This is a genomic window from Acidovorax sp. SRB_14 (genome assembly GCF_012932145.1).
In the GTDB taxonomy this organism is placed as follows: domain Bacteria; phylum Pseudomonadota; class Gammaproteobacteria; order Burkholderiales; family Burkholderiaceae_C; genus Simplicispira.
In genome coordinates, this window is the sequence record NZ_MWOK01000002.1 from 57,672 (window position 1) to 169,189 (window position 111,518).

108 protein-coding genes and 2 riboswitches (2 of these 110 cut by a window edge) are annotated in these 111,518 nt (G+C 67.1%); of the genes, 70 read left to right on the forward strand and 38 right to left on the reverse strand.

Translation table 11 applies throughout. From position 1 onward, the window contains the following. The 11 genes from rpsA to mnhG all read left to right on the forward strand — a co-directional run. A protein-coding gene (gene rpsA / locus B2J86_RS02180) for a 30S ribosomal protein S1 (protein ID WP_169168339.1) crosses the window boundary here: on the forward strand, positions 1–7 show its final stretch. Its footprint begins 1,679 nt before the window's first position; 7 of the gene's 1,686 nt are visible here — the last part of the coding sequence; its start codon lies off the left edge, out of view; it ends in the stop codon at positions 5–7. A 73-nt stretch (positions 8–80) separates the two neighbouring features. After that, the gene (locus B2J86_RS02185) at positions 81–401 is read left to right on the forward strand and encodes an integration host factor subunit beta (protein ID WP_169633198.1); all 321 of its coding nucleotides are present in this window, start codon (positions 81–83) and stop codon (positions 399–401) included. Between the two features lie 54 nt (positions 402–455). Continuing rightward, positions 456–761, forward strand: a complete 306-nt coding sequence (locus tag B2J86_RS02190; RefSeq protein ID WP_169633197.1) for a lipopolysaccharide assembly LapA domain-containing protein — start codon at positions 456–458, stop codon at positions 759–761. Then, complete coding sequence (gene lapB / locus B2J86_RS02195) at positions 751–1,908, forward strand: lipopolysaccharide assembly protein LapB (protein ID WP_169633196.1); 1,158 nt, start codon at positions 751–753, stop codon at positions 1,906–1,908. Before B2J86_RS02190 ends, lapB begins: the two co-directional genes overlap by 11 nt. A gap of 99 nt (positions 1,909–2,007) precedes the next feature. After that, positions 2,008–2,490, forward strand: a complete 483-nt coding sequence (locus tag B2J86_RS02200; RefSeq protein WP_169168343.1) for a helix-hairpin-helix domain-containing protein — start codon at positions 2,008–2,010, stop codon at positions 2,488–2,490. 123 nt (positions 2,491–2,613) lie between these two features. Then, positions 2,614–5,544, forward strand: coding sequence for a monovalent cation/H+ antiporter subunit A (locus B2J86_RS02205; RefSeq protein ID WP_169633195.1), 2,931 nt, complete (start codon positions 2,614–2,616; stop codon positions 5,542–5,544). After that, a complete protein-coding gene (locus B2J86_RS02210; RefSeq protein ID WP_169168345.1) occupies positions 5,544–5,909 on the forward strand; it encodes a Na+/H+ antiporter subunit C in 366 nt (121 codons plus the stop codon). Before B2J86_RS02205 ends, B2J86_RS02210 begins: the two co-directional genes overlap by 1 nt. 20 nt (positions 5,910–5,929) lie before the next feature. After that, positions 5,930–7,621, forward strand: a complete 1,692-nt coding sequence (locus B2J86_RS02215) for a monovalent cation/H+ antiporter subunit D (RefSeq protein WP_169168412.1) — start codon at positions 5,930–5,932, stop codon at positions 7,619–7,621. Further along, entirely contained in the window at positions 7,618–8,106 is a 489-nt protein-coding gene (locus B2J86_RS02220; RefSeq protein WP_169168346.1) for a Na+/H+ antiporter subunit E, read from the forward strand. Before B2J86_RS02215 ends, B2J86_RS02220 begins: the two co-directional genes overlap by 4 nt. Next, a complete protein-coding gene (locus tag B2J86_RS02225) occupies positions 8,103–8,381 on the forward strand; it encodes a K+/H+ antiporter subunit F (RefSeq protein WP_169168347.1) in 279 nt (92 codons plus the stop codon). Before B2J86_RS02220 ends, B2J86_RS02225 begins: the two co-directional genes overlap by 4 nt. Further along, on the forward strand, positions 8,378–8,752 hold the full coding sequence (mnhG, locus tag B2J86_RS02230; RefSeq protein ID WP_169168348.1) for a monovalent cation/H(+) antiporter subunit G: 375 nt from the start codon (positions 8,378–8,380) through the stop codon (positions 8,750–8,752). The genes B2J86_RS02225 and mnhG overlap by 4 nt, the downstream gene beginning before the upstream one ends. 109 nt (positions 8,753–8,861) lie before the next feature. Here the strand turns inward: mnhG and B2J86_RS02235 are convergent, their stop codons facing one another. Both B2J86_RS02235 and B2J86_RS02240 read right to left on the reverse strand, forming a co-directional pair. Then, a complete protein-coding gene (locus B2J86_RS02235) occupies positions 8,862–12,521 on the reverse strand; it encodes a hydantoinase B/oxoprolinase family protein (RefSeq protein ID WP_173024629.1) in 3,660 nt (1,219 codons plus the stop codon). Between the two features lie 74 nt (positions 12,522–12,595). Continuing rightward, positions 12,596–13,126: a winged helix DNA-binding protein gene (locus tag B2J86_RS02240; protein WP_169168350.1), complete on the reverse strand. Its 531-nt coding sequence runs from the start codon at positions 13,124–13,126 to the stop codon at positions 12,596–12,598. A gap of 192 nt (positions 13,127–13,318) precedes the next feature. Between B2J86_RS02240 and B2J86_RS02245 the strand changes: the two genes are divergently transcribed. The 6 genes from B2J86_RS02245 to B2J86_RS02270 all read left to right on the forward strand — a co-directional run bounded on the left by B2J86_RS02245 (position 13,319) and on the right by B2J86_RS02270 (position 19,029). Further along, positions 13,319–14,302, forward strand: a complete 984-nt coding sequence (locus tag B2J86_RS02245; protein WP_169168351.1) for a TRAP transporter substrate-binding protein — start codon at positions 13,319–13,321, stop codon at positions 14,300–14,302. Positions 14,303–14,314: 12 nt separating this feature from the next. Beyond that, positions 14,315–14,824 (forward strand): TRAP transporter small permease, encoded by a 510-nt coding sequence (locus B2J86_RS02250; protein ID WP_169168352.1) that lies wholly within the window; start codon positions 14,315–14,317, stop codon positions 14,822–14,824. Between the two features lie 12 nt (positions 14,825–14,836). Then, positions 14,837–16,141: a TRAP transporter large permease gene (locus tag B2J86_RS02255; RefSeq protein ID WP_169168353.1), complete on the forward strand. Its 1,305-nt coding sequence runs from the start codon at positions 14,837–14,839 to the stop codon at positions 16,139–16,141. 13 nt (positions 16,142–16,154) lie between these two features. After that, positions 16,155–16,538, forward strand: a complete 384-nt coding sequence (crcB, locus tag B2J86_RS02260; RefSeq protein WP_169168354.1) for a fluoride efflux transporter CrcB — start codon at positions 16,155–16,157, stop codon at positions 16,536–16,538. A 192-nt stretch (positions 16,539–16,730) separates the two neighbouring features. Continuing rightward, entirely contained in the window at positions 16,731–17,897 is a 1,167-nt protein-coding gene (locus tag B2J86_RS02265; protein WP_205763732.1) for a flagellin, read from the forward strand. Between the two features lie 100 nt (positions 17,898–17,997). After that, positions 17,998–19,029, forward strand: a complete 1,032-nt coding sequence (locus B2J86_RS02270; protein WP_169168355.1) for a flagellar hook-length control protein FliK — start codon at positions 17,998–18,000, stop codon at positions 19,027–19,029. Here the strand turns inward: B2J86_RS02270 and flhA are convergent. The 7 genes from flhA to B2J86_RS02305 are packed head-to-tail and all read right to left on the reverse strand — an operon-like array spanning position 19,010 to position 25,389. Next, on the reverse strand, positions 19,010–21,109 hold the full coding sequence (flhA, locus tag B2J86_RS02275) for a flagellar biosynthesis protein FlhA (protein WP_169168356.1): 2,100 nt from the start codon (positions 21,107–21,109) through the stop codon (positions 19,010–19,012). The genes B2J86_RS02270 and flhA overlap by 20 nt on opposite strands. Positions 21,110–21,120: 11 nt before the next feature. Beyond that, positions 21,121–22,245 (reverse strand): flagellar type III secretion system protein FlhB, encoded by a 1,125-nt coding sequence (gene flhB, locus B2J86_RS02280; protein WP_169168357.1) that lies wholly within the window; start codon positions 22,243–22,245, stop codon positions 21,121–21,123. 1 nt (position 22,246) lies between these two features. Continuing rightward, positions 22,247–23,023, reverse strand: a complete 777-nt coding sequence (gene fliR, locus B2J86_RS02285) for a flagellar biosynthetic protein FliR (protein WP_169633190.1) — start codon at positions 23,021–23,023, stop codon at positions 22,247–22,249. A 14-nt stretch (positions 23,024–23,037) separates the two neighbouring features. Beyond that, positions 23,038–23,310 (reverse strand): flagellar biosynthesis protein FliQ, encoded by a 273-nt coding sequence (fliQ, locus tag B2J86_RS02290; protein WP_169168359.1) that lies wholly within the window; start codon positions 23,308–23,310, stop codon positions 23,038–23,040. A 51-nt stretch (positions 23,311–23,361) separates the two neighbouring features. Beyond that, positions 23,362–24,129 (reverse strand): flagellar type III secretion system pore protein FliP, encoded by a 768-nt coding sequence (fliP, locus tag B2J86_RS02295; RefSeq protein WP_240964760.1) that lies wholly within the window; start codon positions 24,127–24,129, stop codon positions 23,362–23,364. An 11-nt stretch (positions 24,130–24,140) separates the two neighbouring features. Next, on the reverse strand, positions 24,141–24,509 hold the full coding sequence (locus B2J86_RS02300) for a FliM/FliN family flagellar motor switch protein (protein WP_206041355.1): 369 nt from the start codon (positions 24,507–24,509) through the stop codon (positions 24,141–24,143). A 10-nt stretch (positions 24,510–24,519) separates the two neighbouring features. Next, positions 24,520–25,389 carry a FliM/FliN family flagellar motor switch protein gene (locus B2J86_RS02305; RefSeq protein WP_173024630.1) on the reverse strand — a complete coding sequence of 290 codons (870 nt, stop codon included), beginning with the start codon at positions 25,387–25,389 and terminating at the stop codon, positions 24,520–24,522. A 267-nt stretch (positions 25,390–25,656) separates the two neighbouring features. Between B2J86_RS02305 and B2J86_RS02310 the strand changes: the two genes are divergently transcribed. After that, complete coding sequence (locus B2J86_RS02310; protein ID WP_169168362.1) at positions 25,657–26,544, forward strand: helix-turn-helix domain-containing protein; 888 nt, start codon at positions 25,657–25,659, stop codon at positions 26,542–26,544. 11 nt (positions 26,545–26,555) lie between these two features. On the opposite strand, the gene B2J86_RS02315 is transcribed toward B2J86_RS02310, so the two are convergent. Beyond that, entirely contained in the window at positions 26,556–27,740 is a 1,185-nt protein-coding gene (locus B2J86_RS02315; protein WP_169633187.1) for a hybrid sensor histidine kinase/response regulator, read from the reverse strand. A 350-nt stretch (positions 27,741–28,090) separates the two neighbouring features. On the opposite strand from B2J86_RS02315, the gene B2J86_RS02320 reads away from it, so the two are divergent. The 17 genes from B2J86_RS02320 (at position 28,091) to flgJ (ending at position 41,392) form a co-directional block, all read left to right on the forward strand. Further along, entirely contained in the window at positions 28,091–28,432 is a 342-nt protein-coding gene (locus tag B2J86_RS02320) for a flagellar hook-basal body complex protein FliE (RefSeq protein ID WP_169633186.1), read from the forward strand. Positions 28,433–28,453: 21 nt separating this feature from the next. Next, complete coding sequence (gene fliF / locus B2J86_RS02325) at positions 28,454–30,124, forward strand: flagellar basal-body MS-ring/collar protein FliF (protein WP_173024631.1); 1,671 nt, start codon at positions 28,454–28,456, stop codon at positions 30,122–30,124. Continuing rightward, positions 30,108–31,139: a FliG C-terminal domain-containing protein gene (locus tag B2J86_RS02330; RefSeq protein ID WP_169168366.1), complete on the forward strand. Its 1,032-nt coding sequence runs from the start codon at positions 30,108–30,110 to the stop codon at positions 31,137–31,139. The genes fliF and B2J86_RS02330 overlap by 17 nt, the downstream gene beginning before the upstream one ends. Then, complete coding sequence (fliH, locus tag B2J86_RS02335) at positions 31,136–31,813, forward strand: flagellar assembly protein FliH (RefSeq protein WP_173024632.1); 678 nt, start codon at positions 31,136–31,138, stop codon at positions 31,811–31,813. Before B2J86_RS02330 ends, fliH begins: the two co-directional genes overlap by 4 nt. After that, positions 31,810–33,120: a flagellar protein export ATPase FliI gene (gene fliI, locus B2J86_RS02340; RefSeq protein ID WP_173024633.1), complete on the forward strand. Its 1,311-nt coding sequence runs from the start codon at positions 31,810–31,812 to the stop codon at positions 33,118–33,120. Before fliH ends, fliI begins: the two co-directional genes overlap by 4 nt. Continuing rightward, positions 33,117–33,551: a flagellar FliJ family protein gene (locus B2J86_RS02345; RefSeq protein WP_169633184.1), complete on the forward strand. Its 435-nt coding sequence runs from the start codon at positions 33,117–33,119 to the stop codon at positions 33,549–33,551. Before fliI ends, B2J86_RS02345 begins: the two co-directional genes overlap by 4 nt. Positions 33,552–33,655: 104 nt before the next feature. Continuing rightward, positions 33,656–35,026, forward strand: coding sequence for a flagellar filament capping protein FliD (gene fliD, locus B2J86_RS02350; RefSeq protein ID WP_173024634.1), 1,371 nt, complete (start codon positions 33,656–33,658; stop codon positions 35,024–35,026). A 32-nt stretch (positions 35,027–35,058) separates the two neighbouring features. Beyond that, positions 35,059–35,445, forward strand: coding sequence for a flagellar export chaperone FliS (gene fliS, locus B2J86_RS02355; RefSeq protein ID WP_169168371.1), 387 nt, complete (start codon positions 35,059–35,061; stop codon positions 35,443–35,445). Between the two features lie 10 nt (positions 35,446–35,455). Then, positions 35,456–35,749, forward strand: a complete 294-nt coding sequence (locus B2J86_RS02360; RefSeq protein ID WP_169168372.1) for a hypothetical protein — start codon at positions 35,456–35,458, stop codon at positions 35,747–35,749. Beyond that, positions 35,746–36,864, forward strand: a complete 1,119-nt coding sequence (locus B2J86_RS02365; protein WP_173024635.1) for a flagellar hook-length control protein FliK — start codon at positions 35,746–35,748, stop codon at positions 36,862–36,864. Before B2J86_RS02360 ends, B2J86_RS02365 begins: the two co-directional genes overlap by 4 nt. 6 nt (positions 36,865–36,870) lie before the next feature. Beyond that, complete coding sequence (locus B2J86_RS02370; protein ID WP_169168374.1) at positions 36,871–37,332, forward strand: flagellar basal body-associated FliL family protein; 462 nt, start codon at positions 36,871–36,873, stop codon at positions 37,330–37,332. 2 nt (positions 37,333–37,334) lie between these two features. Beyond that, the gene (gene fliA, locus B2J86_RS02375) at positions 37,335–38,051 is read left to right on the forward strand and encodes an RNA polymerase sigma factor FliA (protein ID WP_169633180.1); all 717 of its coding nucleotides are present in this window, start codon (positions 37,335–37,337) and stop codon (positions 38,049–38,051) included. A gap of 22 nt (positions 38,052–38,073) precedes the next feature. Then, positions 38,074–38,982, forward strand: a complete 909-nt coding sequence (gene motA / locus B2J86_RS02380; RefSeq protein WP_169168376.1) for a flagellar motor stator protein MotA — start codon at positions 38,074–38,076, stop codon at positions 38,980–38,982. Beyond that, positions 38,979–39,962: a flagellar motor protein MotB gene (locus tag B2J86_RS02385; RefSeq protein WP_169168377.1), complete on the forward strand. Its 984-nt coding sequence runs from the start codon at positions 38,979–38,981 to the stop codon at positions 39,960–39,962. Before motA ends, B2J86_RS02385 begins: the two co-directional genes overlap by 4 nt. A gap of 35 nt (positions 39,963–39,997) precedes the next feature. Beyond that, the gene (gene flgM, locus B2J86_RS02390) at positions 39,998–40,279 is read left to right on the forward strand and encodes a flagellar biosynthesis anti-sigma factor FlgM (RefSeq protein WP_169168378.1); all 282 of its coding nucleotides are present in this window, start codon (positions 39,998–40,000) and stop codon (positions 40,277–40,279) included. Then, positions 40,276–40,704: a flagellar protein FlgN gene (locus tag B2J86_RS02395; protein ID WP_169168379.1), complete on the forward strand. Its 429-nt coding sequence runs from the start codon at positions 40,276–40,278 to the stop codon at positions 40,702–40,704. Before flgM ends, B2J86_RS02395 begins: the two co-directional genes overlap by 4 nt. After that, a complete protein-coding gene (flgJ, locus tag B2J86_RS02400; RefSeq protein ID WP_173024636.1) occupies positions 40,691–41,392 on the forward strand; it encodes a flagellar assembly peptidoglycan hydrolase FlgJ in 702 nt (233 codons plus the stop codon). Before B2J86_RS02395 ends, flgJ begins: the two co-directional genes overlap by 14 nt. On the opposite strand, the gene flgA is transcribed toward flgJ, so the two are convergent. After that, positions 41,377–42,129 (reverse strand): flagellar basal body P-ring formation chaperone FlgA, encoded by a 753-nt coding sequence (flgA, locus tag B2J86_RS02405; RefSeq protein ID WP_173024637.1) that lies wholly within the window; start codon positions 42,127–42,129, stop codon positions 41,377–41,379. The two genes, flgJ and flgA, sit on opposite strands and share 16 nt — an antisense overlap. A gap of 18 nt (positions 42,130–42,147) precedes the next feature. On the opposite strand from flgA, the gene flgB reads away from it, so the two are divergent. The 13 genes from flgB to B2J86_RS02470 all read left to right on the forward strand — a co-directional run bounded on the left by flgB (position 42,148) and on the right by B2J86_RS02470 (position 52,923). Next, entirely contained in the window at positions 42,148–42,510 is a 363-nt protein-coding gene (gene flgB, locus B2J86_RS02410) for a flagellar basal body rod protein FlgB (protein ID WP_173024638.1), read from the forward strand. A 4-nt stretch (positions 42,511–42,514) separates the two neighbouring features. After that, entirely contained in the window at positions 42,515–42,934 is a 420-nt protein-coding gene (gene flgC, locus B2J86_RS02415; protein WP_173024639.1) for a flagellar basal body rod protein FlgC, read from the forward strand. A 4-nt stretch (positions 42,935–42,938) separates the two neighbouring features. Then, entirely contained in the window at positions 42,939–43,607 is a 669-nt protein-coding gene (locus B2J86_RS02420; protein ID WP_173024640.1) for a flagellar hook capping FlgD N-terminal domain-containing protein, read from the forward strand. Positions 43,608–43,620: 13 nt separating this feature from the next. Continuing rightward, on the forward strand, positions 43,621–44,835 hold the full coding sequence (locus B2J86_RS02425) for a flagellar hook protein FlgE (protein WP_173024641.1): 1,215 nt from the start codon (positions 43,621–43,623) through the stop codon (positions 44,833–44,835). 11 nt (positions 44,836–44,846) lie between these two features. After that, positions 44,847–45,572: a flagellar basal body rod protein FlgF gene (locus B2J86_RS02430; RefSeq protein WP_173024642.1), complete on the forward strand. Its 726-nt coding sequence runs from the start codon at positions 44,847–44,849 to the stop codon at positions 45,570–45,572. Between the two features lie 27 nt (positions 45,573–45,599). Continuing rightward, positions 45,600–46,388: a flagellar basal-body rod protein FlgG gene (gene flgG, locus B2J86_RS02435; RefSeq protein WP_169168387.1), complete on the forward strand. Its 789-nt coding sequence runs from the start codon at positions 45,600–45,602 to the stop codon at positions 46,386–46,388. Next, positions 46,388–47,056, forward strand: coding sequence for a flagellar basal body L-ring protein FlgH (gene flgH / locus B2J86_RS02440; RefSeq protein WP_173024643.1), 669 nt, complete (start codon positions 46,388–46,390; stop codon positions 47,054–47,056). Before flgG ends, flgH begins: the two co-directional genes overlap by 1 nt. A 19-nt stretch (positions 47,057–47,075) precedes the next feature. Next, positions 47,076–48,179 (forward strand): flagellar basal body P-ring protein FlgI, encoded by a 1,104-nt coding sequence (locus B2J86_RS02445; RefSeq protein ID WP_169168389.1) that lies wholly within the window; start codon positions 47,076–47,078, stop codon positions 48,177–48,179. Positions 48,180–48,187: 8 nt separating this feature from the next. Further along, on the forward strand, positions 48,188–48,550 hold the full coding sequence (locus B2J86_RS02450; RefSeq protein ID WP_169168390.1) for a rod-binding protein: 363 nt from the start codon (positions 48,188–48,190) through the stop codon (positions 48,548–48,550). Between the two features lie 38 nt (positions 48,551–48,588). Next, positions 48,589–49,983, forward strand: coding sequence for a flagellar hook-associated protein FlgK (flgK, locus tag B2J86_RS02455; RefSeq protein WP_169168391.1), 1,395 nt, complete (start codon positions 48,589–48,591; stop codon positions 49,981–49,983). Positions 49,984–49,992: 9 nt separating this feature from the next. Continuing rightward, positions 49,993–50,889, forward strand: coding sequence for a flagellar hook-associated protein FlgL (flgL, locus tag B2J86_RS02460; RefSeq protein ID WP_173024644.1), 897 nt, complete (start codon positions 49,993–49,995; stop codon positions 50,887–50,889). Positions 50,890–51,044: 155 nt separating this feature from the next. Beyond that, positions 51,045–51,959: a hypothetical protein gene (locus tag B2J86_RS02465; protein WP_169633174.1), complete on the forward strand. Its 915-nt coding sequence runs from the start codon at positions 51,045–51,047 to the stop codon at positions 51,957–51,959. A 94-nt stretch (positions 51,960–52,053) separates the two neighbouring features. Further along, positions 52,054–52,923, forward strand: a complete 870-nt coding sequence (locus tag B2J86_RS02470; RefSeq protein WP_169168394.1) for a TIGR00730 family Rossman fold protein — start codon at positions 52,054–52,056, stop codon at positions 52,921–52,923. A 48-nt stretch (positions 52,924–52,971) separates the two neighbouring features. On the opposite strand, the gene B2J86_RS02475 is transcribed toward B2J86_RS02470, so the two are convergent. The 5 genes from B2J86_RS02475 to B2J86_RS02495 all read right to left on the reverse strand — a co-directional run bounded on the left by B2J86_RS02475 (position 52,972) and on the right by B2J86_RS02495 (position 59,007). Beyond that, complete coding sequence (locus B2J86_RS02475) at positions 52,972–54,150, reverse strand: MFS transporter (protein ID WP_173024645.1); 1,179 nt, start codon at positions 54,148–54,150, stop codon at positions 52,972–52,974. A gap of 1 nt (position 54,151) precedes the next feature. Further along, entirely contained in the window at positions 54,152–55,786 is a 1,635-nt protein-coding gene (gene rmuC / locus B2J86_RS02480; RefSeq protein WP_173024646.1) for a DNA recombination protein RmuC, read from the reverse strand. Positions 55,787–55,867: 81 nt separating this feature from the next. After that, positions 55,868–56,845 (reverse strand): D-glycerate dehydrogenase, encoded by a 978-nt coding sequence (locus B2J86_RS02485; protein WP_169168397.1) that lies wholly within the window; start codon positions 56,843–56,845, stop codon positions 55,868–55,870. A gap of 19 nt (positions 56,846–56,864) precedes the next feature. Further along, the gene (locus B2J86_RS02490) at positions 56,865–58,280 is read right to left on the reverse strand and encodes a sodium:proton antiporter (RefSeq protein WP_169168398.1); all 1,416 of its coding nucleotides are present in this window, start codon (positions 58,278–58,280) and stop codon (positions 56,865–56,867) included. Positions 58,281–58,548: 268 nt separating this feature from the next. Beyond that, positions 58,549–59,007 carry a thioesterase family protein gene (locus B2J86_RS02495; protein ID WP_169633171.1) on the reverse strand — a complete coding sequence of 153 codons (459 nt, stop codon included), beginning with the start codon at positions 59,005–59,007 and terminating at the stop codon, positions 58,549–58,551. Positions 59,008–59,251: 244 nt separating this feature from the next. Between B2J86_RS02495 and B2J86_RS02500 the strand changes: the two genes are divergently transcribed. From B2J86_RS02500 to B2J86_RS02520, 5 genes are all read left to right on the forward strand, one after another. Then, positions 59,252–59,806, forward strand: a complete 555-nt coding sequence (locus B2J86_RS02500; protein ID WP_169168400.1) for a phasin family protein — start codon at positions 59,252–59,254, stop codon at positions 59,804–59,806. A gap of 278 nt (positions 59,807–60,084) precedes the next feature. Next, complete coding sequence (locus B2J86_RS02505; protein ID WP_169633170.1) at positions 60,085–61,137, forward strand: extracellular solute-binding protein; 1,053 nt, start codon at positions 60,085–60,087, stop codon at positions 61,135–61,137. A gap of 102 nt (positions 61,138–61,239) precedes the next feature. Then, the gene (locus B2J86_RS02510; RefSeq protein ID WP_169168402.1) at positions 61,240–61,998 is read left to right on the forward strand and encodes a 3-hydroxyacyl-CoA dehydrogenase; all 759 of its coding nucleotides are present in this window, start codon (positions 61,240–61,242) and stop codon (positions 61,996–61,998) included. A 94-nt stretch (positions 61,999–62,092) separates the two neighbouring features. Then, a riboswitch (TPP riboswitch) is annotated at positions 62,093–62,200 on the forward strand. A 64-nt stretch (positions 62,201–62,264) separates the two neighbouring features. Continuing rightward, complete coding sequence (locus B2J86_RS02515) at positions 62,265–63,572, forward strand: cytosine permease (RefSeq protein WP_173024647.1); 1,308 nt, start codon at positions 62,265–62,267, stop codon at positions 63,570–63,572. 250 nt (positions 63,573–63,822) lie between these two features. Further along, the gene (locus B2J86_RS02520) at positions 63,823–64,269 is read left to right on the forward strand and encodes an SH3 domain-containing protein (protein ID WP_371736074.1); all 447 of its coding nucleotides are present in this window, start codon (positions 63,823–63,825) and stop codon (positions 64,267–64,269) included. A 33-nt stretch (positions 64,270–64,302) separates the two neighbouring features. Here B2J86_RS02520 and thiD read toward each other — a convergent pair whose 3' ends face one another. Further along, positions 64,303–65,157 (reverse strand): bifunctional hydroxymethylpyrimidine kinase/phosphomethylpyrimidine kinase, encoded by an 855-nt coding sequence (gene thiD, locus B2J86_RS02525; protein WP_169168405.1) that lies wholly within the window; start codon positions 65,155–65,157, stop codon positions 64,303–64,305. 66 nt (positions 65,158–65,223) lie between these two features. Next, a riboswitch (TPP riboswitch) is annotated at positions 65,224–65,346 on the forward strand. Between the two features lie 38 nt (positions 65,347–65,384). On the opposite strand from thiD, the gene B2J86_RS02530 reads away from it, so the two are divergent. From B2J86_RS02530 to B2J86_RS02545, 4 genes are read left to right on the forward strand one after another with little or no spacing between them, the layout of a single operon-like run. After that, a complete protein-coding gene (locus tag B2J86_RS02530; protein WP_169633168.1) occupies positions 65,385–66,500 on the forward strand; it encodes an FAD-dependent oxidoreductase in 1,116 nt (371 codons plus the stop codon). Next, entirely contained in the window at positions 66,497–66,694 is a 198-nt protein-coding gene (gene thiS, locus B2J86_RS02535) for a sulfur carrier protein ThiS (RefSeq protein WP_169633167.1), read from the forward strand. Before B2J86_RS02530 ends, thiS begins: the two co-directional genes overlap by 4 nt. A gap of 14 nt (positions 66,695–66,708) precedes the next feature. Then, a complete protein-coding gene (locus B2J86_RS02540; RefSeq protein WP_169168408.1) occupies positions 66,709–67,527 on the forward strand; it encodes a thiazole synthase in 819 nt (272 codons plus the stop codon). A gap of 10 nt (positions 67,528–67,537) precedes the next feature. Further along, on the forward strand, positions 67,538–68,443 hold the full coding sequence (locus tag B2J86_RS02545; RefSeq protein WP_173024649.1) for a thiamine phosphate synthase: 906 nt from the start codon (positions 67,538–67,540) through the stop codon (positions 68,441–68,443). A 96-nt stretch (positions 68,444–68,539) separates the two neighbouring features. Here the strand turns inward: B2J86_RS02545 and B2J86_RS02550 are convergent, their stop codons facing one another. Further along, positions 68,540–70,657, reverse strand: a complete 2,118-nt coding sequence (locus B2J86_RS02550; protein WP_173024650.1) for a hypothetical protein — start codon at positions 70,655–70,657, stop codon at positions 68,540–68,542. Positions 70,658–70,727: 70 nt separating this feature from the next. Between B2J86_RS02550 and B2J86_RS02555 the strand changes: the two genes are divergently transcribed. The 5 genes from B2J86_RS02555 (at position 70,728) to B2J86_RS02575 (ending at position 76,385) form a co-directional block, all read left to right on the forward strand. Next, positions 70,728–72,248: a 3-hydroxyacyl-CoA dehydrogenase gene (locus tag B2J86_RS02555; protein ID WP_173024651.1), complete on the forward strand. Its 1,521-nt coding sequence runs from the start codon at positions 70,728–70,730 to the stop codon at positions 72,246–72,248. Positions 72,249–72,291: 43 nt separating this feature from the next. Next, a complete protein-coding gene (locus tag B2J86_RS02560; RefSeq protein WP_173024652.1) occupies positions 72,292–73,068 on the forward strand; it encodes an oxepin-CoA hydrolase, alternative type in 777 nt (258 codons plus the stop codon). A gap of 195 nt (positions 73,069–73,263) precedes the next feature. After that, complete coding sequence (locus B2J86_RS02565; RefSeq protein ID WP_169167181.1) at positions 73,264–73,983, forward strand: Crp/Fnr family transcriptional regulator; 720 nt, start codon at positions 73,264–73,266, stop codon at positions 73,981–73,983. A 6-nt stretch (positions 73,984–73,989) separates the two neighbouring features. Further along, positions 73,990–75,075, forward strand: coding sequence for a phosphotransferase (locus tag B2J86_RS02570; RefSeq protein WP_169633164.1), 1,086 nt, complete (start codon positions 73,990–73,992; stop codon positions 75,073–75,075). 35 nt (positions 75,076–75,110) lie between these two features. Beyond that, a complete protein-coding gene (locus B2J86_RS02575; RefSeq protein WP_173024653.1) occupies positions 75,111–76,385 on the forward strand; it encodes an acyl-CoA dehydrogenase family protein in 1,275 nt (424 codons plus the stop codon). Between the two features lie 135 nt (positions 76,386–76,520). On the opposite strand, the gene cls is transcribed toward B2J86_RS02575, so the two are convergent. Both cls and B2J86_RS02585 read right to left on the reverse strand, forming a co-directional pair. Then, positions 76,521–77,936 (reverse strand): cardiolipin synthase, encoded by a 1,416-nt coding sequence (cls, locus tag B2J86_RS02580; RefSeq protein ID WP_169633162.1) that lies wholly within the window; start codon positions 77,934–77,936, stop codon positions 76,521–76,523. A gap of 217 nt (positions 77,937–78,153) precedes the next feature. After that, positions 78,154–79,515, reverse strand: coding sequence for a TIGR03862 family flavoprotein (locus tag B2J86_RS02585; protein ID WP_173024654.1), 1,362 nt, complete (start codon positions 79,513–79,515; stop codon positions 78,154–78,156). Between the two features lie 142 nt (positions 79,516–79,657). Here B2J86_RS02585 and trxA point away from each other — a divergent pair, with 142 nt between their 5' ends. From trxA to B2J86_RS02610, 5 genes are all read left to right on the forward strand, one after another. Further along, positions 79,658–79,990, forward strand: coding sequence for a thioredoxin TrxA (gene trxA, locus B2J86_RS02590; protein WP_169167186.1), 333 nt, complete (start codon positions 79,658–79,660; stop codon positions 79,988–79,990). A gap of 264 nt (positions 79,991–80,254) precedes the next feature. Further along, positions 80,255–81,517, forward strand: coding sequence for a transcription termination factor Rho (rho, locus tag B2J86_RS02595; protein WP_169167187.1), 1,263 nt, complete (start codon positions 80,255–80,257; stop codon positions 81,515–81,517). 121 nt (positions 81,518–81,638) lie between these two features. Continuing rightward, entirely contained in the window at positions 81,639–81,896 is a 258-nt protein-coding gene (locus tag B2J86_RS02600) for a type B 50S ribosomal protein L31 (RefSeq protein WP_169167188.1), read from the forward strand. 97 nt (positions 81,897–81,993) lie between these two features. Further along, on the forward strand, positions 81,994–83,697 hold the full coding sequence (locus B2J86_RS02605; protein ID WP_173024655.1) for a hypothetical protein: 1,704 nt from the start codon (positions 81,994–81,996) through the stop codon (positions 83,695–83,697). Continuing rightward, entirely contained in the window at positions 83,698–85,038 is a 1,341-nt protein-coding gene (locus B2J86_RS02610) for an MATE family efflux transporter (protein ID WP_169167190.1), read from the forward strand. On the opposite strand, the gene phoR is transcribed toward B2J86_RS02610, so the two are convergent. The 7 genes from phoR to pstS are packed head-to-tail and all read right to left on the reverse strand — an operon-like array spanning position 85,019 to position 91,667. Next, positions 85,019–86,383: a phosphate regulon sensor histidine kinase PhoR gene (phoR, locus tag B2J86_RS02615; RefSeq protein WP_173024656.1), complete on the reverse strand. Its 1,365-nt coding sequence runs from the start codon at positions 86,381–86,383 to the stop codon at positions 85,019–85,021. The genes B2J86_RS02610 and phoR overlap by 20 nt on opposite strands. Positions 86,384–86,426: 43 nt before the next feature. Then, positions 86,427–87,134: a phosphate regulon transcriptional regulator PhoB gene (gene phoB, locus B2J86_RS02620; protein ID WP_169167192.1), complete on the reverse strand. Its 708-nt coding sequence runs from the start codon at positions 87,132–87,134 to the stop codon at positions 86,427–86,429. Between the two features lie 16 nt (positions 87,135–87,150). Next, a complete protein-coding gene (gene phoU, locus B2J86_RS02625) occupies positions 87,151–87,852 on the reverse strand; it encodes a phosphate signaling complex protein PhoU (RefSeq protein WP_169167193.1) in 702 nt (233 codons plus the stop codon). An 11-nt stretch (positions 87,853–87,863) separates the two neighbouring features. Then, the gene (pstB, locus tag B2J86_RS02630) at positions 87,864–88,643 is read right to left on the reverse strand and encodes a phosphate ABC transporter ATP-binding protein PstB (protein ID WP_169633160.1); all 780 of its coding nucleotides are present in this window, start codon (positions 88,641–88,643) and stop codon (positions 87,864–87,866) included. A gap of 15 nt (positions 88,644–88,658) precedes the next feature. Then, positions 88,659–89,543, reverse strand: coding sequence for a phosphate ABC transporter permease PstA (gene pstA, locus B2J86_RS02635; RefSeq protein WP_173024657.1), 885 nt, complete (start codon positions 89,541–89,543; stop codon positions 88,659–88,661). Beyond that, the gene (gene pstC, locus B2J86_RS02640; protein ID WP_371736053.1) at positions 89,540–90,568 is read right to left on the reverse strand and encodes a phosphate ABC transporter permease PstC; all 1,029 of its coding nucleotides are present in this window, start codon (positions 90,566–90,568) and stop codon (positions 89,540–89,542) included. The genes pstA and pstC overlap by 4 nt, the downstream gene beginning before the upstream one ends. A gap of 58 nt (positions 90,569–90,626) precedes the next feature. Next, positions 90,627–91,667, reverse strand: coding sequence for a phosphate ABC transporter substrate-binding protein PstS (gene pstS / locus B2J86_RS02645; protein WP_173024658.1), 1,041 nt, complete (start codon positions 91,665–91,667; stop codon positions 90,627–90,629). 313 nt (positions 91,668–91,980) lie between these two features. On the opposite strand from pstS, the gene B2J86_RS02650 reads away from it, so the two are divergent. Continuing rightward, positions 91,981–93,141 carry an ABC transporter substrate-binding protein gene (locus tag B2J86_RS02650; RefSeq protein ID WP_173024659.1) on the forward strand — a complete coding sequence of 387 codons (1,161 nt, stop codon included), beginning with the start codon at positions 91,981–91,983 and terminating at the stop codon, positions 93,139–93,141. A 57-nt stretch (positions 93,142–93,198) separates the two neighbouring features. Next, entirely contained in the window at positions 93,199–94,677 is a 1,479-nt protein-coding gene (locus B2J86_RS02655) for a Ppx/GppA phosphatase family protein (RefSeq protein ID WP_173024660.1), read from the forward strand. A gap of 73 nt (positions 94,678–94,750) precedes the next feature. Here B2J86_RS02655 and B2J86_RS02660 read toward each other — a convergent pair whose 3' ends face one another. From B2J86_RS02660 to B2J86_RS02670, 3 genes are all read right to left on the reverse strand, one after another. Beyond that, positions 94,751–95,215, reverse strand: coding sequence for a histidine phosphatase family protein (locus tag B2J86_RS02660; RefSeq protein WP_169167196.1), 465 nt, complete (start codon positions 95,213–95,215; stop codon positions 94,751–94,753). 10 nt (positions 95,216–95,225) lie between these two features. After that, on the reverse strand, positions 95,226–97,427 hold the full coding sequence (ppk1, locus tag B2J86_RS02665) for a polyphosphate kinase 1 (RefSeq protein ID WP_173024661.1): 2,202 nt from the start codon (positions 97,425–97,427) through the stop codon (positions 95,226–95,228). 117 nt (positions 97,428–97,544) lie between these two features. Beyond that, positions 97,545–98,384 carry a GNAT family N-acetyltransferase gene (locus B2J86_RS02670; RefSeq protein WP_169167198.1) on the reverse strand — a complete coding sequence of 280 codons (840 nt, stop codon included), beginning with the start codon at positions 98,382–98,384 and terminating at the stop codon, positions 97,545–97,547. A gap of 295 nt (positions 98,385–98,679) precedes the next feature. On the opposite strand from B2J86_RS02670, the gene B2J86_RS02675 reads away from it, so the two are divergent. Continuing rightward, entirely contained in the window at positions 98,680–100,896 is a 2,217-nt protein-coding gene (locus B2J86_RS02675) for a bifunctional diguanylate cyclase/phosphodiesterase (protein ID WP_173024662.1), read from the forward strand. 32 nt (positions 100,897–100,928) lie between these two features. On the opposite strand, the gene B2J86_RS02680 is transcribed toward B2J86_RS02675, so the two are convergent. From B2J86_RS02680 to ftsH, 8 genes are all read right to left on the reverse strand, one after another. Beyond that, positions 100,929–101,672 (reverse strand): amino acid ABC transporter ATP-binding protein, encoded by a 744-nt coding sequence (locus B2J86_RS02680; RefSeq protein ID WP_169633156.1) that lies wholly within the window; start codon positions 101,670–101,672, stop codon positions 100,929–100,931. 18 nt (positions 101,673–101,690) lie between these two features. Then, a complete protein-coding gene (locus B2J86_RS02685; RefSeq protein ID WP_169633155.1) occupies positions 101,691–102,794 on the reverse strand; it encodes an amino acid ABC transporter permease in 1,104 nt (367 codons plus the stop codon). Between the two features lie 3 nt (positions 102,795–102,797). Continuing rightward, the gene (locus B2J86_RS02690; RefSeq protein ID WP_169633227.1) at positions 102,798–103,973 is read right to left on the reverse strand and encodes an amino acid ABC transporter permease; all 1,176 of its coding nucleotides are present in this window, start codon (positions 103,971–103,973) and stop codon (positions 102,798–102,800) included. Between the two features lie 108 nt (positions 103,974–104,081). Further along, positions 104,082–105,116, reverse strand: coding sequence for an amino acid ABC transporter substrate-binding protein (locus B2J86_RS02695; protein ID WP_169167203.1), 1,035 nt, complete (start codon positions 105,114–105,116; stop codon positions 104,082–104,084). 275 nt (positions 105,117–105,391) lie between these two features. Beyond that, on the reverse strand, positions 105,392–106,726 hold the full coding sequence (gene glmM / locus B2J86_RS02700; protein ID WP_173024664.1) for a phosphoglucosamine mutase: 1,335 nt from the start codon (positions 106,724–106,726) through the stop codon (positions 105,392–105,394). A 154-nt stretch (positions 106,727–106,880) separates the two neighbouring features. After that, entirely contained in the window at positions 106,881–109,577 is a 2,697-nt protein-coding gene (locus B2J86_RS02705) for a molybdopterin-dependent oxidoreductase (protein WP_173024665.1), read from the reverse strand. Between the two features lie 279 nt (positions 109,578–109,856). Continuing rightward, positions 109,857–110,720 carry a dihydropteroate synthase gene (gene folP / locus B2J86_RS02710; protein WP_173024666.1) on the reverse strand — a complete coding sequence of 288 codons (864 nt, stop codon included), beginning with the start codon at positions 110,718–110,720 and terminating at the stop codon, positions 109,857–109,859. 71 nt (positions 110,721–110,791) lie between these two features. Further along, positions 110,792–111,518: the final stretch of an ATP-dependent zinc metalloprotease FtsH gene (gene ftsH / locus B2J86_RS02715; protein WP_169167207.1), read on the reverse strand. The gene runs 1,196 nt beyond the window's last position; only the last 727 of its 1,923 coding nucleotides appear in the window; its start codon lies off the right edge, out of view — the gene reads right to left on this strand; its stop codon occupies positions 110,792–110,794.

A 111,518-nucleotide genomic window follows, 5' to 3' on the forward strand; every position in this document is an offset into this window, starting at 1 on the left:
AAAGTAAAACTTGACCGTTTGACCATTGGCCGGTCGGGTGCGCACAGCGCCCGCCCGGCCATTTTCATGAGACCCTGCCCATGACCCGATCCGATCTCGTCGAAGAACTGGCCGCCCGGTTCAGCCAGCTCACGCACCGCGACGCCGAGTACGCCGTCAAAACCCTGCTGGACGCCGTGGGTGAAGCACTGGTGCGCGGGCACCGCATCGAGATCCGGGGCTTCGGCAGTTTCTCGGTCAACCACCGCCCTCCGCGCATGGGCCGCAACCCGCGCAGCGGCGAGGCCGTGGCCATTCCCGCCAAGCGCGTACCCCACTTCAAACCGGGCAAAGCCCTGCGTGAAGCAGTGGACAAGCGCACCGCCGAGCTGGGCCTGGGTGGCCCTGCAACCAAGCCTTGACGCTGCCCGGCAGCCAATGGCGTTGCTAGAATCTCCCCGTCACAAAGGGGATGCATGAAATACCTCCTGTGGCTGCTCAAGGCAGCCATTTTTTTTACCCTGTTTGCCTTCGCGCTCAACAACCAGCAGGACGCCACGGTGCATTTTTTCTTTGGCACCCAATGGCGCGCGCCGCTGGTGCTGGTGGTGCTGAGCGCTTTCACCTGTGGCGTGGCCGTGGGTGTGCTCGGTATGGTGCCGCGCTGGTGGCGCCACCGCAGTGCGGCGCGCCGCACGCACGCCACGCTGCAGCCCACGCCCGCCCCGCTCACCGCCGCACCTTCACCTCCCGCCGAGCCGCAGCCGCCCCATGGAATTTGACCTGACCTGGATTTTGTTGGGACTGCCTGTGGCGTTCCTGCTCGGCTGGCTGGCGTCGCGCCTGGACCTGCGCCAGCTGCGCGCCGAAAACCGGCGCGTTCCCAAGGCGTATTTCAAGGGACTGAACTTTCTGCTCAACGAGCAGCAGGACAAGGCGATCGACTCCTTCATCGAAGCGGTGCAGAACGATCCGGACACCTCGGAGCTGCACTTTGCGCTGGGCAACCTGTTTCGGCGCCGCGGTGAGTACGACCGCGCCGTGCGCGTGCATGAGCACCTGCTGTCGCGCGGAGACCTGAGCCGCACCGACCGAGAGCGCGCGCAGCATGCCCTGGCGCTCGATTTTCTCAAGGCCGGGCTGCTCGACCGCGCCGAGGATGCGCTGGCGCGGCTGGAAGGAACGCCCTTCGAGGGCGAGTCGCGCCTGGCGCTGCTGGCCATTTACGAGCGCTCGCGCGACTGGCCGCGCGCTGCCGCGATCACCGAGAAAATGCAGGCTGCACACCAGGGAGACTTCAGCACCCGCCAGGCCCACTACCTGTGCGAGCAGGCGCTGGGCTCGATGGCCCAAGGCGACCTGCCGGCGGCCCAGGCACGCCTGGAGCAGGCCGCCCATGTGGCGCCGCAGGCACCGCGCCCCCGCATGGAGCTGGCCAAGCTGCAGCAGCAGCGGGGGCAGCCGGGCGCAGCCGTCGCCACGCTGATGCAGATGGGCGCGGCCACGCCCGCTGCGCTGCCCCTGGCGGCCGCGTTGCTGGTGGAAGCCGGGCGTGCCGCCAACATGGCGGCGCAGGTGATGGCGCTGCTGCAACAGCATTACGACAACGCGCCTTCGCTGGACGTGCTCGAAGGCATCGTGGCCCTCGAGAATGCCGGCGCGCAGGAATCCGCCGCAGGGCGGCACTGGTATCTGCGCCACCTCGAACGCGAGCCTTCGCTGGTCGCCGCCGCCAAGTGGTTGGCCGGAGAGACGCTCGAGCATGAGCAGTTCCACCCGCAAGTCCAGCGCGCCCTCGACCGGGCCAGTTCGCCCTTGACGCGCTACCGCTGTGCTGCTTGCGGCTTTGAAGCTCGCCAGCACTTCTGGCAATGTCCGGGCTGCCAGACCTGGGACAGCTACCCTGCCCGCCGCGTGGAAGAGCTATAGCGAAGCCAGGGCCGTTCGCTCCGCCGGGTCAACGCCCGGCCCGAGCCGGCCGTTAGGGAAGGCGCAGCGGCTCTTCGCTGCGCACCCAGGAGATTTGCCATGCTGAAGAAAATCTTGATGCTCATCGCCATGCTGTATGCCGCCGCCGCGTTTGCGGCAGTCGACGTCAACAAGGCCACTCCCGCCGAGCTCGATGGCATCAAGGGCATTGGCCCGGCCATTTCCAGCAAAATCATCGATGAACGCAAAAAAGGCGACTTCAAGGACTGGAACGACTTCATTGGACGCGTCAATGGCGTGGGCGAAAAGTCGGCTGCGCGGTTTTCCGCCGAAGGCCTGACGGTCAACGGCAGCAGCTACAGCGGCGCGCCATCCAAGAAGGCCGAAGACAAGAAGGCCCAGCCCATGAAGGCACCGGCCGAAAAGGCAGCCCCGGGTGCAGCCGCCGCTCCGCAAACATCCGGTGCCGCTGCCACGCCAGCCTCGGATGCCAAGGCCACGCAAAAATCCAGCGCTGCCCCCAAAGAGGGCAGGCCTTCGGCCACCGCACCTGCCAGCGGGGCGAGCGCGCCACAGAGATAAGCGCCAAGGCCCAGGACGCAACCCGCTTCGGCGGGTTTTTTATTGCGTGCCGCTGGCGCCATCGCCAAGCCGGTGCCCGCAAGCGCCTGCACCTCCGGCGCCTGCCCGTAAAATTGTCCGCGCATGCCTTTGTCCACACTCGTCATCCTCCCCTTCATCGGCAGCCTGCTGGCTGCCTTGCTCCCGTCGAATGCCCGCAATACCGAGTCCACCCTGGCCGGCCTGATTGCGCTCGTGTGCTGTGGGCAGGCCGCGCTGTACTTCCCGCAGATCGCGGACGGCGGCGTGCTGCGCGAGGAGATTGCGTGGCTGCCGTCCCTGGGCCTGAACCTGGTGGTGCGCATGGACGGCTTCGCCTGGATGTTCTGCATGCTGGTCATGGGCATCGGGGCGCTGGTGGTGCTGTATGCGCGCTACTACATGTCGGCGGCCGACCCGGTGCCCCGGTTCTTTTCGTTCTTCCTGGCATTCATGGGCGCCATGGTCGGCGTGGTGCTGTCGGGCAACCTGATCCAGCTGGCCCTGTTCTGGGAGCTGACCAGCCTGTTCTCGTTTCTGCTGATCGGCTACTGGCACCACCGCAAGGACGCCCGGCGCGGCGCGCGCATGGCGCTCACGGTCACTGGCACCGGCGGCCTGTGCATGCTGGCCGGGGTGTTGGTGCTGGGGCATATCGTGGGCAGCTATGACCTCGACCATGTGCTGGCCGCCGGTGCGCAGGTGCGCGGCCATGCGCTCTACGGCACGGCCCTGGTGCTGATCCTGCTGGGTGCGCTGACCAAGAGCGCGCAATTTCCCTTCCATTTCTGGCTGCCCCACGCGATGGCCGCGCCGACACCAGTGTCGGCTTACCTGCACTCGGCCACCATGGTCAAGGCCGGTGTGTTTCTGCTGGCGCGCCTGTGGCCGGTGCTCAGCGGCACGGACGAATGGTTCTGGATCGTGGGCGGCGCCGGGGCCTGCACGCTGCTGCTGGGCGGCTATGTCGCCATGTTCCAGCACGACCTCAAGGGGCTGCTGGCCTATTCGACGATTTCGCATCTGGGCCTGATCACCCTGCTGCTGGGCCTGAACAGCCCGCTCGCCGCCGTGGCGGCGGTGTTCCACATCATGAACCACGCCACGTTCAAAGCCTCGCTCTTCATGGCGGTGGGCATCGTGGACCACGAAAGCGGCACCCGCGACATCCGCCGCCTGTCTGGCCTGCGCACCATGATGCCGGTGACCGCCACGCTGGCCATGGTGGCCGCCGCCGCCATGGCGGGCGTGCCCCTGCTCAACGGCTTTCTCTCCAAGGAAATGTTCTTTGCGGAAACCGTCTTCCTCGAGGCAAGTCCTTTCCTGAACATGGCTTTGCCGCTGGTGGCGACGGTGGCGGGCATGTTCAGCGTGGCCTATTCGCTGCGCTTCACGATCGATGTCTTCTGGGGGCCACCTGCCACCGACCTGCCCCTGCAGCCGCACGAGCCGCCGCACTGGATGCGCGTGCCGGTGGAACTGCTGGTGTTCGGCTGCCTCGTGGTGGGCATCTTCCCTGCCTGGTCGGTCGGGCGGTTCCTCAACGCCGCCGCACGCCCGGTCGTCGGCGGCGGGCTGCCGGCCTTCGACCTGGCGGTCTGGCACGGCTTCAACACCCCGTTTGCGATGAGCCTGGTCGCGCTGCTGGGCGGTGCCCTCCTGTACCTGCTGCTGCGCTGGCAACGCGAAATGGGCCGCATCGACGCCGCGCCGGGGCTGCAGCGCTTTGACGGCAAACGGATCTTCGAGGCGCTGCTCGCCTCGCTGAGCCTGGCCGGTCGCAACGGCCGGCGCCTGCTGGGCACCCAGCGGCTGCAGTGGCAGATGCTATGGCTGGTGTGCGCATCGATGCTGGCGGCAGCCCTGCCTTTGTGGACGCGCGACCTGCACATTGGCGACCGTACCGCGCTGCCCATGTCGTGGGCCTTCGTGCTGCTGTGGGGCGTGGGCATGGCCTGCGCCGTCGCGGCGGCGTGGCAGGCCAAATACCACCGGCTCGCGGCGCTCACGCTCATGGGCGGCGCCGGCCTGTGCACCTGCGTCACCTTCCTGTGGTTTTCGGCGCCCGACCTGGCGCTGACCCAGCTGGCGGTCGAGATCGTGACCACGGTGCTGATCCTGCTGGGCCTGCGCTGGCTGCCCAAGCGCGAGGAGGACCTGCGCGCCGCCGCCACGCCGACGGCACAGCGCCGCGCCCAGTGGCGCCGCCTGCGCGACCTGGTCCTGTCGCTGGCCGCGGGCGGCGGCATGGCCGTGCTGTCTTTTGCCATGCTGAGCCGGCCGTTTCCGCAAAGCACGTCGACCTTCTTCCTGGAGCATGCGCTGAGCCAGGGCGGCGGCACCAACGTGGTCAACGTCATGCTGGTCGACTTCCGGGGTTTCGACACCTTTGGCGAAATCGTGGTGCTGGGCGTCGTGGCGCTGACGATCTACGCCCTGCTGCGGCGCTTCCGCCCGGCCCCCGAGATCATGGACCTGCCGGCGCAGCAGCGCGCGGTGCCGGCCGACCTGGTTACCGACCTGATCAACCCGCGCCTGGCGGTGGACACCGCCGTGGGCTACCTCATGGTGCCCGCCGTGCTGGTGCGCCTGCTGCTGCCGTTCGCGGTGCTGATCGCCATCTACCTGTTCCTGCGTGGGCACAACCAGCCCGGCGGCGGGTTCGTGGCAGGGCTGGTGTTTTCGATTGCGTTGCTGCTGCAGTACATCGTCTCGGGCACCCAGTGGGTCGAGGCGCACCTGCCGCTGGCGCCGCGGCGCTGGATGGCGGTGGGCCTGCTGTGCGCGCTGGCCACCGGCCTGGGCTCCATCGCGCTGGGCTATCCGTTCATGACCACGCACACGGCGCACCTCACGCTGCCGGTGCTCGGAGAAATCCACCTGGCCAGCGCCACGTTCTTTGACCTTGGCGTGTTCAGCCTTGTCGTGGGCGCAACCATGGTGATCCTGACCTCGATTGCCCACCAGTCGGTGCGCGGCCACCGCTTCCACGCGCGCCTGGCCGAAGAGGCCGTTGCTGAACAAGGGGGCGCGTGATGGAAATAGTGCTGGCATTGGCCATTGGCGTGTTGACGGGCTCGGGAGTGTGGCTGCTGCTGCGCCCGCGCACCTTCCAGGTCATCATGGGCCTGGCGCTGCTGTCGTATGCGGTCAACCTGTTCATCTTCAGCATGGGGCGCCTGGGCCTGGCGATCGGCAAGGCGCCGGTGCTGCAGCCGGGCCTGGAGCAAGACCTGGCCCACTATGCCGACCCGCTGCCCCAGGCACTGGTGCTCACCGCCATCGTCATCGGCTTTGCCATGACGGCGCTGTTCCTGGTGGTGCTGCTGGCCTCGCGCGGGCTCTCGGGCACCGACCACGTGGACGGCAATGAAGCCGAAGAACTGCGGGAGCCCTCGTGACCGATTTCACCGCGGCAGCCATGCCGCACCTCATGCTCGCCCCCGTGGTGCTGCCCCTGTTCACCGCCGCGCTGATGCTGCTGCTGCGCGAGGAGAAGCAGCGCCTCAAGCTCGCGCTGAACCTCGGCTCGACCCTGATCGGCCTGGGCGTGGCCGTGGCCCTGCTGCTCTGGACCCACCAACGCGGCGCCCCCGCCACCATGGGCATCTACCTGCCCGGCAACTGGCCTGCGCCGTTCGGCATCGTGCTGGCGCTGGACCGGCTGTCGGCGCTGATGCTGGTCCTCACCAGCGTGCTCGGCCTGGCATCGGTCCTGTTTGCCAGCGCGCGCTGGCACCGCGCCGGCGTGCACTACCACCCGCTGTTCCAGTTCCAGCTCATGGGCCTGGCCGGCGCTTTTCTCACGGCCGACCTGTTCAACCTGTTCGTGTTCTTCGAGATCATGCTGGCCGCGTCCTATGGCCTGCTGCTGCACGGCTCGGGCCGCGCCAGGGTGCAGTCGGGGCTGCACTTCATTGCCATCAACCTCGCGGCATCGTCGCTGTTCCTGATCGGCGTGTCCATGCTCTATGGACTGACCGGCACCCTGAACATGGCCGACCTGGCCCAGGCGGTGGCCCAGATCGCGGACGACGACCGCAGCCTGCTGCACACCGCCGCCGCGATCCTGGCGACCGCCTTCCTGATCAAGGCGGCCGTCTGGCCGCTGAACTTCTGGCTGGTGCCCGCCTACAGCGCCGCCACCGCCCCGGTGGGGGCCCTGTTTGCGATCATGACCAAGGTGGGCATCTACGCCATCCTGCGGCTGTGGACGCTGATGTTCAGCACCGAGGCCGGGGCATCGGCCCATTTCGGCAGCCTGTGGCTGATCGGTGCCGGCCTGGTGACGATGGCCTTCGGTGCCATCGGCATGCTGGGTTCGCAGCGTCTGGGCCATCTGGCGGGCTATGCCGCCATCGTGTCGTCGGGCACCTTGCTGGCCGCCACCGGTTTTGGGCAGAACATGCTCACCGCCGGGCTGCTGTACTACCTGCCCAGCTCCACGCTGGCCGTGGGCGCGCTGTTCCTGCTCAGCGACCTGATCGACCGCTGGCGCAACAACGGCGACGGCACGTTCCCCTATGAACCCCATGCCGACGAGGCCCCGTTCCTGAACGCCGAACTAGTACCCACGCAGGGCACCAACCTCGACGACGAAGAAGAGGTGCTGGTCGGCCGCGCCATTCCCGCCGCGGCGGCCTTCCTGGGCCTGTCGTTCATGGCGTGCACGCTGCTGATCACCGGGCTGCCGCCGCTGTCGGGCTTCGTGGGCAAGTTCGCGATGCTCACCGCCGTGCTCAACCCGCTGGGCCTGGCGTCGTCCGCAGGGCAGCATCCAGGGTGGGTGGGCTGGACCTTCCTGGCCCTGCTGATCGCCTCGGGGCTGCTGGCCCTGATCGCGCTCACGCGCTCCGGCATCCGCCATTTCTGGGCCGCGCACGACCGCGCCAGGCCGCAGCTGCGCGTGGTCGAAGGCCTGCCGATTGCCGTGCTGTTAGCGGTGTGCATGGCCCTGACCGTGGCGGCCGGGCCCGCGATGCACTTTGCCCAGGCCACCGCAGACGCCCTGCACTCGCCCGGCACCTATGTGCGCGCCGTCATGTCGGCCGCGCCCGTGCCCGACCCCGGCGCCGCGCCCGGTGCCGCCGCACCAGAAGGAGGAGCCCCATGAAGCGCCTGCTGCCCACGCCCCTGCTGTCGGTGGCGCTGTTCGTGCTGTGGTTGCTGCTCAACCAGAGCATCAGCGCCGGGCACCTGCTGCTGGCCGCAGTGCTGGCCGTTGCCATTCCGCTGCTCACCGCGGGCCTGCGCCCCCTGCCCGTGCGCATCCGCCGCCCCGGCGTGGTGCTGCGCCTTCTGCTCACGGTGGCCGCGGACAGCCTGCGCTCCAATGCCGCCGTGGTGCGGCTGCTGCTGCGCACCGGGCCAGCGCAGCACCGCGCAGGCTTCGTGCAGGTGCCGCTCGACGTGCGCGACCCCAATGCGCTCGCGGTGCTGGCCGGCATTGTCTGCATCACCCCGGGCACGGCCTGGGCCGAGCTGTCGCGGGACCGCAGCGTGCTGCTGCTGCACGTGCTTGAACTGCACGACGCCGCGGCGATCGCCGCCGACATCAAGCAGCGCTACGAGCGCCCGCTCATGGAGATTTTTGAATGACTTCGGTACTTTCGTGGGCCCTGCCGCTGGCCTTGCTGATGCTGATGCTGGCCATGGCCTGCACGCTGCTGCGCCTGCTCAAGGGCCCGAGCGCGCAGGACCGCGTGCTGGCGCTGGACTGCCTCTACCTCAACGCCATGCTCGCCATGCTGGTGCTGGGCCTGATCTATGGCAGCGCCGACTATTTCGAGGCCGCGCTCCTGATTGCCGCGTTCGGCTTCGTCGGCTCGACGGCCATGGCCAAGTTTCTGCTGCGCGGCGAGGTGATCGAATGAACGCCGACGCACTGCCCGCATGGGCGCAGGTTGCCGTGGCGCTGCTCGTGCTCGCGGGCGCGGCGGTGGCGCTGCTGGGCTCGTTTGGCCTGCTGCGCCTGCGCAGCTTCTTCGAGCGCGTGCACGCGCCCGCGATGATCGCCACCATGGGCTGCTGGTGCATCATGTACGGCGCCCTGCTCTACTTCTCGCTGCAGGGCGAGGGCCTGGCCGTGCACCTGCTGCTGATCGCGGTGTTCATCGCCGTCACGGTGCCGATCACCACCATTTTCCTGATGCGCGCGGCGCTGTTCCGGGCGCGCCAGATGGGCCAGGATGCGCCGCCCAGCGTGAGCACCCACGCGCAGAACTCCGGCCGCGCCCCGCTGTGAACACGGCGGCGCACGCCGTTGCCTGCAAAAAGGTGAGCAGCCAGCGCTCGCTGGCAAACGGTTTCAGGCCGTTTTTAGCCTGAAACCCTTCAGACACCAGCGCGGGCGGCTATTCTTTGGATAGCGCGCCAAAGCCGCCGCCGCCCGGCGTGTGGATCTCGAACACGTCGCCCGCCTCCATCTGCGCCTGGCCGATGTGCGCCAGTGGCTCGGTGCGCCCGTCCGCGCGCACCACGCGGTTGATGCCCGGTGCGCCGTCCTGGCCGCCGGCCATGCCGAAGGCCGGGTGGATGCGGCCGTTGGAGAGGATGCTGGCCGTCATGGGTTCGAGAAACTGCACGCGGCGCACGCCGCCGTCGCCGCCGCGCCAAAGGCCCGCGCCGCCCGATCCCGGGCGGATCGCATAGCCCAGCAGCCGCACCGGAAAGCGGAACTCGAGCACCTCGGGGTCTGTCAGGCGCGAGTTGGTCATGTGGGTCTGCACCACGCTCGTGCCGCCAAACCCACCGACCAGCTGGCCCGCGCTGTCGAACACGCCGCCCGCGCCGCTGCCGCCCGAGATGGTCTCGTAGTACTGGTAGCTCGCGTTGCCGAAGGTGAAGTTGTTCATGGTCGGCTGGCTGCCGGCCATCACGCCCAGGGCGCCGAGCAGCGCGTTGGTGATGCAGGTCGAGGTCTCGACGTTGCCCGCCACCACCGAGGCCGGCGGGTTCGGGTTGAGCATCGAGCCCGGCGGGATGGTGACCTTAAGGGGCTTGAGGCAACCCGCGTTGAGCGGAATGTCGTCGTCGACCAGGCTGCGAAAGACATAGAGCACCGCCGCCATGCACACGGCGGTGGGCGCATTGAAGTTGTTGCTCTGTTGCGCGCTGGTGCCGGTGAAGTCGATCTCGGCCGTGCGCGCGGCGGCGTCGACGCGCACCGCCACGCAGATCTGCGCGCCGTTGTCGAGCGCCAGCGTGAACTGGCCGTCTTTCACGCGCGCGGCCAGGTGCGTGATGGCGCGGCGCACCGATTCTTCGGCGTTGTCCTGGACATGGCCCATGTAGGCTTGCACGACACCCAAGCCAAACTGCTGCACCATCTTGCGCAGCTCCTGCACGCCCTTTTCGTTGGCGGCGATCTGCGCCTTGAGGTCGGCCAGGTTCTGCTGCGGGTTGCGCGAGGGGTATTCGCCGCTTGCCAGCAGCGCCAAGATCTCGGCTTCGCACAGCCGGCCCGCGTCGACCAGTTTCACGTTGTTGATCTGCACGCCCTCTTCCTCGATGCGCGTGGAAAACGGCGGCATCGAGCCCGGCGTGGTGCCGCCGATGTCGGCATGGTGGCCACGACTGCCGACGTAGAACGTGGGCTGCTGCGCGTCGCTGCCGATGTAGACTGGCGTGATCACCGTGATGTCGGGCAGGTGCGTGCCGCCGTGGTAGGGGTCGTTGAGCACATACACGTCGCCTGGCTGCATCGTGCCGGCGTTCTCGCGGATCACGGTCTTGATGCTCTCGCCCATCGAGCCCAGGTGCACCGGCATGTGCGGCGCGTTGGCGATCAGCTGGCCGTCGGCGTCGAACAGCGCGCAGCTGAAGTCCAGGCGCTCCTTGATATTGACCGAGTAGGCGGTGTTCTGCAGCTGCAGGCCCATCTGCTCGGCAATGTTCATGAACAGGTTGTTGAACACCTCGAGCAGCACCGGGTCGACCGTGGTGCCGGCCGCGTACTGCAGCGCGCGCGGCTCGCGGCGCTCCAGCAGCAGGTGGTCGAACTCGGTGAGCGTGGCCACCCAGCCCGGCTCGACCGCGGTGGTGGCGTTCTTCTCGGCAATGATGGCCGGGCCCGCGACCACGTCGCCCGGGCGCATGTCGGCCCGCACGATCAGCGCGGCGTCGTGCCAGGCGGCCAGGCCGTCGGCGCCGCCGGTGTACATGCGTACGGTGTCACGGCGCGGCACCTCGCGCGCCGGGTGCAGCGCGTGCACCGGTTCTTGCGGGGCGTCGCCGGCCACCACGGCCTCGACCGACACCGCCTCGGCCACGAGCGCCTTGCCCTGCATGAGGAACGAAAAACGCTGGCGGTACGCGGCTTCGAACCCCGCCACGATGGTCTCGAGGTCGCCGAAGGGCACGACCAGCGCGGCGTCCGAGCCTTCGTAGCGCACATGCACGCGGCGGTGCACCACGGCGGCGGCGCCGCCCACCTGCTGGTCCTCGAAGTCGGCCAGCGCAGCGTCCTGCAGCGCCTGCAGGCGCGCCGCGATGGCAGGCAAGGCCTCGGGCGTGAGCCGGCATTCCACGGCCTGCTCGCGGATCACATTCTGGTCGGCGAGCCCCATGCCATAGGCCGAGAGCACCCCGGCCAGCGGGTGTACCAGCACACGCGCCATGCCCAGCGCATCGGCCACCAGGCAGGCGTGCTGGCCACCGGCGCCGCCAAAGCACTGCAGCGTGTAGCGCGTGACGTCGTAGCCGCGCGCCACCGAAATTTTCTTGATGGCATTGGCCATCTGCTGCACCGCAATCTGGATGAAGCCATGCGCCACGTCTTCGGCGCTGCGGCCGGTCTGCTGCGCCAGGGCGCCAAACTTCTCGCGCACGACCTCGGCGTCCAGCGGTTCGTCGGCGCCATGGCCGAACACGCGCGGAAACTGCGCCGGCTGCAGCTTGCCCACCATCACGTTGGCATCGGTCACGGCCAGCGGCCCGCCGCGCCGGTAACTGGCCGGGCCCGGGTTGGCGCCCGCGCTCTCGGGCCCGACGCGAAAGCGCGCACCGTCAAAGCCCAGGATCGAGCCGCCACCGGCCGCCACGGTGTGGATGCTCATCATCGGCGCGCGCATGCGCACGCCCGCCACCTGGGTCTCGAACTCGCGCTCGAACTCGCCCGCAAAATGGCTCACGTCGGTCGACGTGCCACCCATGTCGAAGCCGATCACACGCCGGTGCCCGGCAATCTCGGCCGTGCGCGCCATGCCGACGATGCCGCCCGCGGGGCCGGACAGGATCGCGTCCTTGCCCTGGAACACATGGGCGTCGGTCAGGCCGCCCGAGGACTGCATGAAAAACAGCTTCACCCCCGGCATGTCGGCGGCCACCTGCTCGACGTAGCGGCGCAGGATGGGCGAGAGGTAGGCATCGACCACCGTCGTGTCGCCGCGGCCCACGAACTTCATCATCGGACTGGTGCCGTGCGAGGTGCTGATCTGGGTGAAGCCCACCTCGCGCGCCAGGCGCTCCGCGGCTTTTTCGTGCTCGGTGTAGCGGTAGCCGTGCATGAACACGATCGCCACACTGCGCAGGCCGGCGTCGTAGGCGGCCCAGAGGCGCTCGCGCAGATGCTCTTCTTCGAGCACCTGCACCACTTCGCCGTGCGCGCCCATGCGCTCCTGCGCCTCGATCACGCGCTCGTAGAGCAGCTCGGGCAGCACGATCTGGCGGTCGAACAGGCGCGGCCGGTTCTGGTAGGCGATGCGCAGCGCGTCGCGGAACCCCGCCGTGGTCACCAGCAGCGTCGGCTCGCCCTTGCGCTCGAGCAGCGCATTGGTCGCCACGGTCGTGCCCATCTTCACGCACTCCACCAGGTCGGTCGTCACGGGTGCGTCGGGCGCCAGGCCCAGCAGATGGCGAATGCCGGCGACGGCCGCGTCCCGGTACTGCTCGGGGTTGTCGGACAGCAGCTTGTGCGTGACCAAGGTGCCATCGGGCCGGCGCCCGACCAGGTCGGTGAAGGTGCCGCCGCGGTCGATCCAGAACTGCCAGCGAGGGAGGTGTGCGTGTGTCATGGGCATGCTTGCTATTAGAAACAGAGCTACAAGCGCTGGCCCATCAAGCGCCAAAGCCTGATTTCATGGAAATTTCAGAGCGACGCCGCGGCGCGCGCGGCCTGGTCGTACATGCCCGAGAGCACGCGCAGCAGGCGCCCGAGCTCGCCGATATCGCGGTTGAGCGCGTCGTCGGCGTTGAGCGCGTTGATCAGGCAGCTTTCGCGGATCTCGCGGTAGCGCTGCACATAGGCCTGCCCCTCTTCGGTGGCGGCGTAGGTCACTTCCTTGCCGTTCTTGCGCGACACCACCACGCCCAGTCCTTGCAGCTTCTTGAGCGCGTAATTGACGAGGTGCGTGTCTTCGACGTTCATGATGAAGCAGATGTCGGCCAGGCGCTTGTCGCGCGCGCGGTGCGTGACGTGGTGCAGCACCACGACATCGAGCGGCGTCAGGTCCTTGAGCCCGGCCGCCGCCATGCAGTGCACGACCCAGCGGTGAAAGGCGTTGCCGGCCACGATCAGGCCGAATTCGAACTCGCTCATTTCAGCACTCTGCGCCGACACCAGGTGCGCCGAAGAAACGATGGGGCCAGACTCAGACTTGGCGCGCGCAGCAGGCTTCATGGACGGGTCAACTCCAGAGAAATGGCACAGGAAAGGAATCTACAAGGCCTCTGATTGTAGGCATTTGGATAATATTTTGTCGCCAATTTGTCGACATTTAGGAGAAACACCTAGGGCGTTTCAAAATGCTTCCGCTACAGTGGCCTCTCTGTTTCTGCCGTCGAAATTCCCCCACTTTTGCGGAGTTGCCCTATGAAGCGTCGAGCCTTGCCTGTCACCGTTCTGGGCCTAGCCCTGGCCTGCGGCCTGTCCGCCCCCACCGCCTGGGCCCAGGCCAAATGGGACCTGGCGGCCGCCTACCCGGCCACCAACTTCCACACCGAGAACCTGGCCCAATTGGTCAGCGACGTGGACAAGGCCACCGCCGGCAAGTTCAAGATCACGCTGCACGCCAACGCCGCGCTGTTCAAGGCGCCCGAAATCAAGCGCGCCGTGCAGGGCGGCCAGGCGCAGATGGGCGAGATCCTGCTGGTCAACTTCCAGAACGAATGGCAGATCTACGGCGCCGACGGCCAGCCGTTCCTCGCGTCGAGTTACGGCGACGCCAAACGGCTGTACCAGGCGCAAAAGCCTTTCCTGGAAAAGAAACTCGCCGAGCAAGGCATGGTCCTGCTGTACGCGGTGGCTTGGCCGCCGCAGGGCATCTACACCAAGAAACCGGTCAACACCGCCGCCGATTTGAAGGGCATCAAGTGGCGCGCCTACAGCCCGGCCACGGCGCGCATCGCCGAACTGGTCGGCGCGCAGCCCGTCACCGTGCAGGCGGCCGAGTTCTCGCAGGCCCTGGCCACGGGCGTGGTCGAGGCGACCATGACGTCCGGTGCCACGGGCGTGGACAGCAAGCTCTACGAGCACCTCAAGTACTACTACGACACCCAGGCCTGGCTGCCCAAGAATGCGGTCATCGTGAACAAAAAGGCCTTCGACGCGCTCGACAAACCGCTGCAGGAAGCCCTGCTGAAGGCCGGCGCGGACGCCGAGGCGCGCGGCTGGGCCGCCAGCGAGCGCGTGAACACCGACACCCTGGCCAAGCTCAAGGCCGAGGGCATGCAGGTGCTGCCGCCCTCGCCCCAGCTCAAGGCCGACATGGCCAAGGTGGGCGACGCCATGCTCAAGGAATGGCTGGACAAGGCCGGCCCCGACGGCAAGGCGCTGGTGGACGGCTACCGCAAGTAAAGTCAGGGCCCCATGCGCCGTTTGTTGAATTTTCTCTACGACAGCGCCGCCGCCCTGGCGGCGCTTTTCATGGTGGCGCTGCTGGGCGCCGTGCTGCTGTCCATCGCGAGCCGCCAGCTGAGCTTTCTGGTGCCGGGCATCGACGCCTATGCCGGCTACCTGATGGCGGCCTGCGGTTTCCTGGCCATGGCGCACACGCTCAAGCGCGGCGAACACATCCGCGTGACGCTGCTGCTGGGCGCCCTGCACGGCCGCTGGAAGAAGGGCTTCGAGGTCTGGGCCCTGGCCCTGGCCTCGCTGCTGGCCGTGCTGTACGCGTTCTACAGCTGCAAGCTGGCCTGGCAGTCGCACCTTTTCAACGACATGTCCACCGGCAGCGACGCCACGCCGCTGTGGCTGCCGCAACTGGCCATGGCGACCGGCACCGTGGTGCTGGCGATCGCCTTCATCGATGAACTGGTGCTGGAGCTGCTCGGGCAGCGCCAGCAGCCGCAGTCCGGCGAAGCCCTGCGCAATGAATAAGGCCTGACCACCATGAGCGACCTCGCCATCACCGGCCTGCTGATGCTTTCGCTGTTCCTGATCCTGGGCAGCGGCGTCTGGATCGGGCTTACGCTCTCGGGCGTGGCCTGGATCGGCATGCAGCTGTTTTCTGCCCGCCCTGCGGGCGACGCCATGGCCGTGACCATCTGGGGCTCGGCATCGAGCTGGACGCTCACCGCCCTGCCGCTGTTCATCTGGATGGGCGAAATCCTGTTCCGTACGCGGCTCTCTCAAGACATGTTCAAGGGCCTGGCGCCCTGGGTGCAAAACCTGCCCGGGCGGCTGCTGCATACCAACGTGGTCGGCTGCACCATCTTCGCGGCCGTGTCGGGGTCGAGTGCCGCCACCTGCGCCACCATCGGCAAGATGACCCTGCCCGAGCTCACGCGCCGCGGCTACCCCGAGAACATGGTCATCGGCACGCTGGCCGGTGCCAGCACGCTGGGGCTGCTCATCCCGCCGTCCATCATCATGATCGTCTATGGCGTCACGGCCGAGGTATCAATCTCCAAGCTGTTCATTGCCGGCGTGTTGCCCGGCGTGCTGCTGGCGGCGCTGTTCTCGGGCTACATCATGCTGTGGGCGCTGCGCCACCCCGAGCAGGTGCCGGCCGCCGACGAGCAGCTGACGTTCGCGCAGAAGCTCAGCGCCTCCAGAAGCCTCATCCCGGTCGTGCTGCTGATCGCCGCCGTGCTCGGCTCCATCTACACCGGCTTTGCCACCGCCACCGAGGCCGCGGCCGTGGGCGTGCTGGGCTCGCTGCTGCTGTCGGGCCTGCAGGGCTCGCTCAACTGGGAGAGCTTTCGCGGTGCGCTCATGGGCGCCACGCGCCTGTACTGCATGATCGCGCTGATCCTGGCGGGCGCCGCGTTTCTGACGCTGTCGATGGGCTACATTGGCCTGCCGCGCCACCTCGCCGAGTGGATCGCCACGCTGGGCTTGAACCAGGCGCAGCTGATCGCCGCGCTCGCCGTATTCTTCATCATCCTCGGCTGCTTTCTCGACGGCATCTCGATGGTAGTGCTGACCATGGGCGTGCTCATGCCGACGGTGCAGGCCGCCGGCATCGACCCGATCTGGTTCGGCATCTTCATCGTGCTGGTGGTCGAGATGGCGCAGATCACGCCGCCCGTGGGCTTCAACCTGTTCGTGCTCCAGGGCATGACGGGGCGCGAGCTGACCTGGATTGCCCGGGTCACCTTCCCCATGTTCGTGCTCATGTGCGCGGCCGTGGCGCTGATCTATCTGTTCCCGGCCATCGTCACCTGGCTGCCGCAGCAGATGTCGGCGCGCTAAGGCCCTGCCCACCATGCTCCACGTCGTGGCCATTTGCCTCGGTGCCAGCGCCGGCGCACTGGCCCGCTGGCGCCTGGGCCTGTGGCTCAGCGCCGGCCACGGGCTGCCCTGGGGCACGCTGGTCGCTAACTTGGTCGGCGGCTACCTGATCGGCGTGTGCGTGGCCGTGTTCCAGGCCCTGCCGCAGCTTGACCCCGCCTGGCGCTTGGCCCTCATCACCGGATTCTTGGGCGCGCTCACCACCTTCTCCAGCTTCTCGGCCGAGGTCGTGGCCATGCTGCAGCAGCAGCGCTACCTGCTCGCCGCAGGCACCATCGGAATGCACCTGTTCGGCTCGCTGCTGCTGACGACGCTGGGCATGCACAACGCTACTTACTTCATAGCATCTCGCGCTTGATGGGCGGGCGTTTTAGGCGCATTTAGCTTGAAATTTACCAGAAGCCCAACGGGTTCTACCCAGCGCGCCGCCACACGCCGCAAAACAATTTGCGCACCAGCATTTAAGTTTCGCCACCGGTCGACCGCCTTGTGTGGGTACGGGCGCAGAAAACGCTGCCTGTAAACCACCCAACACCAGGAGTTCACTGACATGCTTAGCTTGCACACCAATTCGGCATCCCTCTCGGCCCAGGCCGTATCCGGCTCGACCAATAAGGCCCTGTCCAACTCGATGACGCGCCTCTCCACGGGCTTTCGCATCAACTCGGCCATGGACGACGCCGCCGGCCTGCAGATCGCCACCCGCCTGAAGGCACAAACCAGCGGCATGGCCGTGGCCATGCGTAACACGCAAAACAGCATCTCGCTGATGCAGACCGCCGAAGGCTCGCTCAGCGAAGTCACCAACATGCTGGTTCGCATGAAGGACTTGGCAACCCAGGCGGCGGACGCTTCGGCCACCGACACCGACAAGACCGCCATGCAAGCCGAGTTCGACTCGCTGTCGACGGAATTGAGCAACATCATTGGCAACACCACCTTCGGCGGCGCCAAGCTGATGAACAAGGCTGCTTCCTCGGCTGAAATAGCTGCTGCAGCAACCAAAGCCGCCGCCGACGCTGCCCGCGTCGGTGATGCCACCGCCGGCACCCAATTCGATTACGACACGGCAAAAACTGACTACGATGCCGCTTTGCTGGCCTTGGACACCACGGACGCCACCACCGTGACCGCTTTGGCGGCTGCAAACGTTACCCTGCAAGCGGCGGACAAAGCCAATGTCTTGGCCCAAGCAGACGCCGCCAGTTCCGCTGCTTATTCGACAGCAGCACAAAACTCCGCCACCGCTGCAACTCCCGATGGAAAATTCGCCACATCGATCAACTTCCAGATTGGCGCATCGACCTCCGAAACCATGGGCCTGGATCTGTCTGCCCAACTGACCGCGATGCACACCGCGCTGCACGATGCGTCCATGGGATACAACTCGTTTGGCGCCGCAAGCGGCGTTGCAGGCACGGAACTGACCGCCGCCGGTTCGGCATCGGCCAGCATAGACAAGCTGCAAGCCGCGATCGACTCGGTGGGCTCGCTGCGCTCCACCTTGGGTGCCGCTTCGAACCGCCTGGAGCACACCTCCGTCAACCTGTCGAACATGAGCAACAACGTGCAGGCCGCTTCGGGCCGCATCATGGATGTGGACTACGCCGCCGAATCCGCCACCATGACGACCAAGCAGATGCTGATGCAAGCCAGCACCAGCATGCTCAAGCAGTCCAACAGCATGTCGCAGCTGGCCCTGTCGCTGCTGCAGTAAGACGCCCCTGCGGCGGCTTCAGGCTGGCGCTAGCGCCAGCCTGCCCCCAAGCCAACCGCGTCTGCGGTTGGCTTTTCTTTTGGCTTGACTGGAGCACGCCATGGCACTGGAGCGGGCTACCCCTTCACCCCCCATCGGCGCCGTGGCGCGCCCACTGGTGCCGCGCGCGGGTGGCGGGGCCGTGGCCTTGCCTACCGCGCCAGCGGCCCTGCTGCCGGCGCTGCCGCCCGAGGGGATCGCGCCCCTGCTGCGGCTGCGCGTGTTCTCAGCCTTCGACGGCGGCCTGCTGGCGCGCAGCGCCGATGGCTTGCCGTTCCAGATTCCCACCTCGGCCCTGGCGGGCCAGGCCTGGGCGCCGGGGCAACTGCTGCTGGTGCGGGTGGTGAGCACCTCGCCCCAGCTGGAGCTGGCCGTGCTCGGCCCCGCCGACGAGGGCCTGCCCGCACGCGCCGGCCTGCTGGCCGGGCAAACCCCTGCGGCCCTGCTGCCGGACCAGGCCGGCATGCACCGCCTGCTGGCCCCGCCGCTCGACGTGGCGGCGCTGGCCGCGCAGTGGCGCGCCATGGTGCTGCAGCGGTTGCAGCGCGCGGTGCCGGCAGCCGCATCAAGCACACCGGCGTCGGCCGGCACCGCGCTGGTGCCGCTGGGCGCAGCTCTGGCCCCGAGCGCCGAAGCGTCCACGCTGCAACCCACGCTGGTGTTTCAAACCCTGCTCTGGCCGGGCGTGGGGCTGACGTTCTGGCCGGCGCAGCCGCGCCCGCGCGGCGCGCGGCACGGCCGGCCCACGGGCGCCATGGCCCAGAACATGGGCCTGTTGCTGCTGCTGCCCGGCCTGGGCGAGGTGCGCATCGATGTGTCGATGTACGGCAGCGCCGTGGCCTTGAACCTGGCGGCGCAGAGCGCAGAGAGCGTGCCGCTGCTGCGCAGCCGCACCGCGCTGATCGCCGCGTCGCTGGCCCGCGCCGGGCTGCGGCTCATGCAGTGCCAGGTGGCGCCCGCGCCCCCGGGGCAGCCCATGATGGCGCTGCCCGCCACGGCGCAGCAGCTGTGCAGCGTACACACCGCTCTGCCGCCGGGCCTGTTTCGCGCGGCGGCCGAAGTGCTGAACGCGCTCAGCCCACCGTTCCAATGATGCTGATTTCGCGGTTCTCGGGAATCTCGTTGTACGACAGCACGTTGAGGCCCGGCGCAAACAGGCGCGCGTAGCGCGCCAGTAGCGGCCTGACCTGCGGCATCACGAGCAGCAGCGGCGGCGTGGTCTGCTGCTTCATCTGGTCGCGCGCCAGCGGCATGTGCGCTTGCAGTTGCGACAGCAGATTCGGGTCGATGGCATAGTTGTCGAGCGCCACCTTGGCACCACCCTGGCGGGCCTGGTTGAGCGCGCCCAGTAGCATGTTCTCGAGGTCGCCGGTGAGGTTGAACACTTTCAGCTCGGGTCGCTGGCCGCACAGGCTGTCGACGATCTGGCGGCGCAGGGTACAGCGCACCTCGGCAGCCAGCAGCACCGGGTCTTTGGTGGTTTCGGCCGTCTCCAGCAGGGTCGTGGCAATCGGCACGATGTCTTTGAGCGAGACGTTTTCGGCTAGCAGCGCGCGAAAGACCTTGAGCAGCTGCGAATGGCTCATGGCCTTGCCCAGCGCTTCGGCCAGCTTGGGCGCGAGCGCGGCCAGGCGCTCCATCAGTTCGCCCGCGTCCTCGTGTCCGAACAGTTCGGGCAGGTATTCGCGGATCACTTTGCTCAGGTGCGTGGCGACCACGCTGGGCACATCGACCACCTGGTAACCCAGGCCGAGCGCGTGGGCCTTGTCGTCGGTGCTGATCCAGACCACGGGCATACCGTAGGCCGGGTCGGCGCCGGGCTCGCCGTCCACCTCGCCGTACAGGTGGGGCGACGAGATGGCCATGAGCTTGTCGGCCGGCACCTCGGCGCGCGCCACCACGGTGCCGCGCAGCATGATGGCGTATTGGCTGGGCTTGAGCGCGAGGTCGTCGCGCACGGCGATGGCGGGCAGCAGCAGGCCCAGGCCTTCGCTCTGCGTCTGGCGCACACCCTTGACGCGCTTGAGCAGCGGCGCGCCCTGCGCCTTGTCGATCAGGCTCACCAGGCGGTAGCCCAGCGCCACCGACAGGGGCTCGACAAAGGGCAGGCTGCGCCAGTCGATGTCGGCCGGCGGCTCGGCCGTGGCCAGGGCAGCGCCGAGCGCAGCCACATCGCTGCCTGGCGCGGGGCGCTGCGGACGCTGGCCCACGCGCCAGGCCACGAAGGCCAGAACGGCCGCAAACCCCAGAAAACTGAGCCAAGGCATGCCGGGGATCAGACCCAGCACCGTCATCAGCGCCGCCGCGCTGTACAGCGCCTGGGGCGATGCCAGCAGCTGGCCGCTGACCTGGGTTTCGAAGTCGCCCGAGTCGCTCACGCGCGTGACGATGATGGCCGCCGCCGCCGACAGCAGCAGCGCCGGAATCTGCGCCACCAGGCCGTCGCCGATGGTGAGCAGCGCGTACTGGCGGAAAGCGTCGCCGAACGACAGGTCGTGCATGAAGGCGCCGATGGCGACGCCGCCAATCATGTTGATCAGCAAAATCAAGATGCCCGCGATGGCGTCGCCACGCACGAACTTCGAGGCTCCGTCCATGGCGCCGTAGAAGTCGGCTTCCATGCCGACTTCGCGGCGGCGCGTCTGGGCTTTTTCCTGGTTGATGAGGCCGGCGTTGAGGTCGGCGTCGATCGCCATCTGCTTGCCCGGCAGGGCGTCGAGCGTGAAGCGCGCCGACACTTCCGAGATGCGCTCGGCGCCCTTGGTCACCACCACGAAGTTGATGATCATCAGGATGACGAACACCACCAGACCGACCACGAAGTTGCCTCCGATCACCACGTTGCCGAAGGCCTCGATCACCTGGCCCGCCGCGTGCGTGCCCTCGTGGCCCTTGAGCAGCACCACCCGCGTCGAGGCGACATTGAGCGCCAGCCGCATCAGCGTGGTGGCGAGGATGATGGTCGGGAAGGTCGAGAATTCGAGCGGGCGGCTGACCGAGACGCTGATCAGGATGACGATGATCGCCAGCACGATGTTGAACGTGAACAGCACGTCGAGCACCGCCGGCGGCAGCGGCAGGATGATCATGGCCAGCAGGGCCAGCACCATCAGCGGCGTGGCATAGCTGTAGCGGCGCAGGGCGTCGAAGAGTCCGGGCTGCAGGAGTTTCATGTCGGAACGGCTTAAGTCAGGTGGGAGGGAACGGCCAGGTCGGCAGGCAACCGTGGCTCGCTGGGCCGCTGGCCGGTCTGGAAGGCCTTGAGCTGCAGCACATAGTTGAGAACCAGCGCCACGGCGTTGTACAGCGGGATTGGGATCTGCTGCTGCACCTGGCTGGTGTTGTAGATGGCGCGGGCCAGCGGCGGCATGGAGACCACCTCGACCTGGTGCTCGCGCGCAATCTCGCGGATGTACAGGGCCATTTCGTCCACCCCCTTGGCCACCACGTAGGGCGCCTGGGCGCGCTGCTCGTCGTACTTGAGCGCGACGGCGTAGTGCTCGGGGTTGACGATCACCACGTCGGCCGTGGGCACCGCGCTGCGCACGCTGCGCCGCGAGAGCTGGCGCTGCAGCTGGCGGATGCGGTTCTTGACTTCGGGGCGGCCCTCGTTGCCCTTGTGTTCTTCCTTGAGGTCTTGCTTGCTCATGCGCTGGCCACGCAAAAAGAAGAACACTTGCACCGGCAGGTCGATCAGGCCGAACAGCACGAACACCATGGCCATGGACAGCACGCCCGACAGCACCATGCCGGCGCCCGTATCGATGGCCTGCCCAAGCGACAGTCCCTGCAGCCGCAGGTAGTCTTGCGCGCTGCGGCTGCACAGGTACCAGAGCACGCTGCCCAGCAGCAGGGCCTTGAAGATGGAAGTGAGCACGCTCACCAGGTGCTTGCCCTTGAACATGCGCCCCAGGTTGCTCATGGGGCTGAGCCGGTTGAGCTTGGGCATCAGGTTTTCTGACGACAGCACCCAGCCCCCCGGCACCATCGAGGACAGTACCAGCAGCACCGGCATCACCAACAGTGGCAGCACCATCTTGACCAACAGCAGCGCCGCCGCCAGGAACAGCACCGACCAGGCGTTGTCCAGGGTGCCGTCGCCCTCCAGATCGGCCAGGCCGTAGGCGAAGAGCTGGCGGAAATCCTGCAGATAACCCGGCATCAGCCAGACGAGAAGGTACAGGCTGCCGACGATGCCGACGGCCGTGACCAGGTCTTTCGAGCGGGCGACCTGGCCCTGCTCGCGCGCCTTCTTCAGCTTCTGCTGCGAGGCCTTTTCGCTCTTGTCGCCGGTGGAAGAGCCCGACATCTCAGGGCCTCTGCTGCATGGTCAGGCGCAGCATGTCGAGCACCTGGGTGGTGATGCGCAGATAGTGTTCCGGCAGGAACCGGACCAGCTGGCTCAGCATGAACACGCCGAACACCGTGATCACCGAGAAGCCGAGGGCAAACAGGTTGAGGGTGGGCGCCACGCGCGCCAGCAGCCCGAAGCCGATCTGCACCACCAGGGTGGCCAGCATCACCGGCAGGGCCAGCAGCAGGGCGGCCGAAAACACCCACGCCACATTGAAGGCCACGCTGCGCAGCGCCGGCATGCTGATGCCCGAGCCCACGGGCCATTGCTGAAAGCTCGCCCCCAGCACCTGGGTCACCAGCAGGTGGCCGTCGATCGAGAAGAACACCAGCATGCCCAGGATGGACAGCAGGCTGGAGACCACATCGGAAGAGACGCCGCTCAAAGGGTCGTTCATGACCGCCATCGACAGGCCCATCTGCGACGACACCATGTAACCCAGCACCATGATCACCGACATCATGAAGTGCAGCGCCAGCCCGAGCAGCCCGCCGATAGCCGCCTGCTCGATGGTGGCGACCACGGCGTGCAAGGACAGCGGATCGATGGCCGCCACCGGCCGGGCCACCGGCAGCAGCACCACGGCCAGCACCAGCGACAGCAGCACGCGCACCGTGACGGGCACCGCACCGTCGCCCAGGATGGGCGCGGCGCTGAGCATGGCCATGACGCGGCAAAACGGCCACCAGAGTGCCAACAGCTGGGCCAACAGGCCGGGAATGGCTGCGTCCATGGTGTGCCGGTGGGCTAGCCCACCAGGGTGGCGGCGCGCTCGAAGATGCGGACGCAAAAATCCATCAGATGCCCCGCCATCCAGCGCCCGGCCAGGATCACCGCCAGCAGCGTCACCAGCAGGCGCGGCAGAAAGCTCATCGTCTGCTCGTTGATCTGCGTCGCCGCCTGGAAGATGCCCACCACCAGGCCCACCACCAGGCCCGGCAGGATCAGCACCACCACCAGCAGCATGACCAGGCGCAGGCTTTCGCTGACCAGGTCAACGGCGATGTCGGGCGTCAGCATGGCCGCTGCGCAGCCCAGCGGGCTTGAAGGCGCGAAGAAAGGCCTGCCATCTCAATAGGCCCGGATACTGGTGATGAGGGTGTTCACGGTCAGCGTCCAGCCATCGACCAGTACGAACAGCAGCAACTTGAGCGGCAAGGAAATCACCAGCGGCGACAGCATCATCATGCCCATGGCCATGAGCACGGACGCTACAACCAGATCCACCACCATGAAGGGGATGAACAGCATGCAGCCGACTTGGAAGGCGGTCTTGAGTTCGCTGAGCACGAAGGCGGCCAGTTTCACGGTGAAGGCATGCTGGCCCGGTTCGCTCACCGGCGCCTCACCGGCCAACGTGGATATTTGCTGCAAGGCACTCTTGCTGGTCTGCGACAGCATAAAACGCGACAGAGGGATCTCGGCCTTCTGCAGCGCCACTTCCAGGCCGATTTTGTCCTGGTCGTAAGGTACAAAAGCCTTGTGCCAGATCTCCTCGCCGACCGGGCGCATGACCAACAGCGTGAGAATCAGCGCCACCCCGGTCACGATGCGGTTGGGCAGGCCCTGCTGCAGGCCCAGCGCCTGGCGCAGCAAAGACAGGATGATCACGAAGCGCACGAAGCTGGTCATCATGAGCATCAGCACGGGCAGCAGCCCCAGCAGCGTCATGATGACCAGGATCTGGGTCTTCACCGTGAATTCGGCCGGCGCGCCGTTGGCGTTGGTGCCCAGAAGCGAAATGGTGCCAGCGGCGAGTGCCGACTCGCTCACCCCGAACATCAGAACGAGCGCGACCAGCCCCAGGGCGGCATGGCCACCCATTCGTCGTAACGTCATGGTGCGACGGCTCAGTTCGCCGCGTCGAGCGACAGCAGGTCCAGGTCGGCCAGCTCGACCACCTTCAGGCCATAGTTTTCGCCCGACACCACCACCTCGGCGCGCCCGATGGCCGTGCCGTTGACCTTGATCACCAGCGGCGCACCGGCCACCGCGTCGAGCTCCACCACGCTGTCGTGCTCCAGAGCCATCAGTTGGTCGAGTGCAATGTCCGCCGAGCCCACTTCGAGGGTCAGTGTGACCGGAATCTTGCGCAGCATCTGCGTGAGGTCGCGGCGCGGCCGGGGCGCGGCCACGGGGGCCGGGGCGGGCGCGGTGTCTTCCACGGCCAGATCGTCGTCCAGCAAGGCTGTGTCGAATTCGGTGATTTCTTGGCTCATATCCATGGCTTTAGAGGGTGTCGTTGAATGCGGTGAGCCACAGCCCGCCTTTGTGCTCTGCCACCGTCGCGGTGAACAGGCGCGAGTCCTTCACCAGCACGTCGGCAGCCTGGAAGCTCACAGGGATGATGTCGCCCGGGCGCAGGTCGAGCACCTCGCCCAGCGCCATGCGCCGGTGCAGCAATCGCGCCACCAACCGGACCCGCAGGCACTGCGCGAACGGCTGCGTCTGCTCCTTGCGCAGATCGCTCCGGGGCACGGAGCGCGCGGCGGCGAGTTGGCCAAGCAGTAGGTCCATCCAGGTGGAGTCGAGTGAGAACTGCAGCTCCGAGCACAGTCCGACCTGCGGCTCATCGATGCGCACCTGGAGCGTCCAGGCGCCCACCGCATCGGTGGTTTCAGCGCGCCAGGCGATATCGTCGCTAGCGCTGTGGGCGGACGCCGATACCAAGGCGCTCAGTCCCTCACGGATGCGGACCGCCAGCACCAGCGCCAGCTGCAGGCCCAGCTTCTGCGCCAACCGTTCCTCGGTGGCGGTCATGGGGGCCGAGGCGGGGTCGGTGCCCTCCCCGTCCCGCAGCCCGTAGCGGCAATGCAGCACGCGCAGCACCAGGCTGCGCTCGAGCGCGACACCGATCCGCCCCGTGGCCGAGCCATACACATTCCAGCGCGGGGCAATCGCGGCAGGGGCGTGCACCATCAGCACCCTGCCCACGGTGAATTGCGTGCCATAGCGCCGGTTCAAGCCCAAGCGCAGGAGGTCTGACAGGTCGGCGCCGAATTTGTCGGCAAAAGCCGCCAGCAGGTGCACCGGGCGCCCCAGCGTTCGGGGATCCAGCACCGGGTGCGCTGCGGACAGCACCTTGGAAGGCTGAGACATATCGATCAAAGCCCGTGGCGCCCGGACACATTGCGGTTCTCGCAACGCTTCGCACAGCGATCGGGCGTGTGAGCTATATTGATTTGCATCGAGACAAGAAAACAAGGAATCGGGAAAGAAGACGGCAGCCAGGCACCGTGCATCGTATTTGAGTGCATTTGATGCAACATTTTACGCTCAGACACAAAAACGTCTAGTTTTTTGAACGCTTTTTTTAACTAAACGTTACTTTTGTCGCTAAGCATCCATTCCACTTGTGACTACGCCATGCCTGAGAAAAACTACGCCGAGCCGCCAGACCCAGCGACAGGGAGCGAGCTCACCGAGACGCAGCCCACCAGTCTCATATCCCGGCGACTGCACGATTTCTTTGCCGAACAGGGACTGCCACGGCACAAGCATTCCTCGCAGCTGGCCACAATCCTCGGACTGTCGCGCTCGGGCGCCTTCCGCAAATTCCAAGACGGCGCGTTTTCCGCGACCGACCTGCAAAGCCTGGCGCGGCATTTTCAGGTGGACGTCAGCCTTTTGCTCAGCAGCCATCCGGTCGACGCAGACCAAAGCAATGGCGAGGCAAAGCCAGCCAGCATCGTCATTGGCGGGCGCACCATGGCTTGCAAAGCCTTGATCGGCACGGAACTCGGACGCCACGAGCACTGTGAACTGGTGGCCACGCTCCAAGGCGCTGAATGGCTGGTGCAGCCCTACGCGGAAGCAAGCGGGGGCCAGCGGCACCGTGTCCACCAATTGACCGTCATCCCCACGCAACGCCAGTTACCGCGCATTGCAGTGCTGGAAGATGCGGCAGACCTGGCCGCCAACCTGAAAGACGCGCTCGAGGGCGCGGGATTCCGGGTCGAAGTGTTTTCTTCGGCCTCCGAACTGTCGTACGAATCGGCTGTTGCGCCGTTCGATGCCTACGTGGTCGACTGGTGGCTCAACGGCAAGACTTCCGCCGCGGTGCTGCAGACGATACGCAAGGCCCAGCCCTCGGCGCCGCTGATCCTGACCACCGGCGCCATCGCCAACGGCAACGCCGCCGAGGACGACATCGCCCGCATCGCCATGGCCCTCCGCGTCCAGGTCATTGAAAAGCCCTTCCGCTTGGCCCTGCTGATCTCGCAGGTCAAACAGCTGCTGGGCGAAACCAGCTAATCACGCGCAGTTCAGCCGAAAGTCTGCAAGGCGGAGCGCAGCCGCGCCACGGTGATCGGTTTCTCGAACTTGGCCGCGAACAGGGCGTCACCTGCGGCCTCGGACTCATGGTAGGCCGACAGCGCCACGATGGGCGTAGCCTGGTTCAACGCACCGGGCGCGCGCGCGCGCTCCGCCACACGGTAGCCGCTGCCATCCTGAAGGCGCAGGTCGAGCAGGATGCCGTCATACCTGGCCGCCACCAGCATGAGATCGGCCTGCGCTACGCTGTCGGCCACATCCACCAGCGCGCCCAGAGCCTGCAGCATGGTCTGCAGGCTGAAGCGCACATCGTCGTTGTCATCGACCACAAGAATCCGCCGCCGCCCCGGGGAAGGAGCCACCTCCATTGCCCCCTGCAGCACTTCGACCTCCACTGGCACCTGCACGATGAACACCGAACCTTCGCCGGGGCGGCTGAGCACGCGCGCCGTGCCATGCAGCAACTCGGCCATCAGCCGCACGACCGCCAACCCCAGGCCGCTGCCTGAGCGTCCCTGGCTGGCGCGCACGAAAGGCGCCCAGACATCGATGCTGGCGTCGAAGCCCGGCCCCTGGTCCATCACGGCGACGGTGATCTGCGGCGGCGCCGCCTGAACCTGCAGGGAGCACACGACCTCCCCTGGACTGGCGTATTTGGTGGCGTTTGAGATCAGATTGGCGATGATCTGCCGCATGCGCGCCGGGTCGGTGATCACGCGCGGACACGGTTGGGGCTCGATCTGCACCGTCAGCCGCACACCGCGCTCGCGGGCGGCATCCTCGTATTCGGCCGCGATGATCTGCATCATCAGGTCCGGCTGGAACAACATTGTCGAGACTTTGAGGCGACCACCACTCAGCCGCGCGAATTCGACCGTGTCGTTCATTTGCGCCTCCAATTGCTGCGCGCTACGGCGCAGGCGCCGGAACGTCTGGTCGTCCGCAGGCAGCCTCCCACCCAGTTCGATCAACTCCACCGAACTGATGATGGTCTGCAAGGGAGTGAGCATCTCATGGGCCATCATGCCCAGAAATTCGTTGCGCTCCGCCAGGGTCTGCTGGGTCTGGAGCAAGGCCTGGCGCGCCCGACGCAATTGCAGCACGGCCAGCAGCATGATCCACCCCGCCGCCAGAACGAGCACCAGACCTGCGGCGGGATGAATTCCATAGTCCATTTATCGCTTTCTTAAATGGGTGGATCACCCTGGAGATACCGTGAGGCGCTGTGTCTGGCGACGGGCGCGTGCACATAGCAACATGTGATGCCAGAAACTCCACAGTCCGCCTCCATGCACCCGGCAACGCAGGACTTGATTCTAGAGAAGCGGCAGACACCACTTTTACGCAACCAATTTTACAAAACAGAGCACTAGATGACACAAAACAACGAAGCACATATCTTTGATGCAAAAAACTCAGCACTTGCAAAACAAACATTACAATAATAAACAATTTGCAACCATATGCAGACAACAAACAGGCCCAGCGTGCTGTCGTTGCTCTGTGCGCCTCAAGGAAATGCCCCATGAGTTCCGTCACCGGACAACTGATCAACGCCGATCTGCTGCAGATCCAGGGTTACCTGTCGGACATCTCCAAGCCCTTGATCGCGCCAGCGCAAGGCGAGAGTGCTCACGGGCATGCCGGCGCCGGTTTTGCCGACCGCATGTTGGAAGCGGTGCGAGGCGTCAACCAGCAAGACCATCTGGCGGCCGAAAAGATGGCGGCCGTGGACAGCGGCGCCAGTGACGACCTGGTCGGGGCCATGCTGTCCAGCCAGGAGGCCAGCCTGTCTTTCTCCATGTTGATGCAGGTGCGAAACAAAGTGATGGGGGCGATGGAAGACCTCATCAAGTTGCCGATCTAAGCCCGAGCGAAAGTCACACGCGTGAATGCTGCCCTGAAATCCGGCTGGGAGCGCCTGCGCGCCAATGGCGCGCCCGCACTTCCACCTGCATTCTTCAAGAATCTGGCTCCGCTGGTGCTGCTGGCTGCGGGGCTGACGGCCGTGGTGCTGATGTTTCTCTGGAACGCTCAGGCCGGCTATAAGCCGCTGTTCGGCGCGCGCGAAAAGGTCGCCACCGCCGACATGATGTCAGTGCTGGAAGCGGAACGAATTCCCTACCGCGTGCACCCCGACAGCGGCCAGGTGCTGGTGCCTGAAAAAAGCCTCGGCAAGGTGCGCATGCTGCTGGCTGCCAAGGGCGTGACGGCCAAGCTGCCGGCCGGGCTGGAGCTGATGGACCGCAACGATCCTTTGGGCGTGAGCCAGTTCGTCCAGGACATCCGCTTTCGCCGCGGCCTCGAAGGCGAGTTGGCGCAAAGCATCGCTGCGCTGGACGCGGTGGAGAGCGCCCGCGTCCACCTGTCAATCGCCAAGTCGACCTCGTTCGTCATCAGCGATGGTACCCAGAGCTCCGCATCGGTGGTGGTTGCACTCAAGCCCGGCCACGTGCTCGCGCCCGAGCAGATCGCCGCCATCGTCAACCTGGTCGCCGGCAGCGTGGCCAGCCTCACCCCGCAGAGGGTGAGCCTGGTCGACCAGGCCGGCAACCTGCTCTCCGCCCACATCGACCTGAGCCAGGGCCCGGAGCCGCTGCACGGCAACGAGGCGGCCAAGCGCTACCAAGAAGCCACGCTGCGCAGCCTGCGCGACCTGCTTACGCCGGTGTTGGGCGAAGACAACTTCAAAGCCTCCGTGACCGCCGAGATCGACGATGACCGCATTGAAGAAACGCTGGAGCAATTCGGGGCGGACCCCAAGGTCACGGCAGAGGCCGTGCGCGACGAGCAGGACCGCGCCCTCTCGGCCATCGGCGTGCCCGGCTCGCTGAGCAACCGTCCCGTCAACGCCACGCCAGCGGACACGCCCCCCAACGAGGCCAACACGGCGCGCAAGAATGCCACCACGCGCCAGTATGCGTACGACCGCAGCATCAAGCAGATCAAGCGGAGTCGCAGCCGCCTGAGCAAGCTCAATGTGTCGGTGGTACTCAACAGCGCCGCCGCGCCCAAGGGCGCTGCCGACTGGAGTAAGCAAGACCTGGCCTACATCGAAAACATCCTGGCCAACGGTCTCGGCATCAACGCCGAACGCGGCGACAGGCTGGCCGTTTCGGCCCTGGCCTTCAGGGCCAGGCCCGAGCCGCCGGTCTGGTGGCAGCAGCGCGATAACCTGATCGATATGGGCACGCCCCTGGCCTATCTGGTGGGCGCCCTGCTGTGCTTCCTGCTGGTCGTGCGCCCGCTGCTGCGCAGCGTGCAAAAGCGCCTGGCTGCCGGCACCCCGCCCCTCCTCACGAACGGGCCGGCCCTCACGCCAGTGGTATCCCTGGCAGGCAAGAGCGCTCAAAGCGCCTCTGGCGCCGAGCACAGCACACCCGCCATCGCCCCCAACGCGATGCCTGTGGTGCCGCTGCTGGAAGACTACGACCTGCCCCCTCCCGGTTCTCCCGTCGATGTGATGGTCAATCACCTGCGCGTACTGGCCAGCAAAGAGCCCGAGCGCGTTGCCGAGGTGGTCAAACAATGGGTACAAAAGCATGGCCGACCTGAATGATGCGCTCCCCTCCGGAGGGGAAGCCAAGACCAGCAGCCTTGTGGAGCAAGCGGCCATCGTGCTGCTGTGCATGGGCGAAGAGCCTGCGGCGGCCGTCCTGCGCTGCCTGTCCCGCGAGGAGCTGCTGGAGGTGACGCAGGTCATGTCGCGGCTGAGCGGCATCAAGGTCGATGCCGTGAAAACCTCCATGCAGCGCTTCTTCGAGGACTACCGCGAGCAAAGCGGCGTGCACGGCGCTTCGCGCTCCTACCTCAAGCGCTCCCTCGATCTCGCACTGGGATCGGACATCGCCGGCAACGTACTCAACAGCATCTACGGCGACGCCATCCGGCCCAAGATGGCCCGGCTGCAATGGGCTTCGCCCAAATGGCTGGCCGACCGCATCGCGCATGAGCACGTGCGCATGCAGGCAGTCTTCCTGGCGTTCCTCCCACCGACCCAGGCCAGCATGGTCATCGAAGCCCTGCCAGAGGCGAGCCGCGACCTGGTGCTGTTGAACATGGCGCGCCTGCAGGAGATCGAAAGCGAGCTGCTGCTCGAGCTGGAAGAGATCGTGGCCCGCTGCCTCGATGAGCTTGGCACGCAAAGCGCCATGGTCGAAGGCACGCGCCAGGTGGCAGAGATCATCAACCGCCTGACCGGCGACAAGCGTCAGATGGTGGAGCTGCTGCGCGCGCACGACCCGCAGGTGGTGTCCGAAATCGAAGTCAGCATGTATGACTTCTTCATGCTGTCGAACCAGACCGAAGAGGTGCTGACCCGCATCCTCGACGAGGTTCCGCTCGAACAATGGGCCATGGCGCTCAAAGGGGCTGAACCCAGCGTGCGCAATGCGATCCTGCGCGCCATGCCGCGGCGCCAGGCCCAAAGCTTCGAGGACCTGTTGCGCCGCGCCGGCCCGGTGCCCCTCAGCCGCGTGGATCAGTCACGCAAGGAAATCATGGCCCAGGTCAAGGTCCTGGCCGATGCAGGCGAAATCCAGATCCAGCTGTTTGCCGAAACCGTCGTCGAATGAAGAATCCGCGCCTGCACCGGTTTCCTCCGCTGGCCCAGCTGCTGGCACGCCCCCACGCCGTGCGAGGCGGAGACGCTGCGTCGGTCGCGGACGGCTTTCAAGAAGGCATGGCGAAAGGCTATGAGCAGGGTCTGCAGGCCGGACGCCAGGACGGCCACGGCGAAGGCTTGGCCGAAGGCCGCCGCGAAGGCCTGCGCCAGGGGCAAGAGCAGGGCCGCCGAGAGGCCCTGGCCCTGTTCGCCAACCTGTCTCAACCGCTGGAGGCGGCGCTGCAGCAAGTCAACAGCCTGCAAGCCGATTACCAGGCGGCCATGCGCAAGGAAGTGGTGGAGCTGGTGGCCAAGGTGGCGCGCCAGGTCATCCGCTGCGAACTCGCTCTGCAGCCGCAGCAGCTGCTGGCCATGGTGGACGAAACCCTGGCCACCCTGCCCCGCGTGAGCGACGATGCGGTCGAGATCCGCCTCAACCCTGAGGAGTGCCAACGCATCCAGGAACTTCACCCCGAAAGCGCCCAGCGCTGGAGGCTGCACCCCGACCCCCGACTGGAGCCGGGGGAATGCCACGTCCATGCCGGCAACCATGAAGCCGATGCCGGTTGCCGCCAGCGGCAGGCGGCCGTCATGGAGCAGATCAGCGCCCAGCTGATCGAGCCCATGCCCGAGGAGGCGCCGTGATCGCCGCCGCACTGCGCCGACTTGAACTGGGCGCCGTTCCCGTGGCCACGCCCACGGGGCGTTTGGTGGGCGCCTCGGGCCTGCTGCTCGAGAGCGCGGGCTGCGCGCTGCACACGGGCCAGCGCTGCCACATCGAGACCGCTGTCGGCGCATGGATCGAGGCCCAGGTCGTGGGTTTTCGGGAAGACATCTCCTACCTCATGCCTTTCAAGAAGACCGAAGGCCTGTCCACGGGCGCCCGTGTGCTGCCCGCCTCGGAGCGGGGCGACCTCATGATTGGTCCGTCGTGGCTGGGGCGCATCGTCAACGGCCTGGGCGAGCCTCTGGACGGCCTCGGCCGCCTGAGCGGCGAGCATGTGCTGCCCCCCCACCCCCCACGCGTGCATCCACTGCGCAAGCAGCCCGTGCGCGACATGCTGGATGTCGGGGTGCGCGCCATCAACGGCATGCTGACCCTGGGCAAGGGCCAGCGCGTGGGCCTAATGGCCGGCAGCGGCGTGGGGAAAAGCGTGCTGCTGGGACTGATCACACGCCAGACCGAGGCCGACGTGGTCGTGGTCGGCCTGATCGGCGAGCGCAGCCGCGAGGTGCGCGAGTTCATCGAACGCTCGCTGGGCGCCGCCGGCCTGGCACGGGCCGTGGTCGTGATCGCGCCGGCCGACGAGTCGCCTCTGATGCGCCTGCGGGCCACCGAGCTGTGCCACTCGATCGCCGCGCACTACCGCGACCAGGGCAAGCATGTGCTGCTGCTGGTGGATTCGCTCACGCGCTATGCCATGGCCAAGCGCGAGGTCGCGTTGGCATTGGGCGAGCCCCCCGCCACGCGCGGCTACCCGCCGTCCGTGTTCAGCCTGCTGCCGCAGCTGGTGGAAAGCGCGGGCAATGGCGAGCACGAACATGGCAGCATGAGCGCGATCTACACCGTGCTGGCCGAGGGCGACGACCAGCAAGACCCGGTGGTCGACACCGCGCGCGCGATTCTGGACGGCCACATCGTCCTGTCGCGCGAACTGGCTGAACGCGGCCACTACCCAGCCATCGATATCACCGCCTCCATCAGCCGCTGCATGGCGCAGGTGGCCAGCGCAGGGCACCTGCGCGCAGCGCGCAACCTCAAGGAAATGGTGTCGCGCTACCTGCAGGTGCGCGACATGCTGCCCCTGGGCGCTTATGTCGCGGGGGCCGACCCCACGACCGACCGTGCCGTGGCCCTGTACCCACGCATCGAGGCTTTTCTGCACCAGGGCACCAACGAGGCCGCCCCCATGGCGCCGACGCTGACCCAGCTTGAGGGCCTGATGGCATGACGAACGGGCACAGCCTTGGCAACCTGGCCCGGCTCGTGGAGCTGCGCCAGCGCGCGGTGGACCGACAGCTGGCCGAGGTCGCCGACAAGCAGAGCGTGCGCGAGCGCTACCAGCGCAATCTGGAGCAGCTCGACAGCCTGTGTCGTAACGCCGGCCCCAGCGGCGCATCGATGGCCGTTTTTTCACTCAATAACGCCAACTACAAGCAAACCGTCATGCAGTTGGCCGACACGCACCGCGTCGACCTGGCCTTGCACGACGCGGACCTGGCGCTGTCCCGCCGCGCCCTGGTGGAGGCTGCGCGCCAGCGCGAGGCCGTGGACCAGCTGCTCACGCGCCAGCGGCAGGCCCTGCAGCGGACACAGGCCGCGCAAGAGCAAAAGCGCCAGGACGATATGGCCTCGCTGGTGTGGCAGCGGAGGTCCGTGTGACACGGACTTTTCAGCCCCGGCTTGGGTGCCATTTCAGTGGCGGCCGATTTCGGTCGCCTTTCCGTCAGACCGTTCTTCTTCAACCCCTTTGAAAGGACCCTGACATGGCAGACATCACCCCCAGCACCATGGCCAGCCAGTTGGCGACCATGTACACCTCGGCTGCACAGAGCCTGATCACGTCGCAAACCAAGAGCGCCCAGGCGGCGTCCTCGGCGCTGACCAAGCTCCAGTCCGCGCTCAGCGCGTTCGACACGGCGCTCAACAGCCTCTCGGGCAGCGCGAGCAGGAGCCTGGTGCAGCGCGGCGCCACCCTCAGCAACCCCGCCATTGGCACGGTCACCGCCTCGGCCACCGCCCAACCAGGCAACTACAGCTTTTTCGTGGAGCAGGTCGCTGCGCGCCACCAGGTGGCGTTTGAAGACCTGCCAGCCGTGCCGGTCTCGCTGGGCGGCCCCCTGGTGGTGACGCTGGCCGACGGCAGGAGTTTCACCGCCAACATCGCCACCGCCGACCAGAACAACGACGGCACCATCTCGCAGGCCGAGATCGCCCGCGCCATCAACCAGGCGACCGAGAACCAGGGCAAGGTCACCGCCACCACCGTGACCGTGGGCGGCAAGACACAGCTGGTGCTGTCTGCGGGCCAGACCGGTGTCAACAGCCGTATCACGCTGGACACCAGCGGCCTGCCCAACAGCGACCTCAAAACCGCGTTCACCACCAGCATAGAACTGTCCGCGGCACGCGACGCCATCGTCTGGCTGGGCGACAAAGACGCGGGCATCAAGCTGCAACAGGCCTCCAACACCCTGACCGCCGTCGATGGGGTGAGCATCACCCTCGCCAAGGCCATGCAAAGCGGGGACGCCCCGATCAGCCTGACCGTCAGCAACGACGACAGCGGCACCAGCGCCAACGTGAAAAAATTCATCGATGCCTACAACACGCTGAAGAAAACACTCGACGACCTCACGGCCAATGGCAAGGACGGCGTCGAGCGCGCCGCCTTTGCATCAGATGCCGGCGTGCTGTCCCTGCGCAACCGGATGTCGAACGCGCTGCGGCAAAGCTACGGCGGCCTGAGTCTGGCCGAGTTCGGTATCAACGCCGACCGCAACGGCACGCTCTCGCTGAACGACGCCAAGCTGCAGAAAACCCTGGCCGCGCATCCCGAGGGCCTGGACGCGGTGTTCGGCAACACCGGCCTGACCACTTCGAGTGGAGCCCTGGGTGCATTCCACAGTATCGTGAAAAGCTGGACCGACAGTGCCTCGGGCCAAATCAAACAACGCCAGAACTCCGTGCAAGCGCAGCAAAAGACGCTGGCCACGCGCCAGACGCGCCTGGATAACCAGTACACGCAGGCCTACAACCGCTACCTCGCCCAGTTCACGCAACTGCAGTCGCTGCAGGCGCGCATGAACGATACGTCGAGTCTGCTCAGCAACCTCGGCAACTTCGGCACCAGTTGAGGCCTGCCCCCCACCACTTCGCCCCCACACCCATGGACTACGACGTTTACAGCAATTACCACGCCGTCAATCTGAACGCGCAAACCGCCAATGCCTCGCCCGTGCAGCTGGTGCTGATCCTGATGGATGGCCTGCTGGAGGAATTGGCGCGCACGCGCGCCCACATCGAAGGCAAGCGCTACGAACTCAAAGCCCGTGGCTTGGACAAGTGCGTCAACATCCTCAACGGCCTGTCGAGTTCGCTCGACTTCGAGAACGGCGGTGAAGTGGTAGCCAACCTGGGGCGGCTCTACGAATACTGCGCCTGGCGCCTGTACAAGGCGGGGCTCGACCTGGAGGTCGGCATGATCGACGAGGTGGTGGGCTTGCTCACCAGCATCCGCAACAGCTGGCAGGCCATGCAGGTGGCCCATGGCTAAGGCATGGCAGATGGCCAACTTGACACAGCGGTTGCGCGCTGCGGCAGCGGCACAGAACTGGCGGGCGCTGGAGCAAGCCGACCGCGACCTGGCAACGTGGCTGGAGCTGCCCGCCCAGGCCGGCGCCTTGTCTGACACCGAACGCGCAAGCCTGCAAAACCTGGAGCGCGCGCACCAGCAGGCGCGGGCCCAGTGCGCCGCGGCCAGCGACGAATTGGCGCAGCGCCTCTCGGACCTGCGCACCCACAAGGACGGCTGGCTGGCCTATGCCCTCAACAGCGACCTGAACGACGCCACGGCATGACCATCGCCCTGCCCCTCTCCCCTGCATTCGCTGTCGCGGCGGCCCCGCTCGAACCGGCGCCGGGCACTGCGCAGGCCTTTGCCACGGCGGCGCCCGCGTCCGCCGGTGCTGCCCTTTTTTTTGAAACGCTGCAACGCGCCGCCGATCCCGCACTGTGGCTGCCGAGCGCCCCTGGCAGCAGCAGCGAAGCCGCTCTGCCGGTCGTGCCCGTTTCCGGCACACGGCCCTTCGACGGCTTCGACAAGGAGCAAGAGACCGAGGCCGCGCAGTTGCCCACCGGCGCAATGGCGCCACTCGCCATGGCCCAGCTGGCCGACGCCAACATGCCTGTGGTCGCACTGCCTACCAACCTGCAGCGGCCATTGGACCCGGCCACGACCGCCGCGACGGCAACCGCCGAGCAGTCGGCGGCCGCAGGTGCGCTTCCCAATCGCACCGTTCCCCAGGCGATGTCCGGCCCTGCGCAACTCTCCCAGGCTCCGCTTGTTCCGCAGGAGGCGCCAGCCGCTCCCCAGGCCCCGCGTGTCAACGCTGCCAAAGACTTGTGGTCAGGCAGCGCCACGCTCGGCCCCGAGGCCGCCGCCGTGCGCGAAAAAAGCATGGCGCTGCCTCTATGGCTGCGTGAAACTCGCGTGGCGCCCGACCCTGCTCAGTCCGATGCAAGTGACATACCCGCCACCGCCGTCTCGGCCAGCGCCACGCCCCGTACGGACACGCGGACGCCACAGGCCTTGCTTGAAACCCTCGGCGAGCGCATCGGCTGGCATGTCAAACGCGGCAGCGAGCACGCCGTCATCCGCCTCGACCCACCGATGCACGGCCAGTTGGAAATCACCATCCGGCGCGACAGCGCCGGCATCCAGGTGCACCTGAGCGCCTCCAGCAGCGAAGTCGTCCGTCAACTGCAGGCCATCAGCGATGGCCTGCGCCAGGACCTGATGGGTCGCCAGACAGGCGAGGTCATGGTCGTGATCTCCCACGGTGCCCGAGACAGCGACGGGCGGGAGCGCCAGAAAGACAGCGCCCCGGAGCAGAACGCGCCTGGGCAAGCCCTTGCGGAAGCAGAAAGCGACCAGGCTCCGGCGCGCTTCGCCCTCCATTCACCCCCTTATTGATCCACGATGAAAAAGTCACGGCAACTCATGGTCCTCGCCCTAGTGAGCCTACTCACGGCGGCTGCTGGCGGCGGCGGCGCTTGGTGGTGGTTCCAGCGCCAGGCCACGGCGGCCCCTGCGGTAGAGGCCAAGCCGACCTTCGACAAGCAGGAATACAAGTACGTCAGCCTCGACAAGGTCATCGTGATGCTGCGCAGCCAGGCCGGCGATCCCCTATCGCACTACCTGGCCGTCGATTTGGTCTTCAAGACGGTGGCTGAAAAGGAGCGCACGGTCAAAGAGCATCTGCCCCTGCTGCGCAGCGTGGCCGTGATGGCGTTGTCGACCTATCCGCTGGAGAAAGCCTCCCACATGACCGTGGCGCAGTTGGCAGCGGAGATCAATGCCGCCTACCAGGCCAGCTACCAAAACGAGAACCGCGAGCAGCCGTTTGTTGAAGCCCTGATCGGCAAGCTGATCATCGAATAAACATGGACATGCACACGGGTTACGCCGAAGTTCACGGTGCCGCCGCCTGCAGCGCCGAAGATGAGCAACGGCATCTGCTGTCTTACGCACCGTTGGTCAAGCGGGTCGTGCGGCAGCTGACGTCCCAGATTGGCGGCGCCGTGGACCGCGAGGACATGGAGCAGATCGGGCTGATGGGCCTGCTCGACGCCTTGCGGCGCTATGGCGGCGCCCCCGATGAGAAGTTCGGTGCCTATGCCTCGATACGCATCCGCGGCTCCATCCTCGATGAGCTGCGGCGCCAGGACTGGCGTCCGCGCGCCGTGCGCCAGGAAAGCCACCGCATGCGGGATGCGGTGCGCGAGCTGACGCGCCGGCTCGGCCGCACGCCGAGCGAGAACGACATCATGAAAGAGCTGGGCATCAACGCGGCCGAACTGCAGGAGTACCGCCTGGCGGAAAACGCCGAGATGCTGGTGAGCTTCGACGAGATCCTGCAGGAACTCAGCAACGTGCCCGCCAGCGCGCTCACGCCGGAGGCTGCCCTCATGAGCCGGCGCAGCCTGGAGCAGGCGCTGGGCACCCTGGACGAGCGTGAACAACGCGTGGTCCAGATGTATTACGAATTCGATCTCAGCCTGAAGGAAATTTCCGCTGTGCTGGGCCTCACGGACGCACGCATCTGCCAGATCAACAAGGGAGCTCTGCGGAAGATGAAAGCCTTCCTGCAAGACGCGTGAACTCCCTTTCAGGAAAACAAAAATGCAACCAATCGTCGGTATAGCCATTGTTCTTGGCTGTGTGTTCGGAGGCTTCATGATGGGTGGCGGCGAACTGCGGGTCATCTGGGAACCGGTCGAGCTGCTGATCATCTCCGGAGCCGCCCTGGGCGCCATCGTGCTAGGCAACCCGCGCCATGTGCTCAATGAAATGGTGCTGCAGCTGCGCAAGGCCGTCACCATGCGCAAGCAAAGCCAGGAGTTCCAGCGCCAGTTGCTGCTGCTGATGTACGAACTGCTGCAAACCGCCGCCGGCGGCCTGAAGGCACTCGACGCCCATGTCGAGGCGCCGCAGCAAAGTGCCCTGTTCCAGCGCTACCCACTGGTGCTGGCTGAACCCAAGCTGCTGCACTTCATCGTCGACAACTTCCGCCTGATGGCCATGGGCAAGATCAATGCCCACGAACTCGAAGGCGTGCTCGAACAGGAGCTGGAGGCGATCCATGAGGAGCTGAACCAGCCGTCCAAGTCGCTGCACAAGATCGCCGAGGCCATGCCCGGCTTCGGCATCCTGGCCGCAGTGCTGGGCATCGTGATGGCGATGAACACCATCGGTGATGGCGCCAGCTCCGCCGAAATCGCTGAGAAAGTCGCCGCGGCGATGGTCGGCACCTTCATCGGTATCTTCTTTTGCTACGGCGTGCTGGACCCGCTGAGCAACGTGATGAAGCAACTGGTCAAGCAGGAGCTGTCCACGCTCGAATGCGTGAAGGTCGTGCTGGTCACCCACGTCTCCGGCAAGCCCCCGCTGCTGGCCATTGACGCGGGCCGCCGCTTGGTGCAGCTCAACCTCAAGCCCAGCTTTGCCCTGCTTGAGGGCTGGATCAACGCGCTGACCGGCGAAGATGCGCCGCCCAGGACGCCCAATCGCCGCGCGGGAGACCCCCGGTGAGCGCTGCGCGCGAAAAACAGCACCAGGCCATCGTCAAGCGCGTCTCGCGCAAGCACGACGATGAGGAGCACGGCGGAGCCTGGAAGGTCGCTTTCGCCGACTTCTGCCTGGCCTTGATGTGCCTTTTCCTGTTGCTGTGGGTGCTCGCTGCGCGCAACGCGGAGCACACCGAGGAAGTGCTGCGCACCACCGGCGGCAAGCTTTTCGACGAGGGCGCGGGCCACAAGATCCAGAGCTTCAGCACGGCCCGGGGCAGCCTGATTCCCCGCGACCCCATACCCGCGCAAGGCGACACCCTGCAGCCACGCAAGGCCTTCACCAACGGCACAGGGAACGCCCAGGACACTCTACCGGGGGCCGCCCCTTTGCAGACACGCTACGAATCTCCGGCCGACCTGCAGCAGTTGTCGGCGATCCTGGCCAAGCTCAGCGACGATGCGGGCCTGGCCAGCAATCTGCAGACCATCATCACGCCCTACGGGCTGCGCGTCATGCTCCACGACACCGCCAAGCTGGGCATGTTCGAGCGCGGCAGCGCCTTTCCCACCGACCGCTTCCGCCGCCTGCTGCGCAAGATCGGGCCGGTATTTGCCCGCATGGAAAACCAGATGCTGATCGTCGGGCACACCGACTCCCTGCCCTATGCCGACGGCGATTTCGGCGCCGCCTCCAACTGGACGCTGTCGAACAGCCGGGCCATGTCCGCCCGCTACCACCTGCTGGCTGGCGGTATGCCCGCCACCAGTACGCTGCAGATCGTGGGCATGGCAGACCGCGCCCCCTTCGATGCCAATGACTCCACAGCGGACATCAACCGCCGCATCGAGCTGCTCATCCTCACCAGCGAACATGCCGGCAACATTGCCGCCATGTTCGGTGTGCCGGGCACCGTCACACCCTTGCTGCCCGGTGTGGACTCGGCCCTGCCCGAGCGCAACGCACTGACGGCGATGCGCGAGACCCTGAAAAAATTCCGTTGACCGTTGCCATGGAAACCAGACCCCGAGGCTATCGCATGAAAATCACCAGCACAGGCCTGCCTGCACTGCCCGCCACTGCCACCACCCCCATCCAGGAAACCCTGCCCGCGCACCCGGCCCAGACGGCACTGCGCGCGGAAGCCAGCGAACACCAGTCCACCGTGCTGCAGCCGGCCCAGGCGGCGCTGCGCGCCATGCCCGAAATCGATGAAGCCAAGGTGGCCGCGCTGCGCGATGCCTTGGCGCGCGGGGAGGTGAAGTTTGACGCGGCCAAGCTCGCCGGCCTGATCGCGCGCTACCACGGGGGGAGGGAATGAGCCTGCAGCCCGTCCTGAAGCGATTGCTCGCCGACATGGATGCCGACGTGCGGGAATACCGCGCCTTGAACGCCCTGCTGGAGGAACAGTTCGCCACCGCCCTGCGCCACGACAGCGCGGGCCTCGAAGTGCTGGCCCGCACCATCACGGCGGCGGTCGATGGGCTGGAAAAGCGCCGGCAAGCGCGCGTGGTGCTGGTCTCCCGCCTGCTGCCCACGCATGCCCGGCCGAGCATGGCGGCCGTGCTGGAGCGCCTCTCGGTACCAGCGCGCAAGGCCGTCGCCGCGCGCTGGAGCACCCTGGAGTCCCTGGTGCGCGAATGCAAGGAGCGCAACGCCGGCAACGGCCGCCTGATGAGCGACCAGCAGGCCCTGCTGCAGCGCGTGCTGACAGGCAAGGAAGAGGACACTTATGCTGCGGCCTGACATCGCGCTCGGCAGCACCACCGCCTCGTCGTGGAGCACCTTGCAGCCAGCGCTGGGCGGCACGGGCAACTTCGCGGCCGCATTCCAGCGTGTGCACGCCGACATCAAGCAGGTGATCGAGCACGGCTGGCCCGGCGAGGCTTGGCCGGCGTTGCGGCCTGAAGCCCAAATCCACCGTCTGAACAGCGCGCCGCCCAGTACCGCGCTGGGCGATGCGGTCTCCAGTGAAAGCCCGCAGGCCTTTCTCGCAGCGATTGCGCCGTGGGCCCGGCAAGCCGCGCAAAGCCTGGGCGTGTCCACCGAGCTGGTGGCCGCCCACGCGGCACTGGAGTCTGGCTGGGGTCAGCGGCAGTTGCGCGACGCCTCAGGCCACACCACCCACAACCTGTTCGGCCTCAAGGCCCAGGCGGGCTGGCAAGGTGGGCGCGCTGACGCGCTCACGACCGAATACGAAGACGGCATGGCCGTCAAGAAAACCGAAGCTTTCCGCAGCTACCCCGACTATGCAAGCGCCTTCGATGATTACGCCCGCCTGCTCCAGAGCAACCCGCGCTACCGCGCCGCGCTGAACACCGGCAACGACGCCCAGGCATTTGCCCAGGCGTTGGCGCGCGGCGGCTACGCCACGGACCCGGCCTATGCTGCCAAGCTGGGCCAGGTGGCAAGCCAGATTCAGTCCATGGACTGACCGGAATGCAAACCCGCCATGCTTTCAGGCTCCACCACCGCACTGCCCGACACACGCGCACGGATGATCTTGCCCGTGCTGGTATTGCGCACCCGCACGATGCCGCCGCGCCGCCCCGACTCCAGCGCCTCGCCCGCCACCTGGACCACGACCGGCCCGCTGCGGGCCACGATGTTCACGCTGTCGCCGCGCTTGACCAGCAAGGGTTGCGCCAGAAAACGCGGCTGCACCACCTGCCCCGCGCGCAGCGCGCGCGTGCTGGCTTGGCCGATCGCGGCGTCCAGCGCCGGCAGGCTGTCGTCCATGTCGGTGAGCTTGCGCCGCTCCTGCGCCACATCGGCCTCGGCCAGCAGGCGGTTGGCCGGCAGATCGACAGCGGCCACCACCACCAGCGCAGAAACCTCGGCACGCACGATCCAGTCACGCTGCCATCCAGACGGGCCAGGGCAGGCGGCGGTAAAACGCATGCGGCTGAGGTACCGCGTCTCCACCGCGTCAACCGCGATCGCTTGCGGGCAGGGCGCCGGCGCCGGGGTGCGGCTGACGAAGCTCAATGCGAAGGCGGGATCCACCAACCCCTTGAGCGTGGCCTGCTCGGTCAGGAAGTGGCGCACCGCCGCCTCGACCGGGGCCGCCGCCGGCTCCGGGCTGGCCGCCTGCGACAGCGTCGCCACGAGCAATGTCCCCACGAGGGCGGCCCGCAACAGCGGCCGGCCGTGAACGTTTTTTGTGTACATCAGGAGAAGAGGAACGATATGGGAATTCACTTCGACAAGGCGCTGGGCATCCACCAGGATGCGCTCAGGCTGCGCGCGGATCGTACCAAGGTCCTCGCATCCAACCTGGCCAACGAAAGCACGCCTGGCTACCAGGCACGCGACATCAATTTTGCTGCAGCACTGGGCCGCACGCGCGACAGCCATGACAGTTTGGCGCTGGACACCAGCGACGCGGAGCTGCTGTACCGCGTACCCAACCACCCTTCCCAGGATGGCAATACCGTCGAGCTCGGCGTGGAACAGGCCGTGTTCTCTCAGAACGCCTCGGACTTCCAGACCAGCCTGGCCTTCACCAACATGAAGCTCAAGGGCCTCGCCAAAGCCATCGCAGGACAGTAAGACCATGTCATTCCGAATGATCACCGAGATCGCCGGCTCGGCCATGACAGCGCAGACCGTGCGCCTCAACACCATCTCCAGCAACCTGGCCAATGCACAGTCGGCGTCCGGCAACGAAGCCGAGACCTACCGCGCGCGCAAGCCGGTGTTTTCCGCCATCAGCCAGGCGAGCAGCAGCGATCAGCTGCCCGGAGCGCGCGTACAGGTGCTCGACGTGGTCCAGAGCACCGAGCCTCTGCGCAAGACCTACGAGCCCGGCCACCCGCTGGCCAACGACCAGGGCGAGGTGTTCTACCCCAACGTCAACCCGGTAGCCGAGATGACCGACATGCTGTCGGCATCGCGCGCCTTTGAAACCAATGTGGAGGTGCTCAGCCGCGTCAAGTCGATGCAGCAATCCCTCCTGAAACTCGGCGAAGGCTGATCCCATGCAAACCCCTTCCTCCACCAGCGGCCAGGGCGCCGGCGTCGACACGGGCATCGCCCATGCGGCGGGCTCGGCGGCCTCCGTTTCGAACCTTTTCACCACGCTGCTGGTTGCTCAGATCAGGAACCAGAACCCCCTGGAGCCCACGGACCCGAGCGAATTCGTCGGCCAACTGGCCCAGCTCAGCCAGATGGAGGCGCTGCAAAAGCTGACCGACCAGGGCGCGGCGAGCACGTCCATCCTGTCCAGCCTACAGCTGCTGTCCCTCGGTGCCCAGGTCGGCTCGCAGATCACGGTGCGCAGCGACACGGTCACCCTGGCAGGGGAGCCCGTCCGCATTGGCTTCACGCTGGATAACCTCAGTGCACAGAACACGCTGGTCCTCACCGGCAGCGACGGCAGCACCCAGCGCATCGAGCTCGGCACATTGAGTTCCGGCGCCGCCCACTACACGATCGACCCCGCCAAGCTGGGCCTGGCATCGGGCACCTACCGCATGGAAATCGTCGCCGACAACAAGGAAACGCCCCCGCTGGATGTCACCGGCACCCTGGCGAGCGTGCGGCTGTCCAGCTCGGGCATGCCTCTTCTGAGCGTCACCGGTGCCGGCCAGGTGCAGCCCGGCCTGATCACCGGCTTCAACGGCCAGCCCTCCCCCACCAGCCACTGAACAAGGAACCGCCATGAGCTTCGAAATCGCACTCTCCGGCATCAGCGCCATCAACACGTCGCTGGACACCATCAGCAACAACATCGCCAACTCGGGCACTTACGGATTCAAGTCCAGCCGCGCGAATTTTTCCTCGATGTACGCGGGCTCCCAACCGAGCGGCGCGCGCATCGGCTCGCAGACCCAAAGCATTGACATCGGCGGCGGCGTGCTCACCACGGGCCGCGGCCTGGACGCCACCATCCAGGGCCGGGGCTTCTTCATCACCAGAGACTCTACCGGTGTCGAGCTCTACACCCGGGTGGGCATCTTCGCGACCGACAAGGACGGCTACCTGGTCGACAGCTTCAACCGCAAGGTGCAGGGCTATAACGCCGTGGTGGACGCGGCCGGCGTCCCCGTGCCGGGCGCGGCGCTGGGCGCCATGGGCGACATCAAGGTGCCCACGGGCCAGATCGCGGCCCAGGCCAGCACCAGACTCGACTATGTGGGCAATCTTTCCGCCGACTGGAAAACACCTGCGGTCGCCCCATTCGACCTTGCAGACCCGCTGTCCTACAACAGCTCCTCGGTGGCCGTGGCCTATGACTCGCTGGGTGCCAAGCACACCGTGACGCAGTACTTCGTCAAGACCGGTACCAACGCAGTCACGGTCCACTACGCCTTCGACGGCACTGAGCAGGCGGCGGCGACCGCAACCCTGGCATTCGGCCCCGACGGCCAACTGCCCCCTCCTCCACCCTCGACGACACTGGTGCCAACGCCCGCGCCAGCAGGCGTGGACCCCATCAGCATCGCCATCAACTACGCCGGCTCGACCCAGTTCGCTGGCGAGACCACCAACACCGTCAACGCGACCAATGGCTACGCATCGGGTGCGCTGGTAGGCGTGCAGCTGTCCGAAGACGGTTCGGTGGTGGCGCAATACAGCAATGGCCAGAAGCAGAAGGTCGGCACCGTCGCCCTGGCCACGTTCCCCAACGAAAACGCCCTGGTCTCGGTCAACGACACCAGCTGGACCACGTCCAGCGGCTCGGGCACGCCGCTCTACGGCACGCCGGGCAGTGGCATGACGGGTGCGCTGACCGTGGGCGCGATCGAGCAATCGAACGTGGACATGACCTCCGAACTGGTAAGCCTGATGACGTCCCAGCGCAACTACCAGGCCAACACCAAGGTCATCTCTGCCGAGAGCGACATGATGAAAACCTTGATGCAGGCTGTCTGAGGTAGCACGGCATGGATGCACTGATCTACTCCGCAATGAGCGGCGCCGAGCGGTCCCTGCGGGCCCAGCAGGTGCATGCGAACAACCTGGCGAACCTGCAGACCAGCGGCTTTCGTGCCGACCTCGAATTGGCGACCAGCCAGAGCGTGGCGGGATTCGGCTACGACGCCCGCCACATGAACCAGCTGCAGGCCAACGCGGTGAATACGCGTGCCGGCACCCTGGCGCCCACCGGGCGCGACCTGGACGCGGCCATCAGCGGCGAAGGCTTCTTCACCGTAGCCCACGGCAATGGCGAAGCCTATACGCGCAGCGGCGCGTTTGCGCTCGACAGCAGCGGCATGCTGACCCTCAATGGCCGGGCGGTGATCGGCGACGGCGGCCCCATCACGCTGCCGCCCGCATCGCGCATCGCCATTGGCGCAGACGGCACGATCTCGGTGCAGCCCAACGGCCAGGAAACAATGCAGCCCGTCGACCGCCTCAAGCTGGTCAAGCCCGCTGCCAACGACCTGACCAAGAACGAAGCGGGCCTGATCGTCGGCCGTGCGGGCGTGGCGCTGCCCGCGGACGACACCGTGCAGGTGCGCAGCGGCCACCTTGAAAGCAGCAACGTGTCGGCGGTGGAAGAGATGGTTGCCACCATGACGCTCAGCCGCGATTTCGAATTCCATATGAAGCTCTTCAAGGCCGCCGACGACATGGCGGCCAACGGCAACCGGCTGTTGCGAGAGTAAACCCAGACACCCCCTCAGGAGAAAACCATGAACCCAGCCATGTGGATCAGCAAGACCGGCGTGCAGGCGCAAGATGCCAAATTGCAGGCCATCGCCAACAACCTGGCCAACGTCAACACCGTCGGCTTCAAGCGCGACCGCGTCGTCTTCGAAGACCTCTTCTATTCCGTCGAGCAGCAGCCCGGCGCCCAACTGGACAACAACCGCACCTCCGTCTCGGGCGTGCAACTGGGCAATGGCACGCGCATGGTCGGCACGCAAAAGCTGTTCACCACGGGCAATATGCAGACGACCAACCAGGCGCTGGACGTGGCCATCACCGGCAACGGATTCCTCCAGGTGGAGATGGCCAGTGGCGAATCCGCCTACACGCGCGCCGGCCAGCTTTCCGTGAATTCCGAAGGGCGCCTGGTGAATGCGCAGGGCCTGCCACTGCGTCCCGAAATCACCGTTCCGGCCAATGCCACGGCCATCTCCATCGGCGAGAACGGCGTGGTTTCGGCCACCGTGCCCGGCACGACCACGCCCACCGAGCTGGGCCAGATCACGCTGTCCCACTTCATCAACCCCACCGGCCTGCTGGCCCTGGGCGACAACCTCTACAAACAGACCACCGCCAGCGGCGCACCGACCGAGGGTAACCCCGGCGAAGACGGCCGTGGCAAACTCAAGCAGGGGACGCTGGAGGGCTCGAACGTGCAGGTGGTGGAGGAAATGGTCGACATGATCGCCGCTCAGCGCACCTACGAAATGAACACGAAGGTACTGTCGGCCGCCGACGGCATGCTGCAGAACCTGGTCCAGGCAGTGCGCTGATGCAAGGCTGCAAGGCAATCGCCGCGTCGCTCGCCTGCCTGGCGCTGGCCGCCTGCGAAACGGTGGCCACAGTCCCGCCCTCGGGTCCCGCGGAAGCTCTCGAGTTCGCCACTGCGCCCCTTGCCGTGCAGCGAGGGCAGTCGGGCGGCGTATTTTCCCCGCTCGCGTTTTCTTCACTGACCTCGGACAGCCGGGCGTTCCGGCCCGGCGACGTGCTCACCGTGGTGCTGCAGGAAACCACCCAGGCGAGCAAGAAAACCGGCACCAGCACCGGCAAGAACAGCAGCGCCTCGGTAGCGCCCAGTGTGCTGCTGGGCAAGACGCTCAAGACCGACATCGGCATCGATGCCCAGCGCCACTTTGACAGCAGCGGCTCCAGCATGCAGCAAAACACCCTGCAGGGTGCGATCACCGTGGTCGTGCAGGAGGTGCTGCCCAACGGCTTGCTGCAGATTCGCGGCGAAAAAAGCCTGACGCTGAACCAGGGCGAGGAATTTATCCGCGTCAGCGGTTACGTTCGCGTCGCCGACATCGACACCGACAACCGCCTGTCGTCGCAGCGCATCGCCAATGCGCGCATTGTGTATTCGGGGCGCGGTGCCTTGGCCGAAACCCAGCGCCAGGGCTGGCTGATGACGTTCTTCAACGGCTCCTGGATGCCTTTCTGAGCTTGCAAAAGAAGTTGCCATGAAATTGTTGCGCCTTGCCCCCTTTCTATTGACGCTGTGCCTGTGCGCCGCGCCGGCCCTGGCGGCGCAAAGCCTGCGCAACCTGGTGCAGGTCGAAGGTGTGCGCGAGAACCAACTGGTCGGCTACGGCATCGTGGTCGGCCTCAATGGGTCGGGTGACAGCACCCAGGTCAAATCGGCCGGCCAGTCGGTCACGAACCTGCTCAAGCAGTTCGACGTCAAGCTGCCCGAACGCACCGACTCCAAGACCAAGAACGTGGCCACGGTGATGGTCAGCGCGGTCTTCCCGCCGGGCTACCGCAGAGGCCAGACCATCGACGTCACCGTGTCGTCGCTCGGCGACGCCAAGAGCCTGCGCGGCGGTGCGCTGCTGCTGTCGCCCTTGCGCGCGGCCAACGGCGAGGTTTATGCGCTGGCCCAAGGCAACCTCGTGGTCGGCGGCCTGAACGCCCAGGGTGCCAGCGGCTCCAGCGTGACGGTGAACACCCCCACGGCCGGGCGCATTCCGAACGGCGCCACCATCGAGCGCGAAATCGAGACAGATTTCGACACCCGGCCCACCGTGCGCCTGAGCCTGCGCCGCCCCAACTTCGAGACCGCGACGAATATCGTGGCATCGATCAACCGGCGCTTCGGCGCCGTCGCCACCACGCGCGACGCCACCAGCGTGGAAGTGCAGGCCCCGCAGAACCCGACCGAGCGCGTCGCCTTCGTGGCCCAGCTGCAGGCGCTGAGCGTCAATGTCGGCATCGAAACCCCCAAGGTCATCTTCAACTCCAAGACCGGCACCGTGGTCATCGCCCAAGGCGTCACGGTGCGGCCGGCCGCCGTGTCGCATGGCGCGCTCAAGGTGGTGATCAACGAGCAGCCCCAGGTCAGCCAGCCCGCGCCGTTCAGCCAGGGCCAGACCGCGGTCACGCCGCAGTCGCGCGTGAGCGTAGAGCAAGGCAATGGGCGGATGTTCAACTGGCCCACCAGCACCAAGCTGCAAACCATCATCGACACCATCAACAGCACCGGCGCCACGCCCGACGACATCATGGCCATCCTGCAGGCGCTGGACCAGGCCGGCGCCATCGACGGCGAACTGGTCGTGATCTAAGACTCTCCATGAACGAACTGCACCCCCAGCCCTTTTCACTGGCCCCGGCCGCCAGCGCGACCGAGCCCGCCATCCGCGAAGCGGCCAAGGCCGAGCAGGCCGCCGTCAAGTTCGAAGGCCTGTTCATCGGCGAAATGCTCAAGCAGATGCGCCGCAGCGCCCGCGAGATCGCTGGCGAAGACGGCATGTTTAAAAGCCCGACCCACGGCAGCCTGCTGGAACTGGCCGACACCATGGTGGCCGACGCCATGGCCGGGCAGCGGGCGTTCGGCATTGCCGACGTCATCCTGCAGCAGCTGCTCGCACCGGCCGATCCGGCCACAGACGGGCCGCTTAAGTTTTCGCCCGCCACGGCCGCCTTGAAGCCTTAAGGCCGCCCAGGCCACCTCTTTCAGAAAGCGCCCATTCCATGAGCATGATCAACAACGCCCTGTCCGGCACGCTGGCGGCGCAAGCGGCCCTGACCGTCGCCAGCCAGAACGTCGCCAACCTCATGACGCCGGGCTACACCCGCCAGGGCATCCTGCTGACCTCGGCCCAGCCTTCGCGCTCGGGCCCGTTCGCGGCCGGCGACGGCGTCAACATCCCGTCGCTGTTCCGCTTCAGCGACGACTACAAGAACCTGCAAATGTGGAACGCGGCCTCCAACCTCGGCCAGCACGCCACCACCCAGCCCTACCTGACCCAGCTCGAGCAGGTCATGGGCGACGACAGTGCCTCCATCAACAGCGGCCTGGACGCCTTCTTCAGCGCCCTGAACGCGGCCAGCGTGGAGCCCACGTCCAGCCCGCTGCGCCAGCAGGTCATCAGCTCTGCCGAGGCCCTGGCCCAGCGCTTCAACAGTCTCAACCAGGTGCTCTCGGGCCAGCGCGCATCGGTTGCGCAGCAGCGCAGCACCACGGTGGCCCAGGTCAATGCCCTGGCCACCGACATCGCCAAGCTCAACGAAAAGATCGCTTCCGCCTCGGCCACAGGGGCCAGCCCGTCCGGCCTCATGGACGAGCGCGACAACAAGATCGACGCGCTCGCTGCCCTGGTCGGAGTCCAGGTCGTGAACCAGCCCGATGGCTCGCGCAGCGTCTCGCTGCGCGGCGGCCAGCCCCTGGTGGCGGGATCGATGGCGGCCACGCTGGAAGTGAAGCCCCTCACTGGCGGCGGGCAATCGCTGGTGGTCCAGTTCGCCACCCAATCCTTCGGCGTGACCGGCACCGACCTGGGCGGCCAGCTCGGCGGGCTGGCCAGCTATGAAGACAAGGTGCTGGTGCCCCTGGCCCAGTCGGTCACCGACATGGCCGGTGAGATCAGCAAGAAGTTCAATGACACGCTGACCGCTGGGTACTCCATGGGCAGCACGGCGGCCACACCGGAGTCCGGCAAACCGCTGTTCGTCTTCAATGCCAGCAGCACGTCCGGCATGCTGCAGGTCACGGCCGGCCTCACGCCACAGGACCTGGGCTTTTCTGCTGACCCGGCACTGCAGGGCGACAGCGCCAACTTGCTGCAATTGATCGACCTGAAGAACCAGCCCATTGCAGTCGGCACCCTGGGCAGCGTGCTGATGGGTGACGCCTACACGCAACTGGTCAGCAAGCTGGGCACGGACAGCCAGCAGAACCACAGCGCGCTGAGCGTGACGGAAACCGTGCGCAACTACGCCGTGGCCAACTGGAAGAACACCAGCGGGGTGAACTCTGACGAAGAGGCCATCAACCTGGTGCAGTTCCAGCAGATGTACCAGGCCAACATGAAAGTCATTGCCGTTGCCAACCAGCTGTTCGACAGCACGCTGGCCATGATGAACTAAGGGCAGAACATGCGCATCGCCACCACCCAGTTTCACGCCACCATGAACACGGCGCTGCAGAACGCCAATGCCCGGCTGGAGCATGTAATGCAGCAAATGTCCTCCGGGCAGCGCCTGCTGCAACCCTCCGACGACCCGATCTCCAACGTCCGCCTGTCGCGCATGGCGCGCGAGGATGCCGCGCTCACGCAATACCGCGACAACATCAGCGCGCTCAGCACCCGCCTCATGCAGAATGAAACGGCGCTCGGCAGCATGGTGCAAGACATGCTGCAGGTGCGCGATCTGCTGGTGTGGGCCCGGGACGGCAGCAACACCTCGGAAGACGTGAAGGCGATGGCAAGCTCTCTGACGGCCCTGCGCGACAGCCTTTTCTACAGCAGCAACAGCAAGGACCAGGAGGGCCGCTACCTGTTCTCCGGCACGGCCAGCGCAACGGACACGGTCACCTACGACGATACCCAGCCCCTGGGCGCCCGCTATACGTTCACGGGCAACACCGCGCCACAACAGGTCGTCGTGGGCCATGGCATCACGCAGACGGCCAACGTCACGCTGTCTGAGATGGCCGCTCTGCTCAATTCACTGGACCGCACGGCCACCACCCTGCAAACCAACGGAATGAACACCGGCGATACCGTGGGCGACACCATCAAGGCCCTGGACGATGCGCTCTCGTCGGTCAGCGGCAAGATCGCCGGCCTCGGCGGCACCCAGAACATCCTTGCGACGCTGGACAGCAACCACGGCAACGTCAGCGTGTCGAACCAGCAGGCCATGATCACCCTCGGGCAACTGGACTACGGAGAAGCCGCCACACGCCTGTCGGGTTACAGCACGGCGCTGCAAGCCACACAGAAGGCCTACAGCAAGGTCAGCGGCCTGTCGCTGTTCGACCTTCTCTGACCGCGCACCCCGCCTCCGCCTCCATGCAGCTCACGCCCCTCTCCAGCGCAGACCGCTCTCCCTCCCTGCAAGCCCAGCTTCCAGCCACCGGCGCGGCGCAGCGCTCCACTGTGCCAGTGGCACCGACAATGCCGGCGGCACCGCTCCTGCGGAGCATGGCTGCCCCCACACCACGGCAGGGCCTGGGGGTCTGGGCGCCGGAGCTCAACGCAAAGGTGGCCAGCGCCCAGCAGGCGCTGGCCTTTCTGGATGAGCTGTCGTCGCAACTGCAGGACGTCAAGGCCCAGCTCAGCCTCAAGCTCGCCGGCAGCTACGTGCGCGAAGGCGCGCTGGAGAAACAGCAGCACCGCCTCGCGCAGCTGTGGAAGGACCGGGCCGAGCACAGCGGCCACCGCCTGGACGCCCAGCTCGCGTACAGCGGTGACACTCCGGCGCGGCAGCGCTTTCGGATTCGCGGCCTGGACCAGCAAAGCTTGCAGGCCAGCGGCCAGGAGACCCTGGTCTTTTCACTCAACGGGGCACCCCGGCACACCATGTCGCTGCGGATCGAAGCCGGCCTGCCACCGGCCGCGCTCGCAGGCCGGTTCAACCGGGCGCTGGTTCCCGCCGGCATCCAGGTGAGCCCCAACGCCCAGGGCCAACTGGATTACTTCACCGTACCGGAGGCGCAGTGGCCGCAGGTGCGCGACAGCCTGGCCATCAAGGGCGATGGCAAGCGTTTTCCCACCGGGCAGTTCGCACGGGTACGGGCGGAGCCCGAGCCGGCCATCATCGATCCGGGCGCCTGGGAGCTCGACGGGCCGAGCGGCCTGCGCCAGGCCTTGCCGCAGATCGTGCGGGCAGCCCAGCAGAGCGATGCCGCCCGCGCCGAGGTCCTGCGCTCCCTGGCCGATGCAGAACACTCGCTCAGCCGCCCGGAAACCGCCGGCGACGTCGCTGCCGTGCGGGCGTTCGCGCAGTCCTTCGAGGAGCAGACGCGGACAGCCAACTACCCCATCCTGTCGGCTGTGTCCCCCAGCCTGCTCGGCCTGCCCCGCTACCGCATCGACAGCCTTCTGGCGCTGCCATAACCCGGGCGCGTGGCGCCCACATGGCCCCTGGTCCCGGCCTCCCCTTTTGCTTGCGCCCCTCCGGTGCCTGCAAAATCCCCGCCACAATCACGCCATGGACGCCACCACCCAACTCAATGAACGCAGTCTCTCCGATGTCTGGGACGAACTGCACAACCAGTCCACCAACGGCAACCCGCTGGAGGCCAATTCCAACCGGCTCGCCTTTGCCGACCCCGAATTCCTGTTCCGGCGCGAGACGCGCGGCATCCGCTTGCAACTCGAATTGCTCAAGCCCGAGCTGGGCCAGGCCGAACAGGGCATCCAGAACACCATCGTCGTCTATGGCAGTGCGCGTTTTGTGGCCCCCGACGAAGCCGCGCAGCAGTTGGCCCAGGCGCAGGCCAGCGGCGATGCCGAGCGCCTGGCGCTGGCAGAGCGCGCCGTGCGCAATGCCGGCTACTACAACAAGGCGCGCCAGTTCGCGCGCCTGGTGGCCGAACACAGCAACCGCCAGCTCCCTGACAACCGGCTCTACATCTGCACCGGCGGCGGCCCCGGCATCATGGAGGCGGCCAACCGCGGCGCCAGCGACGAAGGCGCACTCAACGTGGGGCTCAACATCACGCTGCCGCACGAGCAAAGCGGCAACCGCTTCATCTCGCCCACGCTGAGCTTCAAGTTCCACTACTTTGCGCTGCGCAAGATGCATTTCATGATGCGCGCCAAGGCCCTGGTCGCGTTTCCAGGCGGTTTTGGCACGCTCGACGAGCTGTTCGAGGTGCTGACCCTGGTGCAGACCAAGAAGGCCAAGCAGTTGCCGATCGTGCTGTTCGGCACCGCCTACTGGAAACGGCTCATCGACTTTGACGTGCTGGTCGAGGAAGGCACCATTTCGCGCGAAAACCTGGAGCTGTTCCGGTACACCGACGAGCCACAGGAGGCCTGGCGCTGGATCCGCGAGTTCTACCAGCTCGCCAGCTGATTTCCGTTCCAGATCAACCGTGCTCCGTGCCGGCTTCGCTGGCGGGCATCAGTCCCGCGCGCGGGCCGGCGGCCGCAGCAGCCAGGCCAGCCGCGATCCCAGCCCCACGCCCGTGCCCACCACCCAGAACAGGCCCGCCACGCCGATCAGCGCGCCGGCGGTGCCAAACAGCAGGGGCATCATCACGCTGGAGGCGTTGATGGCCATGAGGCGCAGGCCCAGGGCCTCGCCGTGCCGCTGCTCGGGCGTGATCTGGTGCAGCATGCTCATGATCATCGGCTGCACCGAGCCCAGCGACAGGCCCAGCAGCACCGAGCACAGGCCCATCGACCAGGCCGTGGTCAGCAGCGGATAGACCACAAACAACGCCGCGGTGGCGACCATGGCGCCGGCGATCACCGCCCATTCGCGCAGCCACTGCGCCACCAGCGGCATCGCCATGCGCACCAGCGCCGCGGCAATGGCGAAGGCCCCCAGGATGGTGCCGATGACCGACGCGCTCAGTGCCCGCTCGTAGCCCAGCAGCGGCACGACGAAGGTGTGCACGTCCCAGCAGGACGACAGCACCCAGTTGACCAGCATCAGGCGGCGAAAGCGCGGCTCGCGCAATAGGTCCCACACGCGCTGCTGCGGCCCGCCGGTGGCGGCGATCACGGGCGGCAGCTCCACCGTGTGGCGCACCCAGAACCAGGTGGCCAGCGGCAGCACCGCCAGCAGCGCGAACGCCCAGCGAAAGCCGCCGAGGCTGCCGGCGGCGCTGCCCGCATGGTCGATCATCAGGCCGGCAAAGAAGGGGCCGATGAAGTTGGAGATGGCCGGTCCGATCGCCAGCCAGCTGAACACCTGCTTGAGTTGCGTGGCGCTGTGGGCGGCCCGGCCGACGTGGCGCTGCAGCGCGATCGTGGCCGCACCCGTGGCGCCGCCCGTGAGCAAGGCCGCCGCGCACAGCACCTCGAACACCGGAAATGCCAGCGCGAGCCCCGCGCCGCTGGCGGCCGCCACCACGCAAAAGCCCACCGGACGGCGCAGTCCATGGCGGTCGGCATAGCGCCCCGCGGGCAGCGCCAAGAACACCTGGGTCAGCGCAAACAGCGCCAGCAGCACGCCCACGGCCGCTGCGCTGTAGCCCGCGCGCAGCGCCAGCAGCGGCGCAGCCATGCGCATGCCGGCCATGCAGGCATGCACGCAGACCTGTCCCGCGATCAGACGGGCCAGCGCGGCGTTCATGTCACTCGCCTTCGCTCGGCGAAGGCGCGGCCGGCATGGCCGTTTCGGGCGCGGCGACCAGCAGCCCGTCCTCTTCAGGGGCCGGAAGGGCCTGCACGTCGCGCAAGCGCCGCTGGATGGCGCGCGTGCGCACGCCCACCTCGTCAAACTTCTTGGCGGCAGCGTCGATCGACTTCTTGGTGGCCTCGACCACGTCGCCGAACTTGGCGAACTCGGTCTTGACCTGGCCCAGCATGTTCCAGACTTCGGACGAGCGCTTCTCGATCGCCAGCGTCTTGAAACCCATCTGCAGGCTGCTGAGCATGGCCGCCAGGTTGGCCGGGCCCGTGATCATCATGCGGCAGTCGTTCTGCACCGCCTCGACCAGGCCGGGGCGGCGCATGACTTCGGCGAACAGCCCTTCGGTGGGCAGGTAGAGCACGGCGAAGTCGGTGGTGTGCGGGGGCGAGACGTATTTGCCATAGATCTTGCGCGCTTCGAGCTTGATCGAGGTCTCGAACGCATTGCCGGCCGACGCAATGGCCGACTTGTCGGCCGTGTCGTGCGCGTCCATCAGGCGCTGGTACTGCTCCACCGGGTACTTGGAATCGATCGGCAGCCACACCGGCTGCTCGTCGCTCTGGCCCGGCAGGCGGATCGCGAACTCGACCAGCTCATCGCTGCCCGGCACGGTCTTGACGTTGCGCGCGTACTGGCCGGGCGTGAGCACGTTCTCGATGATGGCGCCCAGCTGCAGCTCGCCCCAGGTGCCGCGCATCTTCACGTTGGTCATCACGCGCTTCAAGTCGCCGACGCTGCCGGCCAGCGTCTGCATCTCGCCCAGGCCCTTGTGCACCTGTTCGAGCCGGTCGCTGACCAGCTTGAACGACTCGCCCAGGCGCTGCTCCAGCGTGGCGTGCAGCTTTTCGTCCACCGTGCGGCGCATTTCTTCGAGTTTGGTCGAGTTGTCGGCCTGGATGGCGGCCAGGCGCTCGTTGAGCGCCGTGCGCAGCTGCTCGGCGTTGTGCTGGCTGCCCTGCACCAGCCCGGCGAGCTGCTGCGAGACCGCGTCCTGCAGCACCGAGAACTGGTTCTTGATCTGGTGGCCGTTGCCTTCGAGCTGGTCCTTGAGCGCCGTGGACATGGTGCCGAGCTGGCTCTGGATGTCGCCCTTGAGCGAGTCGAGCGTCTGCCGCGTGGCGCCGGTGAGCGCCTCGAAGCGCTCCTGGATGCGCTGCTCGAACAGCTGCGTGCTCTCGGCCATGGCCTGGCGCGACTTCACGCTCTCGGCCGCCAGCGCCGCCGTGGTCTGCATCAGCTCGGTGCGAAAGCCCGCCAGGGTGTCCGACAGCTCGGCACGCCCGGTGCGCGACTCGGCCACCGCCTGCGCCAGGCGCTCGTCCACCGCATGGCGCAGCGAATCGAGCGTGCCCTGCATGGCCTGCGTGGAGCCGCGCAGCTGCTGGCCCATGCCGTCGAGCGCGCCGTCGTTCTTGGCCACCGCCAGCTGGGTGGACTGGGCCGTGGCTTCCAGGGCCTGCAGGCGCGCTCCCCATTCGGGCGGCAGTTCCACGCGCGGGCGGCGCCACAGCAGCAGCGCCAGCAGAACGACCACGAGCAGCAGTAGGGCGGCGAGAACGAGGGTGTCGGTAGTCAAAGGCAGTTCACTCTTGTTTCAATAGCTGTCAACGCATGCCCCATAAGGGCTGGAGGCATATTTGACTGCCAATTATGCAATTCAGTCGCCGACGCGGTTCACGGGGGTGAGCGCGCCGCGCCCGTCGAAGAACGCGATCAGGTTTTCGGCGGCCAGGTTGGCCATCGCCAAGCGCGTGGCCACGGTGGCGCTGGCGATGTGCGGCGTCAGCACGACGTTGGGCACCGTGAGCAGGTCGGGGTGCACGCTGGGCTCGCCCTCGAACACATCGAGCCCGGCCGCCGCGATCTGGCGCGTGCGCAGCGCGTGCGCCAGGGCCGCGTCGTCCACGATGCCGCCGCGCGCGATGTTGACCAGCGTGGCCGTGGGCTTCATCAGCGCCAGCTCGGCCGCACCGATGGTGTGGTGCGACTCGGCGGTGTAGGGCAGCACCAGTACCACGTGGTCGGCGCTGCGCAGCAGCTCTTCCTTGCCGACATAGCGGGCCTTGCACTCGGCCTCGAGTTCGGGCGAGAGCTGCGAGCGGTTGTGGTAGACCACGTCCATGCCGAAGCCGTGCGCGCCGCGCTTGGCAATGCCTTGGCCGATGCGGCCCATGCCGATGATGCCCAGCGTGCTGCCGTGCACTTCGGTGCCGGCGAACATGTCGTAGCTCCATTTGTTCCATTTCCCGGCGCGCAGGTAATGCTCGGACTCGGCCATGCGCCGCGCGGTCGCCATGAGCAGCGCGAAGCCGAAGTCGGCCGTGGTCTCGGTCAGCACATCGGGCGTGTTGGTGCCCTGCACGCCCGCGGCGGTCATGGCCTCGACGTCGAAGTTGTTGTAGCCTACGGCCATGTTGGCCGCGATCTTCAGGCGCGGGCAGGCGGCGATCAGTTCGGAGTCGATGCGCTGGCTGCCGGTGGTGAGGGCGCCATCCTTGTCGGCCAGGCGTTCGGCCAGCTCCTGTGGCGACCAGAGGGCGTCCTCGGGATTGGCTTCGACTTCGAAGTGCTGCGCGAGCCGCTCGACCACTTCGGGAAAGATCGCACGGGCGATCAGGATGCGGGGTTTGTTCATGGCGGGCTTTCTTTCAGTTTCAGCGGAACCAGACGAAGGTCATCAGGATGAACAGCGGCACCAGGATGCCGCAGGACCACAGCATGTAGCCGAAGAAGCTCGGCATCTTGACGCCGCGGTCCTCGGCGATGGCCTTGACCATCAGGTTGGGCGCGTTGCCTATGTAGGTATTGGCGCCCATGAACACGGCGCCCGCCGAGATGGCGGCTAGCGTGGGCGCCAGCGTGGTCATGAGCTCGGCCGGATTGCCGCCGGCGGTGTTGAAGAACACCAGATAGGTCGGCGCGTTGTCGAGGAACGAGGACAGCAGCCCCGACGCCCAGAAGTACATCGCCGGATCGGGCGCGCCATCGGGGCGCGTGACGGCTGCGACGATGGCGCCAAAGGGCCCGCCCACGCCGGCCTTGAGCATGGCGATGACCGGAATGATGGTCAGAAAGATGCCGGCGAACAGCTTGGCCACTTCCTGCATGGGCCCCCAACCGAACTGGTTGTCGGCATGCACCTGCGCGGGCGTGAGCCACAGCGACACCAGCGTGACGATGACCAAACCCACGTCACGCACCAGGCCCGGCAGGCCGACGGGCGTGCCCGCGACGTCGAACACCACGGGCGACTTCCAGAAACCGCTGAGCAGCACCAGCGCCACCACCACGCCCAGCAGCGCGAAGTTGACCTTGCCATCGAAGCCGATCGTGCGCGTGTCGGGCGTCGGGTCGCGGCGCTGCCCGCCGCCCTGGCCTTCGCGGCGGAAGTACCAGGTGTCGAGCGCATAGAACAGCGCCAGCAGCACGCCGACCAGGAACAGCGTCTCCTGGAAGATGTGGGCCACGGTCCAGAAGAAGTCGACGCCCTTGAGGAAGCCCAGGAACAGCGGCGGGTCGCCCAGCGGCGTCAGCGAGCCGCCGGCGTTGGAGACGATGAAGATGAAAAAGATCACCACGTGCGCGCAATGCTTGCGCTGGTCGTTGGCGCGGATCAGCGGGCGGATCAGCAGCATCGACGCCCCGGTCGTGCCCATGAAGCTGGCCAGCACGGCGCCGATGGCCAGGATGGCGGTATTGAGCCCGGGGCTGCCCTGCAGGTTGCCGCGGATGTAGATGCCGCCCGCCACCGTGAACAGCGCCGTGAGCAGGATCACGAACGGAATGTATTCGGCCAGCAGCGCATGCACCAGGCTCGCGCCGGCCGCCGCCGGGCCGAAGACCGCGGCAAACGGCAGCAGAAAGGCCAGCGCCCAGCCCGCCACCACCTTGCCGTAATGGTGGTGCCAGAAAATGGGTGCCAGCAGCGGCAGAAGCGCGATCGACAGCAGAACGCCGGCAAACGGCACGCCCCACCACAGGGCCAGGCGGCTGCCATCGATGTCGGCGGCCAGCGCCAGGCCGGGCAAGGCCGACAGTGTGGCCATGAGCAGCCAGCGGAAATGCTTCATGCGTGGGTCTCCCTCGTTATATTGAAAACAGGCGCACGGAAATGGGCTGTGGACGGCAGGCCGGCGCGGCGTACCGCGCCACAGCATGCCCTGCCAGCGCCCGAGCGCCTGGCCGCGTCGGCCGCGGGCAACGCGAAAGTGTAGGCCATGGCCCGGACACGCCAGGCCAATCGCAACGCGCCCTGCCCGCTGCGAAAAAAATATGGTCAAAACCGGCTTGAGCGCATACCCAGCATGTGCTGGCAGCTCCTGATACCAGAGCAAAATATCAGCCCGGCAGCACCAGCGCCTGCAACACGCCGTGCAGGCGCGGTGACAGCGCGGCGGGCCGGCGCGTGGCGCGGTCCACGTACACATGGATGAAATGCCCGGCCGCCGCCGTCAGCGCCTCGCCCTGGGCGAACAGCCCCACTTCATAGCGCACGCTCGTGCTGCCCAGGCGCGCCACGCGGATGCCCGCTTCCACCGTTTGCGGAAAGGCGAGCGGGGCAAAGTAGTTGCACTGCGTCTCGACCACCAGCCCGATGGTCTGGCCCGCGTGGATGTCGAGCGCGCCCTGCTCGATCAGGTGGGCGTTCACCGCGGTGTCGAACCAGCTGTAATAGACGACGTTGTTCACATGCCCATACACATCGTTGTCGGCCCAGCGCGTGCTGATGGGGCGAAAGGCGGCGTAGGCGCTGCGCGGCTGGGGCGCAGGGCGCGCCGGGGTCGCTGTCGTGTTCATGGCCGTGGATTTTGCCAGCGCGGCAACAGGCCCTCCGGCAAGGGACCGCGGTCCGTCGTTTTGACGTAACAAAGGACAGAAAACGTAATTTGTTGCAACGCAACAAAAAGTGCTTGCGTGTCGGCCACCGTCGCCCCTAGAATCCGCACTATGCTGCACTGCAACATGGCCCGGAAAGCATGCCAGCGCAGATATTTGTGAACCACAGTCGCTTTCGACTTTTCCTTTCTTTTGGAGATCTCACATGTCCCTGACCGCTGAACAAATCCTGGCCGCACACAAAGCCAACATCGAAACCCTGTTTGGTCTGACCAGCAAAGCCTTTGAAGGCGTGGAAAAGCTGGTCGAACTGAACGTGACCGCTTCGCGCGCCGCACTGAACGAGGCCGCCAGCCACGCCCAGGCCGTGCTCAGCGTCAAGGACGCACAAGAACTGATCGCCCTGCAGGCCGGCCTGTTCCAGCCCCTGGCCGAGAAGGCAGCTTCCTACAGCCGCCACCTGTACGACATCGCCTCGGGCACCGGCGGTGAATTCAGCAAGGCCGTCGAGTCGCAGACCGCCGAAGTGCAGAAGAACTTCGCCACCCTGGTGGACTCGGCGTCGAAGAACGCACCCGCCGGCTCGGAAACGGCCGTGGCCGTGATGAAGAGCGCCGTGTCGGCCGCCAACAACGCGTTCGAATCGGTGCAAAAGGCCGTCAAGCAGGCCACCGACGCCGCTGAAGCCAACTTCAACGCCGTGGCCACCACGGCCGCCGACGCAGCCAAGTCGGCTGCGGGTGCCCGCAAGCAGCGCTGAGCCATGCGCCTGTCCAGCCACAAGGCGCTGGACACAAAGCAGGGATTACCCTGATAATGCGAACCCTGTTCCGGCCCCGCCGGGACCCCAGTTGTCTCCTCGGATCCTCTCGAAACACGGGTTTCAGGGATTCGTTCAAGCCCGGTCTCGACCGGGCTTTTTTTGCGCGACCCAGGGACCGGGTGCCGCCGAAAAAACACAACCGCGCAGGCAGTATTGCGAATGGTTCGCGTTTGCTTTACCATTGCACTCGTTACCACTCCTCCTTCGCCCTTCCCATGAAAAAAATCTCCACGGCTGCCGCAGCAGCCTGTCTCCTGCTCGCAGCCAGCGGTTTCGTGCAGGCCCAAGAGAACGTCGTCAACCTCTATTCGGCACGCCACTACGCCACCGATGAAGCGCTCTACAGCGGCTTCACCCAAGCCACGGGCATCAAGATCAACCGCGTCGATGCCGACGATGCCGGGATCCTGGCACGCCTGAAGGCCGAGGGCTCGGCCTCCCCCGCCGATGTGATCCTGCTGGTCGACGCGGCGCGCCTGTACCGCGGCGAGGTCGACGGGCTGTTCCAGCCGATCAGGTCCAAGGTGCTCGAAGACGCCATCCCGGCCAACCTGCGCAGCCTGCCGGCCGCAGACGGCGGCATTTCGTGGTTCGGCCTGTCGACCCGCGCGCGCGTCATCGTCTACAACAAGGTCAAGATGAACCCCGAGGACGTGGACACCTACGAGGAGCTGGGCGACCCGAAGAACAAGGGCAAGCTGTGCATCCGCTCGGGCTCGCACCCCTACAACCTGAGCCTGTTTGGCGCCGTTACCGAGCACATGGGCGAGCAGAAGACGCAGGAGTGGCTCAAGGGCATGGTGGCCAACCTGGCGCGCGACCCCAAGGGCGGCGACACCGACCAGATCAAGGCCGTGGCGTCGGGTGAATGCCAGATCGGCGTGACCAACAGCTACTACCTGGCGCGCCTGATGCGCTCGGACAAACCCGAAGACATTGCCGTGGCCAACAAGGTCGGCGTGGTGTTTCCGAACCAGCAGTCGTGGGGCACGCACTTGAACATCGCGGGCGGCGCCGTCGCCAAGTACGCCAAGCACCGCGCCAACGCAATCAAGTTCATGGAGTACCTCGCGAGCCCTGAAGCGCAGAACTATTTTGCCAACGGCAACAACGAATGGCCCGCCGCCAAGGGCGTGGACATCGCTAACCCCGCGCTCAAGGCCATGACCGGCGGCAAGCCGTTCAAGAGCGAGACCATCCCGATCAGCGCCGTGGGCGCCAACATGACCAAGGTGCAGCAGATGCTGGACCGCGTCGGCTTCAAATAAGCCCTGCACCCCTCCCCGCGCCCGGCCCTGCCGGGCTTTTTTTCGCGTGCCGCATCCGCCATAATTTACGTTTACGTCAACGTCATTCACTGGAGATACGGCATGGACATTCAGGGCAAGGTATTCATCGTGACCGGCGGCGCATCGGGCCTGGGCGAAGGCACGGCACGCATGCTGGCCGCGCAGGGCGGCAAGGTCGTCATCGCGGACATGCAGGCGGACAAGGGCGCGGCGGTGGCCCAGGACATTGGCGGCGCCTTCGTGCGCTGCGACGTCAGCAGCGAAGCCGACGGCCAGGCCGTGGTGGCGCAGGCCGTGTCCCTGGGCAAGCTGATGGGCCTGGTCAACTGCGCCGGCGTCGCCCCGGCCGAAAAGACCGTGGGCAAGAACGGCGCCCACAGCCTGGCCGCGTTCAGCAAGACCATCGCGGTGAACCTGGTCGGCAGCTTCAACATGATCCGCCTGGCGGCCGAAGCGATGTCCCAGAACGAACCCGAAGCCACGGGCGAGCGCGGCGTGCTGATTTCCACCGCCAGCGTCGCCGCCTACGACGGGCAGATCGGCCAGGCCGCCTACAGCGCCTCCAAGGGCGGCATCGTCGGCATGACCCTGCCCATCGCCCGCGACCTGGCCCGCAGCGGCATCCGCAACATGACGATTGCCCCCGGCATCTTCGGCACGCCGATGCTGTTTGGCATGCCGCAGGAGGTGCAGGATGCGCTGGCCGCCGGCGTGCCCTTCCCGAGCCGCCTGGGCACGCCGCAGGACTACGCCAAGCTGGTGCGGCATATCTTCGAAAACGACATGCTCAACGGTGAAGTGATTCGCCTCGACGGCGCCATCCGCCTGGCGCCCCGCTGAAGGCCGGGCGGCGGGCCCGCGCGTGAACGGCCCCGCGCGCAGCAGGACATCCGGGGCACTCCTACAATCGCGCCGTGTCCGGTGGCTTGCCGGACACGACCGCTGGGGGTGTCGCCGGGATCTTTCGAGGACCGGGCGGCTGAGAAAGTCCCTTTGAACCTGTTGAGATCATCCTCGCGCAGGGAAGCCGGCCGCACAGCACCGCCCCGCCCACGGGCCGCCGTGCCCTTGGCCCGCCCCGCGCGCGCACCGCACGGAGCCTTTTCATGACACAGCCCGCCACCCCCGCCAACGAGGCGCTGGCCCCCATTTCCGCCGACCGGCGCGTGTTCCAGTGGCACGACCACGCCTCGCTGTGGTTCAGCCTGGGCGTAGGCCTGCTGGTGATGCAGGTGGGCGCCTACCTGATGCCCGCCATGGGCACGCAAGACGCGCTGCTGGCCATCGTGTTCGGCTCGCTGCTCGGCGCCGGCCTGCTCGGCTGGGTGGCCAAGATCGGCTGCGACAGCGGCCTGGCCAGCGCCGGGCTGATGCACGCGGTGTACGGCCGCGCGTTCGCGCGCCTGCCCATCGTGCTCAACATCGTGCAGCTGATCGGCTGGGGCACCTTCGAACTGGTGGTGATGCGCGACGCCACCCTCGCCATCGGCCGCCAGTCGGGCAGCCTGCTGGTGCCCCACTGGCCGGTGCTCGCCACGCTGCTGTGGGGCGGTGTCGTGACGCTGCTGATCAGCGGCTCCATGGTGCAGCTGGTGCGCCGCATCATCGCGCGCGTGGCGCTGCCGTTGGTGGTGCTGTCGCTCGTGTGGCTGAGCTGGCAGTTCCTGTCGCTGGCGCAGGCACAGGGCCTGGCAGACCTCTGGCAGCGCCGCGGCGAAGGCAGCATGGGCGTGATGCCCGCGCTCGACCTGGTGATCGCCATGCCGATCTCGTGGCTGCCGCTGGTGGCCGACTACGCGCGCCACGGCACCAGCGGCCGCGCGGCGCTGCGCGGCACCTGGGCCGGCTATGCACTGGCCAACATCTGGTGCTATGCGCTCGGCGTGCTCGTCGCGCTGGTGCTGCCGAGCCAGGACCTGGTGACCGCGCTGCTGCTGGCGCAGGGCGGGCTGATCGCGCTGTCGCTGATCCTCATCGACGAAGTGGACAACGCCTATGGCGACGCCTATTCGGGCGCCGTCTCGGCCCACGCGCTGCGGCCGCGCTGGAGCGTGCGCCGCTGGGGCATCGCGATTGCGCTGCTGTGCACGCTGCTGGCGCTGGTGCTGCCGATGCACAGCCTCGAACCCTTCCTGCTGCTGCTCAGCTCCGTCTTCGTGCCGCTGTTTGGCGTAATCCTGGGGCGACTGGCCTTTGGCGCCAGCGCGGCTGCCCTGCTGGCGCAGGCGCGCCAGGCGCATGCCGCGCCGATCGCCCTGTGGCTCGGCGGCATCGCCTTCTACCACCTGGTGCCCCGGTTCGCGCCGGCGCTGGGCTCGGCCCTGCCGACGCTCGCGCTGTGCTTCGTGCTGGCCTATGCCACGCGCACCCGGCCCGGCGCCGGCACGCTGGCCGCAGGCGCGCGGCAGGCCTGACAAGCGCGGCCCCGCGCCGGCGCCCGCGCAGCGCTATCTAAAGATGAGCACTGTGCGCACGCTGGTCCTGGGATTCAGAGCAAAACCCACCTGAAACCCAAGCTGTGCCAGCGCCAGCAGCTCACTTTTTATCGAAAGTGCAGGAACTTCACCGGCAGCGCTCGGTCGGACCGGGCGCATGGATCCCATGCGTTTGTCTCAAAGGAGTGTTGTTCCCGTGCTGTTTCTGTCCCGCCGTCTCTCGCTTTCCGTGGCCGCCCTTGGCCTGGCTGCAGCCGCCGCCTTGTCCAGCCTGCCCGCGGCCGCCGCCGCACGCGCGCAAGAATTCGTCAGCGTCAAGGGCTCCAGCGTGAACGTGCGCGAAACGCCCACGACCCGTTCGGCCACGCTGTGGGAGCTGGCCTCGGGCTACCCGCTGCAGGTCCTGCAGCGCAAGGGCCAGTGGCTGCGGGTGAAGGATTACGAGGCCACGCTGGGCTGGATCCATGCCCCGCTGACCCACAAGGTGCCGCACATGGTGGTCACCGCCCGCACGGCAAACCTGCGCGCGGGCCCCGGCCAGCAGCACCGGCGCGTGGGCCAGCTGGACCAGCACGAGGTCGTGAAGACGCTGAAAAAATCGGACGATTGGGCGCAGGTTCAGCGCGAAGGCGGGCAAAAGGGCTGGATCGCGCGGCGGCTGGCCTGGGGCTGGTAAGCAAAGACCGGGCGGGCTCGCGCGCCCGCCAGCTCAATGGTGCAGCACGCGCTGCGCCACGGGCGCATAGCCGTGGTTCAGCGGCCCGTGCCCGTGCCCGGTGCACACCGCGGCGCCGGCGGCGATCGCGCCCAGGACGTAGGCGCGCGCCTGTTCCACCGCCTGCGGCAGCGGCAGGCCCAGTGCCAGGTGCGCGGCAATGGCCGACGACAGCGTGCAGCCCGTGCCGTGGCCGTTGTGCGTGGCAATGCGCGGCGACTGCAGGCGCAGCCGCCCCCCGCCGGCCAGCGCCAGCACATCGATCACGGTGTCGCCGGGCAGGTGCCCGCCCTTGAGCAGCACGGCCGGCGCGCCTAGCGCCAGCAGCGCGCTGGCCGCATCGTCGAGTGCATCGGCACCGTCGATGGTGCGGCCCAGCAGCAGCGCCGCTTCGTCAAGATTCGGCGTGACGACGGTGGCCAGCGGAAACAGCTCCTCCACCAGCACGCCCACGGTCTCCTGCGACATCAGGCGGTCGCCGCTGGTGGCGACCATGACGGGGTCGAGCACCACCTGCAGCATCTGGTGGCGGGCAATCGCCTTGACGACCACGCGCACCACCTCGGGCGAGTGCAGCATGCCGATCTTGACGGCGTCCACGCCGATGTCCTCAGCCACGGCGTCGATCTGCGCGCGCAGCATGTCGGGCGGAATGCCGTGGATGGCGCGCACGCCCTGCGTGTTCTGCGCGGTGATCGCGCTGATGGCGGTCATGCCGTAGCAGCCCAGCGCGCTGAAGGTCTTGAGGTCGGCCTGGATGCCGGCGCCACCGCCGCTGTCGGAGCCGGCAATCGAGAGCACGCGGACGTAGCGCGCGGGCCTGGCGGCCGGGAGGGTCGTTTGAGTCATGGCAAAAATTATGGCCTATGCGCCACATCAAGACGGGCGCTGGCGGCTTGTGCTGTAATTCTTGCCAGGACGAAACAGGGGTGTCCCGCCAGGCTGGCGCGGACTGAGAAACACCCTGGGGCCGAGCCAACGCAGGCCCCGTTACCCGATCCAGGTCATGCTGGCGTGGGGAGTTTCCAGCACAGGCGCCCGCCCGTTTTGTCCGTGTACCCCACCAACGGACAACGATGATTGCTCACCCTTCCTCTTTTGCGATTCTGGGCGCCGGCCTCATGGGCCGGCTGCTGGCGGTGTCACTGGCGCGTGCCGGCCATGCGGTGGCCGTGTACGAGGCGCAGGACGCCAGCGGCCAGGGCAGCGCCGCGCGCGTGGCGGCCGCCATGCTGGCGCCGCTGGCCGAGTCGGCCGTGACGGAGCCCGGCGTGGTGCGCATGGGCCTGCACGCGCTCACGCGCTGGCCGCAGCTGCTGGCAGACCTGCAAGCGCCGGTGTTCTTCCAGCAAAACGGCACGCTGGTGGTCTGGCACCGGCAGGATGCACAGGAGGCGGCGCGCCTGCGCCTGCAGTTCGAGACCACGCACAGCGCGCTGCCGGCACTGCCCGCCATGCAGGCGCTCGACAGCGCCGGCATGGCGCGCCTGGAGCCGGCCCTGGCCGGGCGCTTTGCGCAGGGCATGTACCTGCCCGGCGAAGGCCAGCTCGACAACCGCCAGCTGCTGGACGCGCTGGCGCGCGAGATGGCGCAGCGGGGCGTGGCCGTGCACTGGAACACGCCGCGGGAGCCGGCCGACTTCGCCCCCGGCACGCCGGGCCAGCCCGACTGGCTGCTCGACTGCCGCGGCCTGGGCGCACGCGCGCAGTGGCGCGAGCTGCGCGGTGTGCGCGGCGAGGTCGTGCGCGTGCACGCACCCGAGGTGACGCTGCAACGCCCCACGCGCCTGGTGCACCCGCGCTACCCGATCTACATCGCGCCCAAGCAGGACCACCTGTTCGTGATCGGCGCGACCGAAATCGAGTCCGACGACCTCTCGCCCGCCAGCGTGCGCTCGGCGCTGGAGCTGCTCAGCGCCGCCTACGCCGTGCATTCGGGCTTTGCCGAAGCGCGCATCGTCGAGATCGCCACCCAATGCCGCCCCACCCTGCCCGACAACCTGCCCGCCATCCGCCAGACGGCGGAGCGCGTGCTCGAAGTCAACGGCCTGTACCGGCACGGCTTCATGATCGCGCCCGCCCTGCTCGACGTGGTGCTGGAGCTGCTGCAGACCGGACAATCGCCCCTGGCCAGCGCCTTCGACCTGGCCGTGGATTTGCACAGCGCGACGAGCGCCCTCTCTTTGCCATGAACATCACCATCAACCAGACACCGCACCAGCTGCCCGACGGCGCCACGGTGGCCGACGCCCTGGCCGCCGTCACGGCGCGGCCGCCGTTCGCGGTCGCCGTCAACACCGTCTTCGTGCCCAGCACCGAGCACGCACGCCACCTGCTGCAGGCGGGCGACCGCGTGGAAGTCATTTCTCCCGTCACCGGCGGCTAGCGCCGCGCATTGCCATGAACACCACCCCTTCTGACGACGCCCTGGTCCTGTACGGCCAGTCCTTCTCCAGCCGCCTGCTGCTGGGCACGGCTCGCTACCCGTCGCCGGCCACGCTCAAGGCCGCGGTGCAGCGCGCCCGCCCGGCCATGGTCACGGCCTCGCTGCGCCGCCAGGGCAGCGGCGATGCGGACGCAGGCCACAACAGCTTTTGGGAGCTGCTGCGCGAGCTCGACGTGCCGGTGCTGCCCAACACCGCGGGCTGCCACAGCGTGCAGGAGGCCATCACCACCTCGCACATGGCGCGCGAGGTGTTCAACACGCCGTGGATCAAGCTCGAAGTGATCGGCGACGACTACACGCTGCAGCCCGACACGCTGAACCTGGTCGCCGCGGCCGAGCAGCTCATCCGCGACGGGTTCTACGTGCTGCCCTACTGCACCGAAGACCTGGTGCTGTGCCAGCGCCTGGTCGACGTCGGCTGCCAGGCCGTCATGCCCTGGGCGGCGCCGATCGGCACCGGGCGCGGCCCCGTCAACCCCTATGCGCTGCAGGTGCTGCGCGAGCGGCTGGCCGTGCCGCTGCTGGTCGATGCGGGCCTGGGCCTGCCCTCGCATGCCTGCCAGGTGATGGAATGGGGCTACGACGGCGTGCTGCTGAATACCGCCGTGGCGCTGGCGCAGGACCCGGTCGCGATGGCCGGCGCCTTTGCCGACGCCGTGCAGGCCGGCCGCAGCGCACGCCGCGCCGGCGCCATGCAGCCACAGCACAGTGCCCAGCCCAGCACGCCGGTGCTGGGCACGCCGTTCTGGCACCACGAGCAGCCCTCGGCCTGAGACCCCAGCCATGATCGACACCGACACCCTGGCCCAGGACATCGTGCGCCACCACACGGGCACGTTCACGCCGAGCACGCCACAGCCAGTCCCGGCATCCGAGGGCACCTCTCCGGTGTACCGCGCGGCGCTGGCGGCCTGCAGCGCTCTCGGCTTCATCGCCGCCGATGCCCGCTGCCTGGCGCGCGCCTGGCAGGCCCGCGCCGAGCGCACAGACGCTGTCAATGCCGCAACCTGGCCCGATGAGCCCCAAGACTTCGGCCTGCAGGCGCTGCCACAGCAAAACGCCTTCGCCGCGTGCCCGCGGGCGCTCGGCCTGTACGCGGTGCTGCCCGACGCCGCCTGGGTCGGCCGCATGGCGCGCGCCGGCGTGCCGACGGTGCAGCTGCGCTTCAAGAGCGAGGACGCCGCCGCCATCGCGCACGAGGTGCAGGCCGCTGTGCACGCGGTGCAGGGCACGGGCGCGCTGCTGTTCATCAACGACCACTGGCAGGCCGCCCTGGCCGCGGGCGCCTATGGCCTGCACCTGGGCCAGGAGGACCTCGACGCGATGCGCCCCGACGACCTGGCCACGCTGCGCCGCGCCGGCCTGCGCCTGGGCGTGAGCACGCATGGCTATGCCGAAATGCTGCGCGCCGATGCCGTGGGGCCGAGCTATGTCGCCATGGGGGCGGTGTTCCCGACCACGCTCAAGCGCATGGCCACGGCCCCGCAGGGCCTGGGCCGGCTCGCCGCCTATGCGCGCCTGATGCAAAGCTACCCGCTGGTGGCGATCGGTGGCATTGGTGCCGAGCATTTCGCGCAGGTGCGGGCCACGAGCGTGGGCTCGATTGCGGTGGTGCGCGCCCTGGTCAATGCGCCCGACCCGGAGGCGGCAGCGGCGCAGCTGCAACGGGCGCTGCACGCGCCGCATTGAATACCCATGAAAACAGCCTCAAACGCTGATCTGGCAAGCGCTTGAAGCTACCAAAAACATAGTCCGCGCTGCAGTGCCGCGATGCGCTCATCCGGGCTAGCGGTCGCCGAGGTCGAAGCGCGCTTCCACGCGGTCGCTGTGGGCGCCAAAGCCGCGCGGCTGCTCGCGCTGGGGCGGCGGCGTCACCGGCATCGCGGGCAGCTCGCTGCCGGTCAGCGGCGGCAGCGCCCAGTCGTTGGCGCCGGCCGGCTCGCTCAAATCGAGGTCCAAGTCCAGGTCGAGCGGGTCCGGCTGCGGCGCTGCCAGGGGCGCATCCAGGCCGAGGGCGGCATAGCCCGAATCGGACACCAGCTCCAGGTCGTAGTCCATCAGACTGGCGGGCACCGATGGCACGAAGAGCGCCGCAGCCGCGGCCGCCTGCGGAGTCAACCCGTGCGGTTCGGGCGCCGGCAGCGGCTCGGGGGCCGACACCGGCGTAGTGCGGGCCCTTGGCGGCGGCGCGCCGCGGGCCCTCGGTGGCGTGGTGCGGGCAATGGCGTACAGCAGCAGCAGATCGTCGTAGGCGGCCAGGTCGAAGCGCGCGGTGTCGGTGCCCTCGTGGCAAAACAGCAGGCCATCGAGCAGCGCCAGCACGGCGGCATCGCTCCACAGCGCCTCGATCTGCGCCAGTGCCTCGGGCCAGTCCAGCAGCGTGCGGCTGGCGCGGTGGAACACGCCGAACTCGGGAATCTGCGCGTTGAAATAGCGGTGGAACTGGTCACGCAGGCTGTTGAAATCGCCCACGCGGCTGAGCGAGTGGTAGAGCCGCAACAGCTCCAGATAGGCCAGCGGCGAGCTGCGCTCGTTGTCGGCGATGTGCCGCTTCATGACGCCGATGGCCTGGTCGTGCTCGCCCACCGAGACAAAGAACTCGGCCTGCTGCTGCAGGTCGAACAGGTCTTCGGGGTTGACCACCTCCGCCGGCGCCGCCGGGGCGCTGGCGGCCGGCAGCGGCCACGCCCCGGACGAGCCGGTCGCCGCGACCATGCTGCGCGCCAGGCCCATGCGCTCACGGGCCACCGGCGCAGGTTCGGCGGCTGGCGATGCCGGCTCCGGTGCCGCGGACAGGAGCGGCGGCGGCGGTGGCGGTGCGGTGGGCACGGCCCAATCGGCTTCGGCGGCGCTGGCGCTGGACGTCACCAGGCCGCGCCACGCCTGCTCGGCCCGCTGCGCCTGCGCGCGCGCGCGGGTCCACAACAGCCCCAGCACGGCCAGCGCGGCGGCCAGCAGGGCCACGAGGGCGTACACCACACTGGCAGAAAATCGCTCGTCCTGATCGCGGGCCAGACGCTGCTGCAACTCGGCCGCAGCAGCCTGCGCTGCGGCGGCGCGGGTGCGCGCAGCGTCCGCCTCGCCCTGCTGCTGGCGCAGGCGTGCGTTCGCCTCCTGCACCTCGGACACCGGTGTATTCAAGGCCTTCCAGAGCGCGGCAGCCTGGGCGCGCTGGGCGTCCGTCACCTCTGGCGGCGGCGCCGACAGCTGCGGCGACAAGCGCAGCGGCAAGGGGCCGGGCTCGCCGTTGTCGAGCCAACTGCCCAGCGGCTCCATCACCAGGCGCGACCGGGGCGCGGCCACGGGCGCTGGTGGTCGCGCGGCACTGCGTGCCGCGGGCTTGGCGGGCGCTGCCACGGCCTTGCGCGGCGCCTGGGCCCCCGGCGCGGCAGCGCGCCGCGGCGCGGCGACGGGCGCCGTTGCGGCCTCGGCGGCCTGGGGTGCACTGCGTTGGGGGTCGCGGGCCGCAGCCACAGCGGGCTGCGGTGTGACCGAGGGAATGGCGACCGGCGCCGTGCCGGCAGCCACGCTGGCCGGCAGCTCGGCAAAGAAGTGGTAGGTGCGCGCGATGGCGCCCGAGCAGCCGGCGGTCAGGCGCACCGTCAATACCGGTTCATTGACCACGACCGATGAGCGCACGCGCACCGTGGGCGCCTGTCCAGCCACAACGGGCTGGAATGCCAGGCGCAGGCGCGCGCTGTCGATTTGGGTTTCGCCCTGCAGGGCATCGGCGGCGAAACAGGCCGCATCGAGGCCGACACCGGGATCGGTGCGGACTTCGAAGACGAGATCGATCGGCTGGCCCAGCACCACCCGGCCCTGGGCAGGGCCCAGCGACAGCGCAGACGCATGACCTGCCGCCAGACCCCAACCAATCCCGATTAATGCGTTACTAAATTTCACATTTATTTCTGATATTTCGTCAGCATTCTTGCATACGTCGATTGGCGCGGGCCACAGAGATAATGCCGCCATGACTATCGAATTTTCCACCGTAGGCGTCGTTGGCTCTGGGGCCATGGGACGCGGCATCGCCCAGATCGCAGCCCAGGCGGGCAGCCAGGTCTGGTTGCACGACGTGTCTCCCGGCGCCGCCGAGGCCGCGCGCAGCAGCATCCAGGCCCAGTGGCAGCGGCTTGCAGACAAAGGCCGGATGGAGGCCGCCCAGGTGGCCGAGCTGGGCCAGCGGCTGCACATCGCCGGCGGCATGGCCGACTTGGCGCCGTGCACGCTGGTGGTCGAGGCCATCGTCGAGCGGCTGGACGCCAAGCAGGCCCTGTTTGCCGCGCTGGAGGGCGTGCTGGCCCCCGGCGCCGTGCTCGCCACCAACACCTCTTCGCTGTCGGTCACCGCCATCGGCGCCGGCCTGAAGCGCCCCGAGCGCCTAGCGGGCTTTCACTTCTTCAACCCCGTGCCCCTGATGAAGGTGGTCGAAGTGGTGGCTGGCCTGCAGACCGACCCGGCCGTCTGCACCGCATTGGCGCGCTTTGCGCAGCAAATGGGCCACACGCCCGTGCAGGCGCAGGACACGCCGGGCTTCATCGTCAACCACGCGGGCCGCGGCTTTGGCACCGAGGCGCTGCGCATCGTCAGCGAAGGCGTGGCGGACTTCGCCACCATCGACCGCATCCTGCGCGACCAGGCCGGCTTCAAGCTCGGCCCGTTCGAACTGATGGACCTGACCGCGCTCGACGTGTCGCACCCGGTCATGGAGTCGATCTACCGCCAGTACTACGACGAGCCGCGCTTTCGCCCCAGCCCCATCACCGCCCAGCGGCTGGCCGGCGGCATGCTGGGCAAGAAGACCGGCGCCGGGTTTTACCGCTACGCCGATGGCGTGGCGCAGCTGCCCGCGGAGCCGGCCACCCCGGTCGTGGCAGAGATCCCGCCCATCTGGGTGTCGCCGCGCGCGGCGCGCCGTGCCGAGCTCTACCATCTGCTCAAGGACCTGGGCGCGCCCATCGAGACCGGCACCTCGCCCTCGCCCACGGCACTGACCCTGGTGGCGCCGCTCGGGTTTGACGTGACCACCGTGGCCGTGGTCGAACGGCTCGACCCGGCGCGCACCATCGGCATCGACATGCTGATCGACGACGCCAGCACGCGCCGGCGCGTGCTGGCGACAAACCCGGCCACGCGCGTGGACATCCGCGACGCCGCGCACGCGCTGTTCGCGCGCGACGGCAAGGCCGTGAGCGTCATTCGCGACAGCGGCGGCTTCGTCACGCAGCGCGTGGTGGCGACTATCGTCAACATCGCCAGCGACATCTGCCAGCAAGGCATCTGCAGCCCCAAGGACCTCGAAACCGCCGTCACGCTGGGCCTGGGCTACCCGATGGGGCCGCTGGCGATGGGCAACCGTTGGGGGCCGACCAACATCCTCGAAGTGCTGTTCAACCTGCAGACCGTCTACGGCGACCCGCGCTACCGCCCCAGCCCCTGGCTGCGCCGGCGCGGCGCCATCGGCCTGAGCCTGCTGCACGAAGAAGAGTGATCCGCGCCGAAGCACCGCGCCCACCCCACCGCCCACCCCGCCCATGCCCGCAGAACTCCACAGCACCAGCGAGGGCCAGACCCTCGTCCTGACCCTGAGCAACCCGGGCCTGCGCAACGCGCTCGACCCGGCCCTGTACGCCGCCGGCGTCGAGGCGCTCAACGGCTGCGAGCGCAGCGCCGACGTGCGCTGCGTGGTCATCACCGGCGCAGGCGGCATGTTCAGCGCGGGCGACGACCTGCACCGCCTGCAGGCCCACCGCGCGCTGGGCGCCGAGGTGCCGGCGCAAAGCCTCGACGGGCTGAACCACTGGATCGAAACCCTGCGCACCTACCCCAAGCCCGTGATTGCAGCGGTCGAGGGCGCGGCGGCGGGAGCGGCCTTCTCGCTCGCGCTGGCCTGCGACCTGATCGTGGCCGGGCGCGACGCGGTGTTTTCGACGGCCTACAGCCGCGTGGGCCTGTCGCCCGACGGCGGCGCGAGCTGGAGCCTGGCGCAGGCGCTGCCGCGCCAGCTCGCGGCCGAGCTGCTGCTGTGCGGCGACGGCATCGCGGCCGAGCGGCTGCACGCGCTCGGCGTGGTCAACCGCATGGCCGCGCCCGGCCAGGCCCTGGCCGCAGCCCTGGCCCTGGCGCACGAACTCAACGCCCGCGCGCCCAACGCGCTGGCCAGCGCCAAGGAGCTGCTGGCCGAGGCGCCGCAGCAGACCCTGGCCGAGCAGCTGGCGGCCGAGCGCGCGCACTTTCTGCGCAATCTCTACCACCCGCATGCCGGCGAAGGCATCGCCGCGTTCCTCGAAAAGCGCGCTGCGCGCTACTGAATAAATAGCTCCTCGCGCTTACACCATAAGCGCCAGAGGCCTATTCATTCAAACTCCGGAAAACCTGGCCGGCACCGCCCACGCGGCGCGGCGGGCCGGCAGGGCGCGCCAGGCACGCTGGCGACAGGCCGCGCCACGCCGCGCCGGTCCCCCGCGTGACAATGAAGCCCTCCCCAGTCACCCACAAGACAGCCCATGGACGACCCGATTCTTACCATCGATGAACGTGAAGCGATCAACTCCGGTCGCTGGTTTTCTTCCCTCTCCCCCTCCCTACGCCACGACATACTGCGATGCGCCTACGTCAAACGCCACAAGGATGGCAGCCTCATCGCTGCACGCGGCGACCCGCCCGAGGAGTGGGTGGCCTGCGCCAAGGGCGCGGTGCGCGTGAGCTCGACCTCGATCTCGGGCAAGCAGATCACGCTGACCTATGTCGAGCCGGGCATCTGGTTTGGCGACGTCTCGATCTTCGACGGCGACCGGCGCACGCACGATGCCTATGCGCACGGCGACACGACCACGCTGTGCGTTGCCAAGGCCGACTTCAAGAAGATCCTCGACACGCATGTCGAGCTCTACGACGCACTCTTGCGCCTGCATGCGCGGCGCATCCGCCAGCTCTACGGCCTGGTCGAAGACCTCAACACGCTGCCGCTGCGCGCGCGCCTGGCCAAGCAGCTGCTGCACCTGGTGCGCAGCTACGGCATTCCCAGCCTGGCGCACGGCGACGAGGTGCGCATCGGCCTGCAGCTGGCGCAGGAAGAGCTGGCGCAGTTGCTGGGCGCCTCGCGCCAGCGCGTTAACCAGGAACTCAAGGCCATGGAGCGCGAGGACACCATCCGCATCGAGCCGGGCGGCCTGGTGGTGCGCGACCGCAGCGCCCTGATGCGCATCACTGAAATGGAGCACTGAATCCCCATGGGCAATTTCGACCACTTCATCGGCACCCGGGCGGTCTCGGGATCGCACGCGTTTGACACCGCCGCCCTGAGCGCCTGGCTCGCGCAGCACCTCGAAGGCTTTGCCGGCCCGCTGGAGGTCGAGATGTTCAAGGGCGGGCAGTCCAACCCGACCTACAAGCTCAACACGCCGGGCAAGAGCTATGTGATGCGCTCCAAGCCCGGCCCGGTGGCCAAGCTGCTGCCCTCGGCGCACGCGGTCGAGCGCGAATTTGCCGTGATGCGCGGCCTGCACGGCACCGGCGTGCCCGTGCCGCAGATGCATGTGCTGTGCGAGGACGAGACCGTGATCGGGCGCGCCTTCTACATCATGGAGTTCATGCAGGGCCGCGTGCTCTGGGACCAGGCCCTGCCGGGCATGGCGCCGGCCGAGCGCGGCGCCATCTACGACGAGATGAACCGCGTCATCGCCGCGCTGCACACCGTGCCGTTTGCCGAGCGCGGCCTGGCCGGCTACGGCAAGCCGGGCAACTACTTCGATCGCCAGATCGGGCGCTGGAGCAAGCAATACCTCGCCTCGGTCACCCAGCCCATCCCCGAGATGGACCGGCTGATGGAATGGCTGCCCGCGCACATGCCGGCGAGCGCGCGCGATGAAAGCAAGGTGTCCATCGTGCACGGCGACTACCGCCTCGACAACCTCATGTTCCACGCAACCGAGCCGCGCGTGATCGCCGTGCTCGACTGGGAGCTGTCCACGCTGGGCCACCCGCTGGCCGACTTCAGCTACCACTGCATGGCCTGGAACATCCCGACCGGCATGTTCCGCGGCATCGGCGGGCTGGACCTGGCGTCGCTGGGCATTCCGAGCGAGGACGACTACATCGCGCGCTACTGCGAGCGCACGGGCCTGGCCACGCCGCGGGAGCTGCGCGCCGACTGGAACTTCTACATGGCCTACAACATGTTCCGCATCGCCGCCATCCTGCAGGGCATCGCCAAGCGCGTGGAGGCGGGTACGGCGTCGAGCGCGCAGGCCAAGGCCTCGGGCGAAGGCGCGCGGCCCATGGCCGAGCTGGCCTGGGCCTTTGCGCAGCGCGGCTGAGCCGCAGGCCACCCATTTTTTTCACGGAGGACCCCATGGACTTTGACTATTCACCCAAAACCAAGGAGCTGCAGGCCCGGCTGCTCCAGTTCATGGACGCGCACATCTACCCTGCCGAAGCCCAGTACACCGCCGAACTGGCCGCCAACACGGCGGCGGGAAAGCGCTGGAGCGCGCTGTCCACCATCGAAAACCTCAAGCCCAAGGCCCAGGCCGCCGGCCTGTGGAACCTGTTCCTGCCGGTCGACAGCGCCGCCGCCTCGGGCTACGAGGGCGCGGGCCTGACCAACCAGGAATACGCGCCGCTGGCCGAAATCATGGGCCGCGTGCCGTGGGCCAGCGAGGTGTTCAACTGCTCGGCACCCGACACCGGCAACATGGAGACCATCGCGCGCTATGGCGACGAAGCCAACAAGGCGCGCTGGCTCAAGCCCCTGCTCGAAGGCAAGATCCGCTCGGCCTTCGCCATGACCGAGCCCGACGTGGCGTCGAGCGACGCCACCAATATCGAAACGCGCATCGAACGCCAGGGCGACGAGTACGTCATCAACGGCCGCAAGTGGTGGATCTCAGGCGCCGCCGACCCGCGCTGCGCGGTGTTCGTCACCATGGGCAAGACCGACCCCGAGGCCGCGCGCCACTCGCAGCAAAGCATGGTGCTGGTGCCCGCCGACACCCAGGGCATCACCATCATCCGCCCGCTCAACGTGTTCGGCTACGACGACGCGCCGCACGGCCACGTCGAGATGACTTTCGAGAACGTGCGCGTGCCGGTCAGCAACATCCTGCTGGGCGAGGGCCGCGGCTTCGAGATCGCCCAAGGGCGCCTGGGCCCCGGGCGCATCCACCACTGCATGCGCCTGATCGGCCTGGCCGAGCGCGCGCTCGAACTGATGTGCAAGCGCGCCAGCAGCCGCACCGCGTTTGGCAAGACCGTGGCCCAGCAGACGGTGACGCAGGAGCGCATTGCCGAAGCGCGCTGCAAGATCGACATGGCGCGCCTGCTCACGCTCAAGGCCGCCTGGCTGATGGACACCGCCGGCAACAAGGTCGCGCGCACCGAGATCGCCATGATCAAGGTGGTGGCGCCGAGCATGGCGTGTCAAGTGATCGACTGGGCCATGCAGGTGCATGGCGGGGGCGGCATGTGCGACGACTTCCCGCTGGCCTACGCCTACGCGGGCGCGCGCACGCTGCGCTTTGCCGACGGCCCCGACGAAGTGCACCGCAACGCCATCGCCAAGTGGGAGCTGGGCAAGTACGGCGCCTACGGCAGGGACGCGGGCGTCCCCGTGACGCGCGGCGCCTGAGCCTTCCCGCCGCACCCGGCCCCGGCCGGGCGGCCCGGCAAAAACCCCTGGCGCTGCCACAGCCCCACGGGTTTTCATTTTTGATAGCTGCCAGCGCTTGCCAGTCCAGCGTTTGAAGCACTTTTCGCTCATATTTCAGAGCCAGTATTCCCACAGCCGCGCAAAGCCCTCCTGGAAGCGCAGGTGCAGCGGTCGGCGCTCCCACTGCTCCAGCGTCACCGCGTCCGACGCCGCCAGGTCCTTGCGGAACATCGCGTCCACCTGCTGGCCGAACTCCGTGCCCAGCACCACGGCATTGAGCTCGTGGTTGTGCAGGAAGCTGCGCCAGTCGAGGTTGGTCGAACCCACCGTGGCCCACACACCATCGACCAGCGCGGTCTTGGAATGCAGCACGCGCCCGCGCCGCTCGTAGATTTTCACGCCCGCGCGCAGCAGTTGGCCGTAGTAGTTGCGCCCGGCATGGAACACCAGCCACGAGTCGGTCTGGCTCGGCAGGATCAGTGTCACCTCGACGCCGCGCCGCGCCGCCCCTTCAAGCGCCGCGAGCAGCTGCGGGTCGGGTGCGAAATAGGCATTGGTGATCTGTATGCGGGTTTCGGCACTGTCAATGGCCGACAGCAGCGTGGCGTAGATCAGGCTGAAAGGCTCCTCGGGCGAGCTGCCAATGGCGCGCACGACGTCGTGCCCGACACGCTGGGGCTCCGGAAACCACTGCCGCACCTCAAGCGGATCCCCGCCCTGCTGCACCCAGGTCGCCAGGAACAGCTTTTGCAGCTCGGCCACGACCGGCCCCTCCAGCTGCAGATCGGTGTCGCGCCAGGCGAGCTGGCCATTGGGGCGCGCAGGCCTGAGCCCCTTGAACGAACCGCTCGAATACACGCCGCTGATATTGATGCCGCCGAGGAACGCGGTCCGGCCGTCCACGACCAGCAGTTTGCGGTGGTCGCGCTGGTTCAGCTCCCACTGCTTGCGCGCCATCAGCGGATTGATCGGGTTGAATTCGAGCACGCGCACGCCAGCGTCGGCCATTTGCGCAAAGAAGTCCGTGGGCGTGCGTATGGTGCCGACGCTGTCGCGGATCAGGTTGACCTGCACACCCTCGCGCTGCTTGGCCACCAGCGCGCTGGCAAACCGCTGGCCAACCTCGTCGTCGTCGAAGATGTAGGTCTCCATGTGGATGTGGTCGCGCGCGCCCTCGATGGCGGCGAGCATCGCGGTGTAGGTCGCGGGTCCATCGCGCAGCAGCTGCACGCGGTTGCCGGTGGTGAGCGGGCTGCCGACGATGGCCTCTTCGAGCGCCAGGTGGCGTTCGAAGATGTCGGTGTTCGGGCTGCGGCTGCGCAGGCGATCGAGCACGGCCTTGCTTTGCGCGGCCGACAGCGGGCCCTGCACGCCCTCAAGCAGCACAGTCTTGGCGGGCCGGGCCAGGTCTGGCACGACCCTGGGCAGGCTGCTGCAGGCGCTCACGCCCAGCAGGCAGCAGGCCGCCAGGGCACGCAGCGCGCGCCATGCGGCTGGCAGCTGTGCGCGAATCGGGAAAGAAGGCAACATGCGCAGTCCTTGTCGAAGCGGTCCGGAAAGCAAAAAACTTTCGTCCCGAGATGCATCTTAGGACGTGCGCAGGGCCTTTTCAGCAGGGCACTCCCAAGCCGGGCACACGCGCTTGCCCGGCAGCCCAGCCACGGCCCGCGGCACGCCTTGCATTTCGCTCTTGGCGCGCTGCCTGAACACGCCCACCGCTTTCAAGCGGCCCGGTCCTGCCGCCGCGTCAGGCGTCCCCTGCGCCGCGCTGTGCCTGCAGCCAGTGCGCCGCGCCCTGCCCGGCCTTCCACCCTGTGGCCATGCAGGCGGTGAGCAGGTAGCCGCCTGTGGGTGCCTCCCAGTCGATCATTTCTCCGGCGCAGAACACGCCGGGCAGCGCGTCCAGCATGAGCTGTTCATCGAGCGCCTCGAAGGCCACACCGCCGGCCGTGCTGATGGCTTCGTCGAGCGGGCGGGCGGCCACCACGGTGACCGGCAGCGCCTTGATGGCGGCGGCCAGGCGCGCTGCATCGGCCACCCCCTCCTTGCCCAGCTGCTCGTAGAGGATCGCCATCTTGATCCCGTCGAGCCCCAGGCGGCTCTTGAGATGGCTGGACAGCGAGCGGGTGCCGCGCGGATGGCGCACCTCGGCCAACACGCGCTCGGGCGAGTGGTCGGGCAGCAGGTCCAGCGCGAAGGTGGCGCTGCCGTGGGCCTCTATTTCATCGCGCAGCAGCGCCGACACGGCATAGATGAGGCTGCCTTCCACGCCCGTAGCAGTGGCCACGAATTCGCCGCGCCGGCTGAAATGGCGCCCCGCGCTGTCCGTGAACGCAAGGGCCACCGACTTGAAGGGCTGCCCCGCAAAGCGCTCGGTGAAGTGCGGCGTCCATCCGACGGCCGGGGCCATGCCCTGGCCCACGAGCTCCTTGAGAAACGCGCGGCGGGTCTCGCCCGCGGGTTCCAGGCCCTGCCCGAACACGTCAAAGCCGCAGTTGGCCGGCCGCAAGGCGGACACCGCAATGGCACGCGCCGCCAGCCAGGGCACCCAGGCGCCGTCCGAGCCCAGGCGTGCCCAGCTCGCGCCCCCGAGCGCCAGCACCGTGGTGCGTGCGGTCACCCGCACGCTGCCGGCGGGCGCCGTGAATTGCAGTGCGCCGCTGTCGTCCCATCCCGTCCAGCGGTGGCGCATGTGAAAGCGCACGCCCAGGCCGCGCAGGCGCTGCAGCCAGGCCCGCAGCAGGGGGGCGGCCTTCAGGTCGGCAGGGAAGACGCGGCCCGAGGTCCCGACGAAGGTGTCGATGCCCAGCCCGTGGGCCCAGGCGCGCACCTGCGGCGCGCCGAAATGCTCCAGCAACGGTGCAATCCAGGCCTGCCGCTCGCCATAGCGCGTGGCAAAGGCGTCCTGGGGTTCTGCGTGCGTGAGGTTCAGGCCGCCCTTGCCCGCCAGCAGAAATTTGCGTCCCACGGTGGGCATGGCATCAAACAGGTGCACCGCCAGGCCGGCTTGCGCCAGCGTCTCTGCGGCCATCAGCCCGGCGGGCCCGGCGCCGATGACGGCCGCCTCGCAGGTGAAGGGGGTGGATTCGGAGGAAATTAGGGTATTCATGGTTGGATGTGCGCCTGCGCCACGGGCATTTTTTGCTATCACGCTCATAGCGCTCAGCCCTAGGGCCACTGCGGTGCAGACGCTGGTTTCTGTCACAATGACCGCACTTTATCCCGACCGCCCCCCATCTAAGGAAAGCGCCATGGCAAGCGAACTGATCAAACACCTTTCTGACACCAGCTTTGAAGCCGACGTGCTGCAAGCCGCCACCCCCGTGCTGGTGGATTACTGGGCCGAATGGTGCGGCCCGTGCAAGATGATCGCGCCGATCCTCGACGAAGTCGCGGGCGCCTACCAGGGCAAGCTCACGATCGCCAAGATGAACGTCGACGAGAACCGCGAAATCCCCGCCAAGTTCGGCATTCGCGGCATTCCCACGCTGATGCTGTTCAAGGACGGCCAGCTCGCAGCGACCAAGGTCGGCGCCATGAGCAAGGCGCAACTGACGGCCTTCATCGACCAGCAATTGGCCTGATACCGCGTCCTTGCTGTCCGCTGCGCCCCTGCCGGTGCAGTGGATGCCCAGCCCCATCCCTCCCGCACTCCCCAGCATTTACGGTGCATCGTCCCAGCGGCAACCCAGGCCCACCACTTTTCCTGTCATAATCTGCGCTGATCACGGGCTCGCACGCATTGGCAGCCCTTTCGAGATCCCAGGCATGCCGGGGCTGCAAACAGCAGCCACTCCAGCACCTCGCCTTCCCCCTGATTCACACCAGCTCCGCCAAGGAGTCACCCCATGCACCTCAACGAACTCAAGGCACTGCACGTGTCTGAAGTCCTCAAGCAGGCCGAAGAGCTTGAAATCGAAAACGGCGGCCGCATGCGCAAGCAGGAATTGATGTTTGCCATCATCAAGAAGCGCGCCAAGGCGGGGGAGCAGATCTTTGCCGACGGCGTGCTCGAAATCCTGCCCGACGGCTTTGGATTCTTGCGCAGCCCCGACACCAGCTACACCGCCAGCACCGACGACATCTACATCTCGCCCAGCCAGGTGCGCCGATTCAATCTGCACACGGGCGACATGATCGAAGGCGAAGTGCGCACGCCCAAGGACGGCGAGCGCTACTTCGCCCTGACCAAGCTCGACAAGGTCAACGACGGCCCGCCCGAGCAGAACAAGCACAAGGTGATGTTCGAAAACCTGACGCCGCTGTTCCCCAAGGAGCAGATGCGCCTGGAGCGCGAAGTCAAGAGCGAAGAGAACATCACCGGCCGCATCATCGACATCATTGCGCCCATCGGCCGCGGCCAGCGTGCCCTGATCGTCGCCCCGCCCAAGAGCGGCAAGACGGTGATGATGCAACACATCGCCCACGCCATCACGGCCAACAACCCCGACGTGCACCTGATGGTGCTGCTGGTGGACGAGCGCCCTGAAGAAGTGACCGAAATGCAGCGCACGGTCAAGGGCGAGATCATCGCCTCAACATTCGACGAGCCCGCCGCGCGCCACGTGCACGTGGCCGAGATGGTGATCGAGCGCGCCAAGCGCCTGGTCGAACTCAAGAAGGACGTGGTGATCCTGCTGGACTCGATCACCCGCCTGGCCCGTGCCTACAACAACGTGGTGCCCTCGTCGGGCAAGGTACTCTCGGGCGGTGTCGATGCTGCAGCGCTGCAGCGCCCCAAGCGCTTCTTCGGCGCCGCGCGCAAGGTCGAGGAAGGCGGTTCGCTGACCATCATCGCCACGGCGCTGGTCGACACCGGCAGCCGCATGGACGAGGTGATCTTTGAAGAGTTCAAGGGCACCGGCAACTGCGAGATCCACCTGAACCGCCGCCTGTACGAAAAGCGCGTATTCCCCGCCATCGAGCTCAACAAGAGCGGCACGCGCCGCGAAGAGTTGCTGCTGGCGCCCGAGATCCTGCAGAAGACACGCATCCTGCGCCAGTTCATGTACAACATGGACGAGATCGAGTCGATGGAACTGATGATCAAGAACATGAAATCCACCAAGAGCAATGTGGAGTTCTTCGACATGATGCGCCGCGGTGGCTGAGCCTTGCTCAGGTGTGCAATAATCGAGGGCTTTTTCTGCGGAAAGTACGCACAATGCTCACCGGCGCAAGGGTTGCACCGGGTTGTGCACGGCTACCGCACTTGACCCATAAGGATTGATCATGAAAGAAGGCATTCACCCCAACTACCGCGAAGTTTGCTTCCAGGACATGTCCAACGGCTTCAAGTTCGTGACCCGTTCTTGCGTGAACAGCAAGGAAATGATCAAGATGGAAGACGGTCGCGAACTGCCGCTGTTCAAGCTGGATACCACCAGCGAATCGCACCCCTTCTACACCGGCACGCAAAAGTCGGTGGACAACATGGGTGGCCGCGTGGAACGCTTCCGCAACCGCTTCGGCAAGACCGCGGCGAAGTAAACCCCGCTTCTCCCGCCAAAAAGGCAGCCCGGGCAACCGCGCTGCCTTTTTGTTTGCGTTTATTCTCGACCGGACCTCCATTTGCCCCTTTGAGCGCGTGAACCTGCCTACCCCTGCCATCGTCCCCCAAAGCGCCGTGCGCCGGCTGCCGCGCTGGGCACTGCTGCTGCTGTGCCTGGCCTACATCGTTCCCGGCTTCGTCGGGCGCGATCCCTGGCGTGGTGCCGACATGGCCGCCACGGGCTACATGCTGGAGCTGGCGCAGGAGCGCAGCAGCTGGTGGGCACCGCTGCTGGGCGGCATGCCCCCCGACACCGACGGCCTGCTGCCCTACTGGATGGGCGCCTGGGCCATGCAGCTCGCCCCGTCAGGCATTTCGCCAGAACTGGCGGCGCGACTGCCGTTTGCCGCCTTGCTCGCGCTGACGCTGGTGGCGACCTGGTACGGCGTGTACTGCCTGGCGCGCAGCCCGGGAGCGCAGCCCGTGGCCTTCGCGTTTGGCGGCGAAGCCCAGCCCCGAGACTACGCACGCGCCATGGCCGACGGCGGCCTGCTGGCGCTGCTGGCCTGCCTGGGTCTGGCGCAGCCCTCGCACGAAGCCACGTCCTACCTGACCCAGCTGTGCTGCACGGCGCTGGTGTTCTTTGCGCTCGCGGCTGCGCCGTACCGCACCGCCGCCCCGCTGCTGGCGCTGGTGGCGGGCCTGGCGGGCCTGGTGCTCAGCGGCGCGCCGGCGCTGGCGCTGCTGTATGCGCTGGGCGGCGCGGCGCTGTGCCTGTGCTCGCCCGCCAGCAGCGGCCAGCCCCAGCGGCACCTGCGCGCCATGGGCCTGGTTTTGCTGGCAGCGGCACTGGCAGCGGCCGTCCTGGCGTGGTCGCTGCAGCTGTGGCGCTGGCGCATCGACAGCGCCTATGACGACCCCAGCGAGTGGGCCAGTTTTGCGCGCTTGCTGCTGTGGTTTTGCTGGCCCGCCTGGCCACTGGCGCTGTGGACGCTGTGGCGCTGGCGCAAACAGATTGCCAGCCGCCAGCTCCACCGCCACCTTCTGCTGCCGCTGTGGTTCGCCCTGGTGGCCGTGGCCGCGGCGTTCACCACGCAGCCATCGGACCGCGCGCTGCTGCTCGGTCTGCCTGCCATGGCGACCCTGGCGGCGTTTGCGCTGCCCACGCTGCGCCGCAGCGTGGCGGCGCTGATCGACTGGTTCACCCTGCTGTTCTTCTCTGCCTCGGCCATTGCCATCTGGGTGGTCTGGACTTCCACGCAAACCGGCGTGCCGGCCCAGCCTGCGGCCAACGTGGCCAAGCTCGCGCCGGGCTTTGTACCGGAATTTTCGGCCTTCACGCTGGCCGTGGCCCTTGCGGCCACCGCGGCCTGGTGTGCGCTGGTGGCCTGGCGTACCGGCCGCCACCGCGCCGCGATCTGGAAGAGCCTGGTGCTGCCTGCCGCCGGCGCCACGCTGGGGTGGCTGCTGCTGCTGACGCTGTGGCTGCCCATGCTCAACTATGCCCGCAGCGATGCGCCGCAGGTCCAGAGCATCCTGCAGGTGGTCGGACAGCCGCCCTGCGTGCTCGGCGCAGGGCTCAACCGCAGCCAGATCGCAGCGCTGCGCTACCACGGCAAGCTCATCGTGCAGCCGGCCGAAGGCACGGCGCACTGCCCCTGGCTGCTGGTGGCGGACCGCCGTACCCCCAGCGCGCCATCAGCCGGTGTGGATGGGCAGCAGTGGACACTGGCGGCCCAGCTCGCGCGCCCGACCGACAGGAGCGACTTCATCTGGGTGTACCGGCGCAGCAGCCCCTGAATGTCCGAGCGCGGCACCCTCATCCGCCACGCGCTCACCGTGCTGGCTGGGCAACTGGCCGTCATGGCGTTCGGCGTCACCGACACCATCGTGGCGGGCCGGCATTCCGAGGCTTCGCTGGCGGCGCTGTCCATCGGTTCGGCCATTTTCGTGAGCGTCTATGTCGCCCTGATGGGCGTGCTGCAGGCCCTGCTGCCGGTGTGGGCCGAGCAGCGCGGTGCCAAGGCGCCCGCCCGCATGGGCGCGTCTTTCCGCCAGGCCCTGTACCTGTGCGCGATGGCGTCGGCGCTGGGCATGGCCCTCCTGCTCTCTCCCGCTGCCGTGCTCGAATGGACCAGCGTGCCGCCTGCCCTGCGCACGCCGGTGACCCAGTACCTGGCCGTGCTGGCGCTGGCCCTGCCGCCGGCCTTGCTGTTCCGCATGTTCAGCACACTCACCCAGGCGCTGGGCCACCCGCAGCTGGTCACCTGGCTGCAATTGGCCTCGCTGTTCATCAAGCTGCCGCTCTCGGTCTGGTTCACGTTTGGCGGTGCCGGCGTGCCGTCGCTGGGCGCCGTCGGCTGTGCCTGGGCCACGCTGGCGGTCAATTACGCCATGCTGGGCCTGGGGGTGTGGCTGCTGCGCACGCAGGAGCTGTATGGCCCGCTGCGCATCTGGCAGCGCATGGAGCGCCCCGACTGGCGGCAGATCGGTGCGCTGGCGCGGCTGGGCATACCGGCAGGCCTGGCGGTCACGGTCGAGGTCACCTCGTTCACGCTGATGGCGCTGTTCATCGCACGCCAGGGCATGCTGGCATCGGCAAGCCACCAGATCGCGGCCAACCTGGCCGCCGTGCTCTACATGGTGCCGCTGTCGCTGGCGATTGCGGCCAGCGCGCGCGTGGGGTTTTGGCGCGGCGCGGGCGACGACGACCGGGCACGCGCCGCAGCCTGGATGGGATTTCGGCTTGCAGCGCTGATGGGCATTGGGCTCTCAGCTCTGTTATTCATAGCAAGAGGCCGCATTGCAGCGGTCTATTCGCCACAGGCAGAGGTGATTGCGCTCACGGCACAGCTGCTGGTGTGGGTGGCGCTGTACCACCTGGCCGACGCCGTGCAGACGGTGTGCGTGTTTGTGCTGCGCTGCTACCGCATCACGGTGGCGCCCCTGTTGGTGTATGGCGTCTTGCTGTGGGGCGGTGGCCTGGGCCTGGGGTATGTGCTCGCCTACCGGGGCCTGGGCGCCTGGGCGCCGCGGCCCTCGCCCGCGCCGTTCTGGGCTACCAGCGCGTTGGCGCTGGCGGTCACGGCGGTGTTCTTCACGGGAATGCTGCGGCGCGCGGTCAGGCCGCAGCCGCGCTGACGACACCCGGTAGTTGGGGAACGCGCAGCCGGTTGGCCGGGAAATGCACGGAAAAGGTCGCGCCCTTTCCGGGCACGCTGTCGATCTGCAACGAAGCGCCATGGCGCTGCAGCACATGCTTGACGATGGCCAGCCCCAAACCCGTGCCGCCGGTCTCGCGCGAGCGGCTGCGGTCCACACGATAAAAGCGCTCGGTCAGGCGCGGGATGTGCACGGGATCGATGCCCGGGCCGGTGTCGGCCACCGAAAACACCGCCCCGCCATCGGGCGCCCGGGTCCACGACACCCGGATCGTGCCGGGGGTCGGTGTGTAGCGCACCGCATTGCCGACCAGGTTCGACAGCGCGCTTTGCAGCTCGGCCGGAACACCTGCGATCTCTCCGAGGCTCTGCAGCACCTGCGGCGGCGGAAACTCGAGTGCATGCACGCGCCGGGGTTCGGGCGCCACCAGGGCCGACAGCGCGCGCGCCTCGTCCTCGCAGGCCCGCAGCAGCTGTGCCACAGGCGTCCACTCGGCCAGACCGGGCAACGGGCTGCCTTCCAGGCGCGAGAGCGCCAGCAGGCCACTGACCACGCTTTGCATGCGCGCCGCCTGCTGCGCCATCAGTGCCAGGTAGCGCTGCTGCTCCTCGGACGGCAGGGCCAGTGTCTGCAATGTTTCGACAAAGCCGCTGAGCACGGTCAGCGGGGTGCGGATCTCGTGCGAGACGTTGGCGACAAAATCGCGCCGCATGGCGTCGGCCTGCTCCAGCGTCGTCACATCGCGCGACAGCAGCAGGCTGCGTCCCTGGCCATAGGGGTGCAGCTGCACCGACAGGCGCACCGGGCGCGAGGGCGTGCTTTGCCGGCCCGCGATCACCACGGCCGAGGCGAAGTCACGTCCGGCGTAGTAGGCGCTGAAATCGGGGTGGCGCACCAGGTTGCCAATCGACTGCAGCAGATCGCGCTCGGCATCGATGCCGAAATGCGCGGCTGCGATCTGGTTGCACCACTCGATGCAGCCTTCGGCGTTGAGCAAAATCACGCCGTTGGGCGAAGCCTGCAGCGCAGACAGCACTTCCTGCAGGCGCTGCTCGCTTTCTTGCACCTGGCCCTGCATCTGCCGCAGCAGGCGGCGCACCCGGTCGCTTGCCTCACCCCACAGGCCGTAAAGGCGGGGTGCCTGCGCCAGGTCACCATGGCGCAGCCAGCGCAAGACGCGCCCACCGCGCACCATGTCCCAGACAAACCAGATCCACGCCGCCGCCGCTGCGCCCACGGCCGCGCCCCATGGCCCCGCCTTCCACCAGCCCACCAGCCCACCCGCGAGTTGCCACGACAAGAAAACCACAAAGCGAAAGAACATAGAGGCCTGGACGGATAGAAAAAACGGCGGCAGGCCCAGCCGTTCAGGCCCGCGCCAGCGCCTGCGGCTGCGCCGTGAGGCGGTAGCCTGCGCCACGCACCGTCTCGACCATCACACTGCCCCCACCCAGAGACTCGCGCAGGCGCTTGACGTGCACATCCACGGTGCGTTCCTCGATGAACACATGGTCGCCCCACACCTTGTCGAGCAGCTGCGAGCGGCTGTGCACGCGCTCGGCATGCTTCATCAGGAAGTGCAGCAGCTTGAATTCGGTCGGCCCGACCTTGAGCGCCTGGCCCTCGAACGTGACGCGGTGCGTGGCCGCATCGAGCGCCAGGGCGCCGATGGCCACGCTGTCGGCCACCTGCTCGGGCGCACGCCGGCGCAGCACGGCGCGGATGCGCGCCAGCAGCTCCTGGGTGGAAAACGGCTTGGTGATGTAGTCGTCCGCGCCAGCGTCCAGGCCTGCCACCTTGTCGGGTTCGTCGCCGCGCGCGGTCAGCATCAGGATGGGCACGGCCTTGGTGCGGCCATCCGCGCGCCACTTGCGCGCCAGCTGCAGGCCGCTCTGGCCCGGCAGCATCCAGTCGAGCAGGATCACGTCGGGCAGCACGGCATCGAGCTCGCGCTGCGCCGACTCGCCGTCCTCCGACCAGATGGGGGAAAAACCGTTGTGGCGCAGGTTGACGGCGATCAGCTCGGCAATCGCGGGCTCGTCTTCGACGATCAGGACGCGGGGCAACTTTTTCATGGGTGTCGGCCGACCTTCACAGTACGGCCGATTCGATCTGGTCGAGCGAGGTGTGGCGCACGTCCTTGCCCTCGACCAGGTAAATGATCAGCTCGGCCATGTTCTTGGAATGGTCGCCGATGCGCTCGATGGCCTTGGCCAGGAACAGCAGGTCAAGGCTGGCCGAAATGGTGCGCGGGTCTTCCATCATGTAGGTGATGAGCTTGCGCACGAAGCCGTCGAATTCTTCGTCGATCAGGTCGTCTTCCCGCAGAATCGCCACCGCCGCCTTGGTATCGAGGCGCGCAAAGGCATCGAGCGCCTTGCGCAGCAGGCCCGAGGCCAGATCGGCCGCCACGCGCAGGTCCATGGTGGGCAGCGAGCGCGGTGCGCCACCCTCGATGATGGACTGCACCATGCGCCCCATCTTGTGCGCCTCGTCGCCCATGCGCTCGAGGTTGGCCGTGGCCTTGGAGAACGCCATCAACAGGCGCAAATCGCGCGCCGTCGGTTGGCGCCGGGCGATGATGGTGGAGAGTTCATGGTCGATCTCGACCTCCATGGCGTTGACGCGGCTCTCCAGCGCCACCACCTGCTGCACGGCCTCGAGGCTGAAGTGCGACAGCGCATAGATCGCGTGCTGGATCTGCGACTCCACCAGACCGCCGAGCTCCATGACCCGCGCCGAGATGTTCTTGAGTTCGCTGTCGAACTGCGATGAGAGGTGTTTTTCAGCCATGCCAATCCCTTTCAGCCAAAACGGCCGGTAATGTAGTCCTCGGTCTCCTTGCGCTGGGGCTTGAAGAACATCTGCTCGGTTTCGCCGAACTCCATCAGGTCGCCCAGGTACATGTAGGCCGTGTAGTCGCTGCAGCGCGCCGCCTGCTGCATGTTGTGCGTCACGATCACCACTGTGTACTCGCTCTTGAGCTCGGCGATCAGTTCCTCGATCTTGGCGGTGGAAATCGGGTCCAGCGCCGAGCACGGCTCGTCGAGCAGCAGCACCTCGGGCTTGATGGCAATGCCGCGCGCAATGCACAGGCGCTGCTGCTGCCCGCCCGACAGGCCCGAGCCGCTCTGGGCCAGCTTGTCCTTGACTTCGTTCCACAGCGCGGCCTTGCGCAGGGCCCACTCGACGCGGTCGTCCATGTCGGTGGCGTTGAGGTTCTCGAACAGCTTCACGCCAAAGGCGATGTTGTCGTAGATCGACATCGGAAACGGCGTGGGCTTCTGAAACACCATGCCGATCTTGGCGCGGATCAGCGCCACATCCTGCTTGCTGGTTAGCAGGTTTTCGCCGTCCAGCACGATCTGGCCTTCGGCGCGCTGCTCGGGATAGAGCTCGAACATGCGGTTGAAGGTGCGCAGCAGCGTGGACTTGCCGCAGCCCGAGGGCCCGATGAACGCGGTCACCTTGTTCTCGGGAATATCGAGGTTGATGCCCTTCAAGGCATGGAACTTGCCGTAGTAGAAATTGAGGTCGCGCACCGTGATCTTAGGGGCGCTTGTCGCTTTGGGGCTGGGGGACATGGAAGCTTCCTTGTTTTATTTCTGGCGCGTGAGAACGCGCGCCAGAATGTTGAGCCCGAGCACGGTCACGGTGATCAGGAACACGCCCGCCCATGCCAATTGCTGCCAGTTTTCGTAGGGGCTCATCGCAAATTTGAAGATGGTCACCGGCAGGCTGGCCATGGGCTTGGACAGGTCGGAGTTCCAGAACTGGTTGTTCAGCGCGGTAAACAGCAGCGGCGCGGTTTCACCCGCAATGCGCGCCACGGCCAGCAGCACACCCGTGATCACGCCGGCCCGCGCCGCGCGCAGGGTCACCAGCGTGATCACCCTCCACTTGGGCGCGCCCAGCGCATAGGCGGCCTCGCGCAAGCTGGCCGGCACCAGCACGAGCATGTTCTCGGTGGTGCGAATGACCACCGGAATCACGATCAGCGCCAGGGCCACGATGCCCGCATAGCCCGAGAAGCTGCGAAAGCGCGCCACCACCACGGCGTAGACGAACAGGCCGATCACGATGCTGGGCGCCGACAGCAGGATGTCGTTGACGAAGCGCGTGACCGACGCGAGCCAGCCGCGGGGGTCGTATTCCGCCAGGTACACACCGGCCATGATGCCGATCGGCGTGCCGATGAAAGTCGCCATCAGCACCATGACGAACGAGCCAAAAATGGCGTTCGAGATGCCGCCGACCTCGTTGGGCGGAGGCGTCATCTCGGTGAACAGGGCCAGGCTCAGGCCGCCCAGGCCCAGGCGCACGGTTTCCCACAGGATCCAGACGAGCCAGAACACGCCGAACACCATGGCCGCCAGCGACAACGCCAGGGCGACGCGGTTGACGCGCTTGCGCCGCGCATACATGGCCTGCCGCGCGCGGGTCTGCTCGGCGGCGGAGATCAGCTTCTGTGCCGTGCCGGTCATGCGCGCGCTCCTTCGTTCTTTTGCAGGCGGGCCAGCAGCACCTTGGACAGGGCGAGCACCACAAAGGTGATGAAAAACAGCACCAGGCCCAGGTAGATCAGCGACGCCTGGTGCAGGCCCTCGGCCGCCTCGGCAAACTCGTTGGCCAGCGCCGATGTGATGCTGTTGGCGGCCTCGAACACCGACAGCGAATTGAGCTGGTTCATGTTGCCGATGACAAACGTCACCGCCATGGTCTCGCCCAGCGCGCGCCCGAGCCCGAGCATGATGCCGCCCAGCACCCCCGTCTTGGTATAGGGCAGCACCACCTTCCACACCACCTCCCAGGTGGTCGAGCCCAGCCCGTAGGCCGATTCCTTGAGCAGCGGCGGCGTCACCTCGAACACGTCGCGCATCACGGCGGCGATGAACGGGATGATCATGATCGCGAGGATGATGCCCGCCGACAGCACGCCGATGCCCACCGGCGGACCCGACACGAAGGCCCCAAGGAAGGGCACGCCCGACAGCAGGCTCTGCAGGGGCTGCTGCACAAAACGCGCCAAGATGGGGCCGAATACCATCAGGCCCCACATGCCGTACACGATCGACGGCACCGCCGCCAGCAGTTCGATGGCGGTCCCCAGGGGACGCTTGAGCCAGGCCGGCGACAGCTCGGTCAGAAACAGGGCGATGCCGAAACTCACCGGCACCGCGATCAACAAGGCAATGAACGACGTGACCAGCGTGCCATAAATCATGACCAGGCCGCCATAGTCGTTCTGCACAGGGTCCCACACGCTGCGCGTGAGAAAGCCCAGGCCATACTTTTCGATGGAGGGCCAGGCACCGATGACCAGCGACGTGAGGATGCCCAGCAGCAGCGCCAGCGTCAGCAGCGCCGCGCACCGGGCCAACAGACCGAACAGCTTGTCTGCCAGCCCGCCCGAAATGAGCGGCCGCGGCCGGGGAGGCGCGGTCTTCACCGCGCCTGTCCCGGCGATGTCGGGAGGCGGAATCTGGTGGGCGGGCAGTGGTGTGGACACGTCGGTGCCTTGAAAGAATGCAATGGAACACAGGCCGGCACCAGGCCGGCCCGGGGAATCACTTCAGCGCAATGGCCTTGCCCGAAGTGTCCTTGATATCGCCCCAGGACTTCATGATCTGGGTCTTTACGACATCGGGCATGGGCACGTAGTCCAGGCTGGAAGCCGTCGCATCACCCGATTTGTACGCCCACTCGAAGAACTTCAACGCCGTGGCGGCCTGCGCGGGCTTGTCCTGCGATTTTTGCATCAGGATGAACGTGGCCGACGTGATGGGCCACGATTCCTTGCCGGGCTGGTTGGTCAGGATCTGGTAGAAGCTCTTGGCCCAGTCGGCACCGGCCGCGGCAGCCTTGAAGGAGCCTTCGGTGGGCGATGCGAAGGTGCCGGCGCTGTTTTGCAGCAGGGCATAGGTCATCTTGTTTTGCTTGACGTACGCATACTCCACATAGCCGATCGAGTTGGGCAGGCGGCCCACGAAAGCGGCGACGCCTTCGTTGCCCTTTCCGCCCGCACCCGTGGGCCAGTTCACGGCCGTGCCTTCACCAACCTTGGACTTCCATTCGGCATTGACCTTGCTCAGGTAGTTGGTGAAGCCAAAGGTCGTGCCCGAGCCGTCGGCGCGGCGCACGGGAGCGATGGCCGCGTCGGGCAGGGCCAGGCTGGGGTTCAGGGCCTTGATGGCCGCATCGTTCCACTGGGTGATCTTGCCCAGATAGATGTCGCCCAGCACCTGGCCGCTGAGCTTGAGCTGGCCGGGTTCGATGCCCTTGATGTTGACCACGGGCACGATGCCACCGATCACCGTGGGGAACTGCACCAGGCCCTTCTTGCTCAGCTCGTCGTCCTTGAGGGGCGCATCCGAAGCGCCGAAGTCCACCGTCTTGGCTTCGATCTGGCGCAGACCCGCGCCCGAGCCCACCGACTGGTAGTTGATCTTGACGCCCGTGGCCTTGTAGTAATCGGACGCCCACTTGGAGTACAGCGGCGCCGGGAAGCTCGCACCGGCGCCCGTGGCCTCTTGCTGCGCCCAGGCGCCAGAGAATGCACCGGCGGACACCACGCCAGCCACCAGAATTCGAATCGCGGACATTTTCATGAAAAGACCTTTGGGTTGAGAAAGTGGGGTTGAGGCGACTCTAAAAGGCCTGTGTGACATTGTTGTGACACACGGAAATGCCGTCATATCCCCGGATGAAACAGATGTCACAGCCCTGTCACAGCACCTGCCTAGGCTGCCGCCACGGGCCGCTCCCGCAAAGGCCGGCCTGCAAGAAATTCAAAAACCATAGCTGAATGCGCTCGTTTTCATTGGTTTTCAGACAAAAAACTATCTGAAACACAGGAAAAACCAGCGCTGGTAGCTCACTTTTTTGAACCTTCCTATCCGGCCACCGCAGAAAGCGCCCACCGTGTTCACCCCCCCGCCACCGCCCTCCAAGCGCCCCACCCCACCCTCCCTGAGCCGCCGGCGCTGGCTGCAATGCACGGCGCTGGCCGGCGCGGCGCCCGCCGCCTGGTCCGCGCCGGCGCCGGCGGGCCGCGCCGTCACGATCGCCCAGATCGCCGACCTCTCGGCCGCGCAGCAAGACGTGAGCCGCGATTTTCTGACCGGCTCGCGCGCCGCCTGGCAAGAGCTCAATGCCCAGGGCGGCCTGGCCGGCCGGCCGGTGCAGCACCTGGTGCTGGAGACCGACGGCAGCGCCGCCGGCCTGCAGGCCGCATGGCACAAGGCCCAGACCACGGCGGACTGCGTGGCGCTGTCGGGCTGCGTGGGCAACGCCGCCGCCGCCGGCCTGGCCACCCTGCAAGCGCGCTCGGGCACCGGCACGCCGCTGGCCCAGGTGGCGCCGTGGCTGCACGGCACCGAAGCCTGGCCAGACGACACGGTGTTCGACATCTTTCCGGGCTACCAGGCGCAGATCGCGCACGCCCTCAAGACGCTGGCCAGCATGGGCGTGCAGGACATGGGCGTGGCCTACGGCAGCGCCAGCATCCAGCAACAGTCGCAGGCCGAGATCGCGCGGGCGGCGCAAACCCTGTCGGTGCGCATGCAGCCCCTGCCGCTGGCACGCCGCGAGGCGGCCCGCGCCGCGCAGCGCCACGCCCTCATCCTGTTCGTCGGAGGCACGCCGGAGCTGCACGACTTCACGCGCCAGATCCAGCTGCCGCCCGGGCGCCAGTGCTATGTGGTGGCGCTGGCCGATGTGAACCTGCAGGTGCTGGCACAAATGAAAGGCATGCCGCACAACACCTCGGTGATTGCTACGCAGGCCGTGCCCCTGATCACGTCTCCCCTGCCAGTGGTGCGCGCCTACCGCAGCGCCCTGGCCCGCTTGTACGACGAACCGCCCACGCCGCTGGGACTGGCCGGCTTCATTGCAGCGCGCTACACCGCCGAGGCCCTGGCGCGCGCCGAAGGCCCTTTGACGCGTGCCAGCGCGCTGGCGGCCCTGCGCCGGCGCACCGACACCCACATCGGCGGCTTCACCGTCGCCTTCCAGGGCAAAAAGCGGGCCAACGCCTACGTCACGCAAACCATGCTGACCCCGGACGGCCGCATCGTCGGCTGACGCCCTCGGCGAATGCTATGCTGCGCCGCCACAAAGCCGGCACCCCAGGCACCCCCCATGCACCACGGAACATTGCTCGCCGCTGTCGATCTCGGATCGAACAGCTTTCGCCTTGAAATCGGCCGTTTCGAGCACGGCCACATCCAGCGCGTCGAATACCGCAAGGAAACGGTGCGCCAGGGCGCGGGGCTGGACGAGCAACTCAACCTCAGCGCGCAGGCCATGCAGCGCGGCTGGGACTGCCTGGCCCGCTTTGCCGAGCGCCTGGCCGGATTTGCCCCCGCGCAGGTGCGCGCCGTGGCCACGCAAACCCTGCGCGAGGCGCGCAACCGCGACGCGTTCCTGCAGCGCGGCAGCGAAATCCTCGGCCACCCCATCGAAGTGGTGTCGGGCCCCGAGGAGGCGCGCCTGATTTACCAGGGCGTGGCACGGCTGCTGCCACAGTCGGACGAACGGCGCCTGGTGGTGGACATCGGCGGACGCTCGACCGAGCTGATCGTCGGCCAGCAATACCAGGCGCACGCCGTGGCGTCGTTCCCGGTGGGCAGCGTGGCCTGGTCCTCGCGCTACTTTGCCGATGGCGCTTTCACCCCGCAGGCGTTCACCGCCGCCGAGGTCGCCGCCAAGGCCGTGCTGGACGAGGCACAGGAGAGCTTCTGCCGCGGCGCCTGGGACGTGGCCTATGGCTCCTCGGGCACGGTGGGCGCCGTCGGCGAGATCCTGGCCGCGGCCGGACAGCCCGCGGGGCGCATCCAGCGCGCCGACCTCGACTGGCTGCAGGAGCGCCTGCTGCGCGCCCAAAGCGCGGACCGCGTGCGCCTGGACGGCCTCAAGGAAGACCGCCGCCCCGTCATTGGCGGCGGCATCAGCGTGCTGCGGGCCGTGTTCGACCTGCTGGAGATCGACGAGATGCGGGTGGCGCAGGGCGCCCTGCGCCAGGGCGCGCTGTACGACCTGGTCGACCGCGAGCAGCCGGAGACCGACCTGCGCGCCGCCACCGTGCGCGCTTTGATGCTGCGCTTTGGCGTGGACGGCGCCCAGGCCGAGCGCGTGCGCCAGGTGGCCTGTGCGCTGTTTTCCCAGCTGTGCCCAGGCGACGCGAGCCCAGCGCTGCGCAAGCTGCAGTGGGCGGCGCAGTTGCACGAAGTGGGCTGCCGCATCGCCCACAGCGACTACCACCGGCACGGCGCCTACATCCTCGACAACACCGACGCCGCCGGCTTTGCCATGCCCGAAATGCACCGCCTGGCCCTGCTGGTGCTGGGCCACCGCGGCAAGCTCAAGAAAATCGAAGCCGAGCTGGGCGATGCCGGCACGGCGCTGCCGCTGCTGTGCCTGCGCCTGGCCGTCGCGCTGTGCCACGCGCGGCGCGACCCCGATGTACAGGGACTGGCGATCGCGCAACAAGGGCAGCGCATCGTGCTGAGCGCGCGCGCCGGATGGGCGGCGGCGTTTCCGCAGTCGGCCCACCTTCTGCGCGAAGAAGTGCTGGCCTGGCAGAAAACGCCGTGGGAGCTGGCCCTCACGGTGCCCTGAACAAGGTCCTTGAACGCGGCCGCAGGCACCTTGCGCGCCACGGCGCGGCACAGCGGGCGGCGTTGGAACGTGGTTACAGGAAGTCGGCCGACTGCACGGCCAGCACCACGGTTTCGAGCTGGTCCATCCGCTGGCGCTGGCGCAGCCACCACACCGAGCCCTTGCGCACCGCGCACTCGCCGGACGTCTGACCCAGCAGCTGCGCAATCGTCTGCCCGAGCACCGGCTGGTGCCCCACCACGAGCACCGCGCCGCGCGCACGCGGCCACTGCGCGAGCTCCAGCAACTCCGCGGGGCTTGCGCCGGGCAGCAACTCGGCGCGCAGCTTGTATTTGCGGCCCAGGGCCTGGGCGGTCTGCTCGGTGCGACGCGCCGGGCTGCACAGCACGCGCAGGCCGTTGGGGAGTTGGCGGTCCAGCCATGCCGCCATGCGGGCGGCCTGCTTTTCACCGCGCGCGGTCAAGGTGCGTTGCAGGTCGTCCATGCCCTCGGGCGCATCCTGCGCTTCGGCGTGGCGCCACAGGATCAGGTCCATCATGCGGGCCCCCTCAATCCGCCTGCGCGGTGGAGCGCGACACGGGGCCGTAGCGTTGCATCAGGGCGTCCTGCGCCCCCGTGCCCCCGTCTGGCCCGTGGACGCGCTCATACCGGCCATCGGCCTGCAGACTCCAGGCATCGCGGTCATCGCAGAGGTAGGCCACCAGGCACTCGTCAATGATGCGCTGGCGCAGTTGCGGGTCGGTCACGGGCCAGGCAATCTCGACGCGGCGCAGCATGTTGCGGTTCATCCAGTCGGCGCTGGAGAGGTAGAGCTCTTCGTCTTCCCCGCAGCGGTAATAGAACACGCGCGAGTGTTCCAGGAAGCGGCCAATGATGGAGCGCACGCGGATGTTGTCGCTCAGCCCCGGCACCTGCGCCGGCAGGATGCAGGCGCCGCGCACGATCAGGTCGATCTGCGCGCCGCGCTGGCCGGCCAGCAGCAGCGCATGCACCAGCGCCTCGTCGGTGAGCGCATTCATCTTCGCCACGATGCGCCCGCCCTGCCCCCGGCTGGCGGCCAGGCCGACCTGCTCGATTTTTTCGAGCGTGCGCCGGTGCAGGTGGAACGGCGCCACCAGCAGGCGGCGCATGCGCGGCAGGCGGTTCTGGCTGGCCAGGTGGTTGAACACGCTGTCCATGTCGGCCGTGGTGTCCTCGTCGGCCGTGAAGTAGCTCAGATCGGTGTACAGGCGCGCCGTGCTCGGGTTGTAGTTGCCGGTGGACAGGTGGCCGTAGCGGCGCAGGTGCCGGCCTTCGCGGCGCGTGGCCAGCAGCATCTTGGCGTGGGTCTTGAGGCCGACGACGCCATAGACCACCTGCGCACCCACGGACTCGAGCGCCTCGGCCCAGTTGATGTTGGCCTCTTCGTCGAAGCGCGCCTTGAGCTCGACCACGGCCATGACCTCTTTCCCTCGGCGCACCGCTTCCCGCAGCAGTTCCATCATCTGCGGGTCGGACCCTGTGCGATAGATGGTCTGCTTGATGGCCACCACCTGCGGATCGTTGACCGCTTCGCGCAAGAATGCCAGCACGCCGTCGAAGCTCTCGAACGGCTGGTGGATCAGCACGTCGCGCCGGCGCATCTCGGCCATGATGGATTCGCCGGCCAGCATGCGGCGCGGCGCGGCCGCCTGCCAGGGCGCAAACAGCAGCTCGGGTGCCTGCACCAAGTCGACCAGCTGCGCCAGGCGCACGAGGTTGACCGGCCCGTGCACGCGGTACAGCGCGCCGGCCGGCAAACCGAACTGCTGCAGCAGGAAGTCCGACAAAAACCGGGAACAGCCGGACGAGACCTCCAGCCGCACGGCCTCGCCATAGTTGCGCTGCTGCAGGCCTTGGCGCAGCACGGTGCGCAGGCTGCGCACATCCTCTTCGTCCACCGCCAGATCGGAGTGGCGTGTGACGCGGAACTGCGAAAACTCCGTGACCTGCCGGCCAGGAAACAACTCCGCCAGGTGTGCGCGCACCACACTCGACAGGCTGACGAACTGCGCCCCTCGGGGCGCCACGCCGGCGGGCATGCGGATCAGGCGCGGCAAGACACGCGGCACGCGCACGATGGCAATCTCGTTCTCACGCCCAAAGGCGTCGCTGCCCTTGAGGCGCACGATGAAGTTCAGCGTCTTGTTGGCCACCTGCGGAAACGGGTGCGCCGGATCGAGCCCCACGGGCACCAGCAGAGGGCGCACTTCGCGGTGGAAATAGCCCCGCACCCAGCGGCGCTGCGCCGCGCTGCGCGCGCCCTGCGAAACGATGCGGATGCCCTGCGCCTCGAACGCCGGCACCAGCACGTCGTTGTAGAGCGCGTACTGGCGGGTTACCAGGGCGTGCGCCTGGGCGGAGATGGCTTCGAACGAGACCGCAGTGCACGCCCCCTTGGTGTCGCCGTTGCGGGCCGCTGCCACATGCGGGGCTGCGCGCACCTCGAAAAACTCGTCCAGGTTGGACGACACGATGCACAGGTAGCGCAGGCGCTCCAACAGGGGCACATCGGGCCGCACGGCCCAGTCGAACACGCGCTCGTTGAACGCCAGAATGCTGTGGTCCCGGTCCAGCAACGCAGCCGCAGGGCGATCTTCCGCCCCCTCGCTCACCGGCTCGGCCCATTCTGGCTCTGCCTCTGGCGTTCCAGCAGGCACGGCGTCCGGTGTGGATGGCGCATCGCCGGTGGAAAACGGCGGTTCGGTTCTTTGGGCGCAATCGACGGGCATGGACACATTCCAGGACACTGACAAGCTGGAAGTATCAAAAGCAGATATGACAACTTCATGACATGACATATGACACCCCTGCGGGCGCGGTGCGCCGCGGCGGACCGCCGCCCCCAATCACTGAGCGCCCAGGAAATGCTTGCGGTAGCGCGGCGCCAGGTCGGCAATGCGCATCATCATCGGCAGGTCCGCCGTGTTGAAGTCGGGGTCCCACGCGGGCGCACCCAGCACCCGGGCGCCCAGGCGCAGGTAGCCCTTCAGGAGCGCGGGGGGCTCGATGCGCAGCGAGCCATCGAGCCGCTCCACCGGCAGCGCCAGGCGCGGCAGCACCTGGTGCTCGATCGGCGCCAGATGGGTCTGGCGCAGCTGCTCCCAGATGCTGGCTGCGGCATGGCCACTCACCACCCCCTGGTGCAGCATGGGAATGCTGGCGCACCCCATCATCGTGTCGAGCCGGTTGCGCACCATGAAGTCCGCCAGCGCCCCCCACAGCGCCAAGATCACGCCGCCTTGCCGGTGCCCGGGGTGCACGCAGCTGCGCCCCAGTTCCACCATGCGATCGCGCAGGCCCCGCAGGCGGGTCAGGTCGAACTCGGTGTCGCTGTAGGTGCAACCCACACGGCGCGCCTGGGCTGGCGTCAACACGCGGTAGGTGCCTATCACCTGCTGGCTGCGCGCATCGCGCACCAGCAGGTGCTCGCAAAAGTCGTCAAACAGATCGATGTCGTGGCCCGGCTCGGGGCTGCTCAAGCGCGCGCCCATCTCGGTGGCAAAGACATCGAACCTCAGGCGCTGGGCCTCGCGCACTTCGTCCTGGTGCCGCGCCCAAGCCACCGCATATTCCGTGCGGCCCTCGGCGGGCGCCGGCACGCCCGCCACTCTGGGCAGCGGATGAAGCGCCTCCCGCACGGCAGGTGCCAAAGGCAACGGCCCGGCGGGGTGGGGTAAATCGTCCATCAGGTTCTCCTGTTCTGCCGGACGCCTGCTGCGGCATCCGCCGTGTGACCCACAGCCCGGCACCACGCCCGGCCTCTCGAGCAACAGTCTGAAAGACGGTCATGACGCGCCCATGTCCGTTGCGCGGCAAATTCATGACACCCATAACACTTCGGTGCGGCACCCAGCGGCTCCAACACAAGGCGAAAAACCCGGGCCATGCCTGCGTAACAATTGCATGCGCCTAGCCCAAAATCCCCCTGCGCTGATACACTTTCGTACACTTTCCAGCCCACTTGCGACCGCCAGCGGCGACATGTCCTTTTTGCACGACGCACCCGTTTTTTCGGAAGTTATCGACCCTGTCGACGCCCCCTTGCAACGCGCGCTGCGCGAGCAGCAAGTGCTGCTCGACAGCGCGGGCGCCGGTATCGTTTTCATCCGCAAGCGCCGGGTGGTCCGCTGCAATCCGCGTTACGCAGAGATTTTTGGCTACCGCTCGCAGAATGAGCTCGTCGGCTACAACAGCGAAGGCTTCCACCCCCACCGCGCCGCGTTCCAGGAGCTGGGTCGCGCGGCCTACCCGGTGCTGTCGGGCGGACAAACCTACCGCACCGAGCGCACCATGCGCCGGCGCGACGGCGCGCTGTTCTGGGCACGGCTCACGGGCAGCCTCATCAACCCGCAGGACACATCCGAGGGCTCCATCTGGATCATCGACGACATCGATGACCAGCGCAGCGCCCAGGCCCTGCTGGACGCAGCCCTGTGGGAAAAGCAGGCACTGTTCGACAACGCCATGGTCGGCATCGTATTTCTGCGCGAGCGCCGCCTGACGCGCTGCAACCAGCATTTCGAGCAAATGCTTGGCTACAGCCCGGGCGAACTGCTGGGCAGCCTCTCGCGCCGCTGGTACACCAGCGACGCCGAGTGGGAGCATGTCGGGCAGCGCTGCTATGGCCCGCTGTCGCAGGGGCTGTCGTTCGAGGGCGAACTCACGCTGCGCAAAAAGGACGGCTCGATCGTGGTGTGCGAGGTGCGCAGCAAGGCCGTGGACCCCGCGCACCCGCAACGCGGCACGGTGTGGATCACCATGGATATCACCGAGCGCCAGCGCTCACAGGCCGCATTGGCGCGTGTCCACGAGGAACTTGAGCAACTGGTGCTGGAGCGCACCCGCCAGCTCAGTGAAACGGTCGACAACCTGCACCGCGAAATCAACGACCGCCGCCAGGACCAGGAGCGCATCTATTGGCTGGCCCATTACGACGCCCTGACCGGACTGCCCAACCGCGCGCTGCTGGCCGAGCGCAGCCAGCATGCCATCCACGCGGCGCAGCAGAGCCAGACCCCGCTGGCGGTCATCTTTCTGGACCTGGACCACTTCAAGCATGTGAACGACTCGCTGGGCCACCGTGTGGGCGACGCGCTGCTCGTGGCCATTGCCAAGCGCCTGCGCTCGGTCGTGCGCGACAAGGACACGGTGTGCCGGCTCGGGGGCGATGAGTTCATCCTGCTGTTGCCCGGCGCCAATGCCCGGGGCGCGGCGCGCGTCGCCGACAAGCTGCTGCAGGCCTCGCGCCTGCCCTACCAAATCGACCACCACGAACTGACGATGGCGCCTTCGATGGGCATCGCACTGTTTCCTGATGATGGCGCGGACTTCGACACGCTGAGCCAGTGCGCCGACGTGGCCATGTACCGCGCCAAACTCGACGGGCGCAACACCTACAGTTTTTTCACGCCGCAGATGCGCGCGCTGTCGGTGCGTGCGCTGCAGCTGGAGAATGCGCTGCGCCGCGCCCTGGAGCGCGGACAGTTCACGCTGGTCTACCAACCGCAGATTTGCCTGGACTCGGGTGTTATCACGGGCGTCGAAGCGCTCCTGCGCTGGCACCATCCCGAGTTGGGGCCCATCGCGCCGTCCGAGTTCATTCCGATCGCCGAAGATTGCGGCCAGATTCTCCCGATTGGCGAGTGGGTGCTGCGCACGGCGCTGGCGCAATTGCAGGCCTGGCGCGGGCAAGGCGTCGAGCTCAAGACCATGGCGGTCAACCTCTCTGCGGTGCAGTTCCGCCAGCCCCAGCTGCCCGAGCTCATCACGCGCATCCTGGAAGAAACCGGACTGCCCGCCGACTCGCTGGAGCTGGAGCTGACCGAGGGCGTGGCCGTGGACGACCCGCGCGCCGCCATCGACACCATGGACCGCCTGCACGCGCGTGGCGTGCGCATGTCCATGGACGACTTCGGCACCGGCTATTCCTCGCTGAGCCAACTCAAGCGCTTCCCGATCTACAAGCTCAAGATCGATCAGTCGTTCGTGCGCGATTTGGGCGAGGACAACAACGACCGCGCCATCGTCAGCGCCATCATCCGCATGGCGCAGGCCCTGGGCATGCAGACGACCGCAGAAGGCGTCGAGACACACGAGCAGCTGAGTTTCCTGCGCGAGCAAGGCTGCACCGAAGCACAAGGCTATTACCACGGCCGCCCCCTGCCTGCCGCCCAGCTGCTGGAGAGGCTGCGCCGCTAGCCTGCGCGCAGGTCCCCAGCCGGGATAGGCGTTCAGTGCCCCAGGATCTTGGACAGGAAGTCGCGGCTGCGTTCGTTTTCGGGGTGGTTGAAAAATGCCTCGGGCGTGTTCTGCTCGACGATCTGCCCCTGGTCCATGAAGATCACCCGGTCGGCCACGGCCTTGGCAAAGCCCATTTCGTGCGTGACGCAAATCATGGTGATGCCTTGGTTGGCCAGCTCGATCATCACGTCGAGCACTTCCTTGATCATTTCCGGGTCCAGCGCCGAGGTGGGCTCATCGAACAGCATGATTTTGGGGGTCAGGCACAGCGCGCGCGCAATGGCCACGCGCTGCTGCTGCCCGCCCGACAGCTGCAGCGGGTACTTTGCGGCCTGCTCGGCGATGCGCACACGCTCCAATTGCTGCATGGCGCGCGCCTCGGCCTCCTTCTTGGGCAGCTTGCCCACCCACATGGGCGAGAGCGTGAGGTTTTCCAGCACGGTGAGGTGCGGAAACAGGTTGAACTGCTGGAACACCATGCCGACCTTTTTGCGCACATCGTCAATGGCACGCACGTCGTCGCTCAGCTCCACGCCATCGACCACCAGCCGGCCCTGCTGATGCTCTTCGAGGCGGTTGATGCAACGGATCAGCGTGGACTTGCCCGAGCCCGATGGCCCGCAGACGACGATGCGTTCGCCGCGCGCCACATCTAGGTCGATATCGCGCAACACATGGAAGCTGTTGCCGTACCACTTGTTGACTTTGTCGAAGGTGATGATGGATTCAGGCATGGGCATTGGTGGCGGGGCTCAGCGTTGCCGGCCCTTGTTGGCCTGCTTTTCCACCCAGCGGCTGTAGCGCGACATGGAGAAGCAGAAAATGAAATAGATCAGCGCAATGAACAGGTAGCCTTCGATCTTGAAAGGCCGCCAGTTCGCGTCGGAGTTCAGCGCCAGGTCCAGCGCGCCGGTCAACTCGTACAGGCTCACGATGGCCACCAGCGACGTGTCCTTGAAAATGGAGATGAAGCTGTTCATGATGCCCGGCACCACCAGCGCCAGCGCCTGCGGCAGCACGACCTTGCGCTGGGTCTGCCAGTACGACAGCCCCAGCGTGGCCGCGGCCTCCACCTGGCCCTTTGGAATGGCCTGCAGCCCGCCGCGAATCACCTCGGCCAGATAGGCCGCGGCAAACAGCGTGATGCCCACCAGCACGCGCACCAGAACATTGACCGTGAGCCCTTGCGGCATGAACAGTGGAAACATGAACGAGGCCATGAACAGCACCGAGATCAGCGGCACACCGCGCACCAGTTCGACGTAAATGGTGCAGGCGCTGCGAATGGCAGGCAAGGACGACACCCGCCCCAACGCCACGAGCAGCGCGATCGGAAACGCCAGCGCAATCGACAGCGTGGACAGCAGGATGGTCAGCGGCAGCCCCCCCCAGCGGTCGGTCTCGACACGCGACAACCCGGCCACGCTGCCATGCATCAAGGCAAAAAACACCGCCAGCACCAGCACCCACAGCACCGGCAGCCAGGGCCGCCAGAACGCGCGTGTGCAGCTGGCCACCAGCAGCGCCATCACCAGCAGCGTGGCCACCAGAGGACGCCATTGCTCTTCGTACGGATAGCGGCCAAAGAGGATCAGGCGGTATTTTTCGGCGATCACGCCCCAGCAGGCGCCCGCACCCGGTGCGCGGCAGGCCTCGACCTGGGGCAGCCAGACCGCCTTGACCAGCGCCCAGTACAAGACTTGCGGCACATACCACAGCAGCAGGCCACCGACCAGCACGGTGGCCAGTGAGGTCTGCCAGTCTCCCAGCAGATTGGTGCGCACCCAGGCCAGCGCTCCCTCCGTTTTGATGGGGGCTGGACGCGGTGGAATCGGGACAAAGGTTTGGGCGGCCATGGTTCAGCGCTCCCGGATGGCGGCGCGCGCGTTGTACCAGCCCATCAGCAGCGAGGTGAGCAGCGAAGTGCTCAGATACACCGCCATGACGATGGTGATGCACTCCACCGCCCGGCCCGTCTGGTTCATGGCGGTGTTGGCGATCGACACCACGTCGGGGTAGCCGATGGCCACGGCGAGCGAGGAATTCTTGGTCAGGTTGAGGTACTGGTTGGTGAGCGGCGGGATGATCACGCGCAGCGCCTGCGGCAGCGTGACCAGGCGCACCTCCTGCCCCCGGCTCAGGCCCAGCGCAGCAGCCGCCTCCCCCTGCCCGCCCGGCACCGACATGATGCCGGCACGCACCACCTCGGCAATGAAGGCCGTGGTGTAGACCGTCAGGCCGAGCAGCACGGCTGTGAATTCGGGGGTGACGGCACCACCGTTTTCGATCGAAAAATCGCCCTTGAACGGCACGTCGAATGCCGCCGGCGCCCCGCCCAGCCACCATCCCAGCAGCGTCGCCAGCAGCACGATGGCCACAGGCGCAAGCCACAGGCTGGGCGGCTGGCCCGTGGCCTCGAAGCGCCGCAGGGCCCAGCGCCTGTACCCCGAGGCCAGCACGACGCCCCCCACCAGCCCGCCCGCCGCCCAGCCATGCCCGGCAGACCAGACAGGAATCGGAAAGTTGAATCCGCCCTTGCTCAGGAAGAACGGTCCGAGCTTCCAGGCGTCGACCGTGGAAGGCAGAATTTCGGTGAGCAGCAGGTACCACATCAGCAACTGCAGCAGCACCGGAATGTTGCGAAAGCACTCTACATAGGCGGTGCACAGCCCGCGCACCAAGGCGTTGCGGGAAAACCGCCCGACGCCGATGAGCGTGCCCAGCAGCGTGGCCAGGACGATGCCCACCACGGCCACGCGCAAGGTGTTGGTGATGCCCACGCCGAAGGCGCGCCAATACGACTCGGCGGAGTCGAACGGGTACAGGCTCTCGCCGATGGAGAACCCCGCAGGCTGGCTCAGGAAGTCAAAACCGCTCTGGATGCCCCGCACCCGCATGTTGAGCAGGGTGTTGTGCGCCAAAAACCAGATTCCAAGGCCGATCAGCACTACGGCCAGAAGCTGGTACACCGCGCCCCGGAAGGCTTGGCTGCGCCAGGACCATGTGCGCTTTTTGGGCGGGGCAGTTGGAAACATGGGCACCAGATCTCGTTGAGAGCAACAGCGCTGCAGAGCCTGCAGCACCCTCCGTGGCCTGGGCTGCGCCGGCGCACACCGGCTGGCCAAGGCCCGCTGTATGCGCGCTCAGCGCACGGGATCGGCGTACATCAGGCCGCCGTTGTTCCACTGGTTGTTGAGGCCGCGCGGCAAGCCCAGGGCCGATTTGGGCCCGACATTGCGCTCGAAGATCTCGCCGTAGTTGCCCGTCGCCTTGAGTGCGTTGGCCATCCAGTCCTTGCCCAGGCCAAGGAGCTTGCCCATGTCTTCCGTCACGCCCAGGATGCGCAACACCACCGGGTCCTTGCTGGTGGTTTTCATCTGCTCCACATTGGCCTGGGTGATGCCGTATTCCTCGGACTCGATCAGGCCGTAGATCACCCACTTGACGATGGCGAACCACTCATCGTCCCCGCGGCGCACCATCGGTCCCAGGGGCTCCTTGGAGATCAGGTCGGGCAGGATGGTGTGGTCCGCCGGGGTGGCGGCCTGCTTGTTGCGGATCGACGCCAGGCCCGAGGCGTCGGTGGTGTACGAGATGCATCGGCCCGAGAAATAGGCCGCCACGGCGGCCTCCTCCTTCTCGAACACCACGGTCTTGATGTTGAGGCTGTGGGCCTTGGAGTAGTCGGTCAGGTTCTTTTCGGTGGTGGTGCCGGACTGCACGCACACCGTCTGGTTCTTGAACTGCTTGGCGCTCTTGATGCCACTCTTGACTGGCACGATGAAGCCCTGGCCGTCGTAGTACGTGACGACCGTCTGGTTCAGGCCCAGCGATGCATCGCGCGTGAGCGTGAAGGTCGTGTTGCGCGAGAGCACATCGATCTCGCCCGATTGCAGCGCCGTGAAGCGCTGCTGCGCCGTCAGCGGCACGTATTTCACCTTCTCTGCATCTCCAAGCACCGCCGCGGCCGTCGCGCGGCAGATGTCCACGTCCAGCCCCGACCATTTGCCCGTGGAGTCGGCCGCCGAAAAACCCGCCAAACCCGTGTGGACGCCACAGACCACCTGCCCGCGCGACTTGATGCCGTCGAGCGTTTTGCCCGCATGGGCGGGCAAGGCAAGCAGCGTGCTGGCCGCTGCCAAGGTGATTGCTGCCCACTTGAATTCGCTGATTTTCATGGCGGTCTCCGATGTGTGAAATGTCACAAAAAGCCGCCGCGGTGCGCGGCAGCCCTGGAGTCGCACCTTAACGAAAGCACTCTGTTACTTGCATCGGGGTTTACACGCGCGCCGGTGCAAACCCGCACAGCCGACGCTTTGAACCCTTGACCAGGGTGAGGATGCCAGGCCCGCCATGCGCGCCCGCGCATCCACCGCTGCGCCGGCAGAATCCAAGTCAAATGGGCCTCAAACGCTTATGGATAAATCGTTGATAGCTATCAATATGATGGCAATCAACCGCGCCGGGCGGCGTCGGCCAGCCGCTCTGCGCAGGCGCTGGCCTGGGCTGCGTCGCGCGCCTCCACCATCACGCGCAGCAGCGGCTCGGTGCCACTGGCGCGGATGAGAATGCGGCCTGAGCGGCCTAGCTCGGCCTCGACGGCCCGGGTTTCTTCGGCCAGCAGGGCATTGCATTTCCAGTCCTGGTCCGGCGGCAGGCGCACGTTCAACAGCACCTGCGGGAACAGCACCAGATCGGCCAGCGCCTGTGCCAGGCTCTGGCCCGTGCGCACGCAGGTCTGCAGCACCTGCAAGGCGCTGACCAGGCCATCACCGGTAGTGTGCTTGTCGAGCACCAGCAAGTGGCCCGAGCCCTCTCCGCCCAACATCCAGTGGTGCTGGGCCAGCGCTTCGAGCACGTAGCGGTCGCCGACCTTGGCGCGCACGAACTTCACGCCGCGCGCCTGCAGGGCCAGCTCCACCGCCATGTTGGTCATCAGCGTGCCCACCACCCCGGGCACATGCTCATCGCGCCCCATGCGCTCGCACACCATCAGGAACAGCAACTCATCGCCGTTGTACAGGCGGCCATCCGCGTCAACCATCTGCAGCCGGTCGGCATCGCCGTCGAGGGCGATGCCGAAGTCGGCGCGGTGCGCACGCACCGCCTGCACCAGCGCGGCCGGGTGCGTGGCGCCCACGCCGTCGTTGATGTTGACGCCATCGGGGGTGCAGCCGATGGCAATGACCTCGGCGCCCAGCTCATGGAACACCATGGGCGCAATCTGGTAGGCCGCGCCATGGGCCGCGTCCACCACGACCTTGAGGCCGCGCAGCGTGAGGTCGTGGGAAAAGGTGCTCTTGCAGAACTCGATGTAGCGGCCTGCGGCATCGTCGAGCCGGCGCGTCTTGCCCAGCGAAGCCGAATCGGCCCACACCGGGGGCTCGTCCAGCGCGGCCTCGACCGCCAGCTCCCAGGCGTCGGGCAGCTTGGTGCCCTGGGCGCTGAAAAACTTGATGCCATTGTCGGGAAAGGCATTGTGGCTGGCAGAGATCACCACCCCGAGGCTCGCGCGCTGGGCGCGGGTGAGGTAGGCCACGCCGGGTGTGGGCAAGGGTCCGAGCAGCACCACATCGACGCCGGCGGAGTTGAAGCCGGATTCGAGCGCGCTCTCCAGCATGTAGCCCGAAATGCGCGTGTCCTTGCCGATCAGCACCGTGGGGCGCTCTTCGGTCCGCTTCAGTACGCGGCCGACGGCATGCGCCAGGCGCAGCACAAAATCGGGGGTGATGGGCGCCTGGCCGACGGTGCCCCGAATGCCGTCGGTGCCAAAGTATTTTTGAGTCATGGAGTCGGTGTGACGCTGCTGTTTTGTCGCATTTGAGTCTAGCGCACGGCGCGGCCGCCCATGTCCCTCTCGGCCCGCAGTGCCCACAAAGCTAAAAATCCCCGCGAGGCCGTGGCCGGCATCGCGGGGCTGCGCAGGGGGCCAAGGGCCGGGGTCAGGGCTTGGCGTTCTTGAGCAGGAACTCCAGCACCAGCTTGCGCTCGCCGTCGTCCAGGCCGGCCCGCGGGAACATGCTTTGCGTGATGCCCAGCCACTGCGTGCCGTTGAACTGGCCAGGGTCGCGCGGGCCATGGCAGACCGTGCAGCGCTGGTAGAAGATCTTCTCGCCCGGGCTCAGCGACGCCATCGACTTTTCCTTGAGCGCCACCGCGCGGTCCAGGCCATAGAACTTCTCGTCGAATTGGACCGTCCGCTTGACCGACTTGGAAGGCTCGAAGGCGCGCGTCGGGCTTTCCGGGTCCTTGCACTTGCGCAGCTTGGCCAGGCAGGTGTCTGCCGTGGTGGCCTGGCTCAGCGCGCTGGCACGCCGGCTGCTGGTCAGGAAGTTGACCAGGCCGTTGTTGCAGCGCCCCTTGCTGTCGAGTTGCGGCCAGCCGCCTTCGTAGATGCTGACCACGCCGGGCATGATCTTGTCGGACAGCACGGCCCCGACGACGATGGAGCCGCGGTCGTTGTAGAGCTCGACCAGGTCACCATTCTTGATGCCGCGCTCGCGGGCATCCTGCGTGTTCACGACCAGCGGCTCGCGCCCCTGCACCGCATACAGCTTGCGCAGCGGCTCGGCGTTGGCCATTTGCGAGTGCAGGCGGTAGAAGGGGTGCGGGCTCACCACATGCAGCTCGCCCTTTTTCGCGTTGCCCAGGTACTCGGCAGGTTCGAGGAACTTGGGCATGGGCGGGCAATCGTCGAGCTGGAGCTTGTCGATGGTGGCGGAATACATCTCGATCTTGCCGGTGGGGGTGTGCAGCGGGTTCTTCACCGGGTCGGTGCGGAAATCGCCGTGGCGCACCCACTTGCGCGCCTCCTCGGGCACCTTGATCTCGGCCACGCCGGCCTCCCAGAACTTCTCCCACGGCAGTTGCGCCGCGGCCGAGCTGCCCTCGTAGGCCAGTTTGACGTAATCGAGCGAGGTGAGGCCTTCGGTGAAGGCGTATTCGACGCCGCACAGCGCCGACAGGCGGCGGAAGATTTCAAAGTCGTCGAGCGCATCGCCCACCGGCGCAATCACCTGCTTCATGGCAAAGATCTTGTCGATGCCATAGGTGCCGCCCGAAGAGATGTCGTTGCGCTCGAGTGTGGTGGTCGCCGGCAGCACGATGTCAGCCCAGCGCGTCGAAGCCGTCCACCAGCAGTCTTGCACCACGATCGTGTCCACCGTCTTGAAGGCACGGATCAGCTCGTTGATGTCCTGCTGGTGCGACAGCAGGTTGTTGCCGGCGTTGTAGATCATTCCGACATGGTCGGGATACTGGTAGGTCGTGCCGTTGTAGGTGAACGATTTGCCGGGGTTGTTCAGCATCTCGCTGATGCGGGAGGCAGGGCAGATTTTCTTGACCGGGTTGCGGCCCTGCGACATGCCGCGCGGGCCCGTGCCACCCGACTGCGGCATGCCGCCGCCGCCGTAGTGCCAGCTGAAGCCCACGCCCTGACCAGGCAGGCCGATGTTGCCGACCATGCAGGCGAAGTTGACGATGGCCCAGTACGGCATTTCACCGTGGTGCGCGCGCTGGATGGCCCAGGAGCCCGCGAACTGCGTGCGCTTGCTGGAAAACAGGTCGGCCAGTTCGCGGATCTTGGCGGCGGGAATGCCGGTGATCGCGGCGGCCCACTCGGGCGTCTTCGCTGGCGTGCCATCGGCGTCCTTGCCCAGCAGGTACGCCAGGAAGCGGTCAAAGCCCACCGTGTATTTGTCGATGAACGCCTGCTTGTGCTTGCCTGTCGTGTAGACGTGGTAGCCCATCGCCAGGAACAGTGCGGTGTCGGTGTTGGGAACGATCTTGACCCACTCCGAACCCATTTTCTCGTCGGTGGTGGTGACCTGCGGGTTGATCGACACAAATTTCACCCCCGCCTTCTTGATCGCGTCCCAGTGGTCGTACATCTCATGGTCGGCCACGGTGTATTCAATGCGGTTGTTCTTGTTCGGGTCGCAGCCGATGAACACAAACACTTCGGTGTTGTCGCGCACCTGCTCCCAGGCGGTCTGGGCCGAATACACCTCCATGTCGCCGATCACATACGGCATGATGATTTGCGCCGCACCCCCCGAATAATCGCCCGTGGTGACCGAGCAGCCGCCCAGCAGGTTGAAAAATCGGCCCTGCAGCACGTTGGGGCGAAAAATGCCGGCATGCGACCAGCCGCCATACGAGCTGCTGAACACGCCCTCGTTGCCGTGTTTTTCGATGGTGTCGAGAATGGCCTTGGCGGTCAGGCCCAGTGCGACGTCCCAACTCACCTCGACGAACTCTTCCTTGCCGCGCAGCTCGGGCTTGCGGTTGCCCTGCAGTCCGTCCAGGTAGGACTTGCGCACCATCGGTGCCTTGATCCGGGTCTTGTCATAGGTGCGGCCCAGCACCCCCAAGGTCAGCATCTCGGTCGGGCGGGCGTCGGCGCGCGTGGGGGTCACTTTTTCCAGTCGGCCATTTTTCACCGATGCGATGAAGGGGCCGTAATGGGTGGCATGCGCCACTGTGCCCGTCCAGGTGGCGTAGGCAATGCCAGGCGCCGAGGTCGCAGGCGTTTGCGCAAAAGCCCGGGCAAAAGGCCCCACCGGAAACAGGCTGGCAGCCAGACCTGCCGTGCCGACCGCGCCAGCAGCGCCGAGTAGATTGCGTCGAGACAATGCCATTTGCAACTTTCTAAGTCCTTGAAGTGGTCTTAGGGTAACCCCTGAGACATTTAATGACAAGAATCAAGGGACCAGTTGCCAACACCAATGAACTCGGCATGCGCCAGGTCAACATCCCGTCACATTGGCTGCGCAAAAAACCGCAACAGCGCCACCAGACCACAGGCACGGGCACGGGCACGTTGTCACGCCCGACGCGGTACCAGACGCCGCCAGGGAAAAGACGCGGTGCTCGTCACGGCGCACCCTGCTTGGAGGGTCCTGGGTCGGACAGTCGTTCTATGGGCGCTGCGGCACAGGGCTTGCAGCCGCTGCCGTGCCCGATTCCATAGCGCGCCAGACCGCCAGGGCCTGCACCGTTTCGCGCACGTCATGCACGCGCACGATGCGCGCACCGCGCTCCACGGCGAGCAGCGCAGCGGCCACGCTGGGCTGCAGCCGCTGGTCCACGTCCAGCCCCGTGACAGCGCCCAGCGATGATTTGCGCGACCAGCCTGCCAGCACCGGATAGCCCAGCGCCAGCAGCTCCCGCTGGCGTGCCAGCAGCGCGAAGTTCTGTTCCACGGTTTTGCCGAACCCAATGCCGGGGTCGAGCACAATGCGGGTCTTTTCGACCCCTAGCGCTTGCAGGGCATGCGCTGATTGCTCTAAAAACAGGAGCACTTGCGGCAGCACATCGCCCACCATGGGCGCAAGCTGCATGGTCTGGGGGTCGCCGTGCATGTGCATCAGGCAGACACCGCAGCGCGGGTGCCGTGCCACCACCTGCGCCGCACCGGGCTGGCGCAGCGCCCAGATGTCGTTGACGATGTCGGCACCCAGGTCGAGCGCCGCCTGCATGACCTCGGGCTTGTAGGTGTCGATGGAGATCGGCGCACCCAGGCCGACCGCGCCGCGCACCAGCGGCAGCACACGCGCCAGTTCCTCGTCCAGGCCCACGGCCGGGCTGCCGGGGCGGGTGGATTCACCGCCGATGTCGAGGATGTCGGCACCGTCCTTGAGAAGCTGCTCGCAGTGGCGCAGCGCCGCAGCAGTCGAACCATGGCGCCCCCCATCAGAGAAGGAGTCCGGGGTCACATTGACGATGCCCATGGTGAGCGGGCGTGTCAGGTCCAGGGTGAAACGGGTGGTTTGCCAGAGCATGGGGATCCAGAAAAAAGAAAACAAAAACGGGGCTGCAAGCCCCGTTGTGGTGGTGAAAAGGCGCCTTGGCGTCAGGCGACCGTGGGCGCAGGCTCCGCGGCGACGGCCGGCGAGCCACCGCTCGGGCCATCACCCGACGAGGGCGGAGGCGTGCGCGGCGTCCAGTCCTTGGGTGGCCGCGGCTCCTTGCCGGCCATGATGTCGTCCAGCTGCTCGGAGTCGATGGTCTCCCATTCGAGCAGGGCCTTGGCCATGGCGTGCATCTTGTCGCTGTTGTCTTCAATCAGCTTGCGCGCCAGGGCGTACTGCTCGTCGATGATCTTGCGCACTTCCTGATCGACCTTCTGCATGGTCGACTCGCTCATGGTCGTGGTCTTGGTGACCGAGCGACCGAGGAAAACTTCGCCCTCGTTCTCGGCATAGACCATCGGGCCCAGCGCGTCCGTCATGCCGTAGCGCGTGACCATGTCGCGCGCGATGGACGTGGCGCGCTCGAAGTCGTTGCTGGCGCCCGTGGTCATCTGGTGCATGAACACTTCCTCGGCAATGCGGCCGCCAAACAGCATGCTGATCTGGTTCAGCATGAATTCCTTGTCGTAGCTGTAGCGGTCCTGCGAGGGCAGGCTCATGGTCACGCCCAGAGCACGGCCGCGCGGAATGATGGTGACCTTGTGCACCGGGTCGCACTTCGGCAAAAGCTTGCCGATCAGCGCGTGGCCCGACTCGTGGTAGGCCGTGTTGCGGCGCTCTTCCTCGGGCATGACCATGCTCTTGCGTTCCGGGCCCATGAGGATTTTG

Bases quoted from the DNA above. Each gene is read 5' to 3' on its own strand.
- B2J86_RS02225 (WP_169168347.1), top strand. From the start codon at position 8,103: ATGACTTCGGTACTTTCGTGGGCCCTGCCGCTGGCCTTGCTGATGCTG.
- phoU (WP_169167193.1), bottom strand. From the start codon at position 87,852: ATGGCTGAAAAACACCTCTCATCGCAGTTCGACAGCGAACTCAAGAAC.
- B2J86_RS02190 (WP_169633197.1), top strand. From the start codon at position 456: ATGAAATACCTCCTGTGGCTGCTCAAGGCAGCCATTTTTTTTACCCTG.
- mnhG (WP_169168348.1), top strand. From the start codon at position 8,378: ATGAACGCCGACGCACTGCCCGCATGGGCGCAGGTTGCCGTGGCGCTG.
- B2J86_RS02470 (WP_169168394.1), top strand. From the start codon at position 52,054: ATGGACGCCACCACCCAACTCAATGAACGCAGTCTCTCCGATGTCTGG.
- B2J86_RS02555 (WP_173024651.1), top strand. From the start codon at position 70,728: ATGACTATCGAATTTTCCACCGTAGGCGTCGTTGGCTCTGGGGCCATG.
- B2J86_RS02360 (WP_169168372.1), top strand. From the start codon at position 35,456: ATGGCCAACTTGACACAGCGGTTGCGCGCTGCGGCAGCGGCACAGAAC.
- fliQ (WP_169168359.1), bottom strand. From the start codon at position 23,310: ATGCTGACGCCCGACATCGCCGTTGACCTGGTCAGCGAAAGCCTGCGC.
- fliH (WP_173024632.1), top strand. From the start codon at position 31,136: ATGAAGAATCCGCGCCTGCACCGGTTTCCTCCGCTGGCCCAGCTGCTG.
- B2J86_RS02450 (WP_169168390.1), top strand. From the start codon at position 48,188: ATGAACGAACTGCACCCCCAGCCCTTTTCACTGGCCCCGGCCGCCAGC.
- thiS (WP_169633167.1), top strand. From the start codon at position 66,497: ATGAACATCACCATCAACCAGACACCGCACCAGCTGCCCGACGGCGCC.
- flgG (WP_169168387.1), top strand. From the start codon at position 45,600: ATGAACCCAGCCATGTGGATCAGCAAGACCGGCGTGCAGGCGCAAGAT.
- folP (WP_173024666.1), bottom strand. From the start codon at position 110,720: ATGCTCTGGCAAACCACCCGTTTCACCCTGGACCTGACACGCCCGCTC.
- B2J86_RS02270 (WP_169168355.1), top strand. From the start codon at position 17,998: ATGGCACTGGAGCGGGCTACCCCTTCACCCCCCATCGGCGCCGTGGCG.
- B2J86_RS02300 (WP_206041355.1), bottom strand. From the start codon at position 24,509: ATGAGCCAAGAAATCACCGAATTCGACACAGCCTTGCTGGACGACGAT.
- B2J86_RS02530 (WP_169633168.1), top strand. From the start codon at position 65,385: ATGATTGCTCACCCTTCCTCTTTTGCGATTCTGGGCGCCGGCCTCATG.
- B2J86_RS02255 (WP_169168353.1), top strand. From the start codon at position 14,837: ATGAGCGACCTCGCCATCACCGGCCTGCTGATGCTTTCGCTGTTCCTG.
- B2J86_RS02680 (WP_169633156.1), bottom strand. From the start codon at position 101,672: ATGCCTGAATCCATCATCACCTTCGACAAAGTCAACAAGTGGTACGGC.
- B2J86_RS02200 (WP_169168343.1), top strand. From the start codon at position 2,008: ATGCTGAAGAAAATCTTGATGCTCATCGCCATGCTGTATGCCGCCGCC.
- flgJ (WP_173024636.1), top strand. From the start codon at position 40,691: ATGCTGCGGCCTGACATCGCGCTCGGCAGCACCACCGCCTCGTCGTGG.
- flgK (WP_169168391.1), top strand. From the start codon at position 48,589: ATGAGCATGATCAACAACGCCCTGTCCGGCACGCTGGCGGCGCAAGCG.
- B2J86_RS02250 (WP_169168352.1), top strand. From the start codon at position 14,315: ATGCGCCGTTTGTTGAATTTTCTCTACGACAGCGCCGCCGCCCTGGCG.
- B2J86_RS02685 (WP_169633155.1), bottom strand. From the start codon at position 102,794: ATGGCCGCCCAAACCTTTGTCCCGATTCCACCGCGTCCAGCCCCCATC.
- phoR (WP_173024656.1), bottom strand. From the start codon at position 86,383: ATGTTCTTTCGCTTTGTGGTTTTCTTGTCGTGGCAACTCGCGGGTGGG.
- B2J86_RS02310 (WP_169168362.1), top strand. From the start codon at position 25,657: ATGCCTGAGAAAAACTACGCCGAGCCGCCAGACCCAGCGACAGGGAGC.
- B2J86_RS02500 (WP_169168400.1), top strand. From the start codon at position 59,252: ATGTCCCTGACCGCTGAACAAATCCTGGCCGCACACAAAGCCAACATC.
- B2J86_RS02210 (WP_169168345.1), top strand. From the start codon at position 5,544: ATGGAAATAGTGCTGGCATTGGCCATTGGCGTGTTGACGGGCTCGGGA.
- lapB (WP_169633196.1), top strand. From the start codon at position 751: ATGGAATTTGACCTGACCTGGATTTTGTTGGGACTGCCTGTGGCGTTC.
- B2J86_RS02660 (WP_169167196.1), bottom strand. From the start codon at position 95,215: ATGATGGACCTGATCCTGTGGCGCCACGCCGAAGCGCAGGATGCGCCC.
- B2J86_RS02510 (WP_169168402.1), top strand. From the start codon at position 61,240: ATGGACATTCAGGGCAAGGTATTCATCGTGACCGGCGGCGCATCGGGC.
- B2J86_RS02320 (WP_169633186.1), top strand. From the start codon at position 28,091: ATGAGTTCCGTCACCGGACAACTGATCAACGCCGATCTGCTGCAGATC.
- pstS (WP_173024658.1), bottom strand. From the start codon at position 91,667: ATGAAAATGTCCGCGATTCGAATTCTGGTGGCTGGCGTGGTGTCCGCC.
- B2J86_RS02305 (WP_173024630.1), bottom strand. From the start codon at position 25,389: ATGTCTCAGCCTTCCAAGGTGCTGTCCGCAGCGCACCCGGTGCTGGAT.
- flgH (WP_173024643.1), top strand. From the start codon at position 46,388: ATGCAAGGCTGCAAGGCAATCGCCGCGTCGCTCGCCTGCCTGGCGCTG.
- B2J86_RS02235 (WP_173024629.1), bottom strand. From the start codon at position 12,521: ATGACACACGCACACCTCCCTCGCTGGCAGTTCTGGATCGACCGCGGC.
- flhB (WP_169168357.1), bottom strand. From the start codon at position 22,245: ATGTCGGGCTCTTCCACCGGCGACAAGAGCGAAAAGGCCTCGCAGCAG.
- B2J86_RS02485 (WP_169168397.1), bottom strand. From the start codon at position 56,845: ATGAACAAACCCCGCATCCTGATCGCCCGTGCGATCTTTCCCGAAGTG.
- B2J86_RS02675 (WP_173024662.1), top strand. From the start codon at position 98,680: ATGTCCTTTTTGCACGACGCACCCGTTTTTTCGGAAGTTATCGACCCT.
- B2J86_RS02475 (WP_173024645.1), bottom strand. From the start codon at position 54,150: ATGAACGCCGCGCTGGCCCGTCTGATCGCGGGACAGGTCTGCGTGCAT.
- glmM (WP_173024664.1), bottom strand. From the start codon at position 106,726: ATGACTCAAAAATACTTTGGCACCGACGGCATTCGGGGCACCGTCGGC.
- pstA (WP_173024657.1), bottom strand. From the start codon at position 89,543: ATGACCGGCACGGCACAGAAGCTGATCTCCGCCGCCGAGCAGACCCGC.
- B2J86_RS02565 (WP_169167181.1), top strand. From the start codon at position 73,264: ATGGACGACCCGATTCTTACCATCGATGAACGTGAAGCGATCAACTCC.
- fliA (WP_169633180.1), top strand. From the start codon at position 37,335: ATGGACATGCACACGGGTTACGCCGAAGTTCACGGTGCCGCCGCCTGC.
- trxA (WP_169167186.1), top strand. From the start codon at position 79,658: ATGGCAAGCGAACTGATCAAACACCTTTCTGACACCAGCTTTGAAGCC.
- B2J86_RS02425 (WP_173024641.1), top strand. From the start codon at position 43,621: ATGAGCTTCGAAATCGCACTCTCCGGCATCAGCGCCATCAACACGTCG.
- B2J86_RS02205 (WP_169633195.1), top strand. From the start codon at position 2,614: ATGCCTTTGTCCACACTCGTCATCCTCCCCTTCATCGGCAGCCTGCTG.
- B2J86_RS02395 (WP_169168379.1), top strand. From the start codon at position 40,276: ATGAGCCTGCAGCCCGTCCTGAAGCGATTGCTCGCCGACATGGATGCC.
- ppk1 (WP_173024661.1), bottom strand. From the start codon at position 97,427: ATGCCCGTCGATTGCGCCCAAAGAACCGAACCGCCGTTTTCCACCGGC.
- B2J86_RS02420 (WP_173024640.1), top strand. From the start codon at position 42,939: ATGCAAACCCCTTCCTCCACCAGCGGCCAGGGCGCCGGCGTCGACACG.
- B2J86_RS02600 (WP_169167188.1), top strand. From the start codon at position 81,639: ATGAAAGAAGGCATTCACCCCAACTACCGCGAAGTTTGCTTCCAGGAC.
- B2J86_RS02245 (WP_169168351.1), top strand. From the start codon at position 13,319: ATGAAGCGTCGAGCCTTGCCTGTCACCGTTCTGGGCCTAGCCCTGGCC.
- B2J86_RS02515 (WP_173024647.1), top strand. From the start codon at position 62,265: ATGACACAGCCCGCCACCCCCGCCAACGAGGCGCTGGCCCCCATTTCC.
- B2J86_RS02215 (WP_169168412.1), top strand. From the start codon at position 5,930: ATGCCGCACCTCATGCTCGCCCCCGTGGTGCTGCCCCTGTTCACCGCC.
- thiD (WP_169168405.1), bottom strand. From the start codon at position 65,157: ATGACTCAAACGACCCTCCCGGCCGCCAGGCCCGCGCGCTACGTCCGC.
- B2J86_RS02670 (WP_169167198.1), bottom strand. From the start codon at position 98,384: ATGGACGATTTACCCCACCCCGCCGGGCCGTTGCCTTTGGCACCTGCC.
- rho (WP_169167187.1), top strand. From the start codon at position 80,255: ATGCACCTCAACGAACTCAAGGCACTGCACGTGTCTGAAGTCCTCAAG.
- flhA (WP_169168356.1), bottom strand. From the start codon at position 21,109: ATGAAACTCCTGCAGCCCGGACTCTTCGACGCCCTGCGCCGCTACAGC.
- fliP (WP_240964760.1), bottom strand. From the start codon at position 24,129: ATGACGTTACGACGAATGGGTGGCCATGCCGCCCTGGGGCTGGTCGCG.
- B2J86_RS02265 (WP_205763732.1), top strand. From the start codon at position 16,731: ATGCTTAGCTTGCACACCAATTCGGCATCCCTCTCGGCCCAGGCCGTA.
- B2J86_RS02465 (WP_169633174.1), top strand. From the start codon at position 51,045: ATGGCTGCCCCCACACCACGGCAGGGCCTGGGGGTCTGGGCGCCGGAG.
- crcB (WP_169168354.1), top strand. From the start codon at position 16,155: ATGCTCCACGTCGTGGCCATTTGCCTCGGTGCCAGCGCCGGCGCACTG.
- B2J86_RS02505 (WP_169633170.1), top strand. From the start codon at position 60,085: ATGAAAAAAATCTCCACGGCTGCCGCAGCAGCCTGTCTCCTGCTCGCA.
- B2J86_RS02365 (WP_173024635.1), top strand. From the start codon at position 35,746: ATGACCATCGCCCTGCCCCTCTCCCCTGCATTCGCTGTCGCGGCGGCC.
- motA (WP_169168376.1), top strand. From the start codon at position 38,074: ATGCAACCAATCGTCGGTATAGCCATTGTTCTTGGCTGTGTGTTCGGA.
- B2J86_RS02610 (WP_169167190.1), top strand. From the start codon at position 83,698: ATGTCCGAGCGCGGCACCCTCATCCGCCACGCGCTCACCGTGCTGGCT.
- B2J86_RS02690 (WP_169633227.1), bottom strand. From the start codon at position 103,973: ATGTTTCCAACTGCCCCGCCCAAAAAGCGCACATGGTCCTGGCGCAGC.
- B2J86_RS02490 (WP_169168398.1), bottom strand. From the start codon at position 58,280: ATGAAGCATTTCCGCTGGCTGCTCATGGCCACACTGTCGGCCTTGCCC.
- fliD (WP_173024634.1), top strand. From the start codon at position 33,656: ATGGCAGACATCACCCCCAGCACCATGGCCAGCCAGTTGGCGACCATG.
- B2J86_RS02315 (WP_169633187.1), bottom strand. From the start codon at position 27,740: ATGGACTATGGAATTCATCCCGCCGCAGGTCTGGTGCTCGTTCTGGCG.
- fliR (WP_169633190.1), bottom strand. From the start codon at position 23,023: ATGGACGCAGCCATTCCCGGCCTGTTGGCCCAGCTGTTGGCACTCTGG.
- B2J86_RS02330 (WP_169168366.1), top strand. From the start codon at position 30,108: ATGGCCGACCTGAATGATGCGCTCCCCTCCGGAGGGGAAGCCAAGACC.
- flgL (WP_173024644.1), top strand. From the start codon at position 49,993: ATGCGCATCGCCACCACCCAGTTTCACGCCACCATGAACACGGCGCTG.
- B2J86_RS02570 (WP_169633164.1), top strand. From the start codon at position 73,990: ATGGGCAATTTCGACCACTTCATCGGCACCCGGGCGGTCTCGGGATCG.
- flgB (WP_173024638.1), top strand. From the start codon at position 42,148: ATGGGAATTCACTTCGACAAGGCGCTGGGCATCCACCAGGATGCGCTC.
- flgC (WP_173024639.1), top strand. From the start codon at position 42,515: ATGTCATTCCGAATGATCACCGAGATCGCCGGCTCGGCCATGACAGCG.
- flgM (WP_169168378.1), top strand. From the start codon at position 39,998: ATGAAAATCACCAGCACAGGCCTGCCTGCACTGCCCGCCACTGCCACC.
- fliS (WP_169168371.1), top strand. From the start codon at position 35,059: ATGGACTACGACGTTTACAGCAATTACCACGCCGTCAATCTGAACGCG.
- B2J86_RS02655 (WP_173024660.1), top strand. From the start codon at position 93,199: ATGCACCACGGAACATTGCTCGCCGCTGTCGATCTCGGATCGAACAGC.
- B2J86_RS02220 (WP_169168346.1), top strand. From the start codon at position 7,618: ATGAAGCGCCTGCTGCCCACGCCCCTGCTGTCGGTGGCGCTGTTCGTG.
- B2J86_RS02185 (WP_169633198.1), top strand. From the start codon at position 81: ATGACCCGATCCGATCTCGTCGAAGAACTGGCCGCCCGGTTCAGCCAG.
- B2J86_RS02695 (WP_169167203.1), bottom strand. From the start codon at position 105,116: ATGAAAATCAGCGAATTCAAGTGGGCAGCAATCACCTTGGCAGCGGCC.
- B2J86_RS02445 (WP_169168389.1), top strand. From the start codon at position 47,076: ATGAAATTGTTGCGCCTTGCCCCCTTTCTATTGACGCTGTGCCTGTGC.
- B2J86_RS02540 (WP_169168408.1), top strand. From the start codon at position 66,709: ATGAACACCACCCCTTCTGACGACGCCCTGGTCCTGTACGGCCAGTCC.
- B2J86_RS02430 (WP_173024642.1), top strand. From the start codon at position 44,847: ATGGATGCACTGATCTACTCCGCAATGAGCGGCGCCGAGCGGTCCCTG.
- flgA (WP_173024637.1), bottom strand. From the start codon at position 42,129: ATGTACACAAAAAACGTTCACGGCCGGCCGCTGTTGCGGGCCGCCCTC.
- B2J86_RS02345 (WP_169633184.1), top strand. From the start codon at position 33,117: ATGACGAACGGGCACAGCCTTGGCAACCTGGCCCGGCTCGTGGAGCTG.
- phoB (WP_169167192.1), bottom strand. From the start codon at position 87,134: ATGAAAAAGTTGCCCCGCGTCCTGATCGTCGAAGACGAGCCCGCGATT.
- B2J86_RS02560 (WP_173024652.1), top strand. From the start codon at position 72,292: ATGCCCGCAGAACTCCACAGCACCAGCGAGGGCCAGACCCTCGTCCTG.
- B2J86_RS02370 (WP_169168374.1), top strand. From the start codon at position 36,871: ATGAAAAAGTCACGGCAACTCATGGTCCTCGCCCTAGTGAGCCTACTC.
- B2J86_RS02545 (WP_173024649.1), top strand. From the start codon at position 67,538: ATGATCGACACCGACACCCTGGCCCAGGACATCGTGCGCCACCACACG.
- B2J86_RS02495 (WP_169633171.1), bottom strand. From the start codon at position 59,007: ATGAACACGACAGCGACCCCGGCGCGCCCTGCGCCCCAGCCGCGCAGC.
- B2J86_RS02585 (WP_173024654.1), bottom strand. From the start codon at position 79,515: ATGAATACCCTAATTTCCTCCGAATCCACCCCCTTCACCTGCGAGGCG.
- B2J86_RS02575 (WP_173024653.1), top strand. From the start codon at position 75,111: ATGGACTTTGACTATTCACCCAAAACCAAGGAGCTGCAGGCCCGGCTG.
- pstB (WP_169633160.1), bottom strand. From the start codon at position 88,643: ATGTCCCCCAGCCCCAAAGCGACAAGCGCCCCTAAGATCACGGTGCGC.
- B2J86_RS02240 (WP_169168350.1), bottom strand. From the start codon at position 13,126: ATGAAGCCTGCTGCGCGCGCCAAGTCTGAGTCTGGCCCCATCGTTTCT.
- cls (WP_169633162.1), bottom strand. From the start codon at position 77,936: ATGTTGCCTTCTTTCCCGATTCGCGCACAGCTGCCAGCCGCATGGCGC.
- B2J86_RS02705 (WP_173024665.1), bottom strand. From the start codon at position 109,577: ATGGCATTGTCTCGACGCAATCTACTCGGCGCTGCTGGCGCGGTCGGC.